The organism is Limimaricola sp. AA108-03, from assembly GCF_050847355.1.
Classification (GTDB): Bacteria; Pseudomonadota; Alphaproteobacteria; order Rhodobacterales; family Rhodobacteraceae; genus Limimaricola.
Genome location: NZ_CP193755.1, coordinates 428,324 through 538,112, shown reverse-complemented (window position 1 = coordinate 538,112; position 109,789 = coordinate 428,324). Strand labels below are relative to the sequence as shown.

General features: G+C 66.9%; 108 protein-coding genes, 1 tRNA gene and 1 pseudogene (2 of these 110 cut by a window edge). 52 read left to right on the top strand and 58 right to left on the bottom strand.

What is annotated here, in order from left to right:
• The 8 genes from ACRAQ3_RS02765 to ACRAQ3_RS02730 form a co-directional block, all read left to right on the top strand.
• Positions 1 to 544 carry the 3' portion of an SDR family NAD(P)-dependent oxidoreductase gene (locus ACRAQ3_RS02765; RefSeq protein WP_269397786.1) on the top strand. Its footprint begins 239 nt before the window's first position, so 544 of the gene's 783 nt are visible here — the last part of the coding sequence; the start codon falls outside the window, past its left edge; it ends in the stop codon at positions 542 to 544.
• On the top strand, positions 541 to 1,431 hold the full coding sequence (locus tag ACRAQ3_RS02760; RefSeq protein WP_432255589.1) for a 2-dehydro-3-deoxygalactonokinase: 891 nt from the start codon (positions 541 to 543) through the stop codon (positions 1,429 to 1,431). The genes ACRAQ3_RS02765 and ACRAQ3_RS02760 overlap by 4 nt, the downstream gene beginning before the upstream one ends.
• Complete coding sequence (locus tag ACRAQ3_RS02755; RefSeq protein ID WP_432255588.1) at positions 1,428 to 2,033, top strand: 2-dehydro-3-deoxy-6-phosphogalactonate aldolase; 606 nt, start codon at positions 1,428 to 1,430, stop codon at positions 2,031 to 2,033. Before ACRAQ3_RS02760 ends, ACRAQ3_RS02755 begins: the two co-directional genes overlap by 4 nt.
• Positions 2,030 to 2,893, top strand: coding sequence for an SMP-30/gluconolactonase/LRE family protein (locus tag ACRAQ3_RS02750; RefSeq protein ID WP_432255587.1), 864 nt, complete (start codon positions 2,030 to 2,032; stop codon positions 2,891 to 2,893). The genes ACRAQ3_RS02755 and ACRAQ3_RS02750 overlap by 4 nt, the downstream gene beginning before the upstream one ends.
• A complete protein-coding gene (locus tag ACRAQ3_RS02745; RefSeq protein ID WP_432255586.1) occupies positions 2,890 to 3,852 on the top strand; it encodes an aldose epimerase family protein in 963 nt (320 codons plus the stop codon). The genes ACRAQ3_RS02750 and ACRAQ3_RS02745 overlap by 4 nt, the downstream gene beginning before the upstream one ends.
• Before the next feature lie 162 nt (positions 3,853 to 4,014).
• Positions 4,015 to 4,176 (top strand): hemin uptake protein HemP, encoded by a 162-nt coding sequence (hemP, locus tag ACRAQ3_RS02740; RefSeq protein ID WP_085897212.1) that lies wholly within the window; start codon positions 4,015 to 4,017, stop codon positions 4,174 to 4,176.
• 259 nt (positions 4,177 to 4,435) lie between these two features.
• Entirely contained in the window at positions 4,436 to 5,428 is a 993-nt protein-coding gene (gene deoC, locus ACRAQ3_RS02735) for a deoxyribose-phosphate aldolase (protein ID WP_432255585.1), read from the top strand.
• Between the two features lie 13 nt (positions 5,429 to 5,441).
• The gene (locus tag ACRAQ3_RS02730) at positions 5,442 to 7,808 is read left to right on the top strand and encodes an aldehyde dehydrogenase family protein (protein WP_432255584.1); all 2,367 of its coding nucleotides are present in this window, start codon (positions 5,442 to 5,444) and stop codon (positions 7,806 to 7,808) included.
• Here the strand turns inward: ACRAQ3_RS02730 and ACRAQ3_RS02725 are convergent.
• A complete protein-coding gene (locus tag ACRAQ3_RS02725; protein ID WP_269397780.1) occupies positions 7,796 to 9,418 on the bottom strand; it encodes a GTPase family protein in 1,623 nt (540 codons plus the stop codon). The genes ACRAQ3_RS02730 and ACRAQ3_RS02725 overlap by 13 nt on opposite strands.
• Positions 9,415 to 10,443: a GTPase gene (locus tag ACRAQ3_RS02720; protein WP_432255583.1), complete on the bottom strand. Its 1,029-nt coding sequence runs from the start codon at positions 10,441 to 10,443 to the stop codon at positions 9,415 to 9,417. The genes ACRAQ3_RS02725 and ACRAQ3_RS02720 overlap by 4 nt, the downstream gene beginning before the upstream one ends.
• Positions 10,444 to 10,602: 159 nt before the next feature.
• Here ACRAQ3_RS02720 and ACRAQ3_RS02715 point away from each other — a divergent pair.
• Positions 10,603 to 10,679, top strand: a tRNA-Met gene (locus ACRAQ3_RS02715).
• A gap of 200 nt (positions 10,680 to 10,879) precedes the next feature.
• Here ACRAQ3_RS02715 and ACRAQ3_RS02710 read toward each other — a convergent pair.
• From ACRAQ3_RS02710 to ACRAQ3_RS02675, 8 genes are all read right to left on the bottom strand, one after another.
• Positions 10,880 to 11,131: a DUF1289 domain-containing protein gene (locus ACRAQ3_RS02710; RefSeq protein WP_432255582.1), complete on the bottom strand. Its 252-nt coding sequence runs from the start codon at positions 11,129 to 11,131 to the stop codon at positions 10,880 to 10,882.
• A gap of 176 nt (positions 11,132 to 11,307) precedes the next feature.
• Positions 11,308 to 12,360: an ABC transporter ATP-binding protein gene (locus ACRAQ3_RS02705; protein WP_432255581.1), complete on the bottom strand. Its 1,053-nt coding sequence runs from the start codon at positions 12,358 to 12,360 to the stop codon at positions 11,308 to 11,310.
• A complete protein-coding gene (locus ACRAQ3_RS02700; protein ID WP_432255580.1) occupies positions 12,360 to 13,634 on the bottom strand; it encodes an MGH1-like glycoside hydrolase domain-containing protein in 1,275 nt (424 codons plus the stop codon). The genes ACRAQ3_RS02705 and ACRAQ3_RS02700 overlap by 1 nt, the downstream gene beginning before the upstream one ends.
• A gap of 5 nt (positions 13,635 to 13,639) precedes the next feature.
• Positions 13,640 to 14,848 carry a carbohydrate ABC transporter permease gene (locus ACRAQ3_RS02695; RefSeq protein WP_432255579.1) on the bottom strand — a complete coding sequence of 403 codons (1,209 nt, stop codon included), beginning with the start codon at positions 14,846 to 14,848 and terminating at the stop codon, positions 13,640 to 13,642.
• Positions 14,845 to 16,149 carry an ABC transporter permease subunit gene (locus ACRAQ3_RS02690; RefSeq protein ID WP_432255578.1) on the bottom strand — a complete coding sequence of 435 codons (1,305 nt, stop codon included), beginning with the start codon at positions 16,147 to 16,149 and terminating at the stop codon, positions 14,845 to 14,847. Before ACRAQ3_RS02690 ends, ACRAQ3_RS02695 begins: the two co-directional genes overlap by 4 nt.
• A gap of 88 nt (positions 16,150 to 16,237) precedes the next feature.
• Entirely contained in the window at positions 16,238 to 17,584 is a 1,347-nt protein-coding gene (locus ACRAQ3_RS02685) for an ABC transporter substrate-binding protein (protein WP_432255577.1), read from the bottom strand.
• 23 nt (positions 17,585 to 17,607) lie between these two features.
• Entirely contained in the window at positions 17,608 to 18,714 is a 1,107-nt protein-coding gene (locus ACRAQ3_RS02680; protein ID WP_432255576.1) for a LacI family DNA-binding transcriptional regulator, read from the bottom strand.
• 153 nt (positions 18,715 to 18,867) lie between these two features.
• Positions 18,868 to 20,145 (bottom strand): glycerate kinase type-2 family protein, encoded by a 1,278-nt coding sequence (locus ACRAQ3_RS02675; RefSeq protein ID WP_432255575.1) that lies wholly within the window; start codon positions 20,143 to 20,145, stop codon positions 18,868 to 18,870.
• Between the two features lie 125 nt (positions 20,146 to 20,270).
• On the opposite strand from ACRAQ3_RS02675, the gene ACRAQ3_RS02670 reads away from it, so the two are divergent.
• Together ACRAQ3_RS02670 and ACRAQ3_RS02665 are read left to right on the top strand one after the other, a co-directional pair.
• Complete coding sequence (locus ACRAQ3_RS02670) at positions 20,271 to 21,281, top strand: LacI family DNA-binding transcriptional regulator (protein WP_432255574.1); 1,011 nt, start codon at positions 20,271 to 20,273, stop codon at positions 21,279 to 21,281.
• Between the two features lie 19 nt (positions 21,282 to 21,300).
• Complete coding sequence (locus ACRAQ3_RS02665) at positions 21,301 to 22,521, top strand: AGE family epimerase/isomerase (protein WP_432255573.1); 1,221 nt, start codon at positions 21,301 to 21,303, stop codon at positions 22,519 to 22,521.
• A 134-nt stretch (positions 22,522 to 22,655) separates the two neighbouring features.
• Here the strand turns inward: ACRAQ3_RS02665 and ACRAQ3_RS02660 are convergent, their stop codons facing one another.
• The 4 genes from ACRAQ3_RS02660 to ACRAQ3_RS02645 form a co-directional block, all read right to left on the bottom strand.
• Positions 22,656 to 23,582, bottom strand: a complete 927-nt coding sequence (locus tag ACRAQ3_RS02660; protein ID WP_432255572.1) for an electron transfer flavoprotein subunit alpha/FixB family protein — start codon at positions 23,580 to 23,582, stop codon at positions 22,656 to 22,658.
• Positions 23,579 to 24,340 (bottom strand): electron transfer flavoprotein subunit beta/FixA family protein, encoded by a 762-nt coding sequence (locus ACRAQ3_RS02655; RefSeq protein ID WP_269398383.1) that lies wholly within the window; start codon positions 24,338 to 24,340, stop codon positions 23,579 to 23,581. The genes ACRAQ3_RS02660 and ACRAQ3_RS02655 overlap by 4 nt, the downstream gene beginning before the upstream one ends.
• Positions 24,341 to 24,690: 350 nt before the next feature.
• Positions 24,691 to 25,668, bottom strand: coding sequence for an NAD(P)H-quinone oxidoreductase (locus ACRAQ3_RS02650; RefSeq protein ID WP_432255571.1), 978 nt, complete (start codon positions 25,666 to 25,668; stop codon positions 24,691 to 24,693).
• Positions 25,665 to 26,405, bottom strand: coding sequence for a COQ9 family protein (locus ACRAQ3_RS02645; RefSeq protein WP_432255570.1), 741 nt, complete (start codon positions 26,403 to 26,405; stop codon positions 25,665 to 25,667). The genes ACRAQ3_RS02650 and ACRAQ3_RS02645 overlap by 4 nt, the downstream gene beginning before the upstream one ends.
• A 105-nt stretch (positions 26,406 to 26,510) precedes the next feature.
• Between ACRAQ3_RS02645 and rpsU the strand changes: the two genes are divergently transcribed.
• The 3 genes from rpsU to ACRAQ3_RS02630 all read left to right on the top strand — a co-directional run bounded on the left by rpsU (position 26,511) and on the right by ACRAQ3_RS02630 (position 27,799).
• Positions 26,511 to 26,717, top strand: coding sequence for a 30S ribosomal protein S21 (gene rpsU, locus ACRAQ3_RS02640; RefSeq protein ID WP_007255353.1), 207 nt, complete (start codon positions 26,511 to 26,513; stop codon positions 26,715 to 26,717).
• Positions 26,718 to 26,843: 126 nt separating this feature from the next.
• Positions 26,844 to 27,170: a hypothetical protein gene (locus ACRAQ3_RS02635; RefSeq protein ID WP_432255569.1), complete on the top strand. Its 327-nt coding sequence runs from the start codon at positions 26,844 to 26,846 to the stop codon at positions 27,168 to 27,170.
• 98 nt (positions 27,171 to 27,268) lie between these two features.
• The gene (locus tag ACRAQ3_RS02630; protein WP_432255568.1) at positions 27,269 to 27,799 is read left to right on the top strand and encodes a peroxiredoxin-like family protein; all 531 of its coding nucleotides are present in this window, start codon (positions 27,269 to 27,271) and stop codon (positions 27,797 to 27,799) included.
• Between the two features lie 58 nt (positions 27,800 to 27,857).
• Here the strand turns inward: ACRAQ3_RS02630 and ACRAQ3_RS02625 are convergent, their stop codons facing one another.
• Positions 27,858 to 28,319, bottom strand: a complete 462-nt coding sequence (locus ACRAQ3_RS02625) for an Lrp/AsnC family transcriptional regulator (RefSeq protein WP_269398388.1) — start codon at positions 28,317 to 28,319, stop codon at positions 27,858 to 27,860.
• A 128-nt stretch (positions 28,320 to 28,447) separates the two neighbouring features.
• On the opposite strand from ACRAQ3_RS02625, the gene ald reads away from it, so the two are divergent.
• Positions 28,448 to 29,566: an alanine dehydrogenase gene (ald, locus tag ACRAQ3_RS02620; RefSeq protein ID WP_085897755.1), complete on the top strand. Its 1,119-nt coding sequence runs from the start codon at positions 28,448 to 28,450 to the stop codon at positions 29,564 to 29,566.
• Positions 29,567 to 29,642: 76 nt separating this feature from the next.
• On the top strand, positions 29,643 to 30,095 hold the full coding sequence (locus ACRAQ3_RS02615; protein ID WP_432255567.1) for a ferritin-like domain-containing protein: 453 nt from the start codon (positions 29,643 to 29,645) through the stop codon (positions 30,093 to 30,095).
• A 72-nt stretch (positions 30,096 to 30,167) separates the two neighbouring features.
• Here the strand turns inward: ACRAQ3_RS02615 and ACRAQ3_RS02610 are convergent, their stop codons facing one another.
• The 7 genes from ACRAQ3_RS02610 to pyk all read right to left on the bottom strand — a co-directional run bounded on the left by ACRAQ3_RS02610 (position 30,168) and on the right by pyk (position 37,163).
• A complete protein-coding gene (locus ACRAQ3_RS02610) occupies positions 30,168 to 30,701 on the bottom strand; it encodes an FMN-dependent NADH-azoreductase (protein WP_085897757.1) in 534 nt (177 codons plus the stop codon).
• 92 nt (positions 30,702 to 30,793) lie between these two features.
• Complete coding sequence (gene mscL, locus ACRAQ3_RS02605; protein ID WP_269398391.1) at positions 30,794 to 31,231, bottom strand: large conductance mechanosensitive channel protein MscL; 438 nt, start codon at positions 31,229 to 31,231, stop codon at positions 30,794 to 30,796.
• Between the two features lie 159 nt (positions 31,232 to 31,390).
• A complete protein-coding gene (gene pheT / locus ACRAQ3_RS02600) occupies positions 31,391 to 33,784 on the bottom strand; it encodes a phenylalanine--tRNA ligase subunit beta (RefSeq protein ID WP_432255566.1) in 2,394 nt (797 codons plus the stop codon).
• 59 nt (positions 33,785 to 33,843) lie between these two features.
• Positions 33,844 to 34,902 (bottom strand): phenylalanine--tRNA ligase subunit alpha, encoded by a 1,059-nt coding sequence (gene pheS / locus ACRAQ3_RS02595; protein WP_432255565.1) that lies wholly within the window; start codon positions 34,900 to 34,902, stop codon positions 33,844 to 33,846.
• Positions 34,903 to 35,011: 109 nt separating this feature from the next.
• Complete coding sequence (gene rplT / locus ACRAQ3_RS02590; protein ID WP_085897761.1) at positions 35,012 to 35,374, bottom strand: 50S ribosomal protein L20; 363 nt, start codon at positions 35,372 to 35,374, stop codon at positions 35,012 to 35,014.
• A gap of 12 nt (positions 35,375 to 35,386) precedes the next feature.
• Positions 35,387 to 35,587: a 50S ribosomal protein L35 gene (gene rpmI, locus ACRAQ3_RS02585; RefSeq protein ID WP_085897762.1), complete on the bottom strand. Its 201-nt coding sequence runs from the start codon at positions 35,585 to 35,587 to the stop codon at positions 35,387 to 35,389.
• Between the two features lie 130 nt (positions 35,588 to 35,717).
• Positions 35,718 to 37,163, bottom strand: a complete 1,446-nt coding sequence (gene pyk, locus ACRAQ3_RS02580) for a pyruvate kinase (RefSeq protein ID WP_432255564.1) — start codon at positions 37,161 to 37,163, stop codon at positions 35,718 to 35,720.
• 171 nt (positions 37,164 to 37,334) lie between these two features.
• On the opposite strand from pyk, the gene ACRAQ3_RS02575 reads away from it, so the two are divergent.
• Both ACRAQ3_RS02575 and ACRAQ3_RS02570 read left to right on the top strand, forming a co-directional pair.
• Positions 37,335 to 38,078: an N-formylglutamate amidohydrolase gene (locus tag ACRAQ3_RS02575; RefSeq protein WP_269398395.1), complete on the top strand. Its 744-nt coding sequence runs from the start codon at positions 37,335 to 37,337 to the stop codon at positions 38,076 to 38,078.
• An 8-nt stretch (positions 38,079 to 38,086) separates the two neighbouring features.
• Complete coding sequence (locus ACRAQ3_RS02570) at positions 38,087 to 38,419, top strand: DUF1244 domain-containing protein (protein WP_432255563.1); 333 nt, start codon at positions 38,087 to 38,089, stop codon at positions 38,417 to 38,419.
• A gap of 4 nt (positions 38,420 to 38,423) precedes the next feature.
• Here ACRAQ3_RS02570 and ACRAQ3_RS02565 read toward each other — a convergent pair whose 3' ends face one another.
• From ACRAQ3_RS02565 to ACRAQ3_RS02545, 5 genes are all read right to left on the bottom strand, one after another.
• Complete coding sequence (locus ACRAQ3_RS02565; RefSeq protein WP_432255562.1) at positions 38,424 to 38,738, bottom strand: DnaJ family domain-containing protein; 315 nt, start codon at positions 38,736 to 38,738, stop codon at positions 38,424 to 38,426.
• A gap of 15 nt (positions 38,739 to 38,753) precedes the next feature.
• A complete protein-coding gene (locus ACRAQ3_RS02560) occupies positions 38,754 to 39,614 on the bottom strand; it encodes a D-amino-acid transaminase (RefSeq protein ID WP_432255561.1) in 861 nt (286 codons plus the stop codon).
• 61 nt (positions 39,615 to 39,675) lie between these two features.
• Complete coding sequence (gene dgcA, locus ACRAQ3_RS02555) at positions 39,676 to 40,638, bottom strand: N-acetyl-D-Glu racemase DgcA (protein ID WP_432255560.1); 963 nt, start codon at positions 40,636 to 40,638, stop codon at positions 39,676 to 39,678.
• Positions 40,635 to 41,669 (bottom strand): MBL fold metallo-hydrolase, encoded by a 1,035-nt coding sequence (locus ACRAQ3_RS02550; RefSeq protein WP_432255559.1) that lies wholly within the window; start codon positions 41,667 to 41,669, stop codon positions 40,635 to 40,637. Before ACRAQ3_RS02550 ends, dgcA begins: the two co-directional genes overlap by 4 nt.
• A 40-nt stretch (positions 41,670 to 41,709) precedes the next feature.
• The gene (locus ACRAQ3_RS02545) at positions 41,710 to 43,407 is read right to left on the bottom strand and encodes an acyl-CoA dehydrogenase (protein WP_432255558.1); all 1,698 of its coding nucleotides are present in this window, start codon (positions 43,405 to 43,407) and stop codon (positions 41,710 to 41,712) included.
• Between the two features lie 99 nt (positions 43,408 to 43,506).
• Between ACRAQ3_RS02545 and ACRAQ3_RS02540 the strand changes: the two genes are divergently transcribed.
• Positions 43,507 to 44,454, top strand: a complete 948-nt coding sequence (locus tag ACRAQ3_RS02540; protein WP_432255557.1) for an L-threonylcarbamoyladenylate synthase — start codon at positions 43,507 to 43,509, stop codon at positions 44,452 to 44,454.
• A 199-nt stretch (positions 44,455 to 44,653) separates the two neighbouring features.
• Positions 44,654 to 45,130: a hypothetical protein gene (locus ACRAQ3_RS02535; RefSeq protein WP_432255556.1), complete on the top strand. Its 477-nt coding sequence runs from the start codon at positions 44,654 to 44,656 to the stop codon at positions 45,128 to 45,130.
• A gap of 117 nt (positions 45,131 to 45,247) precedes the next feature.
• On the opposite strand, the gene ACRAQ3_RS02530 is transcribed toward ACRAQ3_RS02535, so the two are convergent.
• From ACRAQ3_RS02530 to ACRAQ3_RS02515, 4 genes are all read right to left on the bottom strand, one after another.
• Positions 45,248 to 46,156 carry an MBL fold metallo-hydrolase gene (locus ACRAQ3_RS02530; RefSeq protein WP_432255555.1) on the bottom strand — a complete coding sequence of 303 codons (909 nt, stop codon included), beginning with the start codon at positions 46,154 to 46,156 and terminating at the stop codon, positions 45,248 to 45,250.
• A gap of 62 nt (positions 46,157 to 46,218) precedes the next feature.
• Entirely contained in the window at positions 46,219 to 47,265 is a 1,047-nt protein-coding gene (locus tag ACRAQ3_RS02525) for a YeeE/YedE family protein (protein ID WP_432255554.1), read from the bottom strand.
• Positions 47,266 to 47,303: 38 nt separating this feature from the next.
• Positions 47,304 to 47,639, bottom strand: coding sequence for an ArsR/SmtB family transcription factor (locus tag ACRAQ3_RS02520; RefSeq protein WP_269398406.1), 336 nt, complete (start codon positions 47,637 to 47,639; stop codon positions 47,304 to 47,306).
• A gap of 89 nt (positions 47,640 to 47,728) precedes the next feature.
• Positions 47,729 to 48,112, bottom strand: a complete 384-nt coding sequence (locus ACRAQ3_RS02515) for a thioredoxin family protein (RefSeq protein WP_432255553.1) — start codon at positions 48,110 to 48,112, stop codon at positions 47,729 to 47,731.
• Between the two features lie 95 nt (positions 48,113 to 48,207).
• On the opposite strand from ACRAQ3_RS02515, the gene ACRAQ3_RS02510 reads away from it, so the two are divergent.
• The 12 genes from ACRAQ3_RS02510 (at position 48,208) to ACRAQ3_RS02455 (ending at position 58,556) form a co-directional block, all read left to right on the top strand.
• Complete coding sequence (locus ACRAQ3_RS02510; protein WP_432255552.1) at positions 48,208 to 48,948, top strand: cytochrome c biogenesis CcdA family protein; 741 nt, start codon at positions 48,208 to 48,210, stop codon at positions 48,946 to 48,948.
• 12 nt (positions 48,949 to 48,960) lie between these two features.
• Positions 48,961 to 49,521 carry a thioredoxin family protein gene (locus tag ACRAQ3_RS02505; RefSeq protein WP_432255551.1) on the top strand — a complete coding sequence of 187 codons (561 nt, stop codon included), beginning with the start codon at positions 48,961 to 48,963 and terminating at the stop codon, positions 49,519 to 49,521.
• 115 nt (positions 49,522 to 49,636) lie between these two features.
• Positions 49,637 to 50,113, top strand: coding sequence for a sulfur oxidation c-type cytochrome SoxX (gene soxX, locus ACRAQ3_RS02500; RefSeq protein ID WP_269398410.1), 477 nt, complete (start codon positions 49,637 to 49,639; stop codon positions 50,111 to 50,113).
• 23 nt (positions 50,114 to 50,136) lie between these two features.
• On the top strand, positions 50,137 to 50,559 hold the full coding sequence (gene soxY, locus ACRAQ3_RS02495) for a thiosulfate oxidation carrier protein SoxY (protein ID WP_269398411.1): 423 nt from the start codon (positions 50,137 to 50,139) through the stop codon (positions 50,557 to 50,559).
• 23 nt (positions 50,560 to 50,582) lie between these two features.
• Positions 50,583 to 50,912 (top strand): thiosulfate oxidation carrier complex protein SoxZ, encoded by a 330-nt coding sequence (soxZ, locus tag ACRAQ3_RS02490; protein ID WP_085897779.1) that lies wholly within the window; start codon positions 50,583 to 50,585, stop codon positions 50,910 to 50,912.
• A gap of 31 nt (positions 50,913 to 50,943) precedes the next feature.
• The gene (soxA, locus tag ACRAQ3_RS02485) at positions 50,944 to 51,804 is read left to right on the top strand and encodes a sulfur oxidation c-type cytochrome SoxA (protein ID WP_432255550.1); all 861 of its coding nucleotides are present in this window, start codon (positions 50,944 to 50,946) and stop codon (positions 51,802 to 51,804) included.
• Positions 51,805 to 51,892: 88 nt separating this feature from the next.
• The gene (gene soxB, locus ACRAQ3_RS02480; protein WP_432255549.1) at positions 51,893 to 53,587 is read left to right on the top strand and encodes a thiosulfohydrolase SoxB; all 1,695 of its coding nucleotides are present in this window, start codon (positions 51,893 to 51,895) and stop codon (positions 53,585 to 53,587) included.
• A gap of 38 nt (positions 53,588 to 53,625) precedes the next feature.
• Positions 53,626 to 54,885 carry a sulfite dehydrogenase gene (gene soxC, locus ACRAQ3_RS02475; protein WP_432255548.1) on the top strand — a complete coding sequence of 420 codons (1,260 nt, stop codon included), beginning with the start codon at positions 53,626 to 53,628 and terminating at the stop codon, positions 54,883 to 54,885.
• Positions 54,869 to 56,194 (top strand): c-type cytochrome, encoded by a 1,326-nt coding sequence (locus ACRAQ3_RS02470; RefSeq protein WP_432255547.1) that lies wholly within the window; start codon positions 54,869 to 54,871, stop codon positions 56,192 to 56,194. The genes soxC and ACRAQ3_RS02470 overlap by 17 nt, the downstream gene beginning before the upstream one ends.
• 109 nt (positions 56,195 to 56,303) lie before the next feature.
• Positions 56,304 to 56,735 (top strand): DUF302 domain-containing protein, encoded by a 432-nt coding sequence (locus ACRAQ3_RS02465; protein WP_269398416.1) that lies wholly within the window; start codon positions 56,304 to 56,306, stop codon positions 56,733 to 56,735.
• A 3-nt stretch (positions 56,736 to 56,738) separates the two neighbouring features.
• The gene (gene hemA / locus ACRAQ3_RS02460; RefSeq protein WP_432255546.1) at positions 56,739 to 57,962 is read left to right on the top strand and encodes a 5-aminolevulinate synthase; all 1,224 of its coding nucleotides are present in this window, start codon (positions 56,739 to 56,741) and stop codon (positions 57,960 to 57,962) included.
• A gap of 12 nt (positions 57,963 to 57,974) precedes the next feature.
• Complete coding sequence (locus tag ACRAQ3_RS02455; protein WP_432255545.1) at positions 57,975 to 58,556, top strand: rhodanese-like domain-containing protein; 582 nt, start codon at positions 57,975 to 57,977, stop codon at positions 58,554 to 58,556.
• A gap of 27 nt (positions 58,557 to 58,583) precedes the next feature.
• Here ACRAQ3_RS02455 and ACRAQ3_RS02450 read toward each other — a convergent pair whose 3' ends face one another.
• The gene (locus tag ACRAQ3_RS02450) at positions 58,584 to 59,057 is read right to left on the bottom strand and encodes a DsrE family protein (protein WP_432255544.1); all 474 of its coding nucleotides are present in this window, start codon (positions 59,055 to 59,057) and stop codon (positions 58,584 to 58,586) included.
• Positions 59,058 to 59,285: 228 nt separating this feature from the next.
• Here ACRAQ3_RS02450 and ACRAQ3_RS02445 point away from each other — a divergent pair, with 228 nt between their 5' ends.
• Positions 59,286 to 60,683 carry an MBL fold metallo-hydrolase gene (locus tag ACRAQ3_RS02445; RefSeq protein ID WP_432255543.1) on the top strand — a complete coding sequence of 466 codons (1,398 nt, stop codon included), beginning with the start codon at positions 59,286 to 59,288 and terminating at the stop codon, positions 60,681 to 60,683.
• A gap of 8 nt (positions 60,684 to 60,691) precedes the next feature.
• Entirely contained in the window at positions 60,692 to 61,144 is a 453-nt protein-coding gene (locus tag ACRAQ3_RS02440; RefSeq protein ID WP_432255542.1) for a beta-lactamase hydrolase domain-containing protein, read from the top strand.
• A gap of 37 nt (positions 61,145 to 61,181) precedes the next feature.
• On the opposite strand, the gene ACRAQ3_RS02435 is transcribed toward ACRAQ3_RS02440, so the two are convergent.
• Positions 61,182 to 61,493 (bottom strand): ArsR/SmtB family transcription factor, encoded by a 312-nt coding sequence (locus tag ACRAQ3_RS02435; protein ID WP_269398422.1) that lies wholly within the window; start codon positions 61,491 to 61,493, stop codon positions 61,182 to 61,184.
• Between the two features lie 95 nt (positions 61,494 to 61,588).
• Here ACRAQ3_RS02435 and ACRAQ3_RS02430 point away from each other — a divergent pair, with 95 nt between their 5' ends.
• The 4 genes from ACRAQ3_RS02430 to ACRAQ3_RS02415 all read left to right on the top strand — a co-directional run bounded on the left by ACRAQ3_RS02430 (position 61,589) and on the right by ACRAQ3_RS02415 (position 65,199).
• On the top strand, positions 61,589 to 62,023 hold the full coding sequence (locus ACRAQ3_RS02430; protein ID WP_432255541.1) for a YeeE/YedE family protein: 435 nt from the start codon (positions 61,589 to 61,591) through the stop codon (positions 62,021 to 62,023).
• Between the two features lies 1 nt (position 62,024).
• Positions 62,025 to 62,468, top strand: a complete 444-nt coding sequence (locus ACRAQ3_RS02425) for a DUF6691 family protein (RefSeq protein ID WP_432255540.1) — start codon at positions 62,025 to 62,027, stop codon at positions 62,466 to 62,468.
• Positions 62,465 to 63,382 (top strand): MBL fold metallo-hydrolase, encoded by a 918-nt coding sequence (locus ACRAQ3_RS02420; RefSeq protein ID WP_432255539.1) that lies wholly within the window; start codon positions 62,465 to 62,467, stop codon positions 63,380 to 63,382. The genes ACRAQ3_RS02425 and ACRAQ3_RS02420 overlap by 4 nt, the downstream gene beginning before the upstream one ends.
• Positions 63,383 to 63,444: 62 nt before the next feature.
• Positions 63,445 to 65,199, top strand: coding sequence for a SulP family inorganic anion transporter (locus ACRAQ3_RS02415; protein ID WP_432255538.1), 1,755 nt, complete (start codon positions 63,445 to 63,447; stop codon positions 65,197 to 65,199).
• 52 nt (positions 65,200 to 65,251) lie between these two features.
• Here the strand turns inward: ACRAQ3_RS02415 and ACRAQ3_RS02410 are convergent, their stop codons facing one another.
• Complete coding sequence (locus ACRAQ3_RS02410; protein ID WP_432255537.1) at positions 65,252 to 65,833, bottom strand: L,D-transpeptidase; 582 nt, start codon at positions 65,831 to 65,833, stop codon at positions 65,252 to 65,254.
• A 247-nt stretch (positions 65,834 to 66,080) separates the two neighbouring features.
• Between ACRAQ3_RS02410 and ACRAQ3_RS02405 the strand changes: the two are divergent.
• A pseudogene (locus tag ACRAQ3_RS02405) lies at positions 66,081 to 67,046 on the top strand (IS5 family transposase).
• 208 nt (positions 67,047 to 67,254) lie between these two features.
• Here ACRAQ3_RS02405 and ACRAQ3_RS02400 read toward each other — a convergent pair.
• The 3 genes from ACRAQ3_RS02400 to ACRAQ3_RS02390 form a co-directional block, all read right to left on the bottom strand.
• Positions 67,255 to 68,457 carry an IS256 family transposase gene (locus ACRAQ3_RS02400; RefSeq protein WP_432254231.1) on the bottom strand — a complete coding sequence of 401 codons (1,203 nt, stop codon included), beginning with the start codon at positions 68,455 to 68,457 and terminating at the stop codon, positions 67,255 to 67,257.
• A gap of 70 nt (positions 68,458 to 68,527) precedes the next feature.
• Positions 68,528 to 68,977, bottom strand: coding sequence for a hypothetical protein (locus ACRAQ3_RS02395; RefSeq protein ID WP_432255536.1), 450 nt, complete (start codon positions 68,975 to 68,977; stop codon positions 68,528 to 68,530).
• A 76-nt stretch (positions 68,978 to 69,053) separates the two neighbouring features.
• Positions 69,054 to 69,440, bottom strand: a complete 387-nt coding sequence (locus tag ACRAQ3_RS02390) for a hypothetical protein (protein ID WP_432255535.1) — start codon at positions 69,438 to 69,440, stop codon at positions 69,054 to 69,056.
• Between the two features lie 254 nt (positions 69,441 to 69,694).
• Between ACRAQ3_RS02390 and ACRAQ3_RS02385 the strand changes: the two genes are divergently transcribed.
• Positions 69,695 to 70,654 carry an aldo/keto reductase gene (locus ACRAQ3_RS02385; RefSeq protein WP_432255534.1) on the top strand — a complete coding sequence of 320 codons (960 nt, stop codon included), beginning with the start codon at positions 69,695 to 69,697 and terminating at the stop codon, positions 70,652 to 70,654.
• Positions 70,655 to 70,728: 74 nt separating this feature from the next.
• On the opposite strand, the gene ACRAQ3_RS02380 is transcribed toward ACRAQ3_RS02385, so the two are convergent.
• From ACRAQ3_RS02380 to ACRAQ3_RS02370, 3 genes are all read right to left on the bottom strand, one after another.
• Positions 70,729 to 71,814, bottom strand: a complete 1,086-nt coding sequence (locus ACRAQ3_RS02380) for a 4-oxalomesaconate tautomerase (protein WP_432255533.1) — start codon at positions 71,812 to 71,814, stop codon at positions 70,729 to 70,731.
• A 95-nt stretch (positions 71,815 to 71,909) separates the two neighbouring features.
• Positions 71,910 to 73,886: a tripartite tricarboxylate transporter permease gene (locus tag ACRAQ3_RS02375; RefSeq protein WP_432255532.1), complete on the bottom strand. Its 1,977-nt coding sequence runs from the start codon at positions 73,884 to 73,886 to the stop codon at positions 71,910 to 71,912.
• Positions 73,887 to 74,033: 147 nt separating this feature from the next.
• On the bottom strand, positions 74,034 to 75,098 hold the full coding sequence (locus tag ACRAQ3_RS02370) for a Bug family tripartite tricarboxylate transporter substrate binding protein (protein WP_373568046.1): 1,065 nt from the start codon (positions 75,096 to 75,098) through the stop codon (positions 74,034 to 74,036).
• 192 nt (positions 75,099 to 75,290) lie between these two features.
• Between ACRAQ3_RS02370 and ACRAQ3_RS02365 the strand changes: the two genes are divergently transcribed.
• Together ACRAQ3_RS02365 and ACRAQ3_RS02360 are read left to right on the top strand one after the other, a co-directional pair.
• Positions 75,291 to 75,962: a response regulator transcription factor gene (locus ACRAQ3_RS02365; protein WP_432255531.1), complete on the top strand. Its 672-nt coding sequence runs from the start codon at positions 75,291 to 75,293 to the stop codon at positions 75,960 to 75,962.
• Positions 75,962 to 77,320, top strand: a complete 1,359-nt coding sequence (locus tag ACRAQ3_RS02360; protein ID WP_432255530.1) for a sensor histidine kinase N-terminal domain-containing protein — start codon at positions 75,962 to 75,964, stop codon at positions 77,318 to 77,320. Before ACRAQ3_RS02365 ends, ACRAQ3_RS02360 begins: the two co-directional genes overlap by 1 nt.
• A gap of 6 nt (positions 77,321 to 77,326) precedes the next feature.
• On the opposite strand, the gene tcuB is transcribed toward ACRAQ3_RS02360, so the two are convergent.
• Genes tcuB through ACRAQ3_RS02345 form a run of 3 tightly spaced genes read right to left on the bottom strand, consistent with a single transcriptional unit; the run spans position 77,327 to position 80,446 of the window.
• A complete protein-coding gene (tcuB, locus tag ACRAQ3_RS02355; protein WP_432255529.1) occupies positions 77,327 to 78,397 on the bottom strand; it encodes a tricarballylate utilization 4Fe-4S protein TcuB in 1,071 nt (356 codons plus the stop codon).
• The gene (gene tcuA, locus ACRAQ3_RS02350; RefSeq protein ID WP_432255528.1) at positions 78,381 to 79,772 is read right to left on the bottom strand and encodes an FAD-dependent tricarballylate dehydrogenase TcuA; all 1,392 of its coding nucleotides are present in this window, start codon (positions 79,770 to 79,772) and stop codon (positions 78,381 to 78,383) included. Before tcuA ends, tcuB begins: the two co-directional genes overlap by 17 nt.
• Positions 79,769 to 80,446, bottom strand: a complete 678-nt coding sequence (locus ACRAQ3_RS02345) for a GntR family transcriptional regulator (RefSeq protein ID WP_432256253.1) — start codon at positions 80,444 to 80,446, stop codon at positions 79,769 to 79,771. Before ACRAQ3_RS02345 ends, tcuA begins: the two co-directional genes overlap by 4 nt.
• Before the next feature lie 76 nt (positions 80,447 to 80,522).
• On the opposite strand from ACRAQ3_RS02345, the gene ACRAQ3_RS02340 reads away from it, so the two are divergent.
• Complete coding sequence (locus ACRAQ3_RS02340; RefSeq protein WP_432255527.1) at positions 80,523 to 81,578, top strand: AbrB family transcriptional regulator; 1,056 nt, start codon at positions 80,523 to 80,525, stop codon at positions 81,576 to 81,578.
• Here the strand turns inward: ACRAQ3_RS02340 and ACRAQ3_RS02335 are convergent.
• From ACRAQ3_RS02335 to ACRAQ3_RS02320, 4 genes are all read right to left on the bottom strand, one after another.
• Entirely contained in the window at positions 81,550 to 82,527 is a 978-nt protein-coding gene (locus ACRAQ3_RS02335) for a D-2-hydroxyacid dehydrogenase family protein (RefSeq protein ID WP_432255526.1), read from the bottom strand. The two genes, ACRAQ3_RS02340 and ACRAQ3_RS02335, sit on opposite strands and share 29 nt — an antisense overlap.
• Before the next feature lie 9 nt (positions 82,528 to 82,536).
• The gene (locus ACRAQ3_RS02330) at positions 82,537 to 83,628 is read right to left on the bottom strand and encodes a 4-oxalomesaconate tautomerase (protein ID WP_432255525.1); all 1,092 of its coding nucleotides are present in this window, start codon (positions 83,626 to 83,628) and stop codon (positions 82,537 to 82,539) included.
• 59 nt (positions 83,629 to 83,687) lie between these two features.
• Positions 83,688 to 85,718 (bottom strand): tripartite tricarboxylate transporter permease, encoded by a 2,031-nt coding sequence (locus tag ACRAQ3_RS02325; protein WP_432255524.1) that lies wholly within the window; start codon positions 85,716 to 85,718, stop codon positions 83,688 to 83,690.
• 85 nt (positions 85,719 to 85,803) lie between these two features.
• On the bottom strand, positions 85,804 to 86,883 hold the full coding sequence (locus ACRAQ3_RS02320) for a tricarboxylate transporter (protein ID WP_432255523.1): 1,080 nt from the start codon (positions 86,881 to 86,883) through the stop codon (positions 85,804 to 85,806).
• Between the two features lie 128 nt (positions 86,884 to 87,011).
• Between ACRAQ3_RS02320 and ACRAQ3_RS02315 the strand changes: the two genes are divergently transcribed.
• Both ACRAQ3_RS02315 and ACRAQ3_RS02310 read left to right on the top strand, forming a co-directional pair.
• Positions 87,012 to 87,677: a response regulator transcription factor gene (locus tag ACRAQ3_RS02315; protein ID WP_269398268.1), complete on the top strand. Its 666-nt coding sequence runs from the start codon at positions 87,012 to 87,014 to the stop codon at positions 87,675 to 87,677.
• A gap of 53 nt (positions 87,678 to 87,730) precedes the next feature.
• Positions 87,731 to 89,047 carry a sensor histidine kinase gene (locus ACRAQ3_RS02310; RefSeq protein WP_432255522.1) on the top strand — a complete coding sequence of 439 codons (1,317 nt, stop codon included), beginning with the start codon at positions 87,731 to 87,733 and terminating at the stop codon, positions 89,045 to 89,047.
• A gap of 246 nt (positions 89,048 to 89,293) precedes the next feature.
• Here ACRAQ3_RS02310 and ACRAQ3_RS02305 read toward each other — a convergent pair whose 3' ends face one another.
• Positions 89,294 to 90,673: a calcium-binding protein gene (locus tag ACRAQ3_RS02305; protein WP_432255521.1), complete on the bottom strand. Its 1,380-nt coding sequence runs from the start codon at positions 90,671 to 90,673 to the stop codon at positions 89,294 to 89,296.
• A 439-nt stretch (positions 90,674 to 91,112) separates the two neighbouring features.
• Here ACRAQ3_RS02305 and ACRAQ3_RS02300 point away from each other — a divergent pair, with 439 nt between their 5' ends.
• Both ACRAQ3_RS02300 and ACRAQ3_RS02295 read left to right on the top strand, forming a co-directional pair.
• Entirely contained in the window at positions 91,113 to 92,534 is a 1,422-nt protein-coding gene (locus ACRAQ3_RS02300) for a sensor histidine kinase (protein WP_432255520.1), read from the top strand.
• Positions 92,535 to 92,541: 7 nt separating this feature from the next.
• A complete protein-coding gene (locus ACRAQ3_RS02295) occupies positions 92,542 to 92,928 on the top strand; it encodes a response regulator (protein ID WP_432255519.1) in 387 nt (128 codons plus the stop codon).
• A gap of 279 nt (positions 92,929 to 93,207) precedes the next feature.
• On the opposite strand, the gene ACRAQ3_RS02290 is transcribed toward ACRAQ3_RS02295, so the two are convergent.
• The 3 genes from ACRAQ3_RS02290 to ACRAQ3_RS02280 form a co-directional block, all read right to left on the bottom strand.
• Positions 93,208 to 93,570 (bottom strand): hypothetical protein, encoded by a 363-nt coding sequence (locus tag ACRAQ3_RS02290; RefSeq protein WP_432255518.1) that lies wholly within the window; start codon positions 93,568 to 93,570, stop codon positions 93,208 to 93,210.
• Positions 93,571 to 94,193: 623 nt separating this feature from the next.
• Positions 94,194 to 94,460: a hypothetical protein gene (locus tag ACRAQ3_RS02285; RefSeq protein WP_432255517.1), complete on the bottom strand. Its 267-nt coding sequence runs from the start codon at positions 94,458 to 94,460 to the stop codon at positions 94,194 to 94,196.
• 1 nt (position 94,461) lies between these two features.
• On the bottom strand, positions 94,462 to 95,346 hold the full coding sequence (locus tag ACRAQ3_RS02280; RefSeq protein ID WP_432255516.1) for a mechanosensitive ion channel family protein: 885 nt from the start codon (positions 95,344 to 95,346) through the stop codon (positions 94,462 to 94,464).
• Between the two features lie 245 nt (positions 95,347 to 95,591).
• Between ACRAQ3_RS02280 and ACRAQ3_RS02275 the strand changes: the two genes are divergently transcribed.
• The gene (locus tag ACRAQ3_RS02275; RefSeq protein WP_432255515.1) at positions 95,592 to 96,569 is read left to right on the top strand and encodes a calcium/sodium antiporter; all 978 of its coding nucleotides are present in this window, start codon (positions 95,592 to 95,594) and stop codon (positions 96,567 to 96,569) included.
• A 402-nt stretch (positions 96,570 to 96,971) separates the two neighbouring features.
• Here the strand turns inward: ACRAQ3_RS02275 and ACRAQ3_RS02270 are convergent, their stop codons facing one another.
• Entirely contained in the window at positions 96,972 to 98,003 is a 1,032-nt protein-coding gene (locus ACRAQ3_RS02270; RefSeq protein ID WP_432255514.1) for a TerC family protein, read from the bottom strand.
• A gap of 649 nt (positions 98,004 to 98,652) precedes the next feature.
• Between ACRAQ3_RS02270 and ACRAQ3_RS02265 the strand changes: the two genes are divergently transcribed.
• A complete protein-coding gene (locus ACRAQ3_RS02265) occupies positions 98,653 to 99,396 on the top strand; it encodes a sulfite exporter TauE/SafE family protein (RefSeq protein WP_432255513.1) in 744 nt (247 codons plus the stop codon).
• A 133-nt stretch (positions 99,397 to 99,529) separates the two neighbouring features.
• Here ACRAQ3_RS02265 and ACRAQ3_RS02260 read toward each other — a convergent pair whose 3' ends face one another.
• From ACRAQ3_RS02260 to ACRAQ3_RS02245, 4 genes are all read right to left on the bottom strand, one after another.
• Positions 99,530 to 100,813, bottom strand: coding sequence for a hemolysin family protein (locus tag ACRAQ3_RS02260; RefSeq protein ID WP_432255512.1), 1,284 nt, complete (start codon positions 100,811 to 100,813; stop codon positions 99,530 to 99,532).
• A gap of 35 nt (positions 100,814 to 100,848) precedes the next feature.
• Positions 100,849 to 101,535, bottom strand: coding sequence for an exopolysaccharide biosynthesis protein (locus ACRAQ3_RS02255; RefSeq protein ID WP_432255511.1), 687 nt, complete (start codon positions 101,533 to 101,535; stop codon positions 100,849 to 100,851).
• A gap of 564 nt (positions 101,536 to 102,099) precedes the next feature.
• Positions 102,100 to 102,447 (bottom strand): antibiotic biosynthesis monooxygenase, encoded by a 348-nt coding sequence (locus ACRAQ3_RS02250; RefSeq protein WP_432255510.1) that lies wholly within the window; start codon positions 102,445 to 102,447, stop codon positions 102,100 to 102,102.
• A 135-nt stretch (positions 102,448 to 102,582) separates the two neighbouring features.
• Entirely contained in the window at positions 102,583 to 103,476 is an 894-nt protein-coding gene (locus ACRAQ3_RS02245; protein WP_432255509.1) for a LysR family transcriptional regulator, read from the bottom strand.
• Between the two features lie 148 nt (positions 103,477 to 103,624).
• Here ACRAQ3_RS02245 and ACRAQ3_RS02240 point away from each other — a divergent pair, with 148 nt between their 5' ends.
• Positions 103,625 to 104,068, top strand: coding sequence for a YybH family protein (locus tag ACRAQ3_RS02240; RefSeq protein ID WP_432255508.1), 444 nt, complete (start codon positions 103,625 to 103,627; stop codon positions 104,066 to 104,068).
• Positions 104,069 to 104,129: 61 nt separating this feature from the next.
• Positions 104,130 to 105,044 (top strand): sulfotransferase domain-containing protein, encoded by a 915-nt coding sequence (locus tag ACRAQ3_RS02235; RefSeq protein ID WP_432255507.1) that lies wholly within the window; start codon positions 104,130 to 104,132, stop codon positions 105,042 to 105,044.
• A 1,514-nt stretch (positions 105,045 to 106,558) separates the two neighbouring features.
• Here ACRAQ3_RS02235 and ACRAQ3_RS02230 read toward each other — a convergent pair.
• Positions 106,559 to 108,835, bottom strand: coding sequence for an adenosylcobalamin-dependent ribonucleoside-diphosphate reductase (locus tag ACRAQ3_RS02230; RefSeq protein ID WP_432255506.1), 2,277 nt, complete (start codon positions 108,833 to 108,835; stop codon positions 106,559 to 106,561).
• 201 nt (positions 108,836 to 109,036) lie between these two features.
• On the opposite strand from ACRAQ3_RS02230, the gene ACRAQ3_RS02225 reads away from it, so the two are divergent.
• Positions 109,037 to 109,459 (top strand): DUF1489 family protein, encoded by a 423-nt coding sequence (locus ACRAQ3_RS02225; protein WP_085896880.1) that lies wholly within the window; start codon positions 109,037 to 109,039, stop codon positions 109,457 to 109,459.
• Here the strand turns inward: ACRAQ3_RS02225 and hisG are convergent.
• On the bottom strand, positions 109,456 to 109,789 hold the 3' end of the coding sequence (hisG, locus tag ACRAQ3_RS02220) for an ATP phosphoribosyltransferase (RefSeq protein WP_432255505.1). It continues 359 nt past the right edge of the window; 334 of the gene's 693 nt are visible here — the last part of the coding sequence; its start codon lies off the right edge, out of view — the gene reads right to left on this strand; its stop codon occupies positions 109,456 to 109,458. The two genes, ACRAQ3_RS02225 and hisG, sit on opposite strands and share 4 nt — an antisense overlap.

The window sequence follows — 109,789 nt, the reverse complement described above, 5'->3', positions numbered from 1 at the left end:
GGCCGCGATCGACACTGCCGCGACGACGCATGGCCCGGTGACCGTGCTCGTCTCCAACGCCGCCGACGACACCCGCCACGACGCGCAGGAGATGACCGAGGCCGAGTGGGACGCCTGCCTCGCGGTCAATCTCAAGCCTTACTTCTTCGCCGCGCAGAAGGTGGCGCCGATGATGGAGGCCGCGGGCGGCGGCGCGATCGTCAACATGTCCTCCGGCAGCTACCTGATGGGCGTGCCACGCCTCTCGGCCTATGTCGCCGCGAATGCCGCGATCATGGGGCTGACCCGCAGCCTCGCCCGCGAATGGGGCGGGCGCGGCATCCGCGTCAACGCCCTGGCCCCCGGCTGGGTGATGACCGAGCGGCAGAAGGCGCTCTGGGCCAGCCCCGAAGCGGTGGAGAAGCACCGCCAGCGCCAATGCCTGCCCGATCTGATGCAGCCCGAGGATATCGCGGGCGGCGTGCTGTTCCTTGCCTCGGACGCCGCGCGGATGGTGACCAGCCAGATGCTGGTGATCGACGCCGGCGTCAGCGTGACCGGATGAGCCGGCCCGATTGGATCGCACTCGACTGGGGCACCTCGCGGCTGCGTGGGTGGGCGATGCGTCGCGACGGCACGGTGATCGAGGAGCGCGGCTCCGATGCGGGAATGGGCCGCCTCGCCCCCGAGGATTTCGAGACCGCGCTGCGCGCTCTGGCCGGTGACTGGCTCGAACAGGGGCCGGTGCCGATCGTCGCCTGCGGCATGGTCGGCGCAAGGCAGGGCTGGGCCGAGGCGTCCTACGCGTCGGTCCCGTGCCCACCCCTGTCGCCGGCGTTGACCCGCGCGCCCGGCGAACTCGACGTTTCGATCATTCCCGGCCTGTCGCAGTCGGACCCCGCCGACGTGATGCGCGGTGAAGAGACCCAGATCGCGGGCTTCCTCGCGCTCAATCCCGGGTGGGACGGCGTGCTCTGCCTGCCGGGCAGCCATTCGAAATGGGCGCATCTCAGCGCCGGCGAGGTGGTGAGCTTTCGCAGCTTCCTGACCGGCGAGCTCTTCGCGGCGCTGTCCACCCATACCGTGCTGCGCCATTCGCTCTCGAATGAAGGCTGGGACGAGGCGGCCTTCGACGGGGGCGTGGCCGAGACCCTGTCGCGCCCCGAGCGGCTGGCCTCGGCGCTGTTCTCGATCCGCGCCGAGGGGCTGCTGCAGGGTCGGAGCGGCGCGGTGCAGCGGGCCCGGCTCTCGGGGCTGCTGATCGGGGCCGAGCTCGCCGCCGCGAAACCCTACTGGCTCGGCCAGCAGATCGGGGTGATCGGCGCCGGCGGCCTCGCGGGGCTCTATGTCCGCGCGCTGGCCGCGCAGGGCGCGCCCGCGACGCAGGCCAACGGCACCGCCGCGACGCTGGCGGGCCTCACCGCCGCCTGGAAGCAAAGGACCACCGCATGACCCGACCGCTGATCGCGATCCTGCGCGGCATCACCCCTGAGGATGCCGTTTCCGTCGCCGAGGCGCTGATCGCCGAAGGCATCACGGTGATCGAGGTGCCGCTGAACTCGCCGCGCCCCTTCGACAGCATCCGCGCCATGGCCAGCGCCTGCGCGGGCCGCGCCACGATCGGCGCGGGCACGGTGCTTACCACCGCGCAGGTCGCCGAGTTGAAGGCGGCAGGCGGCAATCTCGTGGTCTCCCCCAACATGGACCCGGAGGTGATTCACGCCACCGTCGCGGCCGGCATGGAAAGCTGGCCCGGCGTGATGACCCCGACCGAGGGCTTCGCGGCGCTCTCCGCCGGGGCCACCGGTCTCAAGCTGTTCCCGGCGAGCCTGATCGGGCCCGACGGGCTCAAGGCGATGCGCGCGGTATTCCCCCCGGAGGCGCCGATCTACGCCGTGGGCGGCGCCGGGGCGTCGAACTTCCGCGACTGGATCGCCGCCGGAGCCGACGGGTTCGGTCTGGGCACCGCGCTCTACACGCCGGGCCTTGCGGTGGAGGAGGTCGGGCGCCGCGCCCGCGAAATCGTCGCGGCCTTCGACGAGGCCGTGGCATGAGTGCGCGCGCCGCCTTCGAGGTCTTCGACGACACCTCTTGTGTGCTGGGCGAGGGCGCGCTGTGGCATCCGGAACGCGGAGAGCTCTTCTGGTTCGACATTCTCGGTCGCCGCCTGCACATGCCGGGTCGGCACTGGGCCTTCGAGGACATGCCCTCCTGCGCCGGCTGGGTCGATCGCGACACGCTGCTCGTCGCCACCAACAAGGCGCTGCTGACATTCGACATCGAGACCGGGCGGAGCGAGCGGGTCTGCGATTTCGACAGCGACAACCCTGTCACCCGCTCCAATGACGGCCGCGCCGATCCGCATGGCGGCTTCTACGTCTCGACCATGGGCATCGACGCCGAGACCAATGCCGGCGCGCTCTACCGCTACTATCGCGGCGAGCTGCGGCAGGTCCGTTCCGGCATGACCATCCCCAATGCGATCTGCTTTCCACCCGAGGGCGGGTATCTCCACTATTCGGACACGCCGACCGGGATGATCATGCGCCAGCGGACCGATGGGAATGGCTGGCCCGTGGGCGAGGCCGAGGTCTTCGTCGATTGCAAGCGCGCGGGCCACAACCCCGACGGCGCGGTGGTCGACGCCGAAGGGACGCTGTGGAACGCGCAATGGGGATCCGCCCGGGTCGCGGGCTACGACCGCGACGGGCGCGAGGTGGCGGTCCATCCCTGCCCCACCGCGCCGCAGGTCACCTGCCCCGCCTTCGGCGGCGACGACATGCGGACGATGTACCTCACCTCGGCCACGGCGGGGCTGTCCGAGGCCGAGATCGCCGACGGCCCGGATTCGGGCCGTACCTTCCAGGTCCGGGCCGAGGCACCGGGGCAGAAAGAGCACCGGGTGATCCTGTGACCCCCTTCGCCACCGACGCGCAGGGCCGCGCGGTGCACCGCCTGTCGCTTTCGGGAGCGGGGCTCTCGGTCGATCTGCTGACGCGCGGCTCGATCCTGCACGCGGTTCGGCTCGACGGGCTCGAGCGCAACCTGACGATCGGCTCGGACGATCTCGCGGCCTATGACGGGGCGATGAAATACTTCGGGGCCATCATCGGTCCCGTCGCCAACCGCATCGCCGGTGCCCGTGCCACGATCGACGGGGCGGAATACCGCTTTACCGCCAATCATCACCGCGCCTTGCTGCATTCGGGACGCCATGGCACGCAGTTCAAGATCTGGGAGGTGATCGAGGAAACCGCCGACACCGCGACGCTCGCGGTCGATCTACCCGACGGCGCGGACGGATTTCCCGGCAACCGCAGGATCAGCGCCCGCTGGTCGCTGCGCGCCCCCGCCACCTTGCGGCTCGAACTCGAGGCCACGACCGACGAGCCGACGCTGATGAACCCGGTCAATCACAGCTACTGGAACCTTGCCGGCACCCCGACGATCGAAGGGCAGTTGCTGCGCGTCGCGGCCGGGCACTGGCTGCCCACGGACGCGGAATCGCTGCCCACAGGCGAAATCGCCCCCACCCCCGGAAGCAGCCATGATTTCCGGGCGCCGCGCGCGATCACGCCGGGCGCGCCGCCGCTCGACCACAATTTCTGCCTGTCGCACGAGGATGCCGAGTTGCGGGAGATCATGGAGATGATCGGCGGTGGCGTCACGATGCGCATCGCCACCACGGCGCCGGGGCTTCAGGTCTATGACGGGCGCGACGCCGACCGCGCCGGGCTCGCACCTTATGCAGGGCTCGCCATCGAAGCGCAGCGCTGGCCCGATGCGCCGCATCACCCTGCCTTTCCGACCTTCCGGATCACGCCGGGGGCCGGATTCCGGCAACTCACGGAATGGCGTTTCTTGGCCGATTGACACCCGCCGGGGATGGTAAAACCGGCGGCCCGCCGACAGATACACGCGTGCGATTGACAAACCAGATTATTTTAATCAACTTAATGGCAACCGCATGCCAGCCCCTCGGGCAAGCCGCGCCCCTGTGTTCGACCTGTGCTCGAGGAGTTCGACATGACGCCGATGACCACCCTTCCCTACCCGGTGCGCGCCGAAGACGCCGACCTGCCCGTTCACGACGCGCGCGCCCTGACCGGCGACGGCATCCGTGCCCGTATCCTGCTGGACGGCCAGAGCTATACGCTGCGCATCACCCGCGCGGGCAAGCTGATCCTGACCAAGTGATACGCCCGTCACGCATCGTCAGGCTTTCTGATTGAGCCGCATATAGTGACAGGGGGCCCAGAACATCTGGCACTCGCACCGGAAGGACAGCATACTTGGCCGGACCGGAGTGCCCGTGCGGCGTTGAGCGGTAAGGTCGTGGGGTGGGCAAATGCCCGCGCCGGCCTGACCTTTCGACAGGTGCCGTCGCGACGCCCTAGGCAGATCACCGTTATCTGTTAGACATTCCGGGTCCACCTTCATGGCCGGAGCCCGACCGATGACCACAGCCGCGCTGCCAGACCAGCCCGAGAGCCTCACGAACCAAGCCCGCAACCTCGGAACAAAGCTCGACCCGGCGATGTTCGAAGGCCGCGCCCTCAACCGCTCGGCGGCGGAACGGCGCGCCGCGACCCTGACCACCCGCCGCTCGGTCAAGAAGACCCATCAGGCCGCCTGGCTGGTCAACGCGATCCGCTGCATCGACCTGACCACGCTGGCGGGCGATGACACCGAGGGCCGTGTGCAGCGGCTTTGCGCCAAGGCGCGCCAGCCGCTCGCGCCGCGCATCATGGAAGGGCTCGGCATCGCCGACATGGGCCTGACCACCGGCGCGGTGTGCGTCTATCCGACCATGGTGCCGCATGCCGTGAAGGCGCTGCGCGGCACCGGCATCCCCGTGGCCTCGGTCGCCACCGGCTTTCCCGCCGGGCTGATGCCGCTGCATTTGCGGCTCGAGGAAATCCGCTGGACCGTCGATCAGGGTGCGCATGAGATCGACATCGTCATCACCCGCGAGCACGTGCTCAAACGCGACTGGGCCGCGCTCTACGACGAGGTGGCGGCGATGCGCGAAGCCTGCGGCGACGCGCATCTCAAGGCGATCCTCGCCACCGGCGACATCGCGACGCTGCGCAACGTCTACGCGGCCTCGATGGTGGCGATGCAGGCGGGGGCCGACTTCATCAAGACCTCGACCGGCAAGGAGGGCATCAACGCCACCCTGCCCGTGTCGCTGACCATGGTGCGCGCCCTGCGCGACTACGGCGACGCCACCGGCCACCGGGTCGGCTTCAAGCCCGCAGGCGGCATGAAATCCGCGAAGGACGCGCTCGCCTGGCAGTACCTGATGAAGGAAGAGCTCGGGAACGACTGGCTCCAGCCCGACCTGTTCCGGCTCGGCGCCTCGTCGATGCTGGGCGATATCGAGCGCCAGTTGGAGCACCACGTCACCGGGCGCTACGCCGCCGCCCACCGTCATTCGCTGGCCTGAGGGAGAGCGCGTCATGAACACGATCACGGACATTCTCGCGACCATGGATTACGGCAAGGCCCCCGAGGACAGCGCCATCGTGCGCGATTGGCTCAAGAAGCACGAGGCCGGTTTCGGCCATTTCATCGACGGCGCCTTCACCGCGCCCGGCGAGACCTTCGACGTCCTGTCCCCCGCCTTGAACGAGCTTCTGGGCCGGGTCACGCAGGGCACCGAGGATGATGTCGACACCGCCGTCAAGGCCGCCCGCGCGGCCCAGCCCGGCTGGGCGGCGCTGCCCGGCCACGAGCGGGCCAAGTATCTCTACGCCATCGCCCGCCACGTGCAGCAGCACGCGCGCTTCCTCGCCGTGCTCGAGAGCCTCGACAACGGCAAGCCGATCCGCGAGAGCCGCGACGCCGACGTGCCGCTGGTGGCGCGCCACTTCTACCACCATGCCGGCTGGGCCGAGATCATGGAGGACGAGCTTCCGGGCACCGCGCCGCATGGCGTCTGCGGCCAGATCATCCCTTGGAACTTCCCGCTGCTGATGCTGGCGTGGAAGGTCGCGCCCGCGCTGGCCGCCGGCAACACCGTGGTGCTCAAGCCCGCCGAGTACACCCCGCTCACCGCGCTGGCCTTCGCCGAGATCGCGGCCGAGGTCGGCCTGCCCAAGGGCGTGCTCAACATCGTCACCGGCGACGGCCGCACCGGTGCCGCGATCGTCGCGCATGAGGGCCTCGACAAGATCGCCTTCACCGGATCGACCGAAGTCGGCCGCCGCATCCGTCGCGAAACCGCCGGTTCGGCCAAGTCGCTGACGCTGGAACTGGGCGGCAAGTCGCCCTTCGTGGTCTTCGCCGATGCCGATCTGGATGCCGCGGTCGAGGGCGTCGTGGACGCGATCTGGTTCAACGCGGGCCAGGTCTGCTGTGCCGGCGCGCGGGTGCTGGTGGCCGAGAGCGTCGCCAAGCGCTTCGAGGAACTGCTCGAGAAGCGGATGCGCCAGCTGCGCGTCGGCGACCCGCTCGACAAGAACACCGACATGGGCGCGATCGTCCACCCGGTGCAGCTCGAGCGGATTCGCGGCCTCGTCGCACAGGGCGTGGCCGAGGGCGCGGAGCTGGTGCAGGGCAGCGCCCCCGAGGGCTGCTTCTTCCCGCCGACCATTGCCATGAAGGTCGAGCCCGCCTCGACGCTGGCGACCGAGGAGATCTTTGGCCCGGTCGCGACCGTGACCACGTTCCGCACGCCAGAGGACGCGGTGGCGCTGGCCAACAACACCCGCTACGGCCTCGCCGCCTCGATCTGGTCCGAGAACGTGAACCTCTGCCTCGACATCGCGGCGCAGGTGAAGGCGGGCGTGGTCTGGATCAACTGCACCAACGTCTTCGACGCGGGCGCGGGCTTCGGCGGCTACCGCGAAAGCGGCTTCGGCCGCGAGGGCGGGCGCGAGGGCATGATGGCCTACCTCACCCATCCCAAGCCGAAGGCACGCAAGCCCGAAGCCGTGCCATCGGCTCCGGTGGGCCAGCCCGGCGAGGCGCTGCCCGGCGCCGGCGCGCGGATCGACCGCACCGCCAAGTTCTATATCGGCGGCAAGCAGGCACGGCCCGACTCGGGCTACTCCTACCCCGTGCAGGGCGCGAGCGGACCCGTGGGCCTCGCGGGCCTCGGCAATCGCAAGGACATCCGCAACGCGGTCGAGGCGGCGCACAAGGCCAAGGGCTGGGGCAAGGCGACGGGCCACAACCGCGCGCAGGTGCTCTACTACGTGGCCGAGAACCTCTCGGCGCGGGCGGGTGAGTTCGCCGAACGCCTGACCTCGTTCGGCGCCTCGAAGACGGCGGCGCAGGCCGAGGTCGAGACCGCGATCCGCCGCACCTTCTGGTACGCGGCGCAGGCCGACAAGTTCGACGGCGCGGTGCACCAGACCAAGAGCGCGCATGTCACGCTCGCCATGCACGAGCCGCTGGGCGTGATGGGCATCGCCTGCCCGACCGCGCAGCCGCTTCTGGGCTTCGTCAGCCTCGTGCTGCCGGCGATCGCCATGGGCAACGCGGTGGTCGCGATCCCGTCGCAGACCCACCCGCTGGCCGCGACCGATCTGTATCAAGTGTTCGACACCTCGGACCTGCCGGGCGGCGTGGTCAACATCGTTGCTGGCGAGCGCGACGCGCTGGCCAAGACCCTCGCGGAGCACGACGACGTGGCGGGCATCTGGTATTTCGGCACCGGAGCCGGTGGCCGGATGATCGAGGAAGCCTCGGCAGGCAACCTCAAGCAGTCCTGGGTCGAGGACGGGGCGGCACGCGACTGGACCGGTCGCGATGGCCAAGGCCGCGGCTTCCTTCACCGCGCCACGCAGATCAAGAACATCTGGGTGCCCTACGGCGAGTGATCCTCCGGGGGTTCCGGCTTCCTGTCTCCACGCCCGGCCTCAGGCCGGGCGTTTTCGTTTCCGCCCATGCGACCCAGAAGCTTGCCGCCGATCAGCTTTGCCCCCTGCCACAGCCCCCGGCCCGACCGCGCGATCTGGGTGTCGCCCGCGCGGGCATGGCGCGCCGCCGCCAGCCGGAGTCGGTTGCGCTGCACCAAGAGACCTTCGCTCACCGCGCCTGACAGCGCGCTGCGCACCGCGTCGAGATTCCAGTCGGGCTCCACCGCGCTGACCGCCCGTGGCCGCAGGCCGCCCAGATCCTCGGCGATGGCATCCATCGCCGCGCCGATGCGCTCTCGGACCTCGCCAGGCATCTGATGCTCGGGATAGGGCCAGCCGGAGGCCAGCCGATCGACCGCCGTCGCCACCGGCAGGAGCGGCGGCCGGCGCCGGTCGGGATGCTCCTCGAACCAGTTCTCGAAAGCTTCGAGCAGCGCCTTGTCCGCGGCCCGGCCAGGCCGGTTGGCGCGCAGCACCCACAGCACGATGTCGCTTTGCGTCATCTCGTCGAGCAGCCGCCGCTGCCGCGCCGCGCCACCATCGATCCCTTGGGTGTCGAGCAGCAGGCAGTCGGTGCCGTCGATGGCCGCCTCGTAAGCCACCACCCCGTCGGTCGTCGCCGCCATGTCGGTCTCGGTCCGGTCCTCGCCCAGAAGCGCGTTGATCAGCGTCGACTTGCCGGCGCTGACCTGTCCCAGCACCAACACCCGCAGCGGCGCGTCGGGCTGTGCCAGCCGGGCCCGGTCGGCGCGGGTCTCGTCGAGCTGGAACTGCAACAGTTCGGCGTCCGAGAAACGCAGCCGTCCGGAATAGAGCTCGACCGCGGCATGCGCCACCTCCTCCAGCAGCACCGCCTGCAGCACGCCCATCATCTGCGTGCCCAGATAGGCGGTGTTGCCCCCCGCCATCAGCCATTCCACCTCGCGCATCACGCCTTTCGCGGGATTGAGCGCGAAGCGCAGCACCCGGTGACCGGCGAAGGCCGCTTCCATGGCAAGCTGCGCCCGGCCGCGATGTTTCCAGATCCAGTGGATCGTGTGCAGCGAGATCCGGTCCGAGAAGGGCACGTGGCGGCGCAGGTGGTCACGGTAGCGCGACGCCGCCCGCTCGGTCAGCAAAAGCGCCTCGGGCAGCGTGAAATCGAGCGCCTTGCGATCCTCCTGCCCCATGCCCTTGGCGATGTCGTCGATCACCGACAGCGCCAGATCGGGAAGCTCGGTCCAGGCTACGGGCTCTGCCGTCTCGCGCTCGATGCGCCGGCGCGCGGCGCGGAAGGTCTCGCGCTCGGTCTCGGTCCAGACCGGGTCGGATTCGACCTTCATCTCATCCATCAGCACCGATGGCGCCCGGCCGCCGCCGGGACGGCGCCGGGCGAACCAGCGCATCGCGAAGGCCAGCGCTGCGACGCCGATGGACACGCCCAGATAGGGCAGCAGCCAGTCATGCTCGGTCAGCCACAGGAAGCCCAGCAGGAACGGTACCAGGAAGGGCAGCGCCAGCGACACCGCGATCAGCAACCGGTCCCAGCGCAGCAGCGCGCCGCGCAGCCGGGCCAAGGGGCGCGGCTTCACCGCCGCTCCGCCCGGCGCAGCGCCTCGCGGTAGAGCGCGCGCAACTCGGCCTCCGGCACCGGTGCCCCGGCCGCCGCCCCCGCAAGCCATCGATGCGCGGCCCGGCCCAGCGCGTAGGTCGCGGCAAAGCTCGCGGCACCTGCCGCCGCCGCGCCCAACGTCTGGCCCGCGACCGGCACCAGCTTGGCCGCCTGACGTATCGCGTAGCCCGCGCCGTAGCGCAGCGCTACGCCGAGCCCCAGCGCGGCGGCGAATTCGGCGGCGCGGGCGCGGCTCCAGTCGACCCGGTGATACCGCGCCAGCGCCCGCAGCATCGCCGCCTGCACCCCCGGCACTGCGGCGATGCCGACGACGGGCGCCAGATCCGCCGCCGCTGCCGCCCCGGCATATCGCAACACCTCGCCGCGCACCGCCTCGAAGCCATCGCCAACTTGTTCGTCGCCCCCGAGCAGCAGCGCCACCTCCGGCATGGTCTCGCCCAGAAGGTCGCACAGCGCTTCGAGACCGCGCGTCTCGCCCGGGGCCAAGGACATCTCCAGCGAGGGCAATGGGCCTCCCGCGGCGCGTTCGAGCCGGGCCTGCATGGCGGCGCGCGCCCGAAACCGGGACTGGTCGTCGGGCAGTTCGGCCGCGGCCGTGTGCAGCACGATGACCCGAATGCCGGGCTGGCGTCGCCGCACCTCGCGTAGCGCCGCTTCGAGATCCGCCTGTGCCGGATCGTCGAGCCGCGCCATGGCGAGGATGGCATGGCTGCGCGCCTCGCATTGCGCCAGATCCTCCGCTGCGTCGTAGCCCGCCTCGCCCAGCCCGCGCGTGTCGAGAAACCGCATCAACGGCCGGTTCTGGGGAAAGTCGAACATGACGGCGCTGCGGGTGCAGGGCGCGAATCCCGAGCCCAGCTCGATTTCATCGAGCCCGGTGAGCGCCCGCACCAGCGATGATTTCCCAGCCCCGGTCTTCCCCAGGAGCCAGACCACCGGCGCTGGTGCGTCGTCACGAATGGTATCGGCGGTAGGGTCTTGCATCGAGCGAATGGCCTTTCGGCGGGATCAGGAGGCAACACTGAAGCACGGCCGCCCTGCCCTCACAACTCGCCGCCGCGCGCCTCGGTTCGCGCCCGCGATTTTTCCGCCGTTTTCGACTTGACGCCCCCGCCCCGCTGTCATACTTCCGGCCTCGCTTCAGGCGGAGTAGCTCAGTTGGTTAGAGCAGCGGAATCATAATCCGCGTGTCGGGGGTTCAAGTCCCTCCTCCGCTACCAAGCACCCCCATTCTCTTCCGGGTCGTTGGTGAGAGCGCTTCGACGCTCTGAAGTTCCGATCTAGACGCATCGTTCGTCGTCGACGAGACTTCGATTACGGGTCTTATCGGTCAAAAAGTCATTTGAAAGCCGCGGACCTGCCTCGGCCGAGGCACCGCCGCGATCGGACAGGAATGGCGCGCCCTCGTTCCGGTGCCCGATCAGGTCAGGGCGGGGGGCGGTGCCACGCCCTTCTTCGCGCATTTCTTGAGATAGGCCGGTGTCCAGTGCCGGTACTTGCCCAGATCTTTCTGCTGGTGGATCAGCATCGTGAGAAAACCCTCACGATGCTCGGGGCGCTTCAGCGTCTTGAACATCTTCTTCTGCGCCTTGGTCATCGAGCAACCGATGCAATGGCCTTCGCGGCGGAACTTGCAGACATCGATGCAGGGGGATGGCAGCTTCTTCGCCATGAATTCTCCGCTCGGGCAGGGTGCGGCCTGCGCACCCCTGAGCGAGATAGAAGCCCCGCCTTTCCGGGGAAAGACGGGGTGAGGAAATTTCCGGGAGGCTGCGCGGCTTTCCGCGAAATTGCCCCGCCACAAGCCGATCGAACCAGGATGCCCTCCCGCCGGGCAACGCGGGCAGGTCAGGACACGGCCGCGCCCTGCGCATCGAAGAAATGCATCCGTTCCGTGTCGAAACCCAGCCCCACGCGCTGGCCCGGCTTCAGGTCCGAGCCGCCGATCACCCGCAGGGTGATCTTGCCCAGCGCGTCGCCGCAATCGACGATCACATAGGTGTCCGCACCGAGATATTCGAGCAGGTCCACCGTACCGTCGCAGGCCCCCTGCCCCTCGGGTAGCAGCGCGATATGCTCGGGCCGAATCCCGAGCGTCACCGCCTCGCCGGTGCCCGCATAGGCGCCGCCGCGGCCGCCTTCGATCTGCCATTCGCCGCGCGAAGTGCGGCAGGGCAGCACGTTCATCTTGGGGCTACCGATGAACTGCGCCACGAAGAGATTGGCGGGGTGCTCGTAGAGTTCCTTCGGCGTGCCGACCTGTGCGATGCGGCCCGCCTCGAGCACCACGATCCGGTCCGCGAGCGTCATCGCCTCGATCTGGTCGTGGGTGACGTAGATCATCGTCGATTTCAGCGTCTGGTGCAGCTTGGCGATCTCGTAGCGCATCTCCACGCGCAGCGCCGCGTCGAGGTTCGACAGCGGCTCGTCGAACAGGAAGGCGGTCGGATCGCGCACGATCGAGCGGCCGATCGCCACGCGCTGTCGCTGCCCGCCGGACAGGTCGCGGGGCCTGCGGTCGAGATACTCCTCAAGCCTGAGTACCCGGGCCGCCTCGGCCACCTGGGCCTGCCGCTCCGCGGGTTTCACGCCTGCGGCCTTGAGCGAAAATCCCATGTTCTCGGCCACCGACATGTGCGGGTAGAGCGCGTAGGACTGGAACACCATGGCGAGGCCGCGCTTCGACGGCGGCTCGGCGGTGGCGTCGCGCCCGCCCACCATGATCTGCCCGCGCGAGGTGCCCTCGAGCCCGGCAATCATCCGCAGCAGCGTCGATTTTCCGCAGCCCGACGGCCCGACGAAGATGACGAACTCGCCCTCCTCGATGGCGAGGTCCACGCCCTTGATGACCTGGACGTTGCCGAACCATTTCTCGACGCCCCTGAGCTCGATGGATGACATCACGCACCTCCTTTCGCGTCAGCGGCCGTTCCCGCCCAGGTGAGCCAGATCGCCGCCGTCCAGGTGAAGGCATCGCCGCCGCAAGGCGTGCCGTCCATGGGATCGAAATACTCGAAGAAACCGTGTTCGGAGATCAGCTCCGCCGTTTCGCGGCGCAGCCGCTCGGCGGCCGCATGGTGGCCCCGGTCCTTCAGCCCGATCGCCATCAGCGCATTGACCACCGGCCAGGAGGGGCCGCGCCAGTAGCGGCGCGGATCGAACTCTGCCGAGGCCGGGTCGGCCGAGGGAAAGCCGTAGCGAACGGCGTCCCACAGCTCGGTCATGCGCGCGTCCAGTTCCGGGTCCTCGCCCCCCGCCAGATAGGCGAGGAAGGCGGCCGAACCGATCCGGTTCGCGAAGCGGCCCGTCTTCAGATCGCGCGCGTCATAGCCGCGCGTTTCGGGGTTCCAGATCGAGGGCACGGCGGCGCGCAGATCGGCGGCCCAGCCCTCGATCTCGCTCACGTCGTGGCCCAATGTCCGGCCCATGGCGGCGAGGTCGTCATGCGCGCGCAGCAGGATGAAGGTGATGCCCGGATCGGCCATCAGGAACGGGCCGTTCTTCACGATCTCGCCCTGGTCCCAGCCGCAGTCGCGGCCGAACTGCACCATGGCGATGTAGCGGTCGTAATCCGCCTTTCCCGGGCGCATCGACGGGTCGACGTGACCGGTGTCGCGGCGGGTGTATTCGCCGACATTCGAGCCGTCGACATTGCTCATGCCGATGTCCCAGTCAGGACAGTTGTCGCGCCCGGATTCCCACGGATGGGTGATCGCGACCACGCCCGAGCCGCAGCGGTAGTCGCGCCACCAGCGATGCCAGGCCAGCATCTTCGGATAGAGCGCGGCGATTCGCTCACGCCCCGCCTCGGGGTCCGTGTCGAGGATCAGGCGGGCCATGGTCGCGGCCACGGGCGGCTGGCTGATGCCGGAGGTGGCGGGCGACTTGCCCGTGCCCCAGACGTCGGGGCCGGGAAAGTAGCCCGGATCGGGCTTGTGGAAGATGATGTGCGGCACCATGCCGTCCTCCCACTGGGCCGAGAACAGCGTGTCGAGCTCGGTCCAGGCCCGGTCGAGGTCGAAGGTCGAGAAGCCCCAGGCGGCGAAGGCGCTGTCCCAGTTCCACTGGTAGGGATAGAGCCCGTCGGTCGGCACGGTGTAGCCGCCACGGTCGTTGCCCGTAAGGATCGCGCGAGCCTGTTCGTCGAGGGCGGGCGAAATGCGGGGAGTGGTCATGGAAGTCATCCTTTGACGGAGCCTGCGGTGAGGCCTTTGGTCATGAAGCGTTCGAGCCCGAGGAACAGCGCCATGATCGGCACGGTGGCGATCACGGAGCCCGCCATCAGGTGCTGGCGCGGGATCTCGGAGGAGTTGAGCGCGGCGATGCCGCGGGTGAGCGTGAATTTCGACGGGTCGTCGAGCAGCATGAAGGCCAGCAGGAACTCGTTCCACGCGATCATGAAGACGTAGAGCGAGACGGAGGCCAGTGCCGGCATCGACAGCGGCAGGGTGATCTGCCAGATCACCTTGAGCCGCGACAGCCCGTCCATCAAGCCGGCCTCCTCGATCTCGGCCGGCAGCCCGCGGAAATAGCCCTGCAGCATGTAGAGCGCGACCGGGATCGTGGTGACCGGGTAGATCAGGACGATGCCGAAGATCGAGTTCCGCAAGCCCAGCATCGAGAAGGCGATGTAGATCGGCAGCGCCAGAACGATCATCGGCACCATGTAGATCAGCAGGATCGAGCGCGAGATCGCCGCCCGGCCCGCGAAGCGCAGCCGCGCCACCGCGTAGGCGCCGGGAATGGCGAAGATCAGCGTAATGATCACGGTGAGCACCGAGACCAGGAACGAGGTCCACAGGTAGCTGCCGAAGTTGAACTGGCCGAACAGCTCGGCATAGCTGCGAAACAGCCCCCAGCCCTTGGACAGGTCGATCGAGAAGTCGAGCGGGTTCTGGATCAGCTCGGACTGGTTCTTCAGCGAGGTCATCACCATCACGTAGAAGGGGATGGCGACGATGGCGGTGAAGAAGATGTAGCCAAAGCCGGTGAGGAAGCGGATCACCGCGGCCTCGAATTCGTGCCGGGTGAGCGGACCGGGACGGCAGCCCTGCATCATCGAAGCGATCGGCCAGCCGGTGGCGGCCCCGGCGACGCCGCCCGCCAGTAGCGCGGTCCAGAGCGTGACGTCCGGCCCGGTGACCACCGCCGCAACCGGCGTGACGGCGAGGAGCGCGCCGAGGATGAGGCCCACCGGCCCGGCCAGCCGCGGCATGGCCACGGCCAGCGCGCCCAAGCCCGCCCCGAGAAGCCCCGCGCCGACGCCACCGGGACGGTAGGCGCCGCCCGTGGCGAAGGAAAAGACGACGGCGGTGGTGGTGGCGATGACCAGTGCCCAGAGAAGGCCCAAGAGCGGCCCGGCGACGTATCCGTGACGGAACATGCTCATAGCCCCTCCTCCTGGCTGATGAAGCGGAAGAACAGGAAGCTGAACACCAAGAGGCAGGCGAAGATGACCACGGCCACGGCCGCCCCGGCGCCGATGTTGGAGACGGCGAAGGCCTGTTCGTAGACGTTGACGGTGAGGGTGCGGGTGCCTGCGTTGCCCCCGGTGAGCAGGAAGATGTCGTCGAACTTGTTGAAGGTCCAGATGAAGCGCAGCAGGAACAGCACCGACAGGATACCGAGGAGCTGCGGCATCGACAGGTACCAGAATTGCTGGAACGGGCTGGCGCCATCCATGTCGGCGGCCTCGTACATGTCGGTGTCGATCGACTGCATCCGGGCGAGGATGAAGAGGAACGAGAGCGGGAAGTAGCGCCAGACCTCGAACAGGATCACCATGATCAACGCGAGCGGCCGCTGGCCGAAGAAGTTGATCGCCTCGTTGGTCACGCCCATCTGGATCAAGAGCGCGTTGGCCGAGCCCGAGAACGGGTCGAACAGGATGATCCAGGTGAAGGCAACCGCGATCACGGGGGCCACGTAGGGAAAGAGATAGAGGCCGCGCAGCACCCCCTGCCCCCGGAACGACTTGTCCAGCAGCAGCGCCGCGAAGAGGCCGAAGACCAACGCCCCGATCGTGCCGAAGACGGTGTAGACCAGCGTCACCCAGAGCACGCTCCAGAACTCGGCACCGTCGAAGATGCGGGCGAAGTTCTCGAAGGTGAAATTGCCGGAGGTCAGCACGTTGGAGGCGCGCCCGGTGAGCCCCGGCGGGCTGTCGGGCAGCTCCATCCCGGCATCGGCGAAGGCCTGCCCGATGGTGACGGGGATCTCGATGGTCTCGCGGTGGCCGCCCTCGAAATCGCCGAGGTCGCAGGTCATTTCCAGACCGTCGAGCGCGCAACGCGGATCGATCTCGCCGATCTCCAGCCCCTCGGGCAGCGTGTCGGTCAGCACCACGCCCGAGATCACCTGGTCCTGGCTCGAATTGCGCAGACGGTAGCGCAGCGTGGCCTCGTCGCCGACCGCCTCGGGGCGGCCGCGCAGATCCTCGCTGACCACCGGGACCGGTGGCCGCAGATCGGCGAGCCCCACGGGCTTCACGCTGATCCAGAAGATCGCGATGAGCGGCAGCACCACCACGAGGGTCACGGCGGCGACGGTGGGCAGCAGGAGCCCCCAGGCCAGCCGCGCCTCACGGCGTTCCAGCGGGTTGCGGCCCTTGGGCGGTTTCGGCGCGGGGCGGCTCGTCTCGGCGCTCTGGCCGAGCGGCACTGTCCCACTTCGTGGGGTCTGGGCGGTCATGGTCCGGTCCTCGCGGATGGCGGATGAATAATGGGGAATGGGGGGCGGCCCCGCGCGGGGAGGAACGCGCAGGGCCGCCCGGCCACGATCACTGGATCGCGGCCAGCTCGTCGTTCATGGCCTGAACGGCGGCCGGGGCTTCGATCTGCCCGTCGATGTACTGGCGCACGATGCGGTTGATGGCCTGAGAGTTGATCATCTTGGAGGCCAGCGCCAGCTGCCCCTCCTCGACGCCCCAGCGCTTGGCCACGTCGAGCCCGCCGACGATCTCGTCGATCATCGCCTGATCGTAGAGTTCGGACATCGGCTTCTTGCGGTCGACGCCCATCGGCAGGGCGGCCCAGGCTTCCGAGAACTCTTCCGGGTTCTCGGCGGTGCCGCGCCGCACCGGGAACTTGCCCTCGGGCGCGATCGACAGCGTCTTGGTGTAGCCCTCGTTCATCGAGAACTCGACGAATTCCATCGCCGCGTCGGTCGAGGCGTCGTTGGTGATGCCGAAGTAGCGGATATCGGCCCAGGCCGCGCCCTCGGGGTTAGAGGGGCCCGAGAAGTTGGTGACGATGCCGGTCATGGAGGCCAACTCCGGCGATGTCGGATCGTCGTTGATCGTGGGCGGGTTGCTGTCGCGCAGCCCGGCAAGCTCGTCGAGGATGAAGGGCGACCAGATGATCATCGCCGCGTTGCCCGAGAAGTAGAGCGAGCGCGACTGGTCCCAGTAAAGCTCGCCCGGAGGGCTGGCCTCGGCGATGGCCTTGTAGAACTCCAGAACCTCGACGGTCTTCTGCTCGTCGAGCGGCTGCGCGCCCTCGGGCCCGACCGGCGAGACGCCATTGGCGAGGAAGACGTGCTCGAGCACCTGGCTCATGAAGTTCTCGTCGACCTTGGTGGCGGCGACGAAGCCGTACATCTCGGGCGGGTTGTGCAGCGCCTCGATCGCCGCGCGCACCGCGTCGAAGGAGGTCGGCGCTTCGAGACCGGCCTCTTCGAAGAGGTCCTTGCGGTAGATGATCATCTGGGTCCAGCCATCGACCGGTACGCTGGCATAGCCACCGCCCTCCAGCGCCGCCATCTCGAGCGCGCCGGGCGCGAAGGTATCCTCGCCGAGGTTCTCGATCACGTCGGTCGCGGCATCGATGTCGAGGATGCCCGCCTCGGCCCAGGGCAGCGCGTATTGCAGCGTGTGATAGATCACGTCCGGCAGGTCGCCCGCCGCATAGGCGGCGGTGGCGCGGGTGCCCAGATCGCTCTCGGTGACCGGGATAACCTCGACCGAGTGGCCCGAGGCCGCCTCGAACTCGGCCGCCAGCTCCTGCTGCGCGGCAAGCCGCTCGGGCTGCTCCTCGGTGGTCCAGAAGCGCAGCTCCTCGGCCTGTGCGGCCCCGGCGCCCAGCGCGATCAGCGCCGCGCCGGTCATCAGGCGGGTCCTGTGGGTCATGATGTCTCCTCCCTTGGTGAAAATCATGTGGTTGCGGTGGCAAGGCGCTTCGACAGCGCCTCGGAACTCAGCCGGGGCGGACCGGCAGAGCCGCGATCCGCGAAGGCGGCGCGGGCGGTCTCCCGCAGTGTTTCTGGGGCGGCGCCCCGGATGCGGGCGATCAGCAGCTCCGCGAGCCGCTGCCCCGCCGCGCGCGTGTCGACCGTGAAGGAAGACAGCGGCGGCTCCACATGGGCGCCGTCCGGCACGCCGTCATAGCTTATGACCGAGACGTCGCGGCCCACAGCGAGGCCGAGACCGGCGCAGGCGCGGTAGAGCCCCAGCGCCGCGTGATCGACCGCGAAGGCCACCGCCGTGGGCGGTTCCGCAAGCGCCAAAAGCGCTAGGGTCTCGCGCGTGCCGTCGGCGGTGTTGAGCGCGCCGCCACGGATCAACGCCGAATCCTCCGGCAACCCCGCCTGGGCCAGACCTTCGCGGTAACCCTGTAGCCGCAGACGGCTGTAATTATAGGCGGTGCCGCCATTGACGAAGGCGATGCGACGGTGGCCGAGACCGGCAAGATGCAGCACCGCGTCGCGCATCGCCTCCTCGCCAAGCATGTCGAACCAGGCGCAGCCCTCGGGATCGGCGGTGCGGCCGAACATCACGAAGGGCACGTCGCGGGCACGCAGCAGCGCCACGCGGGCGTCATGCGACAGGGTTCGCGGCAGGATGAAGCCATCTGCTTTGCGGTCCTCGACCAGCTGCTCCATGGTGCGGACCGCGTCGGCCTCGCTGTCGGCCGTGGCCACGGTGAGGGTCCAGCCCTCGGCGCTCGCCGCCACGGAAATGCCGGCGAGGAAATCCGCCAGGAAAGGGCGCTGGGCGTCGTGGTCGCCGATCTGCACCACGAGACCGAGCGCCCGCACCCGCCCGGTCCGGATCGCCTGCGCGTGGCTGAGCGGCCGATAACCCATGGTTTCGGCGCCCCGGCGCACCCTGAGACGGGTTCGCTCGGAGATGTCGGGATAGCCGTTCAGCGCACGGCTCACCGTGCTCTTGCTGAGCCCCAAAGCCGCCGACAGCGCGGTGATCGTCACCCGCCCCGGCTGCGCCCTGCCCTCCTCGCGATCGTGGATTGCCTTGGTCACTTCGAATCTCCCTTGATTCGAAGCTCGTTTCCGAAACCGGTTTCGGCAATTGGTATTTCGTTAAAGCAACGGATTTTCGATGCTGCAGCGCCGCATCGGAAAGCTGGCAGTCCGCGCCGCCAGCCTTCGCTCTCTCAGAGAGACCTTCGCCACTCAGCTCCGCGGGAGGATGAGTAATGCCCTGAAATCATTGACATTGGTCAGGGTCGGTCCGGTCACGACCTGCTCCTCGACGCGGGCGAAGAATCCATGGGCGTCGTTCTCCGCGAGCGCCGTCTCCGCAGCCTCCCGCCCCGCCTTGGCCAGCGTGTCCGGCCCGGCACAGGCCCCGGCCACCTCGTCCGAGCCGTCGACCCCATCCGTGTCGCAGGCCAGCACGTGGATCCGTGGATCCCCCTCCAGCGCGATCGCGGCGGCCAGCGCGAACTCGGCATTCGGACCGCCGCGCCCCTTGCCACGACGGGTTACCGTGCATTCACCGCCCGATAGGAGCAGCACAGGTATGTCGCCCGGCGCCATCGCCTCCGCGATCTCGCGCGCCATGCGGGCCTGCTCCCGCGCCAGATCGCGCGCCTCCCCCTCCAAGGCGTCGCCCAGCATCCGGACCTCGCAGCCCGCCTGCCGGGCAAGCGTCGCGGCCGCTTCAAGCGATTGCGACGGCGCCGCTACGATCCGGGTCTCGGCCCGGGTCAGCCGGGGATCGCCGGGACGTACCGGATCGAGCCCCGCCGCCAATGCCGCGCGGGCCGAAGCCGGTACCGCGATGTTCCAGCGCTCGATGATCTTCAGCGCCTGTTCGGGCGTGCTGGTGTCGGCCACGGTGGGCCCGGAAGCGATCTCCGACGGATCATCGCCGGGCACGTCCGAAATCACCAATGTCAGGAGCCGCGCAGGAGCGCAGGCCGCGCCGAGCCGACCGCCCTTCACGCGGCTCAGCTGCTTGCGCACCACGTTCATCGCCGAGATCGGCGCGCCAGAGGACAAAAGCGCCTCGTTCACCGCCTGCTTGTCCTCCAGCTTCATCCCTTCGGGCGGCGCGCAAAGCAGCGCCGAGCCGCCTCCCGAGATCAGCGCCAGCACGTGATCCTCGGGCCCCAGCCCCGCCACCATGTCGAGCAACCGCGCCGTCGCCTCGAGCCCGGCCCGGTCCGGCACCGGATGCGCCGCCTCGACGATCTCGATGCCTTGGCAGGGCCGCGCATAGCCGTAGCGCGTCAGCACCAGCCCCTCGCAAGGGCCATAGACCGCCTCCACAGCTTCGGCCATGCGGGCGCTGGCCTTGCCCGCCCCGATCACCAGCAGACGTCCCTCGGGGCGCGGCGGCAGGTGATCGGCCATCACCTCCATCGGATCGGCCCGCGCGACGGCGGCGCGGAAGAGCGTCTCCAGAAAACCGCGCGGGTCGGCGGTTGGCTGCGGAACGGATGTCATGCGGTTTCCTCCTCGCCGACAGGACTGGTCGCGCCGCCGCTTCGGCAGACAGGCGTTGCGCGGCCAAGGTATAACGTTGTATCTGATGTCTGGAAAGCACTTGCTGCCTTGGCGGAACGGAGACCATGGCACACAGACCCAAGCTCAGCACCGTCGCCGCGGCGGCCGGCGTCTCGACCGCGACGGTCAGTCAGGTGCTGCGCGGCACGGGACGGATCTCGGCCCAGACGCGTGATCGGGTGCTCGCGGCGGCGCGGCAGGTGAACTACCTGCCCGACGGCCGGGCCGCGGCGCTGCGCTCCGGCGAGAACCGCGAGATCGGTCTAGTGCTGCACCACCTCGCCAACCCGTTCAACGCGGAGGTCGTCAGCGGCGTGAGCGACCGGCTGGAGCGGGCGGGGCATCTCGTCTCGGTGCTCGATTCCCGCGACGATGCGGAGCGTGAGGGACGCAATCTGCGCGCCCTGATCGCCAGCATGCGCGGTGGTCTGATCTGGGTACCGGCAAGCGGCACCGACCCCGCCACGCTCGACCTCCTCATGGCACAGCGCCTGCCGGTGGTCACCTTCCTGCACCGCGTGGCCGAAGGTTTCGACCATGTCGGGCTGCGCAACGCGGCGGCGCTCGGTCGCGCGGTCGACCACCTCGCGGAACTCGGCCATCGCCGCATCGCCTTTCTCGGCGGCACCACGCCTCGCGCCCCGCGCGCCGAGCGGATCGCAGGCTATGCGGCAGCCCTCGCCGCGCATGGCCTTGGCGCGCCGCTGGTCTTCCCTTGCGAAGACAGCAAGCCCGGCGGCCTCTCCGCCATGCTGACGCTGCGCGAGACCCATCCGGAGGTGACGGCCGTGGTCTGCAACGGGGACATGGTGGCGCTCGGCGCCTGCCTCGGCTTGGGCCGGCGCGGCGAAACACCGGGGCGGGAGGTCTCGGTGATCGGTTTCGACGACGTCGCCGACGCCGCGCTGGCCACGCCGGCGCTGACCACCCTTTCGATCGCCCCCTACACCCTTGGCCAGCACTTGGCCGAGCGGCTTCTTGCACGATTGTCAGACCGCGCCGCCGCCCCCGTTCATCAGAAACTCGATGCCTCACTGATCCTGCGTGACACCACCGCACCGCCCCTGCCTCGATAACCACTCCGGAGACGCCTTCATGACCGTTGCCACCCGCTGGACCGACCGGCCCGACCACCGCCATTGGCTTGCGCGGGAGGCGGACGACCTGCTGCGCCTGTTCGAGGCCGAGAGCATCGATCCCAAGGGCGGGTTCTTCCCGCTTGACGCGCAGGGCCGGGCGATCCGCGATGAGGGCTTGCGCGAGATCCATGTCACCACCCGCATGGTGCATTGCTATGCCATCGCCGCGTTGATGGGTCGCCCCGGTGCAATGGCGATCGTCGAACACGGCATGCGCTTCCTGCGCGAACGGCACCGCCAGTCAAACAGTGGCTATGCCTGGGGCGTCACGGCGCGGGACGTGCCCGATCCGCGCCTGACGGGTTACGGCCACGCCTTCGTCCTCCTCGCCGCCGCGAGCGCCAAGCTGGCCGGACACCAGGACGCGCAGGCCATGCTCGACGACGTCACGACCGTGATCCGCGAACGGTTCTGGGAGGAGGAGCATGGTGCGATCCGCGAGGGCTTCGACGCCGATTGGCGGGAAACCGAACCCTATCGTGGCCAGAACTGCAACATGCACCTGACCGAGGCGCTGATGGCCGCCTTCGAGGCCACCGGCGATGCGTGCCACCTCGAGATGGCCGAGCGGATTGCCGACCTCATCGTCAATCGACGCGCCCGCGAGAATGGCTGGCGGCTGGCCGAGCACTTCCACGCCGATTGGAGCCTTGACCGCGACTATGACGGCGATCCGATGTTCCGCCCTGCCGGGCTGACACCGGGCCACTCGCTCGAATGGGCGCGGCTTCTGGTTCAGCTCTACGAGACCGGTGGCCGCAGGCTCGCCTGGGCCCCTGATGCGGCGCGTGCCCTGTTCGAACGCGCCGTTGTGGATGGCTGGGACACGGAGAAGGGTGGGCTCTACTACACTCTTGGCTGGGACGACCGCCCCGCCATCGACGAACGCTACTGGTGGCCGATCTGCGAGGGCATCGGCGCGGCCCATGCGCTGTCCGAACTCGACGGCGATCCCCTTTACGAGGACTGGTACCGTCGCTTCTGGGATTTCGCGGCGCTGCATCTGATCGACCGCGAGAATGGCGGCTGGCACCCGCAAATCGACGCCCAGGGTCAGCCGTCATCCGACCCGTTCTTCGGCAAGCCCGACCTGTATCACGCGCTGCAGGCCTGCCTGATCCCGCTCGGCACCATGACCGGGAGCCTTGCCGCGCAGAAGGCCGCGGAGGCGGCCTGAGCGCTTGCGGCTTTTGGGCTGGCGGCGGGGCTGGGGGCTGGCGGCGGGGTTTGCGTATTTGTGGAACAAAGTGGCCGGCGGGCGGGCCCGGCGCGGAGAAGGCGCGCCGGGCCCCTTGGTCGGGGGGGCGAGGCTCAGAGCTTCTCGGTGAGCTCGGGCAGCGCGGTGAACAGGTCGGCGACGAGGCCGTAATCGGCGACCTGGAAGATCGGCGCCTCCTCGTCCTTGTTGATCGCCACGATCACCTTCGAATCCTTCATCCCCGCGAGATGCTGGATCGCGCCCGAGATGCCGACCGCGACGTAGAGCGCGGGCGCCACCACCTTGCCGGTCTGACCGACCTGCCAGTCGTTCGGCGCGAAGCCCGAATCCACCGCGGCGCGCGACGCGCCGACGGCGGCGCCGAGCTTGTCGGCCAGCGTCTCGATCAGCGCGAAGTTCTCCTGCGAGCCGACGCCGCGGCCGCCCGACACCACGATGCCGGCGGAGGTGAGCTCGGGCCGGTCGCTCTCGGCCAGCTTGTCCTCGACCCAGGAGGACAGGCCCGGATCGGCGGCCGGCGCCACGTCCTCGACCGGGGCCGACCCACCGTCGGCCGCCGGCTCGAAGCCGGTGGTGCGGATGGTGATGACCTTGGTGGCGTCGCGCGACTTCACCGTCTGCACCGCGTTGCCGGCATAGACCGGGCGGTCGAACGAGCCGTCGCCATGCAGCGCCAGCACGTCGGGGATGATCATCACGTCCAAGAGCGCCGCGACCCGCGGCATGATGTTCTTGGCGTCCGTGGTGGCGGGCGCGGCGACCACCTCGTGGCCCTCCGCGAGCTGCGCCACCAGCGCCGCGACCGGCTCGGCCAGCCGGTGCGAATAGAGCGCATCCTCGGCGCAGAGCACCCGGGCCACGCCCTCGATCGAGGCGGCGGCCTGCGCCGCGTCCTTGGCCTTGGCGCCGACGCACAGGAGCGTCACCTCGCCCAGAGCCTGCACCGCCGAAACGGCGCGGGCGGTGGCGTCACGGTTCAGTTCGCCGTCCGTGACCTCGGCCAGAAGCAGAACGCTCATCCCACGACCCCCAGATCCTTGAGTTTCTCGACCAGCTCATCGACCGAGCCGACCATCATCCCCGCCTTGCGCGCCGGCGGCTCGGCGGTCTTCACCACCTCGAGCCGCGGGCTGACATCGACGCCGAAATCCGCCGCCGTCTTCTCGTCGAGCGGCTTCTTCTTGGCCTTCATGATGTTGGGCAGCGAGGCGTAGCGTGGCTCGTTCAGCCGCAGGTCCACCGAGACGATCGCCGGCAGCTTCACCGAGATCGTCTGCAACCCGCCATCGACCTCGCGCGTCACCTGCGCCTCTTCGCCCTCGATCTTCACCTCGGAGGCGAAGGTGGCCTGGGACCAGCCCAAGAGCGCCGACAGCATCTGGCCGGTGGCGTTCATGTCGTTGTCGATCGCCTGCTTGCCGCAGAGCACCAGCTGGGGCTGCTCCTCCTCGACCAGCTTGGCGAGGATCTTCGCCACCGCCAGCGGCTCGATGTCCTGGTCGGGGGCCTCGGCCGCGACCACCAGGATCGCCCGGTCCGCGCCCATCGCCAGCGCCGTCCGGAGCGTCTCCTGCGCCTGCTTCACGCCGATCGACACCGCCACCACCTCGGTGGCCACGCCCGCCTCCTTCAGACGGATCGCCTCCTCGACCGCGATCTCGTCGAACGGGTTCATCGACATCTTCACGTTCGCCAGGTCGACCCCCGTGCCGTCCGACTTCACACGGACCTTCACGTTGTAGTCGATCACCCGCTTCACGGGGACTAGGATCTTCATCTCCACCCACTCCTTTCGAACTTTCGCGGAATTGGTAGCGCGGCATTTGCACGGGCAACAGGGTCAAACCGACCATTCGGCAAAGGGCTACGTCGCGTTACGCGCACGTCAACGGCCCGCGGGCGCGCCGCGGGCCGGGTCATGCATCCATAGGATGGAAAGGGCGGATACGATCGCCCTCGCGTGCCTACTTGCCCTTGGGCTTGGGTTTTTCGGCGTGGCTGCCGGGCTTGCCGGCGCCCTTGGTGTCCTGCGGCTTCCCCTTGTCGGCCATGATGGCATCCTTTCCTGTCAGAGGATGCCGTCAAACGCGGATCCCGGCCCTGCGGTTGCGTAGCCAAAAGGTGAATTCAACCGACCTCGAGCACGATCTTGCCGATATGGGCCGAGCTTTCCATCCGCGCATGCGCCGCCGCCGCCTCGGCCAGCGGAAAGGTGCTGTCCATCACCGGAGCGATGCGACCCGCATCGAGAAGCGGCCAGACCTCGGCACGCAGATCGGTGGCGATCGCCGCCTTTGCCGCCACCGATTGCGGCCGCAAGGTCGAGCCGGTGATGGTCAGGCGGCGCATCATCAGCGGCGCGAGGTTCAGCTCCATCTTCGGCCCTTGCAGGAAGGCGATCTGCACCAGCCGCCCGTCATCGGCGAGCGCCTTGAGATTGCGCGCGACATAGTCGCCGCCGACCATGTCGAGGATCAGGTCGGCCCCGCCCTCGGCGCGCATCGCCTCGACGAAATCCGTTTCGCGGTAGTTGATGGCCCGCTCGGCACCGAGACGCGCGCAGGCAACGCATTTCTCCTCGGATCCGGCGGTGGCGAAGACCCGCGCGCCGAAGGCATGCGCGAGCTGGATCGCCGTCGTGCCGATCCCCGAGGACCCGCCATGAACGAGGAACCGCTCGCCGCCCTTCAGCCCGCCGCGCATGAAGACGTTGGACCAGACGGTGAAGAAGGTTTCGGGCAGACACGCCGCCTGCCTAAGGCCCATGCCGCGCGGCACCGGCAGGCAATGCGAGGCAGGCGCGACCACCGCCTCGGCATAGCCGCCACCCTGTGTCAGTGCGCAGACCGTGTCGCCCACGGCCCATTGCGTGACGCCCGGCCCGATCGCCGCGACATGGCCCGATACCTCCAGCCCCGGCAGGTCCGAGGCATCTGGCGGCGGGGCATAGGCCCCCGCGCGCTGCAACGCGTCGGGGCGGTTCACCCCTGCGAAGGCCACGTCGATCAGGACCTCGCCATGCTGCGGTTCGGGGCGCGGACGGGTCGTCTCGCGCAGGACTTCGGGCCCGCCGGGGCGGGTGATCTCGACGGCGCGCATGGTCATCGACGCGGGCTCCAATGCCCGGGCAGATCCATCGGCGGCTTGTGATGCGGCGCGTGCACGCCGGAGAACAGGAAGGACAGCGCCCCGGTCAATGGCTTGAGCAGCACCGACTTGTTGGCGCGGGCCTTGGCGCTCTCGATGCGCATCACGTCATCGATGCGCCGGTCGATGAAGGACCACGTCGCCTGGTGATCGAGGCTGTCATCGCCGAGCCAGTACAGCACCACCGAGGCCCAGACCCCCGAGAGCGTCGCGCGCTTGGTGTACCAGTTCACGTCGTCGGAGGCGTCGCCCAACGCGGTCCAGATCGCGTCGGCGGTGCGCCACAGCAGGCGCGAGCCCTCGGCCGCGTGATGCGGCAGCGCGAAGAGCGCTGTGGCGCGGCGCAGCGCCTCCTTGTCGCGCACCGCCTCGATTCGGGCGCGCAGCGCGAAGGCGACCCGGTCGCGGTAGCGCATCGCCGTCAGATCGGCGGCCCGGACCGCCTCGACCATCGCGCGGTCACCCGCATCATGCAGCGCCACGGCGAGGTCGATGGCGCCGCGCGGGCACAGCGCATGGGCTTGCGGCACGGTCATGCCGGTCTCATGCGCGGCGGCGCGGAACGCGGCCTCGGACCATCCGTCGAAGGCGACATGCGGCAGGATCGCATCGAGCAGCCGGGCGATCTCGGAATCATCCGCGCGCCCCGTCTCCGACGCGTCGGCATCGGTCCCGTCGAAATATGGGTTGGTCATTGGCGTCTCCCTTCCATCCCCAGCCTAGACAAGCGGCCGGGGCTTTGCTATATGGCCGCTTCCTGCAATCTTGAAACTCCAGCTTAGAAAGGTGGTGAAAACCACATGCAGGTCAGCGTTCGCGACAACAACGTCGATCAGGCCCTCCGGGCTCTGAAGAAGAAGTTGCAGCGCGAGGGTGTGTTCCGCGAGATGAAGCTCAAGCAGCATTTCGAGAAGCCCTCCGAGAAAAAAGCGCGCGAGAAGGCCGAGGCCATCCGGCGTCAGCGCAAACTCGCCCGCAAGAAGGCCCAGCGCGAAGGTCTCCTCTGAGATCCCGAGCGCAAGCTTTCCATCGTTGAAACCCCCGAGGCGACGGCTCCGGGGGTTTTTTCGTGCCCGGATCGCCCGCCACGGCGAAATCGCTGTAGACTGGCGATGCTTGCCAGGGAGGAAGCGATGAAGCCTGTCATCTTGCTGGTCGGGCGGCTGCCCGGCGTGGTCGAAAACGTGGCCCGCGCGCTCGAGGATCTGCCGGTCGAATGGCTCGGCGCGCATGATCGCGAAGAGGTCGAGCGGCAGCTCGATACCGAGCCCGCCATCGCCTGCGTGGTGATCGGCGCCGGGCTCGACGATCGAATCCGGGGCGACCTGATCGGGGTGATCGCGTCGCGGCGACCGGATCTGACGATTCACCTCAAGGATCGCGCCTCGGGGCCGGGCGGCATGGCCGGTTTTGCCCGGCGGGTGGTGGAGATCGCCCTACCGGAACTCAATGCCCACTGATCCGGGCCGATCACCTTCGGTCGCCTTCGCGTGAACCCGGGACCCTTCGTGGTCAACTCGCGTTGTCGGGGCGTATTTCATTGCGCCAAGGAGGCAACATGGCCGGCAAACCGACCCCCGACGCCGTTCTTCCCGAGATCACCCTGCCCCGCCTCGGCGGCGGCGAAATAACCTTGGGCAGGCCGCTCGAGGGGCGCGACTGGCAGATGGTCGTGGTCTATCGCGGCAAGCACTGCCCGATCTGCCACAAATACGTCTCCGGGCTGGAGCCGCTCCTGTCCGAATACCATAAGGCTGGCATCGACGTCGTGCTGGTGTCGGGCGATCCCGAGGAGAAGGCCCGTGCCTTCGTCGACGAGACCGGCACCTCGGCTCCCGTGGCCTACGATCTCAGCGTGCCGCAGATGCTGGAGCTCGGGCTCTACGTCTCCGAGCCGCGCTCCCCGCAGGAGACGGATCGCCCCTTCGCCGAACCGGCCGTCTTCGTCATTAATGACAAGGGCACGGTACATATCGCCGATATCTCGAACGCGCCCTTCTCGCGTCCCGATCTCGAAGGGCTGCTGAGCGGGCTGAAATTCATCCGAGACAACGACTACCCGATCCGGGGCACCAAGATGGTCGCCTGACCCGGCTTTTCGGACCTGCTGCGACCGGACACGCCGCCCCTCTTCCGGGGCGGCGTCGTCACGTCGGGATCGCCGTGGTCTGGCGCACCGTCCTGAGCGCGAAGCTCGACTGCATCGTCTGCACCCCCGGCAGCCGTGCCAGATGCCGGCGGTGGATCTGCGCGAAATCCTCGCTGTCGCGCGCCACCACCTTCAGCAAGTAATCCGCGGTGCCCGCCATCAGGTGACATTCCAGCACGTCGGGGATGCGCGCCACCGCCGCCTCGAAAGCGTCGAGCAACTCGTCGGCCTGCCCCGAAAGCGTGATCTCGACGAAGACGGTGACCGGCCGCCCCATGCCGCGCGGATCGAGAAGCGCGACATAGCCCCGGATCAGCCCCGACTGCTCGAGCGCCCGGACTCGGCGGTGACAGGCCGAGGGCGAAAGATTCACCTTCTCGGACAGCTGCGCGTTCGATAGCCGACCATCAGCCTGCAAGGCGGCGAGGATGGCACGGTCGATGCGGTCGATCACGCTCACTGCAAGATCCTTCGATGTATCGCGGTCAATACGCGAAAATCTTCTATAGTATCGCATGATCAGGCCACGAACTCGTCGGCAATTGCAAGTCGGGGGTGGCAACATGGAGGAAACAAGGAGGACATCTCATGCACATCGGCTGCCCCACCGAAATCAAGCCGCAGGAATTCCGCGTCGGCCTTACCCCCAACGCCGCGCGCGAGGCGGTGGCCAATGGTCACAAGGTCACCATGCAATCCGGCGCCGGCATCGGCTCGGGCTTCAGCGATGACGACTACCGCGCCGCCGGTGCGGCCATCGCCGACAGCGCCGAAGAGGTCTTCGCCACCGCCGAGATGATCGTGAAGGTGAAGGAGCCGCAGGCCCCCGAGCGCCGCATGCTGCGCGAGGGCCAGATCCTGTTCACCTATCTTCACCTCGCTCCCGATCCGGCGCAGACCGAGGATCTGGTGAACTCGGGCGCGACCTGCATCGCCTACGAGACCGTGACTGATCGCAATGGTGGCCTGCCGCTGCTGGCGCCGATGTCCGAGGTGGCGGGACGTCTCGCGCCGCAGGTCGGCGCCTGGACGCTGCAGAAGGCCAATGGCGGGCGCGGCGTGCTGCTGGGCGGCGTGCCCGGCGTTGGCCCGGCCAATGTCGTGGTGATCGGTGGCGGCGTCGTCGGCACGCAGGCCGCGAAGATCGCCGCCGGCATGGGGGCGCGCGTCACCGTGCTCGACAAGTCGCTGCCGCGGATGCGCTATCTCGACGACGTCTATGGCCGCGAGTTCCGCACCGTCTATTCCAGCGTCGGCGCCACCGCCGATGCCGTGGCGCAGGCCGATCTGGTGATCGGCGCGGTGCTGGTGCCCGGCGCCGCCGCGCCCAAGCTCGTCACCCGCGAGCAGCTCTCGACCATGAAGCCTGGCGCCGCCATCGTCGACGTGGCGATCGACCAGGGCGGCTGCTTCGAGACCTCGAAGGCCACGACCCACGAGGATCCGATCTACGAGGTCGATGGCATCATGCATTACTGCGTCGCCAACATGCCCGGCGCGGTGGCCCGCACCTCGACGCTGGCGCTGGGCAACGCCACCATGCCCTTCGTGCTCGCGATCGCCGACAAGGGCTGGAAGCAGGCCTGCCTCGACGATGCGCATCTGGCCGAGGGGCTCAACGTGCATCAGGGCCTGATCACCAACCTCGCCGTCGGCGAGGGGCTGGGCCGCGAGGCGATCTCGGCGCAGGAGGCGCTTCGCCGCTGAGGTGCGAAGCCGCACCGGAACCCTCCGGTGCGGCACTCGGTTTTTCACTGCAACCCCACATTGCGGAGGAAGACCCATGGTGACCACCATCGGTACGTCGAGCGACATGGCCAAGCTGGTCGAGAACTTCATTCTTCTCGAACACGACGCCATCGCCGCCTACGAGACCACGATCGAGCGGCTGGAGAACGCCGCGCACAAGGCGAAGGTGGAGGAGTTCCGGCAGGATCACCTGCGCCATCTGTCCGATCTCACCGCCCTCGCCGGGCGCGTCGGCGCGAAGGTGCCGGGTGAAGGCGACATGAAGGAGCTGCTGACCACCGGCAAGATCAAGCTTGCCGACATGGTCGGCGGCGACGGCGCGATCCTAAAGGCCATGGCGACCAACGAGATCGACACGATCAGCGCCTATCAGCACGCGGTGGACAACGCGGCCGTGCCGGCCGCCGACAAGGACCTGTTCCGGCGCGGTCTCGCGGACGAGCGCCGGCACAAGGACTGGATGGATCAGGCGGCAAAAGCCGCCTGAGGCATTTGGCCCCCGCTCACGGAACACGGCCGGCGCATCGCGCCGGCCGTGTTACTTCCGGATGGTGGAGGATCAGGCGGCGCGTGCCTCGACGATCGCCGGCACCTTGGCGCGGGCGTCGTTGATCGCCTTGGCGCGCGCCTCGGGCGAGATCGCCACGCCTTCGACCCGCAGCACCGTCACGTCGGTGATGCCGATGAAGCCCAGAACCTGCCGCAGATAGGGCTCGACGAAATCGGTCGCGCCGTCATGCACGCCACCCGAGGCATAGACCACGATGGCGCGACGGCCTCCGGCGAGGCCCTGCGGACCTTCGGCGGTGTACTGAAAGGTCTTGCCGGCCACCGCGACGCTGTCGATCCAGGCCTTGAGCTGGTGCGGGATCGCGAAGTTGTACATCGGCGCGCCGATCACCAGCGTGTCGGCCGAGAGCAGCTGCTCCACCGGGTCGCCGTCGAAAGCGGCCTCCGTTTCAGGATCGGCGAGGTCGCGGCGCAGCACGGTCTCGCCGCCCTTGGCGGTGAGCTCGGCCACGATGGCCGCCGTGAGATCGCGCGAGACCGAGTTCTCGCCGAGAATGGAGCTGTCGATGTGCAGGATGGTCATGGAAAGGCGTCCTCGATTGGAGATGACGCCCACGTAATCGCGCACCATCGCCTCGTGAACCCCGCATCCCCGCACATGAGCTGCGCCGTCCTTCAGACGCCCCGCGTCTTCAGAAGATCGCGGATATCGGTCAGCAGCTGTTCCTGTGTCGGACCTTTCGGCGCGGCGGGCACCGGCTCGCCCTTTTCGACGGCGGCGTCCTTGATCCGGTTCACCGCCTTGACCAGCAGGAACACCACCCAGGCGATGATGAGGAAGTTGATCACCGCCGTCAGGAAGGCGCCATAGGCGAAGACGGCGGCACCGCTCTCGCGCGCAATTTCGAGCGAGCTGCCCGGCGGCACGTCGCCCGAGAGCACGATATACATCGAGGTGAAATCGATGCCGCCGAGGATCAGGCCGATCACCGGGTTGATCAGGTCGTGCACGAGGCTCTGGACGATGGCGGTGAAGGCGGCGCCGATGATGATGCCGACCGCGAGGTCCATCACGTTGCCCTTGGCGATGAAGTTGCGGAATTCCTTGATCATCGGGGTCTCCTGTATGGGTTTGGCCCCTACCTAGCGCAGCGCGGAGGCGCGGCGCATCCTTCGGGGCGCGAAGGTGGGCAGGACGCGGCCCTCAGGCCACGAAAAAAAGGGGCGGACCCGTCGGTCCGCCCCCCTTTCCGTCATATCGGTCACCGGCGCTCAGCCGCGCAACTCGCCCCCGGTGGCTTTCGCCACCTTCTCGACGATCTTGGCGCCCACGGCCTCGATCTCCTTCTCGGTAAGCGTCTTGTCGGTCGGCTGCAGCCGCACCGTGATGGCCACCGACTTGCGCCCCTCGCCCAGAGAACCGCCCTGGAACTGGTCGAAGACCCGCACGTCGGAGATCAGCGCCTTGTCCGCGCCGGCCGCGGCGTTGACCAGCGTCAGCGCCTCGACCTGCGCATCGACCACGAAGGCGAAGTCGCGCTCGACCGGCTGCAACGCGGGCGGCGTGAAGGCCGGGCGCGCATTGCCGTTCTGGCGCGGCAGCGGCACCTCCTCGGGGAACAGCACGAAGGCGACCGCCGGGCCCTTCACGTCGAGCGTGGCGAGCACCTTGGGGTGCAGTTCGCCGAACACGCCGAGCACCTTCTTGGGCCCGAGGCAGATCCGGCCATGGCGGCCCGGATGCCACCAGCCCTCGGCGCCGCGCAGGATCTGCACCTTGGCGGGCGCGCCCATCGCGGCCAGCACCGCCTCGGCATCGGCCTTGGCGTCGAAGAGGTCCACGGGTCGCGACGCGCCATGCACGTCCTTCGGCCCGGTGCGCCCGGTCAGCAGGCCGGCCACGGCCAGCCGCTGCTCGCCCGGCTCGCCGCCCCAGAAGACATGCCCGGCCTCGAACAGCGCCAGATCGCTGGTGCCTCGCGCCTGGTTGCGCGCGGCGGCGCGCAACAGGCCCGGCAGCAGGTCGGGGCGCATGTGGCTCATCTCGGACGAGATCGGGTTTTCGAGCCGGGTCGCATCCGAGCCGCCACCGAAGAGCGCCGCCGCCTCGGCATCGATGAAGCTGTAGGTGACGCACTCGTCGTAGCCGAGCGCCGCCGTGGTGCGCCGCGCCTTCGTCAGCCGCGCCTGCATCGGCGTCAGCACCGGCTGGGCCACGCCCTCGGGGCGCGGCAGCGGCACGCCCTTGAGCTTCGACAGCGAGGCCACGCGCGCGACCTCCTCCACGAGATCCGCCTCGCCCTGGATGTCCGAGCGCCAGGCCGGCACATGCGCCATCCCGTCGTCGAGCCGGAAGCCGAGCCGGTCGAGCGTCTGGCGCTGCTCCTTCACGGGGATGTCCATGCCGACGAGCTTCGTCACCGCCTTTGGATCGAAGCGGTAGGCGCGGCTGTTGTCGGGCGTCGCGCCCGCGATCGCCATTTTCGACGCCTCGCCGCCCGCGTGATCGACGATCATCCGCACCGCGATCTGCAGCCCGGTGGTCACGAAATCGGTGTCGATGCCGCGCTCGAACCGCTGGCGCGCGTCGGAATGGATGCGCAGCGCCCGGCCCGTCAGCGCGATCTGCACCGGATTCCACAGCGCGCTCTCGACGAAGACGTTGGTGGTCTCCTCGGTCACGCTGGTATCCATGCCGCCCATGATGCCCGCGAGGCTCTCGACGCCGTTGTCGTCGGAGATGACGATCATCCCGTGATCGAGCGTGTAGCTCTTCTCGTCGAGCGCGGCGAAGCTTTCGCCCCCCTTGGCGCGATGCACCCGCAGGTTGCCCGCGACCTTGTCGGCATCGAAGACGTGCAGCGGCCGGTTCAGGTCGTAGGTGACGTAGTTGGTCACGTCGACGAGGAAGCTGATCGGTCGCAGGCCGATGGCGCGCAGCCGGTCCTGCATCCAATCGGGCGAGGGGCCGTTCTTCACGCCGCGGATGAGACGGCCCGCGAAGATCGGGCAGCCGTCGCGGGTGTCGGGCGCGATCTCGACGCCGATCGGGCAGTCATAGCCGCCCTGCACCGCGTTGACCTCGAGCGGCTTCAGCTTGCCGATGCCGCGCGCCGAAAGATCGCGCGCGATGCCGCGGATGCCGAGCGCGTCACCGCGGTTCGGCGTGATCGCGATCTCGATCACCGGGTCGACCTTCGAGGGGTCGTTCTCGGCCAGCCAGTCGGCGAAGCTCTGCCCGACCTCGCCCGAGGGCAGCTCGATGATGCCCTCATGCGCGTCGCCCAGCCCCAGCTCGCGCTCGGAGCACATCATGCCGTGGCTCTCGACGCCGCGGATCTTGCCGACGCCGATGGTGAAGTCGGGGCCGGGCACGTAGGTGCCGGGCCGCGCGACGACGACGGTGATGCCTTGGCGGGCATTCGGGGCGCCGCAGATGATCTGGTCCTCGCCGCCGGGCAGCTCGACCCGGCAGATCTGCAGCTTGTCGGCATCGGGATGACGTTCGGCCGAGACCACGCGGCCGAGAACGAAGTCCTTGAGCGCGGCGGCGGGGTTCTCGATGCCTTCGACCTCGAGCCCGAGATCGGTCAGCGCCTCGGCGATCTCGTCCACGGTCGCCGTGGTGTCGAGATGGTCCTTGAGCCAGGAGAGGGTGAATTTCATTGTCTTTGCCTCTTACTGGTCGAGATTGGCGCGCAGGCCGTGATGAAAGTGGATCATGCTCACCCCCTGAGCGTCGGCACGTCGAGCGCCGCGAAGCCGTAATGCTTCAGCCAGCGCAGGTCCGATTCAAAAAAGGCGCGCAGGTCGGGGATGCCGTATTTCAGCATCGCCAGACGGTCGATACCGAGGCCGAAGGCAAAGCCCTGATACTTCTCGGGGTCGATCCTGGCGTTCTTCAGCACCTTGGGGTGCACCATGCCGGAGCCCAGCACCTCGAGCCAGTCGTCGCCCTCGCCCACCTTCACGGTGCCGTCCTGCCACGAGCACTGGATGTCGACCTCGGCCGAAGGCTCGGTGAAGGGGAAGTGCGAGGCCCGGAAGCGGGTCTTGACCGGCTTGCCGAAGAAGGCCGAGAGGAACTCCTCCAGCACCCATTTCAGGTTCGCCATGGTGATGTCGGTGCCGATGGCGAGGCCCTCGACCTGATGGAACATCGGCGTGTGGGTCTGGTCGTAATCGGCGCGATAGACGCGGCCCGGGCAGATGATGCGAATGGGCGCGCCGTTCTCTTCCATCGAGCGGATCTGCACCGGCGAGGTATGGGTCCTGAGTACGTGCGGCGGGCGGTTATCGCCCTCGGCGCGGTGCGTGTAGAAGGTGTCCATCTCGGCCCGGGCCGGGTGATGACCGGGGATGTTGAGCGCGTCGAAATTGTACCAGTCGCTCTCGATCTGCGGACCCTCGGCGGCCGAGAAGCCCATATCGGCGAAGATCGCGACGATCTCCTCGGTCACCTGGCTGATCGGGTGGATCGTGCCGGTGCGCGTGGGCCGCGCAGGCAGCGTCACGTCGAGCCACTCGGCCGCGAGCCGCTTCTCGAGCGCGGCATCGGCGAGCGACGCCTTGCGCGCGGCCAGCGCGCTGGCGATCTCGTCCTTGAGCGCGTTGAGCTTCGGCCCCTTCTCCTGACGCTCCTCGGGGGTCATGCCGCCCAGCGTCTTCATCAGGCCGGAAATCTCGCCCTTCTTGCCCAGCGCGCGCACGCGCAGATCCTCGATTCCGGCCTCGTCGCCGGCCTCGGCGATCAGCCCCAGATACCTGTCCCGAAGATCGTCCATGTCGTCACCCTTTTCTGCCGGACCGGACTAGCAGGCCGGTCCCGAAACGCAAGAAGCCGCGCGGCCCGTAAGGGGGCGGCGCGGCTTCCATTCAGTCTATCGCTTGGCCTCAGGCCAGAGCGGCGCGCGCCTTGTCGACGATCGCGTTGAACGCCTCTGGCTCGTGCACCGCGAGATCGGCGAGGACCTTGCGGTCCACCTCGATGCCGGCGAGGGCAAGGCCGTTGATGAAGCGCGAATAGGTCATCTGCTCGTCATGGGCCCGGACACCGGCGTTGATCCGCTGGATCCACAGGGCGCGGAAGTTCCGCTTGCGGGTCTTGCGGTCGCGGGTCGCGTACTGGTTGGCCTTATCGACGGCCTGCTTGGCGACCTTGAAGGTCCGGCTACGACGGTCGTAATAGCCTTTCGCCTGGTCAAGAATCTTCTTGTGGCGACGATGGGTGACGGTACCACCTTTGGTGCGGCTCATATCAAGGTCTCCTTAGCGCGCGTAGGGCATCATCGGCTTGATGATCTTCTCATCAGCCTTGGCCAGAACAGTGGTGCCACGTGCGTCACGGATGAACTTCGTGGTGCGCTTGATCATGCCGTGGCGCTTGCCCGCCTGGCCGGCCTTGATCCGGCCCGAGGCCGTCACCTTGAACCGCTTCTTGCAGCTCGACTTCGTCTTCATCTTGGGCATTTCCATCTCCCTTCCGGAACGGTGGTGGGACCGTTCGCCTCGGCATGCCAAGAAGGCCGGACGAACGGGGTGAGCGCGCCGTATAGGCGGCGCGCGGGATCATGGCAAGGGGGCGCGTCGCCCCCTGCCCTCATTCGGGATCAGCGCTGAAGATCAGCCGCTCGTCGCAGGGCGCGACGCGCAGGATGTTGGTGGTGCCCGGCGTGTTGAAAGGCACGCCCGCGGTCACGACGATCATGTCGCGCTCGGTGGCCAGCCCCTGCTCGCGGGCGCAGCGCGCGGCGTTGACCACGGCCATCTTGAAGCGGTCGACCTCGCCGGTGACGACGCAGTTCGTGCCCCAAGTCAGGCACAGCCGCCGCGCGGTGTTGCGGATCGAGGTCAGCGCCAGGATCGGCACGCGCGGCCGCTCGCGCGCCACCAGCGAGGCGGTGGTGCCGGATTGCGAGAAGCAGCAGATCGCCTTGACGTTGGTGGTCTCGGCGATCTCGCGCGCGGCGGCGACGATGCCATCGGCGACCGAGTTGTGCGCGACCTTGCGCGAGCTTTCGATGATCTCGCGATAGGTGCCGTCGGTCTCCACCTCGTGGGCAACGTTGTCCATCGTCGCGACCGCCTGGATCGGGTACTGGCCGGCCGCCGATTCGGCCGAGAGCATGATCGCATCGGCGCCCTCGTAGATCGCGGTGGCGACGTCCGAGACCTCGGCGCGGGTCGGCATCGGGCTCTCGATCATCGATTCGAGCATCTGCGTCGCGACGATCACCGGCTTGGCCGCGGCGCGGCAGCGGCGCACGAGGCGCTTCTGGATCGGCGGCACGTTCTGGACGGGGAGTTCGACGCCGAGATCGCCGCGCGCGACCATGATGCCGTCGGAGACCGCGAGGATCTCGTCGAAGGCCTTCACGGCGGCGGGCTTCTCGATCTTCGACAGGATCGCGGCGCGACCCTTGCACAGGGTGCGCGCCTCTTCCACGTCGGCGGCGCGCTGCACGAAGCTCAGCGCCAGCCAGTCGACGCCCAGCTCGCAGACGAATTCGAGGTCCTTGCGGTCCTTTTCCGACAGCGCCGCCAGCGGCAGCACCACGTCGGGCACGTTCACGCCCTTGCGGTTGGAGATGGTGCCGCCGACCACGACCTCGCAATCGGCGAAGTCGGCGCCGCATTCCTTGACCTTGAGCCGTATCTTGCCGTCATTGACCAAGAGCGAGGCACCGGGCTCCAGCGCGTCGAAGATCTCCTTGTGCGGCAGCCGCACGCGGGTCGCGTCACCCTCGGCTTCGTCGAGGTCGAGCCGGAAATCGGCCCCCTCGGCCAGTTCCTCGGCGCCGTTGGCGAAGGTGCCGACGCGCAGCTTCGGCCCCTGCAGGTCGGCGAGGATGCCGATCGGCGTGTCCAGGTCCTGTTCGACCTGGCGGATGATGGCGTGGCGGGCGCGGATCTCGTCATGCGCACCGTGGCTCATGTTCAGGCGGAACACGTCGGCCCCGGCCTCGACCAGGGCGCGGATCACCTCGTAGGTGCTCGATGCCGGCCCGAGGGTGGCCACGATTTTCACATTGCGATGACGCTTCATCAGAAGGATCCTCTCGACTGTCCCCATGGACGCGATAAGTGTTCGGTCGGGCAGCGGACAGGTCCGTTACCGCTACCAGAGCCGGTTCGGCGTCGTTATTGCGCAAAACGGCCCGCGTCACAACTGCCCGTGCGACACCCGAGCGAACGACCGTGGAGAACACCAGATTTCATGACTTCGGAAGCCTACCGCACCGTCGGCGAAGAGCGCCGCTCCCGCTGGCTCGTCACCTGCGACCATGCCAGCAACCACGTGCCCGACTGGGTCTCGGGCGGCGATCTCGGCCTGCCCGCCTCGGACATGGCGCGCCACATCGCCTGGGACGTGGGCGCTGCCGGGCTCACCGAGGCCTTGGCCGAACGGCTCGACGCGCCGGCGATCCTTTCGAAATTCTCGCGGCTGGTGATCGACCCCAACCGGGGCGAGGACGACCCGACGCTCTTGATGAAGCTCTATGACGGCTCGATCATCCCCGGCAATCGCCATGCGGGGCCCGAGGAGACCGAGGAGCGACTGGCGCGGCTGCATCGCCCCTACCATGCCGCCTATGCCGACCTCGCGGCGCGGCGCGATCACCCGGTGATCGTGGCGATCCACAGCTACACGCCGCAGCTTCGGGGCCGCCCGCCCCGGCCATGGCAGGTGGCGGTGCTGCACAGCCATCTCGATTCGCGCCTCGCGCATCCGCTGATCGCGCGGCTGCGCGACGAGGACGATCTGACGGTCGGGGACAACCAGCCCTATTCGGGTCACCTGCCCGGCGATTCCATCGACCGGCACGCGCTGTCCCACGGCCGCCCCAACGTGCTGATCGAGGTGCGCAACGACCTGATCGAGGAAGAGGCGGGCCAGATCGCCTGGGCCGACCGCTTGGCACCGATCCTGTCCGACATACTTCGCGAAACGGGACTGTAAGGAGAGCGATGATGAGCCGGATGGACGAGATCGACGAGACGACCCGCACCGAGATCGAGGCGGCGGCGTTCCGCAGGCTGCGCCAGCACCTGATGGAGGAGCGCACCGATGTGCAGAACATCGACCTGATGAATCTCGCGGGCTTCTGCCGCAATTGCCTGTCGCGCTGGATGCAGGAGGCCGCGGCCGCGCGCGGTCACGAGATGTCCAAGGACGAGGCGCGCGAGGCCTATTACGGCATGCCCTACGAGGAATGGCGCGACAAGCATCAGACCGAGGCCACCGAGGCGACCCGCGCCGCCTTCGACACGGCGCAGAAACACGAGGCGAGCGAAGGCTGATCCCTCAGCCGTAGCGCCGCAGCGTCTCCATCTCGATCGAGAGCCGCATCTCCAGATCGGCGAGCGCCCGCATCGCGTCGCGGCGCTCGGCCTCGCCAGTCGTTTCCGCAAGGCGCGTCCGCGCCTCGGCGACCTGCGCCTTAAGGGTCACCGCCTGCGGCTTGGCGCCCGATTCCCGCATCAAACGATCGAGCACGGCGTCGCCGGGCGCATGCAGGTCGTGGATCGGCTTGCCGGCCCCCGGCAGGTCGTCGAAAGCGCCTTCGCGCTCGGCCTTGGCGATCACCCGGCTGATGTGGTCGATCAGGGGATGGTCCATGTCAGGGCTCCCGGCTCAGATTCCGGCCTTGCGGCTTTCCTCGATATAGATATCGCGCAGTCTTGCCGCCACCGGGCCGGGCGTGCCCTGCCCTACCGCCGCCCCGTCGATCTCAACCACCGGCATCACGAAGGTCGAGGCCGAGGTGATGAACGCCTCGTCGGCCTGCTTGGCCTCCTCGATCGAGAAGGCGCGCTCCTCGACCTTCATCTGCGCCTCGCGCGCAAAGCGCAGCACGGCGGCGCGGGTGATGCCATGCAGTATCTCGTGGCTCAGCTGGCGAGTGATGATGGTGTTTCCCTTGACGATATAGGCGTTGTTCGAGGTGCCCTCGGTGACGTGGTCGTCCTCGACCATCCAGGCGTCATCGGCGCCTGCCGCCTTGGCCATCATCTTGCCCATCGAGGGGTAGAGCAACTGCACCGTCTTGATGTCCCGGCGGCCCCAACGAATGTCGGGGATCGAGATCACCTTGATGCCGGTCTTGGCCACCGGGCTCTCGGCCAGTCCGGGCTTGGACTGGGTGAACAGCACCACGGTCGGTTCGGTCTCCTCGGGCGGAAACACGAAATCCCGGTCATTCGGCGCGCCACGCGTGATCTGGAGATAGATCATGCCCTCGTCGATGCCGTTGCGCGCAACCAGCTCGCGGTGGATCTCAAGGAGCGCCTCATCCTCCATCGGCTTTCGGATCTGCAGTTCGGAGAGCGAGCGCGCGAGCCGCGTCGCGTGGCCCTCGAAGTCGATCAGCTTGCCACCGAGCACCGAAGTGACCTCGTAGACCCCATCGGCCATCAGGAAACCGCGATCAAAGATGGAAACCTTCGCCTCGTGCTCGGGCAGGTACTCCCCGTTGACATAGACGGTGCGGGTCATGGCGCTCTCCTGTTGGCTCTCATGCCCCTTCTGCCGCAAGGTGAGGCGCTGCGCCAGAGGGTCAGCCCCAGAGCGCCGGATCGGCCGGGTGCAGCCCCGCCGCGTCATGGCGCATCGGCGGCTCCCGGTCGCGCGCCAGGAGCAGCGGCCCGTCCAGATCGACCAACTCCGCCCCCTGCGCCACCAGATGCGCCGGCGCCATGGCGAGCGAAGATCCGACCATGCAGCCAACCATCACCCCGTAGCCCGCGGCCCGCGCCGCGTCGCGCAGGGCCAACGCCTCGGTCAGACCGCCGGTCTTGTCGAGCTTGATGTTGGCCATGTCGTACTTGCCCGTCAGCCCGGGTAGCGATGCGCGGTCGTGACAGCTCTCGTCGGCGCAGATCGGCACGGGCCGGTCGATGCCCGCAAGGGCGTCGTCCTCGCCTGCTGGCAGGGGCTGTTCCACCAAGGCCACGCCGAGGCGCAGCAGGTGCGGCGCGAGATCGGCATAGATCGCCGCGCTCCAGCCCTCATTGGCATCGACGATGATCGTGGATTGCGGCGCGCCGCGCCGCACCGCTTCGAGCCGGGGCATGTCGTCCGGCGTGCCGAGCTTGATCTTGAGGATCGGCCGATGCGCCTCCTCGCGCGCCCGGCGCTCCATCGCCCCCGGCGCCTCGAGCGACAGGGTGTAGGCGGTGACGAGCGGCGCGGGCGGCGTCAGGCCGGCCAGCTTCCAGACCGGCACCCCTGTCTGCTTGGCCTCAAGGTCCCAGAGGGCGCAGTCGACCGCGTTGCGCGCGGCGCCGGGCGGCAGCGCCTCCTGCAATGCGGCCCGGTCGATCCCCGTGGGAAGCCCCTCCACCTGCGCGCGCACGCTGGCGAGGCTTTCGCCGTAGCGCGCATATGGCACGCATTCACCCCTGCCTTCATGGCCATCTCGGCAAATCCGCACGCTCAGCACCTGTGCCGCGCTGCGGCTACCACGGCTGATCGTGAAGGCGCGCGCGAGCGGAAAGCTCTCTTCGAAGACCTCGATCACGCCGCACTCCAACGCCAAGCACCGTCATCGCCCATCCGCCGCGTCGCCCGTCCCTGCGCGACCAGCGCGTTGAGATGGCCCAACGCCTCGGCGAGTGCGAGACCATAGCTGTCGCGCGTCACGGCGCGACGGAACAGCGGTGCGAAACAATCGCCGCCCGATCGCGGCACGGCGAGATGCGCCTCGAGCCGGTCGAGCGCGTCGCGATGGCCCTGTGCCATCTGAGCCAGCCGTTCGGGCAGACCGCGATAGGGCTTCTTGTGACCCGGCAGCACCAGCTGATCGGGCCGAGCGACGCGGGCCAGCCGCTCGCAGGAGGCGATCCAGTCGGTCACCGGGTCGTTCTCGGGCTCGGTCGGCTGCACGCCAAGATTCGGGCTGATGCCCGGCAGGAGCTGATCGCCGCCGATCACCAGATCGTCGCTCTCGCTCCAGAAGGTCGCGTGTTCCGGTGCGTGGCCCTCGCCCATGCGGATGGTCCAGTCGCGCCCACCCATGTGGATCGCATCGCCTTCGCGGATGCGCGTGTAGGAGAGCGGCAGCGGCGCCACCCAATCGGTGAAGTTGAAGGGCCGCTCGGTACGGCGCTGCGACAGAAGCTCGGGATCCATGCCCGCGCGCCTCCAGAACGCCACCACCTCGCGTGGCGGCAGGCTCTGCTCCTCGGCGCGCAGCATCCGCGACAGCAGGTAGCCCGTGCGCGGCATCACGAGTTCGGCCCCCTTGGTCGCGAGCCATCCCGCCAGACCGACATGGTCAGGATGGTGATGCGTGACCACGACGCGGCGCAGCGGCCGCCCCCCCAGCGGGCCGGACAGCAGCGCCTCCCAGACCGTACGGATCTTCGTGGTGTCGAGGCCGGTGTCGATCACGCTCCAGCCATCGCCGTCGTCGAGCGCGTAGGCGTTCACGTGATTGAGCGCCCAAGGCAGTGGCAGCTGCATCCACAGGACGCCGGGCGCGACCTCGATCGCGGTACCGGTCTCGGGCGGTTCGGAAAAGGGAGTCTGGGCGCGCATGTCTCGTGTCATGGACATGTGATGGCGCAGCCGCGCCGTCGCGTCCAGCCGGTCAGGCCACCAGATCCTCAGCGTCCAGCGCCATGACGCAATCGGGACCGGCGCGCAGCGCCGCCAGATGTGCCGCCTGCTCGGGCAGCATCCGTTCGACGTAGAAGCTGGCGAGACGCCGGCGCCTGCCCTCTCCGGCCTGCGCCGCGCGCAGGTGGTAATGCGCGCCCAGCAGCCGCGCGAAACCGCGCAAGTAAGGCATGGCGCCCGCAAATCGCTCGGCCGGGGGGCGGCCCACCAGCCGCTCGGTCGCCTCGCGCATCGCCTCGGCCGCCTGCCAGACCGGCTCGGCCAGATCGGGGAGCGTGTCGCGGGCCGCCTCGGCCCCGGTCTGGACCTCGTCAATCAGCGCGAAGGCCGCCTCGCCGCCATCCATCATCTTGCGGCCGACCAGATCCATCGCCTGGATGCCGTTGGTGCCCTCGTAGATCGCTGTGATCCGGGCGTCGCGCAGGAACTGCGCCGCGCCGGTTTCCTCGATGAAGCCCATGCCGCCATGCACCTGGATCCCGAGATCGGCGACGTTGATCCCGGTTTCGGTCCCGAAAGCCTTGGCGATGGGCGTCAGCAGGGCCGCGCGGGCCTTGGCCGCCGCGTCGCCCTCGCGGCCCAGATCGATCGCCTTGGCGCAGGCCAGCGTGATCGCACGGGCGGCGAAGGTCTCGGCCCGCATCCGCGCCAGCATCGCCCGCACATCGGCGTGCTCGATGATCGTGCCGGTGCCGCCCACCTTGCCCTGCCGACGTTCCTGCGCATAGGCCAGCGCCGCCTGCGTCGCGGCCTCGGCCACGCCCACGGCCTGGGAGCCGACCCCGAGCCGCGCGGTGTTCATCATCGTGAACATCGCCGCCATGCCGCCATGCGCCTCGCCGACGAGCCAGCCGGTGGCGCCGTCATACTCCATAACCGCCGTGGGCGAGCCATGGATGCCGAGCTTGTGCTCGAGGCTGACGACGCGCAGCGAATTGGCCTCGCCGGGCCGGCCATCGGCGTCGGGGAGGAACTTGGGAACGAGGAACAGGCTGATGCCCTTGGTGCCTTCGGCCGCATCCGGAAGGCGGGCCAGCACCATATGCACGATGTTGTCCGAGAAATCGTTGTCGGCCCAGGTGATGTAGATCTTCTGGCCGGTGATCCGGTAGGTGCCGTCGCCGTTCGGCTCGGCCTTGCTGCGCAGCGCGCCGACATCCGACCCCGCCTGCGGCTCGGTCAGATTCATCGTGCCGCACCATTCGCCCGAGATCAGCTTGGGCAGATAGAGCGCCTGCAAATCCGGCCCCGCATGGCTTTCCAGCGCCTCGATCTCGGCTTGGGTCATCAGCGGGTTCAGCTGCAGCGCCAGGCAGGCGCCGCCCATCATTTCGTTGACGCAGGTGACGAGCGCCATCGGCAGCCCCATGCCGCCATACGCCTCGCCCGCTGCCATGCCGACCCAGCCGCCCTCGGCGATGGCCCGGTAGCCCTCCGCATAGCCGGGCGAGGTGCGCACCACGCCATTCTCGAGCCGCGCCGGTTCGAGATCGCCGGCCCGGTTCAGCGGCGCGAGGATCTCGTCGCACATGCGCCCCGCCTCGTTGAGGATCGCATCGGTGACATCGGGGGTCATTTCCGCGTGTCGCCCCGTCGCAGCCACGTCGGAAAAACCGATCACGTGCTCCAGAATAAAGCGAAAATCATCGACAGGGGCTTGATAGGGCATTGCGGGTCTCCTCCGGCGCGTGGCATTCCGGTTTCGGACGCCGTCGCCGGCACAGCGTGGTACGGCGCCCCCCGACCTCGCAAGCCCGGACGCCACGTCATGACCCGACACCTCGACCCCGACGAGACCGGCCTCAAGCGCGCCGCCGAGATGCTGCGCAGGGGCGGCCTCGTGTCGTTTCCGACCGAGACGGTCTATGGGCTGGGTGGCGACGCCACCGACGATGCCGCCGTGGCGCGGATCTTCGAAGCCAAGGGACGGCCCAGCTTCAACCCGCTGATCGTGCACCTGCCCGATGCCGAGGCGGTCGAGGCCTATTGCGTCATGGGCGACACGGCGCGACGGCTGGCCTCGACCTTCTGGCCCGGCGCGCTGACGCTGGTGCTGCCGATCCGGCCCTATGCGGGTATCTCGAAACTGGTGACGGCCGGGCTCGACACGCTCGCGGTGCGGGTGCCCGATCATCCGCTGGCGCAGGCGCTGCTGCGCGAAACCGCGCTGCCGATCGCTGCACCATCGGCCAATCCCTCCGGCCGGGTCAGCCCGACCAGCGCGAACCACGTACTGGCAGGACTGGCCGGACGAATCGAGGCGGTGCTCGACGGCGGGACCTGCGGCGTCGGGCTTGAATCGACCATCATCGACTGCACCGGCGAGGTCCCGGCGCTGCTGCGCGCCGGCGGGCTTCCGACGGAGGTGATCGAGGATTGCCTCGGCGCACCGCTGGCGCTGGGCCCGGTGGCGCCCGCCACCGCCCCCGTCTCGCCGGGGCAGCTCGTCTCGCATTACGCGCCGAAGGGTACGGTGCGGCTGAATGCCACCGAGACCGAACCGGGCGAGACCTATCTCGGCTTCGGCGCCCTTGGAGCCGACATGAACCTGTCGCGCTCGGGCGACCTTGTCGAGGCGGCGGCCAATCTCTTCGATTACCTGCACCGGCTCGACGCGATGGGGGCGGAGCGGATTGCCGTGGCGCCGATCCCCGACCACGGGCTGGGCCGCGCGATCAACGACCGGCTGCGCCGCGCCGCGGCCCCGCGAGACTGATCACCTGTCGGCGGGGCCCTTCGACCTGCTGGGTTTGGCCAAGGCCGTGATGGGTATCACCCCTCCGGTCTAGACCTTTCGAGCGGTTGAAATTTCATGGTCAGGATCGCGCTACGGGCGTAATATCGCCTCCAATATCCCCGACTCATTTTTGATCGTTTCACGAGCGCGCCATGTGGCTGCGCTTGAGGAGGCCGTGATGAAACGTCATGTCGTTCGCGGGGCGCTGATCGGCGCTGCGCTGATCTCCAGCATCGGATATGCCGAGGCAAAGAGGCGGGCCTCTCCCGCCATGGGCATCGCCATCGTCCAGCCTCCTTGGGATGCCGACGAAACTGCCGCCGGACACGCCGAACTCAGGCCCGGCGAATGGCGCCTGATCCGGCGCTGGGTCGCATCCTGCCTAGCGGAAACGCCGATCGGCGGTCTCGATGCCACCGCACTGCCGGTGGTTCTCCAGATTGCACCGAATCGTCGCCTGACGGTGCTGCCGCAGCTCGTCACGGACAGCAGGCCGCCGGGTCGCAGCAAGATGGCCATGGCCGATCTCGAGACGGTCTTGGGCAGCTGCGGGGTCGCGAGCCTCTACGAACCGCCAAACCGGGAGGCCATCGACCTCGTGATGCTGATCAACCCCGTCACCGGAGAGAGCCGGCCGCTTCAGCGGGCTGACTGAGCCCCGCCGTCAAGTCGACACGAAAAGGATCAACGCACCAACACGTATTGTCCGACGCGACCTCGGGAAAACCTGTTCCTCACCGCCGTGAGCCTGGCGCATGCGATCCGGCTGCGGCTACATCTCCGAGACGAAGGAGAACTCGTCGCCATTCTTTGCCACGCGACCGATTCCGCCCCCCGGCAGGTGGAAGCCGATCAATGGCACCTCGCGCTCGGCCAACTCCTGCAACAGGGACAGGCGGGTCCGGGCGGCCTGCTCGGGTTCCTGATCGGCGGGCATGGACCATTCGGGGCGCGCGAAGGCCAGATGCGCGTTGCCAATGGCATCGCCCACCACGACCGCCCGGCCGCCATCGATCTCGAAGGACATGTGGCCCGGCGTGTGCCCGTAGCTGGCACGGGCGGCGACGCCGGGCAGGATCTTGTCATCCTCCTCGAAGGTCTCCAGCATGTCCTTCAGGAGTTCGATCCGGCGTGCGGCCCCGGCGGCGAAGCTCTGCCGCTCGGCGCCGATCGTCTCGGGGGTCTCGGGGTCGATCCAGTAGTCGCGCTCGATCCGACCGATGAGATGCCGCGCGTTCACGAAGAGCGGTTCGTCGAAATCGTCGATCGCCCCCCAGAGATGATCCGGGTGGCCATGGGTGAACACGACATGGGTGATGTCGTCGGGCGTGAGGTCGAGAGCGGCGAGCGCCTCGGGCAGCCGCCCCGTGCTTTGCATGAAGCCCGGACCGGCGCCCGCGTCGAACAGAACGACATCCGCACCCGAGCGCAGCAGCGTCACATTGCAGGGCGGCTCGTACCCCCCGGCAGCGACGCCGGCCGCATCGAGGATCGCGCGCGCCTCGTCCCGCGGCAGATCGCCGATCAGGAAACTCTCGGGGAGTTGCAGATGCCCGTCGCTCAGCGTCGTGATCCGCAGATCGCCGAGATCCATCTCCGTCGCGGCCCAGGCCCGGCCGAAGGCGAAGGTGGCACCGAGCCCCGTCGCGCCACGCAACACGCTGCGTCTGGTGATCCTCATCTTCCCTCCCCGAAAAACACATTCGCATCATTGCATGCGAATCGTCGCAGCGTCGAGGGGGATCACTCGGCCATGACGAAGCCGTCGATCAACTGCCGCAGCCCGATCGCGGCGCCCAGCGCGATCGCGGCCAGCGTCACCGGGGCACTGATCGCAAGGACCGAGAAGGCGGTGATGCCCTGGCCGATGCTGCAGCCCGCCGCCGTCACCGCGCCCCAGCCCATCAGCCCCGCGCCGAGGATCTGGCGCTTGAGTTCGCGCGGATCCTCGCAGGCTTCCCAGCGGAAATGACCTTTCCAGAGACTGCCCGCGAAGGCGCCCGCCAGCACGCCAACCACCGATCCCACGCCAAAGCTCAGCGCCGTGCCGCTCGAGGTCATGGTATAGAGCATGGTTTCGCCCAAGGGCGCCGAGAAGCTGTGAGATGCGACGGGCAGCGCGTCGAACCCGGTCCGGAATAGCCAGGCGGTGCCCGCCCATCCCATGGCAATGGCCAGCCCGACCGACGCGCCGCAAAAGACCGCGCCACGGCCCAGCGCCGCGCCGCTCCGAAGCGACAGGGCGAGGATGGCCAGCCCGACGAGCACGCCGCAGGTCCAGAGCGGCAGGCCGGTGGCCTGCGAGACCCAGTGTCCGATACCCGGCGTCGGCCCATCGCCCGGTGCGAAGAGCGCGACCCGAAGCCCGGAGAGCGGACCGGACAGGGTCGCGTATGCCGCGAGCCCCATGACTAGCACGATCACGAAGGAGCGCATGTCGCCGCCGCCCAGCCGCGCCAGCGCGCCGTAACCGCAATTGCCCGCCAGCGCCATGCCGTAGCCGAAGACCAGCCCGCCAAGGATCGCGCCCGGCAGGCTCCAGCCTTGGGCGAAATAGAAGCTGTCCATCGGATCGAACAGCCCAGCGGCCATCAGCCCGAAGGCCGCGATCACCGCGACGCCGATGGCGATGCCCCACATCCTGAGCCGCCCAAGGCTGCCGCCATAGAGCGCGTCCTCGATGGCGCCGAGCGTGCAGAAGCGCCCCAGCCGCGCGGCCGCACCCAGCACCGCGCCGCTGCCCATGCCGATGAGCGCGGCGACGGTCGGCTCGTCGAGCCAATCCAGCATATCTTGATCCTCCCCGCGCGCCCTCCCCGGCGCGCCTGTCAGCCCGAGCGGCAGAACAGCTCGTAGACGAGCTCCATGATCCGGCGCGGCCTGTCGTCGGTCAAGCTGTAGTAAATGATCTTTCCCTCGCGGCGCGGCGTCACCAGCCCCTCGAGCCTGAGCCGCGCGAGCTGCTGCGAAACGGCGGCCTGCCGGGCCGAGAGCAGTTGCTCGAGTTCGGTCACCGATTTCTCGCCGGTGACCAGATGGCACAGGATCATCAGCCGGCCCTCATGGCCCAGCGCCTTGAGAAAGTCCGAGGCCTCGCGCGCGTTGCGCATCATAAGGTCCATGTCGGCTTCGCTCATGTCTTCGGTGATCTTCGGCAGGGCCATCGCTGCGCTCTCCGTTTCGGCGAAGCGGCTCCGCCCGATGTCAGGCAAGAAATCTATGGCCTCGGGCCCCGTATAACAATGCGATGCGGTCATCTGGATCGATCCTGAGGCACCAAAGTCGCGCCCGGCGTCTCGCCCAGAAGACGCGCCAAGAGACCCCAGAAGAAATCCTCGCCCGGATAGCCCTCGATCCGGCCCAGCTCGCGCCCGTCCTCGACCAGCAGGAAGGTCGGGGTGAAAACCACCTTGCCGTCGAGATCCATGCCGCCCGGCAGCTCGCCGATATCGATCCGGCGCAAGGGCGCCGCTTCGCCCTCCTCGGTCTTGGAATAGATCGGCCCGATCTCGTCGTTCCAGCGCGCGCACCACGGGCAACCGGTCTGCTCGACCATTACAAGCTCCAGCGCCGCCGCGGCGGCACCGGACTGAAAGGCCATGAACAGGCCGAGGCAAAGGGCTGCGACGCGCGACATGCAGATCCTCGATCGGAGCTGGTACGGCGCTCGATTGACTGACCGCCACCATCCCATAATAGTATTGCAATATGATATAGGCAATCGGAGGCGGCATGTTCGAGGTCACGCTGGGCGGGGCGGTGCTGGCGGGGCTGCTGTCGTTCCTGTCTCCCTGCATCCTGCCGATGGTGCCCTTCTATCTCGGCTATCTCGCTGGGACCGGCGCCCGGCAGGCCGAGATGGGTGGCACCCCGCCCGGACGCGGCCGGACGCTGCTTTTCACCGCGCTGTTTTCCGCAGGGGTCATCACCGTCTTCGTGGCGCTCGGGGCCTCGGCCTCCTTCGCCGGGCAGTTCCTGCGCGAATGGTTCGACCTGCTGCGCTGGGTCGCGGCCGGGATCATCGTGCTGATGGGGCTGCATTTTCTGGGCCTGCTGCCGATCGGCCTGCTCTATCGGCAGTTTCGCCTCGACGGGGCGGCGGGACCGGCGCGTGAGATCGGCCTCGCGGGCGCCTTCGTCATGGGGCTCGCCTTCGCCTTCGGCTGGACGCCCTGCGTGGGCCCCGTGCTCGGCGTGATCCTGTTTACCGCGGGCAGCCTCCAGACCGCCGCCGAAGGCGCATGGCTGCTGCTGGCCTATGGGGTCGGCATGACCCTGCCCTTCCTGCTCGCTGCGGTCTTCGTTGCGCCCTTCACCCGCCTCATGCACCGGTTCCGGCGCTATCTCGGCACGGTCGAGAAGCTGACCGGGGCGCTGCTCGTGGCCTTCGGACTGCTGATCGCCACCGATTCGGTGAACCTGATCGCGCAATGGATGCTCGATGAATTCCCCATCTTCAGCCGCTATGGATGACAGGAGCCCGTCATGATCCGCTTCCGCCACGCGCTTGTGCTATTTTTCCTCTCCGCCCTGCCCGCCATGGCGGAGATGGGCGATGACGGGCTCCATAAGGCGCCCTGGATGCGCCAGACCTTTCTCGACCTGCGCGAGGATCTCGCCGAGGCGAATGCCGCCGGGCAGCGGCTGATGCTGCTCGTGGAGCAGCGCGGCTGCATCTACTGCCGCAAGATGCATGAGGAGGTCTTCGTCCTGCCCGAGATCGCGCAGATCCTGGACGAAGACTACTTCGTGGTGCAGCTCAACATGTTCGGCGATCTCGAGGTGACCGATTTCGACGGCACCGTCCTGCCCGAAAAGGCGATGATCGCGCGCTGGGGCCTGCTCTTCACGCCGACCATGATGTTCCTGCCCGAGGAGGTGCCGCAGGAAACCACGGCGGCCGAGTCGGCGGTGGCGGTCATGCCGGGCGCGTTCGGCCCCGCGACCACCCGCAACCTGCTGCGCTGGGTGTTGGAGCATGGCTATGCGGGCGACGAGCCGTTCCAGAAATACCACGCTCGAATGCTTGAAAACCAAGCTGAATAGCGGCTTGGGCTTGCGCCGGATTGAGCCGTATTCAAGAAATTAAATATGATGTTGATTGGAACACCCGGTCCGGAGTAACGTCGCTTCGGAGGACAAAATGCCGCAGGGAGGACTTATGTCGCGACAAATCACCCTTGCCGTGGCGCTCGCGCTCATCGGCGCGGCCGCGCAGGCCGAGGTCGCGCCGCAGGAGGTGGCCTACGGCGAATACGGCGCCATCGAGACGTCCCTGAGCGGCAGCCCCGGCGACCCGAAGGCGGGTGCCGAGGTCATGGCCGATCGAGGCTTGGGCAACTGCGTCGCCTGCCACGCGGTGGGAGCACTCGAGGAAGTGCCATTCCATGGCGAGATCGGCCCCCCGCTCGACGGAGCGGCCGACCGTTGGACCGAGGCGGATCTCCGCGGGATCGTGGCAAACGCCAAGATGACCTTCCCGGAGACGATCATGCCCGCCTTCTACAAGACCGAAGGCTTCATCCGTCCCGGCGACGGCTTCACCGGCAAGGCCGGCGAGGAGCCGCTGCCGCCGCTGCTTACCGCGCAGCAGGTCGAGGACGTGGTGGCCTACCTGATGACGCTGCGCGACGAGTGAGCGCGCGGCAGGAGAGGAGAGAGATGAGCTTTTCACGCAGACAGACGCTGGCCATCATGGCCGGCAGCGGCCTCTCGGTGATGCTGGGCGGGCGCATGGCGCTCGCCACGCCGACCGAGGAGCTGATCGCCGAGTTCACCGGCGGCGCAGAGATCACCGGCGAGGGGCTGACCCTCACCGCGCCCGAGATCGCCGAGAACGGCAACACCGTGCCGGTCGAGGTCGATGCCCCCGGCGCCGAGTCGATCATCCTTCTGGCCACCGGCAACCCGAACCCCGATGTGGGCGTGTTCCATTTCGGCCCGCTGGCGGGCGCGCAGATGGCCTCGACCCGGATCCGCCTTGCCGGCACGCAGGAGGTCGTCGCCATCGCCAAGATGGCCGATGGCAGCTTCGCGCGCGCGGCGCAGGAGGTGAAGGTCACCATCGGCGGCTGCGGCGGCTGAGTTCGGGACAAGGAGCAAGAGACATGGCAGAGAACGTCACCCCCCGCGTCCGCGTCCCCAAGGAAGCCGCCGCCGGAGAGGTCATCACCATCAAGACCCTGATCAGCCACCCGATGGAATCGGGGCAGCGCAAGGACAAGGAGGGCAATCTCATCCCGCGCTCGATCATCAACCGCTTCACCTGCACCTTCAACGGCGAGACCGTGATCGACGTGGCGATGGAGCCCGCGATCTCGACCAACCCGTATTTCGAGTTCCAGGCCAAGGTGCCTGAGAGCGGGACCTTCACCTTCACCTGGATCGACGATGACGGGTCGACCTACGAGGACACCAAGGAGATCGCCGTCGCCTGACGGCACGAAGAGGGCAAGGGAGGAGACCTTGATGAGACAGACGCTGAGGACCGGCGCCGCATGGGCGGCGCTCGGGCTGGCCGGGTCGGCCGCCCTTGCCCCCGCCGCGACGGCGCAGGAGGCGAACCTCGTCATCAATGACGAGATCGAGATCGTGACCCGGGCGCCCGCGCCCGAGCACATGGAATACATGAGCGAGGTCGTCTCGGGCTGGGAATACCGCTCGCCTGAGACCCAGGCGCTGCAGATGGATGATTTCGAGAACCCCGGCATGATCGGCGTCGACAACGCCCGCGCCGATTTCGAAACCGCGATGGGTCCAGACGACCAGTCCTGCGCCTCGTGCCATGAAAGCCCCGAGGCGCTCGAGGGCGTGCGCGCGGTCTATCCCAAGTGGGACGAGGCCAAGGGCGAGGTGCAGACGCTGGAGATGCAGGTCAACGAATGCGTGACCGAGCGCGCCGGGGCGGAGCCTTGGGACTATACCGGCGATCGGATGACCGAGATGGTCGCGCTGATCTCCTCGGTCTCGCGCGGCATGCCCGTCAACGTGGCGATCGACGGCCCGGCCCAGGAAACCTGGGAGCAGGGCAAGGATATCTACTACACCCGCTATGGCCAGTTGGAGCTCGCCTGCGCGAACTGCCACGAGGACAATTACGACAACATGATCCGGGCCGATCATCTGAGCCAGGGCCAGATCAACGGCTTTCCGACCTACCGGCTGAAGAACGGCGCGCTCAACGCGGTGCATGACCGCTTCAAGGGCTGCGTGCGCGACACCCGTGCCGAGACCTTCGCACCGGGCAGCCCGGAATTCGTGGCGCTGGAACTCTACGTCGCCTCGCGCGGTAACGGCCTCTCGGTCGAGGGCCCCTCGGTCCGCAACTGACCCTTCGCACCCCGCCCGGCTTTCGCCCGGCGGGGTGCTTTCGCCCGAACATATTCAATAATACGCATCCGATGACAGGGAACCGCCCATGATCGCCCGCCGCCACTTTCTTCAGGCCGGCCTCGCCGCCTCCGCCCTCTGGGGGGCCTCCGGCTTCGGCAACTGGTCCCGGCTCGCGGCCCAGCAGCGGCTCAGCCAGGACGACCTGATCGGCACCGGTGGCCCCGGCAATGTCACGCTGATCCACATCACCGACATCCATGCCCAGACCCAGCCGATCTGGTTCCGCGAGCCCGAGATCAACCTCGGTGTCGGCGAAGCGCAGGGTCTCGTGCCGCATGTCACCGGCGCCGCCTTCCGCAAGCTCTACGGCATCGAGGACGGCTCGCCGCTCGACTACGCGCTGACCTATGACGATTTCGTCGCGCTGGGCCGGGAATACGGCAAGATGGGCGGTCTCGACCGCATCGCCACCGTGCTCAAGGCGATCCGGGCCGAGCGCCCCGATGCGCTGCTGCTCGACGGCGGCGACACCTGGCAGGGCTCGCTGCCCGCCCTCAAGACGCAAGGCGCCGACATGGTGCGGCTGTTCAACGCGCTGGGCACCGACGCGATGACCTCGCATTGGGAGTTCACGCTGGGCATCGACCGGGTCAACGAGATCCTCGAGACCGAACTCGACCCCGCCTTCCTCGGCGCCAACATCTTCGACGCGACATGGGACGAGCCGGCCTACGAGCCCTACAAGATGTTCGAGCGCGGCGGCGCCTCGATCGCCGTGATCGGCCAGGCCTTCCCCTATCTGCCGATCGCCAACCCGAACTGGATGTTCCCCGATCTCAGCTTCGGCGTGCGGCAGGAGCGGATGGCCAAGGTGGTGCAGGAGGCGCGCGACGCGGGCGCCGAAATCGTGGTGGTGCTGTCGCATAACGGCTTCGACGTGGACCGCAAGATGGCCGCGCAGGTGCCCGGCATCGACGTGATCCTGACCGGTCACACCCATGACGCCCTGCCCGAGCCGGTACTCGTCGGCTCGACGCATCTGATCGCGTCGGGCAGCCACGGCAAGTTCGTCAGCCGCGTCGATCTCGACGTGCAGGACGGCGCGCTCAAGGGGCTGACCCACCGGCTGATCCCGATCTTCTCGGACGTGATCGCGCCCGATCCGGAGATGACCGCGCTGGTCGAGGAGACCCGCGCGCCGTTCAAGGACGAGATGTCCGAGGTGCTGGGCACCACCGAGTCGCTGCTCTACCGGCGCGGCAACTTCAACGGCACCTGGGACGACCTGATCTGCAACGCGCTGATTTCCGAGCGCGAGGCCGACATCGCGCTCTCGCCCGGCTTCCGCTGGGGCGCCTCGCTGATGCCCGGACAGGAGATCACCCGAGAGGACGTCTTCAACGCCACCGCGATGAGCTACCCCGAGGCCTACCGCTCGGAAATGACCGGCGAGACGCTGAAGCTCATTCTCGAGGACGTGGCCGACAACCTGTTCAATCCCGACCCCTACTACCAGCAGGGCGGCGACATGGTCCGCGTCGGCGGCATGGGCTACCGGATCGACATCGCCCAGCCGCAGGGCAGCCGCGTCACCGAGATGACGCTGCTGTCGTCGGGCGAGAAGATCGATCCGTCGAAAACCTACGTCGTGGCCGGATGGGCCAGCGTCAACGAGGGCACCGAGGGCCCGGCGATCTGGGACGTGGTCGAAAGCCATATCCGCAATCAGGGCACCGTTTCCATCGACCCCAACACAAGCGTCGACGTGGTGGCCGGATGAGCCGCCCCGCCGACATGGACGACAAGAGGACCCCGAGCATGAGCAAAGATCCCGCCCCCTCGCGGCGCGGCTTCCTGACCGGCGCGCTCGCCGCCGGCGGCGCCATCGCGGGCAGCCGCGTGGCCGCACAGTCGCCCGATCCGGCGATCACCGAGCTGCAGCCCTGGATGCAGTATCTGGGCGACGGCGTCGATGCCCGCCCCTATGGCACCCCCTCGCAATACGAGGCGCATGTCATCCGTCGCAACGTCGAATGGCTGACCGCCGATCCGGTCTCCTCGGTGAACTTCACGCCCCTGCACGAACTCGACGGGATCATCACCCCGAACGGGCTGTGCTTCGAGCGGCACCATGCCGGCATCGCCGAGGTCGACCCGGCAGCGCACCGGCTGATGATCAACGGCCTGGTCGACAAGCCGCTGGTCTTCACGATGCAGGACCTGATGCGCTTCCCGCGCGAGAACCGGGTCTATTTCCTCGAATGCGCGGCGAATTCGGGCATGGAATGGGCCGGCGCGCAGCTCAATGGCTGCCAGTACACCCACGGCATGATCCACAACGTCATGTATACCGGCGTGCCGCTGCGGCTTCTGCTCGAAGAGGCGGGAGTCAAGACCAACGGCAAGTGGATCATGCCTGAGGGCGCCGATGCATCGGCCATGACCCGCTCGATCCCGATTGAGAAGGCGATGGACGACTGCCTCGTCGCCTTCAAGATGAACGGCGAGGCGCTGCGTCCCGAGCAGGGCTACCCGATCCGCCTCGTCGTGCCGGGCTGGGAAGGCAACATGTGGATCAAGTGGTTGCGCCGGATCGAGGTCGGCGACCAGCCCTGGCATCACCGCGAGGAGACGTCGAAATACACCGACCTTCTCGACAACGGCATCGCCCGCCGCTTCACCTGGGAGATGGACGCCAAGTCGGTCATCACCAACCCCAGCCCACAGGCGCCGATCCTGCACTCCAAGGGACCGACCGTGCTTACCGGCGTCGCCTGGTCGGGTCGCGGCACCATCCCGCGCGTCGACGTCACACTCGACGGCGGCAAGAACTGGCACGAGGCGCGCATGTCGGGGCCGAGCTTCGACAAGTCGATGCACCGGTTCTACTTCGAGTTCGACTGGGACGGGAAACCGCTGCTGCTGCAAAGCCGCGCGCATGATTCCACCGGCTACGTGCAGCCGACCAAGAACGACCTGCGGGCGATCCGCGGCGAGAACTCGATCTACCACAACAACGGCATCCAGACCTGGCATGTCAACGAACGCGGCGAGGCGGAAAATGTCGAAGTTTCTTAAAATCCTCGCACCCGCCTCCGCCGGCACGGCGAGCGTGCTGACCCTGGCCTACGTGCTGGCCGACCAGTTTGTGGTCGACATGCCGGCGCCGGCGCGGGTGTCCTTCGTGGCCGCCGCCAACGCCCAGGAGACCGAAGCCCCCGCCCCGACCGTCGAGACGGTCGCGCAGGCCAATGCCGAGCCCGCTGCCCCGACCCGCGATGGCGGCTACGGGCTGGGCCGCGAGGCGCTGCCCGAGGAGATCGCCGCCTGGGACATCGACATCCGCCCCGACGGGCAGGGCCTGCCGGTGGGTTCGGGCGATGTCTGGACCGGCGAGGAGGTCTTCGTCGAGAAATGCGCCTCCTGCCACGGCGATTTCGGCGAGGCGGTCGGCCGCTGGCCGCAGCTCGCCGGTGGTCAGGGCACGCTCGAGCGCAAGGACCCGGTCAAGACCATCGGCTCCTACTGGCCCTATCTCTCGACCGTCTGGGACTACGTGCACCGGGCCATGCCCTTCGGCGACGCGCAGTCGCTCACGCCGGACGAAGTCTACGCGATCACCGCCTACCTGCTCTATCTCAACAACATCGTCGAGGACGACTTCGAGCTGTCGAACGAGAGCTTCGCCGAGGTCGAGATGCCCAATGCCGAGGGATTCAAGCCCGACGACCGGCCCGAGACCGAGCTGACCGCCTTCTCCGGCGAGGCCTGCATGGAAGGCTGCAAGGACGAGGTCGAGATCACCATGCGGGCCGCCGTGCTCGACGTGACGCCGGGCTCGGACGAGGGTGACGCGGATGTCGAGGACACCGCGATCGAGGTCGAGGAGCAGGCCGCGGCGCAGCCCGCGGATGCCGAGCCCGCCGAGGAGGCAGTGGCGGGTGACCAGCCCATGGCGCCGGAAGATGCGGCTGTCGCGGGTGAGGCCGACAAGGCCTCCGTCGAAGGCGCCGACGCGGAAGCGGCCCCGGCGGAGGCGGTCGTCGAGGCGAGCGCCGGACCCGATCCGGAGTTGGTTGCGGCCGGCGAGCGGGTGTTCAAGAAATGCGCCGCCTGCCACCAGGTCGGCGACAACGCCAAGAACCGCAGCGGCCCGCAGCTCAACGGCATCGTCGGGCGCACCGCCGGCACGGTCGAGGGCTTCCGCTACTCGGGTGCGCTGGAAGAGGCCGGCGCGGACGGGCTGGTCTGGGATCACGAGAGCCTCGCGGGCTTCCTCGCCGATCCGCGCGCCTACCTGAAGGGCACCAAGATGTCCTTCGCGGGCTTGCGCAGCGACGAGGACATCACCGCCATCACCGCCTTCCTCGAAGCGCAGGGCGAGTGAGCCATTCCGGGCGGCCCGTGCAGGGCCGCCCGCATCGCCGCCTTGGGCGGCAGGAGGGAAACGGCCGGGCCATGCCCGGCCCGACCCGCAACAGGGGAGGAGTAAGGCCATGAGACGGATCCTTTTGACGGCGCTGGTCGCGTTTGCGGGCGGGGTCGCCTCGGCGCAGGAGGTGGTCACCTATCCCTTCGACGGCAGCTTCGAGGACGCCACCTTCAGCGTCGAGAGCGCCATCGTCGGAGAGGGTCTGGTGGTCGACTATGTCAGCCGCGTCGGTGACATGCTCAACCGCACCGGGGAGGACGTGGGCAGCGACGTGACCATCTTCGACGCCGCCGACGTGTTCCTGTTCTGCTCGGCGGTGGTGTCGCGCAAGGTGATGGAGGCCGATCCGGCCAACATCGCGCACTGCCCCTACGGGATCTTCGTCACCGACAGGGACGGCGCGGTCGAGATCGGCTACCGGGCGATGCCCGATGGCCCGATGCAGGAGGTGCAGGCGCTGCTCGACGGCATCGCCAAAGAGGCGGCGGGGCAGTAGCGGGTGGCCTTCGACAGCTTCTTCGCCGCCGAGCTCGACCGTCTCAGATCCGAGGGCAACTACCGCCGCTTCGCCGAGTTGGAGCGCCATCGCGGCGCCTTTCCCGCCGCCACCCGCCATGACGGCCCCGCGCCCTCCGAGGTCACCGTCTGGTGCTCGAACGACTATCTCGGCATGGGCCAGCACCCGAAGGTGCTGGCCGCGATGCACGCGGCGCTCGACGAAGTCGGCGCAGGCGCGGGCGGCACCCGCAACATCTCGGGCACGACCCGCCATCACGTGGCGCTCGAGCGCGAGCTGGCCGACCTGCATGGCAAGGAGGCGGCGCTTCTCTTCACCTCGGGCTACGTGTCGAACTGGGCCGCCCTGGGCACGCTGGCCGCGCGCATTCCCGGCTGCATCGTGCTGTCGGATGCGGGCAACCACGCCAGCATGATCGAGGGCATCCGTCACAGCCGCGCCGAAAAGGTGATCTGGAAGCACAACGACCTCGCCGATCTGGAGGCGAAACTCGCGGCCCTGCCAGCCAATGCCCCGAAGATCGTCGCCTTCGAGAGCGTCTATTCGATGGATGGCGACATCGCCCCCATCGCCGGCATCTGCGACTTGGCCGAGCGCTACGGCGCCTTGACCTATCTCGACGAGGTGCATGGCGTCGGCCTCTACGGCCCGCGCGGCGGCGGCGTCGCCGAGCGCGAGGGGCTGATGGGGCGCATCGACGTGATCGAGGGCACGCTGGGCAAGGCTTACGGCGTGATGGGCGGCTATATCGCCGCCTCCGCCGCCTTGTGCGATTTCGTGCGCAGCTTCGCCTCGGGCTTCATCTTCACCACCGCGCTGCCCCCCGCCGTCGCTGCCGGCGCGCAGGCGGCGGTGCGCCACCTCAAGACTTCGGACGCCGAGCGCCGGTTGCAGGCCGAGCAAGTGTCGAGCCTGCGCGCCCGGCTCGACGCGGCGGGCATCCCACACCTGCCCAATCCGAGCCACATCGTGCCGGTGATGGTGGGCGATCCGGTGAAATGCCGCTGGATATCGGACCTGCTGCTCGACGAGTTCGGCATCTACATCCAGCCGATCAACTATCCCACCGTGCCGCGCGGCACCGAGCGGCTGCGCATCACGCCCTCGCCGGTGCATTCGGAGGCCGATCTCGACCGGTTGGCCTCGGCGCTGGAGGCGCTCTGGGACCGCTGCCGTATCGCCCGCGTGCCGATGGCCGCGCAATAAGGGAGACCGATCATGATCCGCCTTGCAGCCGTCCTTGCCCTCCTTGCCGCACCTGCGCTCGCCGAGCCGGTCGGCATCGACGCCGACCGCATGTCGGTCACCGTCGAGACGCCGGACGGGCCGATCGAGATCATGCGCGAACAGGACAACGAGGCGGTCATCACCGGCGACTTCGCCAAGACGTCGCGCGCCTGTCCGCCCTTCTGCATCCAGCCGATGACGCCCGCCGAGGGCGTCACGACGATCGGCGAGCTGGAACTGCTCGACATGTTGGAGGATCCGGAGGCCGTGGTGATCGACAGCCGCACCCGCGACTGGTTCGAAGGCGGCACCATTCCGGGGGCGATCCACCTGCCATGGGACGTGATCACCGACCGATTGGGCGAGCTGAACTGCGAGCCGGATTTCGAGGGTTGGGACTGTTCGGAGGCGCCGCGCGTGGCGCTGTTCTGCAACGGCCCGTGGTGCGGCCAGTCGCCCACCGCGATCCGCGCGATGATCGGCGCCGGCTATCCTGCGGAGAAGATCAGTTATTACCGGGGTGGCATGCAGGTCTGGCGGCTGCTCGGGCTTACCGTCGCAGCAGGGCGCTGAGCCGCGCGAGGCGGCCCAGCGGCGGGTTCACGGCTTGACGTAGGTGTAGCCCTGCCCCTGCAGGTAGCTCAGCTCGGCCACGCCCGAGGGGACGATCTGGTCCTCGAACACCTCGAACAGGTCCTCCTCGTAGCTGATGTCACGACCGGTCAGCGTGTTGTTGCACACCAGGAAGACGACGTTCTGACCGCGCAGGCTGGTCACGTCCATCTGCAGCTGCTCGTTCTCCATCGCGTTCTGCAGCAGCCCGACCCCGTTGCCATGCAGGACCACCTTGACCTCGATATTGTCGCGGCCCACGGCGTTGATGTGGTTCTGCACGTTGCGCAGCGCGCCGCGATAGGCCTTGTCGTCCTCGCCGCCATTGCCGTTGATGTGGTAGACCACCTTCTGCTGGCCATAGCGGTCGCTGTCCTGCGCGGCGGCATTCCCCGCCGCCAGCAATGTCAGCACCGCAAGTCCGGCGGCCAACACGCCGCGCATCCGTTTCAGTATCGTCATTTCGTCCTCCCTTGAGCGGGCATGGGCGGCATGCCCTACCGCGCCGATCGAGACGGCGCTCCTCCGCACCGACTCCGGCTGCGCCCTTTTGACGCATTCACACATTCAACTACGTATAAACCTTCTGTCCACCCTTCTTCCCGTTGCAGGCGGGCAGGCGCCGTCTCCCGGCACCACCGGAACCCTCTCCGAAGCATTCCCGTTTGCGCATGTGAAGGAGGACCTGCCATGACCCTGCGCTTCGAACAGATTCTGGCCGACGGCGTCGCCGAATGCTCCTACCTCTTGGGGGACGACGCCGCGCATGTCTGTGCCGTGGTCGATCCGCGCCCAGACGTAGACATATACCTGGAGGCGGCACGGCGCTTCGGCCTTGCCATCACCCATGTGTTCGAAACCCACATCCACGCCGACTTCATGAGCGGCGCGCGCGAGCTGGTCGACCGGCTCGGCGGACAGGCCAAGCTCTATGTCAGCACCGAGGGCGGCGCGGAGTACGGCTTCGACCACGAGACCGTGCGAGACGGCGACGAGTTCCGCTTTGGCGGGCTGCGGATGAAGGCGCGCTTCACTCCCGGCCACACCCCCGAGCACATGTCCTATTTCCTCTATGACGGCGACACCAAGACGCCTTGGGGCGTGCTTTCTGGCGACGCCTTCTTCGTCGACAGCGTCGGCCGGCCCGACCTGATGGGCGACGACCAGACCGAGGAGTTGACCGAAAAGCTGTTCCACACGGTGCGCGACGTGTTCATGGCGCTGCCCGACGACGTGATCATCTATCCCTGCCACGGCGCCGGATCGGCCTGCGGCCCCGATATCGGGGACCGCATGTCCTCGACCATCGGCTACGAGAGGCGCTTCAACGACTACGCGAAGATCGAGAGCCTCGAGGAATTCAAGAAGGTGATGCAGGCGGACGCCCCGCCGGTGCCGACGCATTACCCCCGGCTGAAGAAGGTGAACGCCAAGGGCCCGGAGGTGCTGCGCAACCTGCCGCGCGTGCCACCCCTCACGGTCGACCAGTTCGCCGAGGCCACCGAGGGCGGCGCGCAGATCGTCGACACCCGCGACATGATGGATTTCGGCGCAGGCCACGTGAAAGGCAGCCTCAACATCGGCGCGCGGCCGGAACTGTCGGTCTGGGCCGGGTGGCTGCTAGATCCGGAAAAGCCCATCCACCTCGTTCTGCACGAGGATGGCGACTTGCCCGAGGTCGTGAAGCTCCTCTGGCGCACCGGCTTCGACCGGTTCGGCGGCTATCTCGCCGGCGGCATGAGCGCCTGGCGCGAGGCCGGTCGCGATTTCGCGCAGATCCCGCAGATCTCTGTGCATGAGCTGAAGGACGCGCAGGACATCACGCCGCTCGACGTGCGCAAGCCCGACGAATGGCAGGACGGCCACGTGCCGGGCGCGACGCATGCCTTTCTTGGTGAGCTGCGCGAGAAGATGAACGATCTCGACCGCGGCAAATCCTACGCGACCTACTGCGCCAGCGGTTTCCGCGCCAGCATCGCGGCAAGCCTGCTCGCGGCGCATGGCTTCGAAACCATCCGCAACGTGCCGGGCAGTTGGAAGGCATGGAGCGCCGCCGGCTACCCGGTCGAAACCCCCGAGCAGAAATGAGGACCAAGATGGACAACGTCATAGAGATCGACAGCAATCACAGCATCGCCCGCTTCGCCCCGGACGAAACCACGCTTCGGAAAGCGGCCGAAGAAGGTTACCGAAGCGTGGTGAATTTCCGAACCACGAACGAAAAGCAGGAGGTCGCCCCCGACGAAGAACGGCGCATCGTCGAGGAGGCCGGGCTGAGCTATCTGCATCACCCGGTCTTTCCCGACGCGCTCGACGACGAATTGGTGGACGATTTCCGGCGTTCCCTCGACGACCTGCCGCGGCCCGTCCTGCTGCATTGCGCATCGGGCAAGCGCGCGGGCGCGATGACGCTGATGGCGCTCGCCGCCGAGCAGGGCCTCGACGGCGATGCGGCCCTCGCGAAGGGTCGCGCAGCCGGGGTCGATCTGTCGCAAGAGAAGATCGGCCAGTTCGTGAAGGACTATGCGGACCGCAAGACCAAGGCCTGATCCTTGCCCTGCGCCCGGAGTTGCCGGGCGCGGGCTCTCACCGCGCCTCGCGCGCGCAATACAGCTTGTGCAGCGTCTCCAGCACGGCGGCGACCTCTTTGCCGGTGACGCTGTAATAGATCGTCTGAGCGTCGCGGCGGCCCTCGACGAGCCCCGCCTCCTTCAGCCGCTTGAGCTGTTGCGACATGGTCGGCTGCGACATGTCGCAGATCCGGGCCAGTTCCCCCACCGACCGCTCGCCATCGACCAGCCGACACAGGATCTTCAGCCGCGCCTCGGAGGCCAGCATGCCCATCAGCGCGGCCGCGCCCGCGATGTCGCCTTCGAGGAAATCGTCGGTGATTTTCATATGCTGCCCATTGAATATTAGATAAGACGAATATATAGATGTCCTGAAACAAGACAAGCGCGACGGCGTTGACCGTCGTATCACGGAGTCGAGAGATGGAAACAGAGTTCACCCCTTGGCTGTCGCTCGGCGGCGGCATGATGATCGGGGCCTCGGCGGTGCTGCTGATGGCCACCAATGGCCGGATCGCCGGCATCAGCGGCCTCACCTCGCGTATCTTCGCCCGCTCGACCGATGGCGAGGCGCGCGGCGTCTCGGCGCTGTTCGTGCTGGGCCTGCTCCTGGCCGCGCCGATCTGGATGCTGGTCTCGGGCGAGTGGCCGCAGCAATGGGTGCCGTCTAGCCCTGCCCTGATGGCGGTCGCGGGCCTGCTGGTGGGCTTCGGCGCCACCTATGGCAATGGCTGCACCTCGGGCCATGGCGTCTGCGGCATCAGCCGCGGCTCGATGCGCTCGATCACCGCCACCGTCACCTTCATGGCCGCGGCCTTCGTCACGGTCTTCGTCACCCGCCACCTGATCGGAGGCTGAGATGAAACAGCTTTTCGCGCTTCTCTCCGGCCTGATCTTCGGCTTCGGCCTGATCGTCTCGGGCATGTCCGACCCGGCCAAGGTGCTGAACTTCCTCGACGTGTTCGGCACCTGGGACCCGAGCCTCGCCTTCGTCATGGGCGGCGCCATCGCGGTGACGGCACCGGGCTTCGCGCTTCTCACCCGCAACCGCTCGCGCCCGTTCTTCGACACCGAGTTCCGCATTCCGAGCCGGACCGACCTCGACCCCAAGCTGCTGACCGGCGCGGTGCTGTTCGGCACCGGATGGGGGCTTGGCGGCTTCTGCCCCGGCCCGGCGCTGACCGCGCTGCCGATCGCGGCCACCGGAACGCTGATCTTCGTGCCCTTAATGCTGGTCGGCATGTGGCTGGCCCGGCACACCCCTGATCTCTCCCTGCCCCTCAGCAAAGGAGCTACCCAATGACCGACCCCCTCAAGAGCCGCGTCGTCCGCCATTCGCCTTCGACCGGCGAAGGCAGCCCCGATGTCTGGGGCATCTACGAGCCCGACACCGGGTCGATCCAGTACATCTGCGCCGATCCGAAGACGCGCCAGGCGGCGCTGATCGACGTGGTCTGGAATTTCGATCACCGCAACGGCAAGTTCTCGACCGAGAGCATGGACCAGGTGCTCGACCTCGTGCGCGACAACGACCTGAAGGTGCAGTGGGTGCTCGACACTCACCCGCATGCCGACCACGTCATGGCCTCGGCCCATCTCAAGGAGCGCACTGGCGCCCCCAACGCCATCGGCGCGCTGGTGCCCGAGATCGCCAAGATCTGGGCCGACATCTACAATCTGCCTGATGCCTTCGAGCCGAGCCGCGATTTCGACCACCTGTTCGAGGAGGGCGAGACCTTCAAGATCGGCGAACTCGACGCGCGCGTCATGCTTTCGCCCGGTCACACGCTGGGATCGATCAGCTATGTCTGCGGCGATGCGGCCTTCGTGCACGACACGCTGATGCAGCCCGACATCGGCACCTCCCGCTCGGACTTCCCGGGCGGCAAGACGCACGAACTGTGGGATTCGATCCAGGACATCCTCGCCCTGCCGGAAAACACCCGGCTCTATGTCGGCCACGACTATGGCGGGCCCGAGCGCGACGAGCCGATGTGGGAGGCCACCGTGGCCGAGCACAAGGCGAGGAACAAGCACGTCAAGGATGGCACCGCGCGCGAGGACTTCATCCAGCGCCGGCAGGAGCGCGACGCGACGCTGCCGCTGCCGCACCGCATCATCGAGGCGCTGCAGGTCAACCTGCGCGGCGGGCGGCTGCCCCCGGCGGAGAATGACGGCAACCACTACCTGAAATACCCGGTCAACCGCTTCGACTGAGCCTGACCCCGGGCGGCCCGAGGGCCGCCCGCCCCCCTTCGACCACGCATGGACCTGCCGCGATGACCCTGCCTTCGCTTGCCCGCTACCTGCCGATCCTCGACTGGGGCCGCCGCTACGACCGGGGACAGTTCACCGGCGACGCGGTGGCGGCGGTGATCGTGACGATCATGCTGATTCCGCAATCGCTGGCCTACGCGCTGCTCGCAGGCATGCCGCCCGAGGCCGGGATCTACGCCTCGATCGCGCCGATCCTGCTCTACGCGATCTTCGGCACCTCGCGCGCGCTGGCGGTGGGCCCGGTCGCCGTCGTGTCGCTGATGACGGCCGCCGCGGTGGGCAACATCGCCGAGAGCGGAACGGCGGGCTATGTCGCCGCCGCGCTGACGCTGGCATTCCTGTCGGGCGCGATGCTGCTGGCGCTGGGGCTGTTTCGGCTCGGGTTTCTGGCGAACTTCCTGTCGCATCCGGTAATCGCGGGCTTCATCACTGCATCGGGCATCCTGATCGCGGCGAGCCAGCTCAAGCACATCCTCGGCATCAAGGCCGAGGGTCACACGCTGATCGAGATCGTCTCCAGCCTGCTCGCGCATCTGGGCGAGACCAATTTCATCACTCTGGCGATCGGCACGGCGGCCACCGCCTTTCTGTTCTGGGTGCGCGGCGGGCTGAAGCCGCTGCTGCGCCGTATCGGCCTCGGGCCCCGCATGGCCGATATCGGCGCCAAGACCGGCCCGGTGCTGGCGATCCTCGCCACCACGCTGGCGGTCTGGGCCTTCGACCTCGGCACGCGCGGCGTCGCCATCGTGGGCGAGGTGCCCCAAAGCCTGCCCCCGCTTACCCTGCCCTCTTACTCGCCCGAACTGCTGTCGCAGCTCTTCGTGCCCGCCCTGCTGATCTCGATCATCGGCTTCGTCGAGAGCATCTCGGTCGCGCAGACGCTGGCTGCCAAGAAACGCCAGCGCATCGATCCCGATCAGGAGCTGATCGGTCTCGGCGCCGCCAATATGGGCGCGGCCTTCTCGGGTGGCTTTCCGGTCACGGGCGGCTTCTCGCGCTCGGTCGTGAACTACGACGCAGGTGCCGAGACGCCGGCCGCAGGGGCCTTCACCGCCGTGGGGCTCGCGCTCGCCGCGCTGTTCCTGACACCGCTCATCCACTTCCTGCCCAAGGCGACCCTGGCCGCGACGATCATCGTCGCCGTCCTGAGCCTCGTCGATTTCTCGATCCTGAAACGCGCCTGGGCCTTCAGCCGCGCCGATTTCGCCGCCGTCTCGGCGACGATCCTGTTGACGCTGGTGTTCGGCGTCGAGGTCGGCGTCACGGCCGGCGTGGTCACGTCGATCCTCGTGCATCTCTACAAGACCTCGCGGCCGCACATGGCGGTGGTCGGCCGGGTACCCGGCACCGAGCATTTCCGAAACGTGCTGCGCCACGAGGTCGAAACCCAGCCGCACGTGCTGACGCTGCGGGTCGACGAGAGCCTCTATTTCCCCAATGCCCGCTACCTCGAGGATCAGCTCTCGGCCTATGCCGCCGACAAGCCGGAACTCACCGACGTCGTGCTGATGTTCCCGGCGGTGAACGAGATCGACCTCTCGGCGCTGGAATCGCTCGAGGCGATCAACACTCGGCTCAAGGACGCGGGCATCCGCCTGCATCTGAGCGAGGTGAAGGGTCCGGTGATGGACCGCCTCAAACGCAGCCATTTCCTCGACGAGCTCACTGGCGAGGTGTTCCTCAGCCAGCACGAGGCGGCGTGCAAGCTGGCCGAGGCCGGGCCCAAAGCCCCACGGCCCGTCCGCCAGAGCGCCTAGTTCGGCCTCAGCACCGAACCGATCAATCTGCCACCCAAGTAGCGATTGGAACTCAGGCCATGCCAGAATTGGGATACAGGAACACCTGCGTCTCCAGCGGCACCTTTTCATAGAGCTCGATGATTTGGTCGTTCACCAGCCGGGCGCAGCCGTTCGAGACGGCGGTCCCAATGGTGGAGGGCGCGTTGGTGCCGTGGATGCGCAGGAAAGTGTCGTAGCCGTCCTTGAACAGGTAGAGCGCCCGGGCGCCCAGCGGGTTGTCGATCCCGCCCGGCATGCCGTCGGCCCATTTACCGTAGACCACCGGCTCGCGTTCGAGCATGCCGGGGGTCGGGGTCCAGCTCGGCCATTCCTTCTTCGCCTGGATCAGGAAGGTCCCCGCCTCGTAGAGATCGTCGCGGCCCACCCCGACCGCGTAGCGCAGCGCCCGCGCGTCCGGCAGCGTCCAGTAGAGCGCGAACTCGTCGGGCATGACGTGGATTTGCCCGGCCGGGATGCCGTCCGCGATGGCCACCTCGCGGGGCGGGATCACCGCGGCCTGCGCCGCGCCCTCATGCGCCGGCGCCCGGCCGGCGGGCAGCGCGGCACCCGCGAAAGCAGCGGCCGTTCCCTTGAGAAAGCCTCGTCTCAACATGCGTCACCTCGTCTGTTTCGTCCCGGCGTCGGCGGTTGCCGCGCATGGGGCTTGATGATGATGGCCCCGCGCTGGCACCGGTCGGTCCGAGAGCCAAGGCGGGGGTGCGTCCATGCCGTGTCGAATGCATCGGGCTTAAGGCAGCCTTACGACCGCTGGGGCGCGTCCTGTCTTTCTGACACCGACGCTGTTGCACATATCGGTGAAGGGGATTCACCGAGCAGGTCCTGACGGTTAGCTCGAGGGCATGCCGAAGCCTTCCCCGACCCGCTATCGCACGACGAACTGGTCCGACTACAACGCGGCGCTGCGCAAGCGCGGCTCGCTGTTGGTCTGGTTCGACCCCGAGACGATCTGGCACGCCGGCAAGACCGGCAAGCGCGGGCGGCCCGAGACCTTCTCAGACGCTGCGATCCAGACATGCCTCACCCTGAAAGTGCTCTTCGGGCCTCCGCTCCGGCAGACGGTCGGGCTGGTCGAGAGCCTGATCCAGATGGCGGGGCTGGATTGGCCGGTTCCGGACTATTCGACGCTGTGCCGCCGGCAGGCGCGGGTCGCGGTGCAAGTCCCGTATCGCGCGTCAGGACAGCCGCTGAACCTGCTCGTCGACGAGGCATCGCCCGCCATCGGTCCGAGGACGATGCCGAATGGCATCAAGTTCCGCGGTGATGGCGAGTGGCAGGCCCGCAAGCATGGCCCGTCACGTCGGAGGCAATGGCGTAAGGTCCACATTGCCATGGACGCGGGCACCGGGGATGTGCGCGCGGTCGAGTTCACCTCGAGCCGCCAAGGCGACAGCCCGTTGCTGTCGGACTTGCTGGCGCAGATCCCGCCGGAGGAGACGATCGGCACGGTCATCGCCGACGGGGCATACGATACACGACGATGCCATGGCGCGATCATCGACCGAGGCGCCGACGCTGTCATACCAATCCGGCGTAATGGCCGCGCCTGGACAGAAGACTGTCCCGCGGCTGCCGCGCGAAACAAGATCCTGCGGGCAGCCCGGCGCATGGGCCGGACGCTCTGGTAGACGTGGACCAGCTATCACGTCCGAAGTCGGGTCGAGGCTGTGATGAACTGCCTGAAGCTCTTCGGCGAGAGGATCATGTCACGAGACCCCGATCGCCAGACCGCCGAAATCCAGATCCGCATCGCCATCATGAACCGCTTCTCGGCCCTCGGCAGGGCCGAGATCGAAGCCGTCCGCTGAAGAAAGGCGGGAAAGGGGGCAGTCATGCCCAAGGCTGCTTTGTGCAACATCGCCCCGAACCGCGCCGAGTGCTGGACTTGTTTCCCAAGGTGATTTCGAATGCGAACCGAATGTTGGAGCGAAGCCATGGAACAGCGGCAGGTCGATCGTGTCCCACGACGTGGTGTAGCTCTTGGCTGGCCTGACTGGTGTCGGCGGGCCGAGCTGATCAGTCCGTCTGCGCGGCAGGCAGGCTGACGATGGGATCGTCGCAGACTGGCGCGAGCGTTTCCAGCGTCATGTAGCGGGAGCGCTGCACGGCCCATTCCTCGGTCTGCTCCATCAGGATCGCTCCCACCAGGCGACGGATGGCGGCCTCATTGGGGAAGATGCCGACGACATCGGTGCGCCGTTTGATTTCCCCGTTCAATCGCTCAATCGGATTCGTGGAGTGCAACTTTGCCCGGTGCTGCTGAGGAAAGGTCATGTAGGCAAGGACATCCTCTTCGGCCCCGTCCATGAGGGTGGCGAGCTTCGGCAGCTTGCCCCGCATCTGGTCGGCCACGAGGCGCCATTGCGTTCTGGCCGCGCTGTGGTCGGGCTGGGCAAAGGCCGTGGCGATGAAGGCCGAGACCACGCGCCGGCTGCTCTTGCCGGCATGGGCCAAGGCGTTTCGCTGGAAATGTACACGGCACCGTTGCCAGGTCGTGGACAGCACACGAGCCGTAGCGGCCTTGATGCCTTCGTGGGCATCGCTGACCACCAGCTTCACGCCGGACATCCCTCGGCGCACGAGATCGCGCAGAAAATCGGTCCAGAACGTCTCCGCCTCGGAGGGCCCGATGGCCATGCCAAGCACCTCGCGACGGCCATCGGTGTTCACACCCACGGCGATGGTGACGGCGACGGACACGATGCGGCCGCCTTGGCGGACTTTCAGGTAGGTGGCGTCGATCCAGAGATAGGGCCACTCGCCCTCGATCGGTCGAGTCAGGAAAGCATCGACCCGCTCGTCGATCTCCTCGCACAGCCGACTGACCTGGCTCTTCGAGATGCCGGTGCCGCCCATGGCCTGCACGAGATCGTCCATGGCGCGCGTCGAGACGCCATGCACATAGGCTTCCTGAATGACCGCCGTCAGCGCCTTCTCCACGGCTCGCCGGGGCTCGAGAAACGAGGGGAAGTAGCTTCCCGTCCGCAGCTTGGGAATGCGCAGCTCCACGTTCCCGGCCCGCGTCTGCCAGTCCCGGTCACGGTAGCCGTTGCGCTGCGCCCGACGCTCAGGGCTCTTCTCGCCATAGGCGGCGCCGGTCTGGCCGCCGACCTCGAGCTCCATCAGGCGCTCGGCGGCAAAGCCGATCATCTCGCGTAGAAGATCCGCATCACCGCTCTTCTCGACGAGCTCTCTCAGGTCCATCATGGGTTTGGTCATCGGGGGCATCCCTCGGTTCAGGTTGGCTTTCGCAACCCGACCCTACCGAGAAACCCGATGGCCGCCTCAGCTACACCACGCCCAGGGACATGACCCGGAGAGCCATCTCGGCAGCAATTCGATCGAGGGTCGCTTCATGGGCCGCAATGAAGCGCAAGAGCGTCTGCCGTACTTCCAGAAGCTCCCGTCCGCGTTCGCTGTAGACGGGACAATCGCGGACCTCGCCGTGCTGACCGTCCCTATCGAAATGGGTCTCGATATACCGGCGCTCCGTATGCAGCACCTCGGATGCAAGGTCGGTTTCTACGAGGTCTCGTAGCGCTTCAAAGGACGCCGCGTACCGCTGGTCGAAGGGGTCACGATCGGCCAGATGGCGCAATGTACGAGCGACGAACCCGTGGTCCCGGCTATTGCCACCAAGGGTGACGGCGCGTGCGGACTGCTCGAACTCACGCCCAAGTTGGATCGTGGTGGTGGCAAGATCGTCCAGCGAATGTTGGACAGCTGCTTTCGAAAACATCGATACCTCATCGTTTGCACGACCCGAGCGGCGGTGCGTCAAGGCTCGGCCCCCAAGTCAGGAGCCAAGCAAAGGATCATGCGGCAAAGGACCCTTCATCCGCGAGCATCGGCCGGTCGATCTGAAACAGGAGATCTTCGAGTAACTCGGTCAGTACGCAGATCGTTTCGACTTCTGCCGAGCCCGGATGCAAGTTCGAAAACAGCTCGGTCTCGAGGCAATCAGGGTCACCGACGTTTTCGAGGGCCAGCAGGGAGTGGATGGCGACGAGGTTCCGCCGAATGCGAAAATCCATTCGCGTCGCCGCCTCCAGTTGGAGTGCGCAGGAGTGGACCCGGCTCTCGCCGGCCTCCCCGCCCAAATATCGTGCTGCAACCGCCAAGTCCTGTCCATGGTCGAGGAAGAGGGTACGCGCGAGGTCGAAGGTTTCGCGCGTGTGTTCAGTATGAGTGAAGTCGAACATCGACTGTCTCTTCTCGGTTTGCGCTACTCCGTTGCGGCAGCTTCAAGCTCCCCTACCCTCCTCTCTGGGGATGTCCGTCGTGGCTTCAAAAGGAAGGTTGGCCGGGCGGAAAAAACACGAAACGAGATTCTTGATTTTTCTCAGTGCGGCCGAACCGTGCCGAGAGCTGGACTTGTCTCCCCAGGTGATCTCGAATGCGAACCAACTGTTGGAGCGAAGACATGAAACAGCGACGGGTCGGACGAACGGATTTGATGATCGACACATTCGGTATTGGTGGCGCACCGCTCGGCGGAAACTTCGTCGATCTGGACTACGCCCAAGCGGCCGAGCTGATACGAGCCGCACAGGAAGCAGGGCTCCGCTATTATGACACGGCGCCATGGTACGGCTTCGGCCGGTCGGAACGTGTCATGGGCGATATGCTGCGCGGTACGGACTACGTACTGTCGGACAAGGTTGGTCGACTTCTCAAGCCCGGTGGGGTCGAGAACCCCGAGGACTACGGCATGATTGACCCACTGCCGTTCCACGTCGTCTATGACTACGGCTATGACGGCATCATGCGGGCCTTCGAGGACAACCTCCAGCGCCTGGGGCTCGACCGCATCGACATCTTGCTGGCACATGACATCGGTGCCTTCACGCATGGCGACGACAACGCCCGCCATTTCGCGGATCTCGCCGAAGGCGGCTATCGTGCCATGGACGAGCTGCGCAGATCCGGCCAGGTCAAGGCGATCGGTCTGGGCGTCAACGAGAACCAGGTCTGCATGGACGCGCTCGGGATCGGCGATTGGGACGTATTTCTCCTCGCGGGCCGATACACGCTCTTGGAGCAGTCACCGCTCGATACGCTCTTCCCGGCTTGCCGGAGCGCAGGCACCACGATCATCTGTGGTGGCCCCTTCAACTCAGGTATCTTAGTGGGCCGCGAGACCTGGAACTACGCACAGGCCCCGGTCGAGATCGTCGAAAAGGCACGCGCGCTCGCAGATGTGGCTGATGCCTTCGCGGTGCCATTGGCAGCGGCCGCCCTGCAATTTCCGCTCGCAAATGACCTCGTCACCTCGGTGATCCCGGGGCCTCGCGACAAGGGCGAACTTCAGCAGAATCTCGAATGGTTCATGACGCCGATTCCGCGCGACTTCTGGGTCACCCTCATGTCGAAGAGGTTATTGCATGAGGGCGCACCGGTTCCGGCGGGTAACTAATAAGAATATGCGATATGCCACTGCTTCGATGATCGAAAAGGTTTCCGCAGAACTTTAGCCTGGCAATATATTGATTATGGGGCCCACACCGACCTTGGCACGAAGACCTTGCCCTCCGCGAGCTTTCGTGCGGTGCGCAGGAGCCCGGCCGCCTCGAGGGTAAAGCCGCCCTTAGTCGAATACTCGACCAGCACGTCAATCGTGCCCGAGGCGTGCTCCAGCACCACGTTCGCGGGCGAGCCCGCGGGACGCTCGGCCAGACCGTCGGCCACCGTGCCCGGGGTCAGGGCGCAGGAAGCCAGGCATTGCGCCCCTGTCACCGCCATCGAGGGATGGGTGTTCCATGGCATGAAATAGCGCGTGGCGATCGAGCCACCGCCCTGCGCGGGCGCGAGCAATCCGAACTTCGGCGTTACCGACTTGGCCACGTCGCCCATCCCCATGCGTCGCCCGGCCTCGAGCCGCACCGCCTCGATCCGCGCGAAGAGATCGCGGTCCGCATCGAGCTCGGCCGCGCTCTCGTAGCCCGTCACGCCGAAATCCGCGGCCCGGCCGATCACCATCGGCATGGCGACGTCCATGCAGGTGACCTCGACCCCGCCGATCTCGTCGCGCAGCTGCCCGGTGGGCAGGAAGACCCCGGTGGCCGAGCCGACCACGCCGCGGAAGCTCAGCTCGACCGGCGCCGCCGTCCCCCGCACCCCGGCGATGGCCGCCTCGCCGTCATAGGACAGCCGCCCGCCCGGCGTCATCACCCGGGCCACGACCCGCGCGCCGGTGTTGACCGCGCGGATCTTCACCTCGGTGACGTCGCCGGTCACCGGCGCCAACCCCATCTCGATCGCCGCCGGGCCGACGCCGGACAGGATGTTGCCGCAGGTCGGCTTGAAGTCCACCAGCCGCTCCGCGACCGCGACCTGCGCGAAGAAGTAGTCGACATCGGCCCAGTCGTCCTCTGAAGCCGAGAGCATCGCCACCTTGGTGGTCACCGCCGCGCCGCCACCGATACCGTCGATGTTGAGCGGGTGCCCGGCGCCGAGCGCCGCGATCAGCACCTCGGCCAGTGTCTCGCGGTCCTCGGGCAGGTCCGAACGCCGGAAATACGGTCCCCGCGACGTGCCACCGCGCAGGAAGAGAAAAGGTATGCCAGTTTGTGTCATGGGGCCTCCGGATTCGGCCCGCAGGCCGTCAAAAGTGTCGGTGGAGACGGACGCGGCACCGGGCTACCGGTGCCGCAGCTTCGCGCGAGCTCGGATCAACTGAACGGCCAAGGCAGCGCCATGTGCTCCTGCGCCAGCCCATAGGGAAAGTTGAGCGACAGCGCCCAAGCCAGGAGCAGCACCACCCCAGCCGCTGATGCGGTCATTAGCGCCGCCGGGACGAGCCGGGTCCGTGCCCGCAGCAGCAGGAAGGCCGGGAAGAACAGAAGCAGTGCCGCGTAGAAGCCCAGCACCGCGCTGCCCGCGACCAACGCCGCGATCCAGCCGATGCCACCCCACATCCCCGCCAGCCCCTGATCGGGGGTGACGGCAAGCTCGGCATCGAAGCGCGCCTTGTGGCCGGGTGCGGCGGTGACCAGCTGTGGCAGCAGCAGCGCGATCATCGCCAAGCCGATCACCGCGGCGCTGGCCGGGAAGATCATGCCGAGGAAGCTATGACCGAGCGCATCGCGCAGCGCCCAGAGGAAGAACAGGCCGATCGCCGCCGCGAACAGCACCTGCGGCAGACGCTGGCGATCGGTCCCGCCGGCCTCGACGCTGCCCGCGGCCCCGGTGTCGTCGACGCGGTTGCGCAGGCCGAGCACCACCGAGGCGACGGTGAGCAGCGCGAGGATGATCACGCCGGGGCGGGTGACGAAGCCCCAGTCGTAGAACTGCACGGCCTGGTAGAAGTAGGTCTCGGCCTGCGGCGCGAGCACGTAGCCGATCAGCAGCGCCGGGCGCGGCCAGCCGAAGCGCTTCATCAGCACGCCGAGCACGCCCAGCGCCAGCAGCGCCACGAGATCGGCGAGGTCGCGGGTGGCCTGGAAGGCGGCGAAACAGATCAGTGCGATCATGAAGGGCGCCAGCACCTGGAACGGCACGCGGGTCAGCCGGGCGATCGGCTGCGCCAGCATCAGGCAGATCCCGGCGCCCATGACGTTGGCGATCGCCAGCGACCAGATCACCGAATAGGTGATGTCGAGATCGGCGCCGACCATGGCCGGGCCGGGCTCGATGCCCAGTAGCACCATGCCGCCGAGGAACACCGCCATTGAGCCCGAGCCGGGAATGCCGAACAGCATGGTCGGCAGCAGCGCCCCGCCCTGCATGGCGTTGTTCGCGCTTTCAGGGGCGACAACGCCCCGGATGTCACCCTGGCCGAATTTCGGATCGGACTTGGTGCTCTGCACCGCGTGGCCATAGGCGATCCAGTCGACCACCGAGCCGCCGAGGCCCGGGATCGCGCCGATCATGCAGCCCATGCCCGAGCAGCGCAGCGACAGGAATACGTTTCGCCACCAGTCGCGCAGACCCTGGCCCCAGCCAGAACCCAGCGCGCTGCCCTCCGCGATGGCGGCGTTGCGGCGCAGCAGGTCGGCGATCTCGGGGATGGCGAAGAAGCCGAGACCCACCACGACGAGCGGAATGCCGTCATAGAGATAGTCGAACCCCATGATCATGCGAAATTCACCGGTCGCGGGCGAGCCGCCGATCGAACCGATCAGCAGGCCGACGACGCAGGCCGCGAGCCCCTTGGCGAGGCTCCGCCCGGCGAGCACCGCCACCATCGAAAGGCCGAACAGGGTCAGCATGAAAAGCTCGGCCGAGCCGAACATCAGGATCAGCGGCCGGGCAATTACCACGAAACCGGTCAGCACCAGCGCACCGAAGAGGCCGCCGAACATCGAGCTGACGAAGGCGGCGGACAACGCGCGCGCCGCCTGCCCCTGCCGGGCCAACGGGAAGCCATCCAGCACCGTGGCCTGGCTTGCCGATGAGCCAGGAATGCCCATCAGCACCGAGGAGAACGTATCGGAGGTCGGGATTACCGCGACAAGGCCGATCAGCATCGCCAGCGCCGAGACCTCGTCCATACCATAGAGAAACGGCACCAGGAGCGACAGGCCGGCGATGCCGCCCAAGCCAGGGATGACGCCGACCGTCAGGCCGACCGAGACGCCCAGCAGCATGTAGAGCAGGTGCTGGAAGGTGAGCAAAGTCGCGAGAGCGTTGATAAGCGTGTCCGCCACGGCAGCGATCCTTGGTATAGCGGCGACAAGCCGGCGCCCGTCCCCGCCGCCATGCGCGATGGGGTAGGACAGGCGCATGCCCGCCGCAGCGATGTCGGTGATGGGGAATGGTGCCGGGCGAACACGAGGTCCGCCCGGCGGCCGGGCTTATTCGCCCAGACGGACGCCGTATTCGCCGGCCAGCATCTCAACCACCTGATCGCGCAGCTCGGGCGCGATGGTGGTACCACGCTCGAACAGGGTCTGGGCCTGCGGGCCGGTCACCTGCTCGTAGGTGCCGAGCACGGCCTCCTTCGCGGACTGGTATTCTGGATCGGCCTTCATCGCCTCGAAGGCCGCCTCATAGGCCGCAACGATCTCGTCGGGGGTCTCCGACGGCACGACGACAAGCTTCTGGGCCGGGAAGCCGGCGGCGAAGAAGGCGAAGTAGGCGTCGAATTCCGGCCCCTCGGCCGGCTGACCGGTCAGGGTCTCGTAGGCCTCGCCGAAATGCGGCAAGTCGGGGAAGGTCGGGTCGCGAACCAGCACGCCATCCTCGTCGAGAGCGCCCCAGCTGAACAGCGGCACGGCCTGACCGGCTTCGACCAGTGGCTGGACGTTGCTGATATAGGCGGAGGAGGTCTGGTAATCGATGTTCACCTCGCCGCGCTCGAATGCGATCCGGCCATCGCTGCGGCCCTGGAATCCGAAGACGTGCCGCGCGTCGAGCCCCATCGCCTCGAAGGCCAGTAGCGGCACGAGATCGAGCGAGGTCGCGCCCTGGCTGGCATAGGTCAGCTTCTGATCCGCGAGCTTGCCGATCTCCTCAGGCGCGGTCACTCCGGTCGCGGGGGTGGTGTAGACCACGCCACCGGTGGGCGAGGCCATGACCACCTTCCAATCCTGATAGTCGTAGCGCACGCGCGGGTCGTTCAGGAGGTAGGGAAACTGGGTCGAGCCGGAGGTGCCCAGCAGCTGCAATCCGTCCGGCTTGGCGCGGGCTGCATAAAGGTTCGCGCCCTTGGTCGAACCGCCGCCCGGTTCGTTGACGACGACCACCGTCGGATTGCCCGGCAGGTACTTTTGCAGGAACGGTGCGTTGAAGCGGGCCCAAGTGTCCGAGCCGCCGCCGGGCGAGAACGGGATGATCCACTCGATGGTCTCGCCTTCGAAGCTGACCGAGGCCTGCGCCGACATGGGCAGCGTCAGCGCGACGCCGGTCCACAGCGCCATGGCCAGTCCCGTCCTGCGGGTGATGCCGAGATTCTTTGACAAGTCGTCCTCCCTTGATGTCTTAGAGTTCGAACGGTCCCGGCGGATCTCCTCGTCCCCGCCGTGCCCGGGGTCCGCGGCGGCTGTCGCCGGTGGCCCTGACCCGGCGGGATACACCCGCAACCTGTCCGAAAGCTGTCGGGATCGAATTTCATGCGGATCGTTCTGATCGAAGACAATGAGGGCCTCGCCAAGGGGCTTTCTGCCGCGCTGCGCGATCATGGCTTCGCCGTCGACTGGCTCGCCGACGGGGCGGAGGGCGCGAGGTTCCTGCGCGACGAGAGCGCAGACATCGCCATCATCGACGTCAACCTGCCGGGTTTGGGCGGGCTGGAAATCCTGCGCAGTCTGCGGGCGCGCGGCGATGCCGTGCCGGTGCTGATGCTGACCGCGATGGGAAAGACCTCGGACCGGGTCACCGGGCTCGAGGCCGGGGCGGACGACTATCTCGTGAAACCCTTCGAAGTGGCCGAGCTGGTGGCGCGGCTGCGCGCGCTGGCCCGCAGGCGGCCGGAACTGCGCGCCGATGTCGAAAGCTTCGGGGCGCTCAGGCTCGACCGCGCCGCACGCCGGCTCTCCGGGCCGGCAGGACCCATCGATCTCCCCCGCCGCGAGCTGGCCCTGTTCGAGGTGCTCGCGGCGAATTCCGGCCGCATCGTCGAGAAACAGAGGATCGCCGCCACGCTCTACGGCACCGGCTCGGAGGTCGAGCCCAACGCCGTGGAGATCCTCGTGTCCCGGCTAAGGCGCAAAATCGAAGGTCATGGCGTGACGATCCGGACCGCGCGCGGGCTGGGCTACATGCTCGACGACGGGGCCGCGTGATGCGGCTGTCGCTTAGGGCGCGACTGTTCACGATGATCGTGCTGCCGCTGGTTTTGGTTGCCGCTCTCGCGTCCTGGGCGCGGCTCGACAGCGCCACGCAGCTGTCGCAGCGGCTCTATGACCAGACGCTGATGGCCGTGGCGCTTGTGATCTCGCGTGACGTGCTGCTGAGCGAGGGCGATATCCTGACCGGTGCGCTCTCGGGCGCGCTGAGCGAGGCGCTGGGAGACCGTGTCTTCTACCGGATCGTCGGACCGGAGGGCAGTTTCGTCACCGGCTTCTCGGAGGCCCCCGCGCCGCCACCCGGGGATGACTCGGACATGCCGCGCTTCTACGACAGCACTCTGGACGGGGTGCCGGTGAGGGTCGTGACGCTGCGCGAGCATTTCGACGATCCGCGGTTCGAGGGCTGGGTCACGGTGCAGGTCTGGCAAACCGTATCCGAGCGCGCCGCGCTCAGCTTGCGGCTGCTGGCGCAGACGATCTTCACGCTCGCCTCTGTGATCGTCACGGCCGGGCTGATCGTCTGGTTCGGCATCCATCGTGGCTTGCGACCGATGCGCCAGTTCGAAGCGGCAATCGCGGCCCGCAGCCCCGACGATCTCCAGCCGATCCGCCGTTGGGTGCCGCCCGAGATGAACCGGTTGGTCGAGGCGACGAACGACCTGCTGGCGCGGCTTCGTGCAGCCTTCGCCGCGCGCGACGCCTTCATCTCTGACGCGGCTCACCAGATCCGAAATCCTATCGCATCACTGCAAGTTCAGGCCGAAGCACTGCTCACCGCACCCGACGAGGCCAGCTTGCGCCGCCGTGCCGGTGATCTGGCGACGGATGCGCGGCGCGCGGGGCGTCTGACCAACCAGTTACTGTCGATGGAGAAGGTCCGCGGCCGCAGCCTGCGCCGCGAACGGTCCGAACTCGACCTCGTGGCGCTGGCGACGGAAACGTCCCGAGGCTTCGCCGCGCGCGCCTTGCGGCGGGGTGTGGAGGTTTCCTTCGCCTCGACCGGCACGCCCCGGTCGATGATTGCCGACCGCGTGCTGATGGAGGAAATGCTGGTCAATCTGCTCGACAACGCCTTGATGCATGGCGCGGCTCGTGGCGGTGAGATTGCCGTAACGCTCGATTTCGCCCCTGAGGCCGTCACCCTCGCGGTGCAGGATGACGGCCCCGGTGTCCCGGACGACCTGCGGGAACGTATCTTCGACCGGTTCTTTCGTGCGGAGGATGACGGCACTGCGGGCTGTGGTCTGGGGCTTGCGATCGCGCGCGATGTCGCGCAGGCGCATGGCGGCGATGTGCGGCTCGCCTCGGGCACCCAGGGAGCGCGGTTCGAAGCCGTGCTCCCGCTATCCTGAATTCGCTCAGCTCGCCTCCCGCCGTTGCGCGTCCCGGACCAGCGCCGCCAGCCGGTAGAAGCCATGCGCCATCTTGGTGAAGGGCATCAGCAGGAAGAAGGCCAGCACTCCGCCCAGATGCAGCGCGAGGATCACCGGCAGCGCCGCGTGATCGCGCAGCAGCCAGAGCGCCAGCCCGCTCCATGCCACGAAGGCCAAGAGCAGCACGAAGCCCATCTCGCCGCCCCAGGCGCTTGGTGCACCAAGCTCGGGATCGGCCTTGAGCTTGAGATGCGCGAGCCACAGCGCACCCCCCCCGAGCAGCAGCCCGCCCGGCACGCCCAGGAGCTTCGGCAGCGACCAGAAGCCGTAGGGCGCGGGCGCGTCGAAGACGTAGTGCAGCACGGTGCCAGACGAGGTCGATGCGAAGCAAAGCAGGAAGCCTACCAGCACGGCGGTGTGGGCATGTCGGCGCGCTTGGCTGAAGCGGTCTTCCTCTTCGAAGTTGCAGCCGTCACCGTGCCCGCCGGCGAGGTTGCGCATTTTCGCGGCCGAGCCGAAGGCATGGCGCAGATGGCCGAGCGTGATCCGCCCGCCGCCGACATGCGCCCAGTAGCGGCGCAGGCTGACGGAAAGGCTCGCGAGCGGCAGCAGGAAGGCCGGCGCGAAGATCGCCACCATGGCGTTGTGCGACAGCACCGCGTAGAAGCCCTCGCCCTCCGCCGGCAGGGCGCGCGCGGCGAGGAAGAGCGCCGCGAACCCCAGCACGAAGGCGACGGCGATCATCGTGCCGCTGCGCTGGAAGGCGCGCGCCAGCCCGCCGGGCCAGGCGAAGGTGTCCCAGCTGTCATGCCGCAGCTCCGCCAGCGCCTTGGGCAGGTTCAGGTCGAACTCGTGCGGCGCGGTGTATTGGCAGGCATGGTAGCAGTTGCGGCAGTTGTGACAGAGATTGGCAAGCTGTGTGAGGTCGGCCTCCGCGAAAGCGCGCTCAGCCTGCAAGGCGGGGAACACCGCGCAATAGCCCTCGCAGTAGCGGCAGGCGTTGCAGATCTCCGCCTGGCGGCGTGCTTCTTCGACGAATTCAGGCTGCATTTGCATATGCGGCGGCCTCCTTGCCTGCGATACGTCCAAAGACGGTTCCGATGGTCATGCCGAAGCCGGCGAGATAGCCTTGGCCCAAGATCGAGCCCGCCATGGTCTCGCCTGCGGCCCAGAGGTTGCGGATCGGGCCCCGGTCGGTGGCGCACTGCGCGCGTTCGTCGACCTTGAGCCCGAGATAGGTGAAGGTGACTCCGGTCTTCAGCGAGTAGCCGTAAAAGGGCGGCTCGGTGATCGGCCGGGCCCAGTTGGTCTTGGGCGGGGTCAGTCCCGTCGTGGTGACGCCGTCGAGTTCCATCGGACTGAAGCCCGAGGTGTCGCCGCAGGCCGCGTTGAATTCGGCCACCGTGGCCGCGACCTTCTGCGCGGGCAACCCCATCATCCCGGCCAACTCTTCGATGCTGTCCGCTTTCAGGGGCGGCAAGACCGAGGGCATGAAGAGGTTGATGCTCTTCGCGTCGATGATGACGTGGCCGACCTGGTCGGGCTGCGCCGCGACCAACCGACCCCAGATCGCGTAGCGCTTGGGCCAGACGTCCTCGCCTTCGTCATAGAAGCGCTCGCCCTCCTTGTTGACCACGATGGAGAACGGCACGCAGTCGAGCCGGGTGACGATGCCACCGTCATAGAGCGGCGCACGCCCATCGATGGCGACCGCGTGGCACTGGGTCGGATCGCCGACCGAGGCCACGCCCTGATCGAGCAGATCGGCCAGCACGACGCCGCGGTTGTAGGGCGTGCCGCGGATCAGGAAGTTTTTCGCCGCCGGCCCCCAGGCCCGCGCCAGCCAGTCGCGGTCGGCCTGGAACCCGCCCGAGGCCACGACCACGGCGCGCGGCGACAGGCTGTGGGATTGGCCCTCATGATCGAAGTCGACCCGCGCGATGCGGTCGCCATCGAGTTCGAGATGCGTGACATGCGCCTCGTAGCGCACCTCGACACCCAATGCCTCGACGGTGCGGTAATAGGCGTTCACGAGACTCTTGCCGCCGCCCATGAAGAAGGCGTTAGTCCGCGCGAGGCTCAGCGTGCCCGAAAGCGAAGGCTGGAAGCGCACGCCATGCGCCTCCATCCAAGGCAGGCAGTCCTGCGAAGACCGGATGGCGAGACGCGCGAGGTTTTCGTCGGTCTTGCCGCCCGTGACCTTCATCAGGTCGGCCACGTATTCCTCTTCCTCATAGGCATCGACCAGCACCGAGAGCGGCCCGTCATGCATGCAGCGGAAGTTGCGGGTATGGCGCGAATTGCCACCGCGATAGGGTTTGGGTGCGGCCTCAAGGATCAGCACCCGCGCCCCCGCCTCGGCCGCCTCGATGGCGGCGCAGAGCGCCGCGTTGCCACCGCCGATCACCAGAATGTCGGGCGTGTCCGTCACAGCATGTCTCCATCATCGAGCGGCGGCGCCTTGGCACGGACAGCGCGAACGCGCACCCGCTGGGCGGCCTCGATATGCGCGCGCATCGCGGCCTCGGCGCGCACGCCGTCGCGCCCGATCAGCGCGTCGAGCACGGCGCGGTGCTCCTCGACCGCCCGCTCGGCCCGCTCGGGCGCGGTGAGCGTCGTCGGCCCGAGGATCATTAGCGCTTTCTGAAGCCCCTGGATCGAACGGGTGAGAAAGCGGTTCTTGGCGGCATCCAGAAGCGCCGCATGGAACTGCCGGTTAAGGTCGTAGGCCTGTGGCGTGGCACCGGCGCGGACCAGTTCCTCGTTCAAGGTGGCGAGCTCATCGATTTCGATCTCCGAGGCCGCTCGAGCCGCGAGGCGCGCTGCCGTGCCCTCGAGCACCGCGCGCATCTCATAGAGCTCCATCACCTCGGCGTAGTCGAGCCCGCGTACGCTGGCGCCCTGACGCGGGACATGGGTGACGAGACCGTCCGCCTCGAGTTGGCGGATCGCCTCACGCACCGGCGTGCGGCTGACGCCCAGCCGCTCGGCCAGTTCGGTCTCACGCAGCCGGTCGCCCGCCGCCAGCCGGCCGGCCCGGATCTCCTCGAGCAGGCGGCGATAAGCGGTACCACCCTGCCCTTCGCCGCGATCCTCCTCGCTCAGCGTCATGATGCTCCCCTTGCAAATTGCATACAACTGGATACAAGTGGACACATACCGAGTCAACGCGGAGTTTCCGATGCCTCGCCTGCCGCTTCCGCCCGCTGCCCGCATCGCCCTTACCGCAGCTGTCGCAGCGCTTGGCACGCTGGCCTTCCATGCCGCAAACCTGCCCCTGCCCTTCCTGTTCGGACCGATGTTCGCCTGCCTCCTCTCGGCACTCATTGGGCTACCGCTGCGCGGCTTCGGGCAGGTCTCTGTCGCGGGTCGCACGATCCTCGGCGTCGCGGTCGGTGCCTCGATCACGCCCGCCGTGCTGGCGCGACTGCCCGAAATGGCGGTCTCGATCGCGCTGGTGCCAGTCTTCATCGCGGTGATCGGCGCGGTCGGCGTGCCGTTCTTCCGGCGGGTCTGGGGTTTCGACGGAGCGACGGCCTATTATGCGGCGATGCCCGGCGGGCTACAGGACATGGTGATCTTTGGCATCGAGGCGGGCGGCGACGCGCGGGCCCTGTCGCTCATTCACGCGACGCGGGTGCTGTTCATCGTCACGCTGGCCCCCATCCTGCTGACCCAACTCTACGGCAGCAGCCTGTCGAACCCGATCGGCGTGCCCGCCTCCGACCTGCCGCTGGCGGAGATGACACTGATGGCCGCCGCCGCATGGATCGGCTGGAAGGGCGGCGAGCGGATCGGGCTGTTCGGCGCCTCGATCCTCGGCCCGATGATCGTGACCGCCGCGCTCTCGCTCTCGGGGCTGATCCATGCGCGCCCGCCCGCCGAGGCGATTCTTGCTGCGCAGTTCCTGATCGGCTGCGGCATCGGCGTCCACTTCGTGGGCGTGACCATGCGCGAGCTTGGCCGCGACGTGGCGGCGGGCGCGGCCTATGTGGTGGTGCTGGCGGCGCTGGCGGCGGCGGTGTCATCTCTGGTGCGGTGGCTCGACCTCGCCGAGGGCGTCGACGCCTTCCTCGCTTTCGCACCCGGTGGCCAAGCCGAGATGACGGTGCTGGCGATCGTCGCCGGGGCCGATCTTGGCTATGTCATCGCGCATCATCTGACACGGATCGTTCTGGTCATCACCGGCGCGCCGGTGGTCGCTGGGATCAGGCGTCGGGCCGGGCCTCGGGATTGATGACGTTGATCGGTGTCCCGGCCGCATAGGCCACGACCTGGTCGAAGATGTCCGAAAATTGCAGATCGAACTCGTCCTCGGTGACGAAGCCGATATGCGGCGTGCAGATCAGCTTCGGATGCGCGAGCAGCGGATCGGCGGGGTCGGTCGTGGGCTCGGTGTCGAACACGTCGATCGCCGCCATGCCGGGACGGCCCCGGTTCAGGGCCTCGAGCAACGCGCCGGGCGCGATCAGCCCCGCGCGAGAGGTGTTCACGAACACAGCGTCGGGCCGCATCCGCGACAGGTCGTCCAGCGTGACGATGCCGCGCGTATCGGGCTTGAGCCGGACATGCAGCGAGACGACGTCGCTCTCGGCGAAGAACGCCTCACGGCTGGCTGCCACGCGCGCGCCATCGGCCTCGGCCCGCGCGCGCCCCTCCTCGGAGGCCCACCACACCACCTCCATTCCGAAGGCCTCGGCATAGCCCGCGACAGTCCTGGCGATCCGCCCGTAGCCGTAAAGCCCGAGCCTGCGCCCGCGCAGCGTCCTGCCGACGCCGATCTGCCAGCGCCCGGCCTTGGTCGCGGCCATCTGCTGCGGGATCTGGCGCATCGCCGACAGGATCAGCCCCCAAGTCAGCTCGGCCGCGGCATAGGAGGGCGTGTCGGCATGCATGTTCGAGCACAACAGCACGCCGTGATCGGTGCAGGCCGCGACATCGACATGCGGGTAGACGCTGCGCTGGGAGATCAGTTCGAGCTTCGGCAACCGCTCCAACAACGCGCGGGTGATCTTGGTACGCTCGCGAAACAGCACCAACGCCTCGGCCTCGCTCAGCCGGTGGGCCAGTTCATCCACATCCTCGACATGATCGGTCCAGACGGTGACGTCGTGGCCCCCGAGCTTCGAGAAGCACGGCAGCCCGCGCAGCGTGTCGAACCAGTCGTCGAGAATGTGGACCTTCATCTTCGTTCCCTATGCCGAGCCGCCCCACACTGACTTTGGCACGAAGACCTTGCCCTCCGCGAGCTTTCGTGCGGTGCGCAGGAGCCCGGCCGCCTCGAGGGTAAAGCCGCCCTTAGTCGAATACTCGACCAGCACGTCGATCGTGCCCGAGGCGTGCTCCAGCACCACGTTCGCGGGCGAGCCTGCGGGACGCTCGAGCAGTCCATCGGCCACCGTGCCCGGGGTCAGGGCGCAGGAGGCCAGGCATTGCGCCCCGGTCACCGCCATCGAGGGATGGGTGTTCCACGGCATGAAATAGCGCGTGGTGATCGAGCCACCGGCCCGCGCGGGCGCGAGCAATCCGAACTTCGGCGTCACCGACTTGGCCACGTCGCCCATCCCCATGCGTCGCCCGGCCTCGAGCCGCACCGCCTCGATCCGCGCGAAGAGATCGCGGTCCGCATCGAGCTCGGCCGCGCTCTCGTAGCCCGTCACGCCGAAATCCGCGGCCCGGCCGATCACCATCGGCATGGCGACGTCCATGCAGGTGACCTCGACCCCGCCGATCTCGTCGCGCAGCTGCCCGGTGGGCAGGAAGGCCCCGGTGGCCGAGCCGACCACGCCGCGGAAGCTCAGCTCGACCGGCGCCGCCGTCCCCGGCACCCCGGCGATGGCCGCCTCGCCGTCATAGGACAGCCGCCCGCCCGGCGTCATCACCCGGGCCACGACCCGCGCGCCGGTGTTGACCGCGCGGATTTTCACCTCGGTGACGTCACCGGTCACCGGCACCAACCCCATCTCGATCGCCGCCGGGCCGACGCCGGACAGGATGTTGCCGCAGGTCGGCTTGAAGTCCACCAGCCGCTCCGCAACCGCGACCTGCGCGAAGAAGTAGTCGACATCGGCCCAGTCGTCCTCTGAAGCCGAGAGCATCGCCACCTTGGTGGTCACCGCCGCGCCGCCACCGATGCCGTCGATGTTGAGCGGGTGCCCGGCGCCGAGCGCCGCGATCAGAACTTCGGCCAGGATCTCGCGATCCTCGGGCAGGTCCGAACGCCGGAAATACGGCCCCCGCGACGTGCCGCCGCGCAGGAAGAGAAAGGGTATGCCAGTTTGTGTCATTGGTCGTGTCCAAAGTAAATTGGAAGGGCCCGGCCCCTGTTCGGAGCCTGGCCGGGATCTCAGCGCAGCGGCCAAGGCAGATCGATCGCGTCCTGCAAGAGCCCCGGCGGAAAGTCGCGGTTGAGCGCGCTTGCCATCAGGCACATGAACGCAATGCCCGCGGCAGACAGCAGAAGCGTCTTGCCCCAGCCGCAGCCCGCGCGAATGCGGAAGAAGGCCACGAGGAAGCCTGCCAGCGCAAGAATGAAGCCCACCACCCAGGTCGCGGCGATGAGCCCCGCGAACCATGCCAGCGTGCCCCAGAGCCCGTGCGGCGCGTCGGCATCCTCGCCTGCCATCTCCTTGTCGGCGAAGACTGCGTCGCTCTCGGGCCGGCGCATCATCTGTACCAGCAGCACGAGGCAGGCCGCCAAGGTCACGCCGCCCACCACCAGTGGCACGATCTTGTCGGTCATGTTGTAGTCAGGGATGGCATTGGCATTGATCAGCGCGGCGATGACATAGCCCATCACCACCATCAGGAACACCAGCGGCGCGCGCTTGGAGCCGGTGGGCACATCGCCCTCGGCGGCGATAGCCTTGGCCTGCCGCAATCCGAACACGACCGACAGCACGGTGATCACGATCAGCACGATCACGATCGGCGAGAAGACGTATTCCATCCCCTCCTCGAAGCTCTTGCGGAAGCGGAAGGAGGCGATCTGCACCGCCTGGTTCGAGAACTTCTCGACCGGATTCGACAGCACGAAACCGATCAGGAAGGCCGGGCGCGACCAGTCGAAACGGCGCAGGAACACACCGATCAGGCCGATCGCGAAGAGCGCCAGCAGGTCCTCGAAGTTCTGGCCCGACTGGAACGCCGCAAAGGCAATCAGCATGAACAGGAAGGGCGCGAGATAGGTGAAGCGGATCGTCGTGAGCCGGGCGATCCCGCCCGAGGCCGCGATGCACAGCAGCGTGCCGACCACATTGGCCAGCGCCAGCAGCCAGACGATGGAGTAGGTGATGTCGAGATTGTCGCGCAGCATGGCGGGGCCGACCTCGATATCGCCCGTCCCGAGAAGCGCGATCGCGCCGATGAAGATCGCCATCGAACCCGAACCGGGAATGCCGAACAGCAGGGTCGGCACCAGGCCGCCGCCTTCCTTGGCGTTGTTCGAACTTTCTGGCCCGATCACGCCACGAACGTTGCCTAGCCCGAACTCGGAGGTGTCGCGCGTGCTTTGCACGGTATGACCATAGGCGATCCAGTCCACTACCGAGCCGCCGAGGCCCGGGATGACACCGACCACCACGCCGATGATCGAGCAGCGGACCGAGAGCCACTTGTTGGCGAACCAGTCGCGCACCCCGTCGGCCCAGCCCGCGCCGAGCCGCGCATCCTCGGAAATCGCACGGTCCTGCCGCAGCAGCGAGACGATTTCGGGCACCGCAAAGATGCCCAGGCCCACGATCACCAGTTGCAGCCCGTCGATCAGGTAGGGGATGTCATAGGTCGACATGCGCAATGAGCCGCCTGCGTCGGCCTCGCCGATCGTGCCGACCAGAAGACCGAGCCCCGCCGCCGCCACGCCCTTGAGCGCGACGCGGCCCGCGAGGATCGCCACCATCGACAGGCCGAAGACCGTGATCATCAGCATCTCGGGCAGGCCGAAGGCCAGCACGATCGGCCGGGCTACGAGGATGAACATGGTCAGGAAGGCCGCGCCCACCAGCCCGCCGAACAGCGAGGATGTGAATGCCGCCGAGAGCGCCCGCGCCGCCTGCCCCCGCTTGGCCATCGGAAAGCCGTCGAGCACCGTGGCCTGACTCGCCGAGGAACCGGGGATGCCCATCAGCACGGAGGCGAAAGTGTCCGAGGTGGGTACCACCGCAACCATGCCGATCATCAGCGCGAGACCCATCACCGGGTCCATGCCGAACATGAATGGCAGCAGCAGCGACAGCCCGGCGATGCCGCCAAGTCCGGGGAAGACCCCGACCGCAAGTCCCATCACCACGCCGAGCACCAGATAGGCGAGGACCATCGGTTGCAATATCAGGGCCCAGGCCTGACTGAGCGCAGGCAGGGCCGTTGCGATCATCTCCATGAGGGTCGCCTTCACATGTCAGGAATGGAATTTGGAAGCGCCCCGCCCCCGAAGGGGGAGGGAGGACGGGGCGCCGGCGAGGGCCTCAGCCCTCGAGCTCGACCCCGTAGGAGTCGCGCAACCAGGTCTTGACGTAGTCCTTGGCTTCCTGCGGCACCGAGGTCGCCTGCTGAAGCGCGCGCTGGGCGCCTTCGCCGACGAAGACCGGATATTCACCCACGGCCTGCGTGGAGATCTGCTCGAAATCTTCACGGTTGCGGACCGCCTCGAAGGCCGCGACATATGTGTCGATCACCTCCTGATCGGTGCCCTTCGGCAAGAAGGCCAGTTTCTGCACCGGGAAGCCCGCGACGAAGAACGCCTTCCAGGCGTCCCATGCCTCGCCGGAGGTCTCGCAGCCGTCGGTGGCCTCGCAGACTTCCTTGAAGGTCGGGATGTCGGGGAAGGTCGGGTCGCGGACGATATTGCCGTCCTCATCGAGCGCGCCCCAGGTCATCATCGGCACGGCCATTCCCTGCTCAACCAGATCGGCCGAGCCACCGAGATAGCCGGAGGTGGTCTGGTAGTCGATATTGGCCTCGCCGCGCTCGAACATCAGTCGGCCGTCACCGCGGCCCTTGATGCCGAAGACCGGCTCCACATTCATGCCGAGCATTTCCCAAGCCAGCAGCGGCACGAGATCGAGCCGGGTCGCGCCTTGGCTGCCATAGATAAAATCCATGTCCTTGAGCGCGTTGGCCGATCCGTCGAACTTGGCGCCCGCCTCGGGCTCCAGATAGGCGACGCCGCCGGTGCCCGACGCCATCACCGGAACCCAGTCGTTGTACTCGTAGCGCACGCGCGGGTCGTTCAGAAGATAGGGGAACTGGGTCGAGCCCGAGGAGCCGAAGATGAGCGTGCCGTCGCCCTCTTCCTGCTTCTGGAACCAGTTGGCACCCTTGGTCGAACCGGCACCGGGCATGAACTTGACCACCACGGTGGGCTGGCCCGGCAGCGCCTCGGACAGCAGCGGCGCGAAAAAGTTGGCCCATTTGGCCGAGCCACCGGTTTCCGAGAAGGGGATCACCCACTCCACGGTCTCGCCCGAAAGATCGACCTCGGCGGTCGCGGCGAAGGGGGTGGCGGCGATCAGCGCCGCAAGCGCGGCGCGCGTGAATTTCGTCATGTCGTCCTCCCAACGTTTCGGATGCCGATGGTCGGGCTCCTCCCCGCCACCGGCGCCTGCGGGGGCTTCACCTCGCCCCCGAACCAAAGCATCATGGCGCACCAACCTTGCACGAAGCTTGCAAAGAAATGAGAATTGTCATCGTCGAGGATAACGAAGGGCTGGCGAGCGCCATCGCCTACCGCCTGCGCGATCGCGGCCATTCGACCGACCTTCTGGGCGACGGCCGCGAAGCAGACGCGCATCTGGCGGCCGAGGGCGCCGATTTGGTGGTGCTCGACATCAACCTGCCTGGGCTCGACGGGATCGAGGTGCTGCGAGCCATGCGGGCGCGAGATGATCGCACGCCGGTCCTGATGCTGACGGCGCGCGGCGAGACTGCCGACCGGGTACGCGGCCTCGATGCCGGGGCCGACGACTACCTCGTGAAGCCTTTCGAGATGGACGAGCTTGAGGCGCGCATCCGGGCGCTGTCGCGGCGCCGCGACCTCGACTACGGCGTGGTGGAGACGATCGGACCGCTACGGTTCGATCGGCAGGCGCGGACGCTCGGCACCGTTGAGGGCCCACTCGACCTGCCCCGCCGCGAACTGGCGCTGTTCGAATGCCTGCTCGAGGGGCGCGGCCGGCTGGTGTCGAAGTCGCGCCTCACCGACCATGTCTACGGCGTCGGCGCTGACGTGGATGACACCGCGATCGAGCCGCATGTCTCGCGCCTGCGCCGCCGCCTCGCGCCGCATGGCGTGACGATCAAGACCGCGCGGGGCTTGGGCTACATGCTCGACCGCGCATGAGGCGGCCAATCTCGCTGCGCGTCAGGCTACTCTCCCTGACCCTGGTACCACTAATGCTGGTCGCGGTGGCGCTCGGGGCGTGGCGGTACACCGTGGCACAGTCCACCGCCGAGGAAGTCTTCGATCGGTCGCTGCTGGCCACGGCGCTGGCGATCTCGCGCGATGTCACGGTTTCTGGCGGCGATGCCCTTACCCCGGCCACCCGCGACCTTCTGAATGACGCCTCTGGCGGCGAGGTATTCTACCACGTCACCGGCCCCGATGGCGTCTATGTCACCGGATACGCCTACCCGCCGCGACCAGCAGAAGTGCGCGAGGGGCCGATCACCCTCGGCAAAGCCCTCTATCGTGGCGAGGAGGTGCGCATCTTGCAGCTGGTCGAGCGCAGCACGCTTGGCAACTTGACCGGCGACTCCCGGGTGACGGTCTGGCAGCGCACGGCCGATCGCCACGCTTTTGCGCGCGCCCAGGCGTTGCGTTCGCTCAGAACGATGGGTGCCCTGCTCGCGGTGCTTGCCGTTCTGATGTGGTTCGGCGTGGCACGCGGTCTCCGCCCGCTGACCGACTTGGAAGCCGCGATTGCGCTGCGCTCGCCCGACGACCTGACCCCGATCCGTCGTCCGGTCCCGCCCGAAGTCGCCGGGATCGTCGCCACCCTGAATCGGCTTATCGGCCAGATGCGCGACAGCATCGCGGCACATCAGGCATTCATCTCGGATGCGGCCCACCAGCTGCGCAACCCGGCTACGGCCACCCTGTCGCTGGCCCAGACCGCACGGGACGCCTGTGACCCCGACGAACGCGAGCGAAGGCTCGATGCGCTCGTCGAGGCCGCCCGCCGCTCGGTTCGGCTGACCGAACAGCTGCTGTCGCTCGAAAGGCTGCGCTACGCTACACCCGAGACCGAGATCCCAGAGATCGACCTCGTTCCCGCAATCGAAGAGGTCTGCGCAGTGGAAGGCGCAGCCGCATTGGAAGCAGGGCTGGATTTCGAGCTGTCCGTAGACGCGCGCGCGCTTCCAGTCCGCATGGACCCGGTGCATGCCGGTGAGGCGGTAAAGAACCTGATAGACAATGCGCGGCGCCATGGCGGACCGAGTTTGAAATCGGTCCGGGTAGAGTTGACGCGCAAAGGAAACATGGCGCTCGTCCGGGTCGTTGATGATGGCCTCGGGCTGTCGCCCGATAATGCCGACAAGGCATTGAAGCGCTTCGGCCAGATCGGTCCGTCGAGCGGCAGTGGCCTCGGTCTATCGATCACCGAGGCCATCGCAAAACGCTACGGCGGACGCCTTGTAATTGAAGCCGCAAAGGTTGGCGCAAGTATTTCGATCCAGATCCCAGTATCTGGGACCGTTCTTACTCCTTAGTAATACTCATAAAATATTGGACAGAAGCAGGCCCTACCCTCTCCAGCGCGGTGTGAAGCGATGATGCCATGTTACAATGACAGTGTTCGGCCCCAACCGGTCATTCGGTGTCAGTTTACCAGACGTCTGCTTCCGCTGGCGACAATACACCCAGAAGGAGCCGCCCATCCTGTAGCGGCTCCGAATAGGATGTGTGTATATAGAGCTACATATTTGCGCTGTAGCTTGGTCAGGCGTTGGTCAATCTTATCCCAGGAAATCGGCATCGCTGACTTGGAGCAGGATCTGCCCCATGTCGGCGGTGATTGAGACGAAATCCTGATTAGTGGAGAAATCCGTAATGTCCGGATTGCCATCTACGAACGCTTCGAAATCGTCCTTCGATTGCAGCGTATACTCCGCGCCGTCGGCCTCGAACATGACGATGTCATTGGTGGAAGCATTTGTCGTCAGGGTGAAGTCGGTGACTTCGTCATTGCCGAACTTTTCTTCTGTGAAGTCGAAGGTATCGACCCCGCCGCCGCCAGTGAAGGTATCGTCACCCTGCCCGGCAAAGAAGGTGTCGTTATCTCCTCCGCCATAGACGGTATCTTCGTTGCGACCGTCATAAATGATGTCGGCGCCGCCCTGACCTCTGATGATGTCCTCGTTGTTGCCACCGTAGATCGTATCGGCACCGTCGCCGGCGATGATCTCATCATTGCCGGCTCCACCCCGGATCGTGTCCGCTCCACTTCCGGAGTTGACGAAGTCATCACCCCTGCCGAGGTAGATGTCATCATCCCCCTGTTCGGCAGAGACTTCATCCTTGCCGTCACCCGTGCGGATAATGTTGTTCCCGCCGCCCGCGGTGATCACGTCGTCGCCGTCACCACTGTCAATATCGTCATTGCCCGAACCGGTCTTGAGATCGTCGTCACCGGACCCGCCTTCAACGATTTGGTTGCCCTCGATGTCGGATGTCAGCGTGATCCCACCGGTCGTGGCGCTCGCATCGATCTCTTCCAACTTCGGGCTGGAAACGACGACCTTGGAGGTCGCGTCGCCTGACAAGGTCAGCGACTCGATCTCGGTAAAGTCGGAAATGTCGACCTGGTTCTCCTTGCCGCTCAGGACGAGATCGATGTTCTCGACCTTCAGCCGGTCCTCGGTCGGGTTGTCGATCCCGTCCTCCGTGCCGTCGAAGGTGCTGTCGGAAGTGAAAGTGACGTTGCTGGCGATCGCCTCGAGCTTCAAGGTATCGTCGGCTGCTGCGAGGGCGCCATCCGCGAACTGGATCTTGACCGTCCCGCTGCCCACGTCGTCCCCGCCGAAGCGAATGCCAAGGTCGTCGGTATCAACGGGTTCAATGATGATCGAAGCTTTGTCGCTTATGATCCTCTCGGCTCCACTCACGTTGGAGATGTCGAAGGCCAAGCCGCCAGTATCGATGAACAGGTCCTCGACGTTGCTGATGACCGGCGCCTGAGCTCCGTTCTGCTCGGCGTTTGCTACAAGCGTATCGAAACCGCTTCCACCGTCGATCCTATCCTCGGATTGCAGGGTTCCCGCCTTGCCGACGATCCGATCGTCGTCAGTGGTGCCTTCGACGTTGTCTGCGGTATCGGTGAGCTTGAACTTTGCCATATGAATGGCCTCCTCATGTAGGGACGCTTTGAGCGCCCGACTTCGGATCAAGGCGACATGCCTGTCGACGCTTACGGGGGCGAACAGTCCGAGAGCCTGTCGGTTCCGAGAAGTCGAGTGACGTCCCTGGCTCTGCCGGTGTCAGCTGGAGCGCAGATCGAGGAACGATTGATGGCCATAAACGACCGTCAGAATCATGGACCGACAAGCTGCTCATCTTTGAGCAGCCATTCGACATGGCCTCAGCGATAGGCGGTATTCGCCCTCACAGCCCAAGGGTGCTGCCGGCCCATTGCCGCCATTCGGCTGGTTCGCAGCGAATGGCGGCTTCGTGAATATGACAGAACTGTTGCACGCCGGTGCTACCGCTTCGGGAGCGCCACGCTATGTAGGGCGTTGCTGCCGGGTTCGAGGCAGCTCTGCGCCTTGAAGGATCACCATGCTCGACGCTCCCATCCTGTCCGGCAGGGCCATCCTGCACGCGATCCCGGTGCCCGCGATCATCATGTCGACCGATCTTCTGATCATCGACGTCAACGCGCCCTTCGAGGCCGCCGTGGCGCGCCGAAGGGCCACGCTGCTCGACCGCCCGCTGTTCGACGAGTTCCCGCCGCGTCCCGACACGCCGAACCTCGAGGCGACGATCCGCGCCTCGGTTGCGCGCGCGGCGGCCTCGCGGCAGACCGATGCGTTGGAGCCGGGTCGGCATGACATCGTCATGCCCGATGGCAGCTTCGAGACCCGCTACTGGCGGCTGTCGCATTCCCCGGTGATCGAGAACGGCGAGGTCACCTGCATTCTTCAGCTGGTCGAGGACGTGACGGCGGAGGTGACGAAGCAGCTTCTGCTCGAAGCCCGGGAGCGCACCGCGGCCGACGGGGCGGCCCTCTCCTTCTGGGATCTCAACCTCGTCACGGGCAAGCTGATCCGCTCCGCCGGCGTCGATACGATGCACGGGTTCGCGCTGGGCGAGGCCGGCGAGGACATCGAGCCGTTCTTCGAGCGCGTCCATCCCGAGGATCGCGAGCGCGTGCGCATGGAGGTCTTCTCGGCCGCCGAGCGGGGACCCGGGCCGACGGTGCTCGAGCACAGGCTGCTGCTGCCCAACGGCAGCATCCGCTGGATCTCGGCGCGCGGCGAGATCCTGCCCGGACCGGTCAACGGCGAGCCGCACCTCGTGGGCATGGTGATCGACATCACCGAGTTCCGGCAGAACGAGGAGCGGTTGGAGGCGGCGCTCGCCAACCAGAAGATGCTGCTCGACGAGGTCAATCACCGGGTCAAGAACTCGCTCCAGATGGTCGCTAGCCTGCTCAGCCTCGAAAGCGGCCGGGCCTCGCCCGAGACCCGTGAGAAGCTGCTCTCAGCCAGCACCCGGGTCAACGCGATCGCCACCATCCATGCCAGCCTCTACCAGGACGGCGATGTGACCAGCGTGGCCGTCGACCAGCAGCTGCACGATCTCTGCGACCACGTCGCCGCCTCGTCCGGCTGCGATGTCCGGGGCATTGCGTTCGACCTCGACGTGGTTCCGATCCGGCTGTGCCCGAACAAGGCCATCAGCCTGTCGATCATCGTCAACGAGCTGATCACCAATGCCCTGAAGCACGCCTTCCATGGACGGGAGAAAGGGCGTGTAAGCGTGCGCCTCGCGAAGGATGCCGAGACGGGCGAGTTCGTGCTGACGGTTGCCGACGACGGCACCGGCCCGTGCGAGGCGGTCGAGGGCCAGGCGTCGCGCGGCTCGGGCCTGGGCCAGCGGCTGATCCAGATGTCCGCGCGCCAGATCGGCGGCCATGTCGAGCAGTCGAACTCCCCGCAAGGCTGGCAAACCGTCGTCCGGTTTCCCGCCGCGGTCTGACCTCGCCATGCGTATCCTGATCGTCGAAGACGAGGTCTTCATCGCGCTCGACCTCGAGATGCAGCTCATGGATCTGGGCCATGAGGTGGTGGGCATTGCCGCGTGCAAGGCCACGGCGATCGAACTGGCCCGCGCGCAGGCGCCCGATCTGGCGCTTGTCGACCTGCACCTTGCAAGACAGACGAGCGGTGCCGAAGCCGCGGCCGTTATGCGCGCCGATCTCGGCATCCCGTCGATCATCGTCAGCGGCAGCCTGCACGAACTGACGGAGGTCGACATCGCAGCCATCGCTCCGGTGGCCATGCTCGGCAAGCCGTTCAGCCCGGTGAAGCTGCATGCCGCAGTCCAAAGGGTCGCGCAGAATGCCACTCTGCGCGCTGAGGGGACCGAATAGGCGGCGACGGAGAACCTTCGATCCGCCTACGCCAGCACCGTCTGAAGCGCGAACGAAACGGCAAAGCGAAACGTGGTGTAGTTCGCCGCGGCCGCGGACGCCATTGCGGCACGCCGGTTGAACAATGAGCTCCGGTTCATCGCGTCAACCGCCCCTCCTGGCTTCCTGGCCTCAAAATCAGCGCAGGAAGGCGACCCAGAAGGAGGGCGTCCACAAGACACGGGGACCATTCAGATCCCCGGCTCGGCAGGCATCAGGCGATGCCTGCCGAGTTGCAAGTCAAGCTGCCTTCGCTGGTCCTGTGTTGTCAATTGGAGCCTGAAGCGGGCTCGTATGCGGACGAAGTTCGCCATGGTTGAATGCCAGGCGACGTGCCAGCCAAATGCTGCCACCGCCCCCCAAAGCTACAGCAGCGGCGCCGATGAGGCCCAGCTCTACGAACTCTGGACCGATGTTTAGAAGCGCGGTCGCAAAGAACCCGATACCGATAGTGAAAAACGTCGCAAACATAAGAGTGATCGAAATCATCGCGCTGTCTTTACGGGTCCATCTTGCAGGAACTGGCTTGCGCGCTTTTCCATAGGCCCACGCGAAGAGAAGAGCCGCCGCCGCCAACATGCCGACGCCGAGGAGAAGATTCATTTCAAGCTCCAAAGGATGGCGCAGCGAAGTTGTTGGGCTTGCCGCCCACGCGACTCATGCGCCGATGCCCGCATCTTACCGCGGAGCGCTCGCAATGAAACAACTTCTCAATGATCTTTGGGGCCGACGTTTCTGCCCTGGCCGTTCGACAGCCTAACCCCCTCATGCAGATCTGCGAGAGGGACGTTTCGCCGATCCGAAAATACCATCATATGCAATCTCATGAGGGCCAAACGCAGCTGGTTCGATGGCCAGCCTTTCGCAATTGGCTCAAGGTCCTGCTTTGGCTCGGAATGCTCGCTCAAGCCTATCTCGGCGACGATATGCACGGCATTGTCGACGATCTCGATCCAAAGTCGTTACGATTCAATGACCGGTAGCATGCCGGGCGCTTGAGCGGTGGCGCAGTTCAAATACGTACCGATCTGAGCATGCCGTCGAGCTTCGCCTGCGGCATCTTGCTCACGCTGACGGAGCTCGAGGTCGTCGCCGTCGATCCCCCGGGCGACGATCGGAGAGCCATCCAGCTCTATGAGGCTGCGCACCGCGAACGCAGCGCGTTGGACGCACGCGTTCGGCGAGAATTGCGGGCAATCAATTCGCTGCAATGGTCGCCCACCTTTCTATGCCACTGCCGATGGTATCGCGAGCGAAGCGGCAAAGCGGAAGGCGATGCAGATCGCCGCGGCCGCAGAAGCCAGCGCGGCCCGACGGTTGAGCAAGGCGCTCCGGTTCATCGCGACAACCAGTCGGTTGAGGTCGGCATGGTCGAGATCTTCGAAGCGCGAGATGCGACGCACCGTGCGGGCTCCGGCCTGATACCACAGCGCCGCAGCCACGAGCGAGCTGACTATCGCGGCCAGATCGAGGATGACGAACAGTGTGGGCATGTCAGTCGGTCTCGCTTGGTGACGGGTCGGTCTCGGGCGGGGTTGTTTGCGCCGGGACATGGAGTATCGTCAGCAAATGCCAAGTGATCTCGCTCTCCAGCTGCTCCGCGGCAGACAGGGGGCAGAAGAGCGTGATCTCGGCGCGCAGCTTTCCCAGGTCCGTCGTTCGAAACCGGATCGTGGGCGCCGGGTCCGGCAGGTCGGCATGGGTCCGGCGTTCGATCGCGGCGTTGGCCCTGGCGGCCCGCTCGCGGAACGGCTCGTAGCGCTCCTGCACGATGCCTGCGACCTTCTCCCGTAGCCCTTCGAGCTTCGGCATCGGCTCCAGCGTCACCGCGAAGTGGTGATAGGCATGTTCACGCAGTGCCGTCTGATTTCGAACGGGGGTAACCAGAAGCATGCTGTTGGGCATCACGATGGTCCGGCCGGTGGGCATGTGGGCATGGGCTCCAGCGCCGAATTCCTGCACCGTCGTGGCCAGCAGGGTATGGTCCGTGACTTCGCCCCGGATCTCGCCCACCTCGATCCAGTCCCCGACCGAGAAGGGGCGCGTCGTCGCGCGCAGCACGGCGCCGGAGAGGCACAGGATCAGCTCCTTGGTGGCCACGACGATCGCGACGGCGACCGCGGTCAGGGACAAGGCGAAGGTGCGCAACTGCGGCGCCCAGATCAGCACCAGGCCCACGAGAGTCAGGAAGAGAAAGAGGTTGCGGCTCGACGCGATCAGCCTGCGTTGCTCGTGGACCGGCAGCTCCGACCGGGCGCGGATCGCGCGCAGGGCCGCCTTGCGCGCGATCCAGAGCGTTGCGAGCAGCAGCAGCGAAGCGAAAGGGTCGAACTGCGGCAAGAGCGCGGGGTCGAAGGGGAGGGTCAGCCGATCAAGCATGGGCGGAAACTGAGTGCGGCAAAGACTGGAGGCAAGCATTTCGGACAGCGCCCGCCTCCAATGCCCACATCTTATCGGCCTTGGCGTCCACGCGAGCGCATCGGTCGATGGCAGGCCATCCTACCGCAGCCATCACAGTCCGGCCGGGTGATCCCGGCGGCAGCATCAGCGGGTCACAAGCGTCATCTGACATATCATCGTGGGCCCGGACACGATGGACAGACGATGATGACGGAGTTTGGACGATGATGGACATGTGGCTGCCGCTGATCGGAGGGCTTGTCCTGCTGATCGCTGGCGGGGATCTCCTGGTCCGCGGCGCGGTGCAGGTCGCCGAGCGGCTGGGGGTCTCCCCCCTCGTGATCGGTCTCACGCTCGTGGGGTTCGGGACCTCCACGCCCGAACTCGTGACCTCTGTTCAGGCGGCGCTGTCGGGATCACCGGGGATCGCATTCGGCAACATCGTCGGCTCGAACATCGCCAACATCCTTCTGATCCTTGGCATCTCCGCGATGATCCTGCCCATCGCGGTCCCCTCCTCGGCGCTGCGCCGGGATGCCGTCGTCATGCTCGGGGTCGCCGCGGTCTTCGCCGTCCTCTCGTTCGCCATGCCGCTCGGGCGACTCGTCGGCGTCGCTCTCATCGCAGCCCTCATCGCCTACATCTACCTCGCCTTCCGGCAGGAAAGTTCTGCCGCGGAGCATGGAGCCATCTACGACAAGGCCGCGGCGCTGGAAGCAGTGGACCCGGGCCTGCATCCGAAGCCGTCATCTGCGGGCGGCATGATCACGCCCCTTCTGCTGGCGGTCGGCGGTCTCGTGCTGGTGGTGGTCGGGGGCGCCTTCCTCGTGAAAGGCGCGGTGGCGATCGCTCAGTCCTTCGGCATACCGGAGACCGTAATCGGTCTGACCATCGTGGCCGTCGGCACCTCGATGCCGGAACTGGTCACCTCGGTGGTGGCCGCCTTCAAGCGCCAGAGCGACGTGGCCTTCGGCAACATCGTCGGCTCGAACATTTACAACATCCTGGGAATCGGTGGCGGCACTGCGCTCATCTCCCCCGCACGGGTGCCGGAGCAGATCGTCACCTTCGACAACCTCCTGATGGTCGGGGTGTCCCTCCTGCTCGTGATTTTCGCAGTCACCGGCCTGAGGATCGCCCGCTGGGAGGGCGCCGTGCTGCTGGCCGGCTATCTGGCCTACCTCTACGTTCTTTGGCCGTAGGCCGGCTGCCAGAATTCGGTCAGAGGTTAGATTGTCATTTGTTGCTGTCACCGCTCTGCGCTGCAAAGCACTCGGCCGTCAGACTGAATTTCCGAGTCGCGTTTAACCCGGCTGGGTGAGGCCGTTCCTGACTTGGCCGAAGAAACGCACTACCGGTAATCGCTTGGTAGTGAAGCGCTTTGCTACTGATAGGCTGAGCCGCAATAAGGGCGCGACCAAGTCCGAGGCGAGCAGTCGCGCGAGTTGAATACCAGAGAATGGCAGGCAGCCGATTGGCCCTGCGCCAAACTTCGGCTCTCACTTGCTTACCTACCATACTGTCTGGCCTGACAGGTGAAGCGTAAGGGCCCGGCACCACCATGCCGGGCCCTCCCTGCCGTGCGGTCCGTGGACGGCGGCCGGTCAGCTCTCGCGCGCCACCGGGATCGCGACCGTCTGCGCCGCCGGTTGCTCCGCATGGACCAGCACTTGCCCCCGCCCGGTCTTCCACAGCGAGAAGGCCACGCCAGCACCGAGGATCGCGAAGGTGATGCCGAGCGACCAGGCCGGCGGGAACTTCTCCCAACCCAATGCTTCGGCCACGAAGACCTTGGAGCCGATGAACACCAGCAGCAGCGACAGCGCGTATTTCAGGTAGGCGAAGCGGTGCAGCACCGCCGCCAGCGCGAAGTAGAGCGCCCGCAGCCCGAGGATCGCAAAGATGTTCGAGGTATAGACGATGTAGGGGTCGGTGGTGATGGTGAACACCGCCGGCACCGAGTCCACCGCGAACACGAGATCGGCCACCTCGATCAGCATCAGGGCCAGCAGCAGCGGCGTGACGTAGCGCTTCATCCGGCCCGTTGCCGGGTCGGCGCGCTTCAAGGTGAAGGCATGGCCGTGCAGTTCGTCCGTCACCGGCAGGCGGCGCTTGAGGAACTTGAGCAGCCTGTTGTCCGAAATGTCGTGATCGCCCTCCGTGACGAACAGCATCTTGATGCCGGTGACGATCAGGAAGGCGGCGAAGAAGTAGAGCACCCAGTGGTATTCGGCGACGATGGTGGCGCCGAGGCCGATCATCAGCCCGCGCAATGCGATCACGCCGAGGATACCCCAGAACAGCACCCGGTGCTGATACTGCCGCGGGATCGCGAAGAAGCCGAAGATCAGCGCGATGACGAAGATGTTGTCCATCGCCAGCGTCTTCTCGACGACGAATGCGGTGAGATACTGCGCCGTCGCCTCGCCACCCATCTGCCACCAGATGAAGCCCGCGAAGGAGAGGCCAAGCGTGATGTACATGGCTGAGAGCTTCAGGCTCTCGGCGACGCCGATCTCGTGATCGTCGCTGTGTAATACGCCCAGATCGAAGATCAGCAGAGCGGCGACCAGCGCCATGAAGACCAGCCACATCCAGAGCGGCTGGCCGAGAAACAGAAGAAACAGGATTTCCACGATGACCTCTTGTGCATGACCGCACCCGAGGTTGGGGGTGTTTGGACCCCAATACCATCGGGCACACCCGATGCGGTCCGACATCACGTGGAAGATCCAACGTCAGAGGGGCCCGGCCCGCACGATGATAGATCCCCCTCTCCTGGGGCGATTACAAGAGGCGGCAAGAAATATTCTCACCCTCCTTGGTTGCACTGGCGTTACGCCGCTTCCCGCTACCGTAACGCTGCGTCGTTTGGCGGGGTCTGCAACCGGGCATCCCGATTGTGTCTCTTGTAGGCGGCGGAATTCGGTCAGAATGTAACTCGCGTCTTCAATGCCGATACCGGCTGCTTCTCCGGTTCGCATCGGGCAAAGGCATTCGGGACAGGATGGAGCCCGGCATACCGGGTCTGTGCGGAGCATAGATTGAGATCATCGGTTTCGCGAACGGTTGCATCGACCTTCGCAGGGTTTTCCCACCGCCTCCCTGTGGCCCCAGCAACCCAATCCAAAGGCCGGCAGGGACAAGCGCTTCGGGGCTCCAACGAGCCGAAGCAGCCCGGCAGAGTTGCAGCCTTCAATTGTGCTAAGCGTGGACCCCGATCCGAGCGCGAGGTACGGCGGGCTCAACCAGTCCCAGAGCAGAACTGCCGCCGGGTGGTCTGCCATGGGTGACGTATTCTGGCAGATCGTGGTTGTGGGTTTCGTAGCCCAGATGATCGACGGCGCTCTTGGTATGGCCTACGGGCTGACCTCGACATCACTGTTGCTGACGCTTGGTTTTACGCCGGCGGCGGCAAGCGCCGCAGTCCATCTGGCCGAAACTGCCACCACCGGCGTCAGCGCGACCTCGCACCATCTGGCGCGAAACGTCGACTGGAAGCTGGTTCGGCCCCTGGCGATCTCGGGCGCCCTTGGCGGCATGGCCGGGGCGAGCCTACTGGCCACCGGCCTCGGCGACATGCTCGCCCCGTTGGTATCGGCCTATCTCGTGCTCATGGGCGGCGTCGTTCTGTGGAAGGCGTTCCGCGCAGTGCCGGGCATCCATCCACCGAAGGGCGTTCGGAGGCTCGGCCTCGCCGGGGGGTTCGTGGACGCCGTCGGGGGCGGCGGCTGGGGCCCGGTGGTGTCGAGCACACTGCTCGCCTCGGGAGGTTCCGCACGGCACATGATCGGGTCTTCGAATGCGGCGGAATTCTTCGTCACGTCGGCGATCACTGTCACCTTCGCTGGGCATCTCGGGCTGTCGGAATTCGGCATGGCAGCGCTGGCGCTGGTGGTCGGCGGGCTCCCGGCTGCTCCGTTCGCAGCCTTGGCGGTCCGGTACGCGCCCAGACGCCCGCTGATGATCGTCGTCGGCCTTCTGATCATCATACTCGGCATTCGCGGCGTTCTGTCCGCGCTGGGTTGAGGCGAGGGACTGATATTGTCAGACACCTGCACCATCCGAGCTTCGTCGGATCGGCCAGCCTCGCTGACGTCCATCCAGACATTCCCCAGCTGCCAAGTTCACACTGTCGCAACGGGAATGGTCGCATGCTCGGTCAAACCGGCCGAACTGCTTGCTTCGAGACGAGCAGCTTGTCGATCCGGCGACCATCCAGATCGACCACCTCGATGCGCCAGTCATCAATATTGATGTGCTGCCCGACCTCGAGCAGTTCCCCTGCGCGGTCGAGCACGAGTCCGCTGACGGTCTCGTAGGACGGTCGGTCCTCGATCTCGAGCCCGATACGGGCCGCGAACTCGTCGACCGGCATCCAGCCGGCAACGAGTAGAGATCCATCCTGACGCTCCACAACCTTGGGCTCATCCTGCTCGGTTTCGTCGAAACTGCCAGTAATGGCGCCGAGGATGTCCATCGGGGTGATGATCCCCTCGAAGTGTCCATACTCGTCATAGACCAGGAGCATGTGAGCGGGTGCCGCCTTCAACCGTTCGATGACTTGGGTCGCTGGCAGGGACTCGTGGACAACCGGCACAGCTCGGGCCATCGCAACCGGATCGAAAGTGCCGGCGGCCGTCAAAAGCAGGTCGCGACTGTGCAGGATGCCGATGATGTCGTCGGGGCTACCATGGCGCAGCGGCAGGCGGGAGCGCCCCGAGGCTCGGAACCGTGCGAGGATCTCGTCCCGGCTTTCCTCCGCCCGGGCAATCTCGACATCATGGCGCGGTGTCATCAGGCCGCGCGCCGTGCGGTCGGCCACGCGCATGACCCCCGCGATCATATCGGTTTCGGCCTTCTCGATGACACCGGCGCTCTCCGCTTCGGAGATCAGCATGCGGATCTCCTCATCGCTCACTTTCGCGCTGCGACGCCCCGACTGACCAAGCAGAGCAAGCACGAGGGCTCCGGACCGGTCGAGCAGCCAGACCAGTGGCGAAGCGGCCTGCGCCAGACGGCGCATGGCCGGGGCGACACGGGAGGCGACGGCTTCGGGGTCCGACAACGCGATCTGTTTCGGGACGAGCTCACCCACGATCAGCGAGAGATAGGTGATGACCACCACCACGGCACCCACGCCGACTTCTTCGGCGAACCGCACGGGCACGCCGACCTCCGGTAGAACGCTGGCAAGACGCAAGCCCAGCGTGGCTCCGGACAGAGCGCCGGACAGGATGCCGACGAGAGTAATGCCGATCTGGACCGAGGAGAGAAACCTGCCAGGTGCCTCGGCCAGCCGCAGCGCGACCTGCGCCCCGCGGTCGCCCCGGCTGACCCGTGCCTGAAGTCGGGCGGGCCGAGACGAGACGACCGCCAGTTCCGACATCGCCAGAACCCCGTTCAGGACGATCAGCGCAAGGACGAGAGAGATTTCGAAAAGCATGGAGAACCTTGACAGGCATGGGTGTCGCCCGGCCCTTAGGCAAAGGCGCCGAGCAGGATGAGCAGAGCCGCCCTGAGCATGGCATAGACCACGGCAGCGGAGAGCAGAAGCGCGGCGACGCCCATGATCGCGCCGATGCCGGCCCACAGCCCGTCACGCTCAAGCACCCCGAGCGCGAGAAGGCAGATCGCAAAGGCTGGAAGCATGTTGCCGAGCGGTATCGGCAGCGTGACGACTATCGCGAGGATCAGCGCGAGACCTCCGAGCATCCGTTCCGATCGCGGCGCCACGAGCCATGCCGCCCGCGGCCGAAGCATCCGCTCGGCGCGCGTCAGGATCGGAACGGTCCGTTGCACCACCGCGACGAAGGCCGGGAACATCATGCCCCGCTCCCCGATGAACGCCGGCAGCCAGGGCATGCGCCCAAGCATCATCTGCGCACATAGATACAGCAGCGGCAGCCCCAGCACGGCCGACAGCCCGGGTGGCGCGGGCAGCACGTTCGGCAGCGCGAACAGAAGGATCAGCGCCGCCCGTCCCCGCCCCTTGAGAAGCGTCATCAACTCGTTCAGCGTCATCTCGGAGCGGGATTTGTCCGCGGTGATCTGGAGCAGGACCTCCGACAGCCGCTTGCGCGCCGGATTGGGGATATCGCCGCCCCACGCCTTGCCAGCCTCCGGAGCAGCGCTTTCTCTACCGACATCCGCCACCGTGGCGACCATCCAAGATAATTCTGGAGACAGAATGGCTCCAGGGCATGTTTCGCCCCTGCAACGCCAGAGAGCGGCAGCTTGGATACATGCGTAATGGAAGACCTTATCAACGAACTTCTCGAAGGGAAGAGGCCTGTGCTATCCGCCACGCCATTTGCAGCAAGATCCGGCTCATCGATGGCTACTCTTGGGCGAAGCTATCTATGTTCCGGGTCGCTGTGCGGGGCTGTCCCGTCCGATACCGTCGCTGTCCGCAGGATCTCCATCGGGTGATGCATGAAGCCGCGTGAATTTCGCTACGAGTCCTTCCCTGTCAAAAAAATCTGGGCCGAATAGCAGCCGTTCATATCGATCGCAGAGAATGACCGCTTTCCGCCCTTCCTGCGTGATGGAGCGCCGAAGCGACCGGCCCGAGGCCGACTTCCGATCGCAATTCAGGCGAACGGCAGGTTCGAATGATCCTTCTACCAATTTACTCTCAGAGCGCGCAGATGTTCAGGCGCCAGATCAAGCGACCATGTCCGGAGCGAACCGACGCTCCGCAAAGCATGCCATGCGGAGCGTCGGAGCCGATCAGTCGGCCCGGGTCACGACCGTCACGGTGGGCGGCGCCGCGACGCCGGCGCCTTCCATCGCCGATTTCAGCTCGTCGGAGTTCAGGAAACCCTCCGCGGCTTCGAGGCTTTCGAAGCCATGCAGGACCGTTACTTTGTTCGGATCGGCGGGGTCCTGGTAGACTTGCTCCATGACGACGCCGCCGGCCTGCTGCTCGTCGGAGAAGTCATCGTAGATCTGCCGCCAGGCGGCATAGTCCTCGACCGGGTGGCTGATCACGACCAGAACCGGAGCGTCCTGCGCAAAAGCCGCGACCGGCAGAGCAAGAAGGGCCGAGACGGCAAGGCTGCGGATGAACGGGAACATGGTGTCCTCCATGGGTTGGGTCTGCCGACGACATTGCTCGTCGCCGATACCCATAGCCTGCCGGAGGATCTTCGATGTCCGTATCCACACAGGCGCAGAACCGGACGGCGTTCGCGCAGAGGCATGGGCAAGCCGTCAGACTGGGCCCCAGAGCGGCCCCTGCGGGATGTTCTCGCCGACGAACTTCATGAAGCGGCGGATCGGGGGCTGGGAGTAGGCCTCCTTCGAGGCCACGACCCAAAGCGTGTGATGCAGCTTCTCGTGCCGGAAGCACGGCACGAGATCGGGCTCGAAATCCCCGGCGACGCAGGGCAACAGCCCGAGCCCAGCGCCCGAGCGCAGCGAGCCGACCATGCCGGTGACGGAATTCACCTGAAGCGCCCGGTCCGCCGCGTCGACCTGTTCGGCCAGCCAGCGCGCGGCCCCGATCGCCTCGGCCAATCGGCCGTTGTAGAGGATGAACTTGTGGCCCTCGCAAGCCTCGAGGTCATGCGGCGCGCCGTTCTGCCGCTCGTAATGACGGCTGCAATAAATCCCCCAGGGAATGAGGGCGAGTTTGCGCGCGATCAGCGTATCGCCCGTAATTTCGTCCGCCGCCCGAAGGGCGATGTCGGCCTCGCCCTTCTCCAGTGACATCTGGCCCGAGCTTATGTCGACCTCGAACTCGATGTCCGGGTGCTTTGCGCGAAACCGCGCGAGCACCGGAAAGCCCCAATGCTCCATGGCCTCGGGGTTGCCCGTCAGCCGTATAACGCCCGAGACCTCGCGGGACAGGCGATCGGCGCGGCTCTGGATCGTCTCGGCCGTCGCCGCCATCTGCCCCGCCAGGTCGAGCAGGGCGCTACCATGCGGCGTCACCGCGTAGCCGCGCGGATCGCGCTCGAACAGCGTCAGCTTGAGTGCGTGCTCCAGTGCCTGGATGCGGCGGCTCACGGTCGTCTGGTTGAGGTGCAGCCGTTTCGATGCCCCCAGCGTCGAGCCTTCCTGCGCCACGACGAGAAATAGCCGGATATCGTCCCAGTCGAACATGAAACCCACTCCCCCTTGCGCGTCTGCATTCCCGCAGGACGGTTCTGCGACGGATGAGCTACGCGAAAACGGTCCGTCGCATGATCCTCGATGACAGGGCCTGCCACCGCATGACGCTACGGCAGGAGATTACCATAGGAGGAGCACCATGCTTCGCACAACAATACTGACCGCCCTCGCCATGGCAGCTCTCACCCTCCCGGTCGCGGCCGACTCGATCGAGGCCGAGGAGGCGAAGATGATCGAGGCGTTCGCCCGAGCCCTTGGCGGCGAGGACGATGCCCTCGCGCCGCACCTCGCGGACTCCGCAGTCTACATGCCCTCCACCGGCGGCCGCTTCGAGGGCGCCGAGAGCATCGCACGGAGCTTGGCAGACTTTCCGGATGTCGCGGATTTCACCGCCGAGATCGACGACAGGGTTCCGCTGGGCGAGGATCACACGCTCTTCATTGGCACCTACAGCGTGACGCTGCCGCCCGAGATGGGCGGGGCCATGCTGCCGGGCGAATACGTGCTGGTCGCCGAGAACACGCCCGAAGGCATGAAGCTCCTGCGCCACGTCGCCTTCCCTGCCCGTGGCGTGGAGCGCTGACCTATATCGCGCGGTGCCGAGTTCGCCCACGGCGCTGCTCGTCTCAGGAAAGGAACTCACGATGACCACCGCTACGCAGCACCGGATGCCCCTCAAGACGCGCGAGATGCACAACCATCATTTCGACAGCACGATCTGGAACGACCTCGTGTTCCGCGACGACGACATCGTCATCTCGACCTATGCCAAGTCCGGCACCACCTGGATGCAGCAGATCGTCAGCCAGCTGATCTTCAAGGGCGCGGAGGCGCTGCCGGTGGCCGAGATGTCGCCTTGGCTCGATCTGCGGGTGCCGCCCAAGCAGGTCAAGCTGCCGGAGGTCGAGGCCCAGACGCACCGTCGGTTCCTCAAGACTCACCTGCCGGTCGACGCGCTCCGCATGTCGTCGAAGGCGAAATACATCTACATCGGCCGGGACGGGCGCGACGTGATGTGGTCGATGCACAACCACCACTCCACCGCAAACCAGGCCTGGTATGACGCGCTGAACAAGACCCCCGGCCTGGTCGGCCCCGAGATCGGGCCGCCGCACGAGGACCCCGTCGCGTATTTCCGCCACTGGCTCGAGAATGACGGCGCGCCGTTTTGGCCGTTCTGGGAGAATGTCCGGTCCTGGTGGGACATCCGTGACCTGCCCAACGTGCTGATGGTGCATTTCGCCGATCTAAAGCGCGACTTCGAGGGCGAGTTGGAGCGCATCGCGGCGTTTCTCGAGATCCCCATCCCGGCAGACGCACGCGCGCGGATCATCGAGCACTGCTCCTTCGACTACATGAAGCGCAACGCGGCGGCCTCGGTCCCGCTCGGCGGCGCGTTTTGGGACGGCGGTGCGCAAAGCTTTATCCACAAGGGCACGAATGGGCGTTGGAAGGACCGGCTGCCGTCCGACCTCTCGGACGCGTATGAGCAGCGTGCGGAGAAGGAACTCGGGAAGGATGCGGCCGCGTGGCTGGAAGAGGGCCGGCAGGCGCGGTAGGTCATGAACCTCGCCACTGCGGTGCAGGCCAATCGGAGCGCCGTGAATGAGGTCGGCGCCGCGTGGCATCCTGAGAGTGCTCTCGATCCACCCTGAACGACCGGTCGCTTCGCTAACGAGATGTCGCAGACCGGCTCAAAGCTGCCGTTCACTGCTATCCGCATTCTTGCAGTGCGGCTCGTCAATAGAGGCATTCACACACGTCCCTAAGTATTAAAGGAGCATAACGACGCTGAAACAGGCCGAAGTCGCCAAACCATCCGCAATCTATGCCTCTTGCGCGATCATTCTCGTCCCCTCTGCGCCGGCTCTGGTAGAAGTTCACAAGCACGTATTGGCACTGGTCTCAGCTCGAAACGAGCCTAATTCTGGCAGCGTATCAGTTTCCGACTACGATCCATACTTTTACTGTTCGCAATGGCACACAAATCCTACCCCACCACGCCGGACGGCCGATATTTCTTGGTAAAGGATCGCTTGTGGCGATGTAGCAACCCCGCCCTCTCCGATGTGGAGCGCGCGGAGCTTGTGAAGAAGCTTATGAAGGCTCGCTCCGCGGTGAAGAATGCAAAGTCGGATAAGGAAATTAAAGATGCACGGAGACGGGTGCATGCGACTAAAGTGGCATTGGGTGAACGGGGGCCTGTTTGGTGGTCAGATGGGGCGCCGGACGTCAATCGCCACCATCCAAAGAACACTCCCTATGCCGATTGGTGGCGCCGCCTTCCGCGGAATTAACTTAGCTTCTCAGCGTTGGCGATAAGGTAGATCCCGCATAGCTTGCCGGGGTTGAAGCGAACCCCGCATTGCTTGAGCAACTCGCTTGTCAAGCCAAGAGAGCAATGGCATCGGCACTCAGCTCTTTACTTCTCAAAGTCGGCTTTGCTTCGTCCGCCAAGCGGACCTTGGTCCGGACTGCGGCGAATGTCGGCTCTCCGCCCTTCCCGCTCCAACACTTTACGGCCCTTTCTTGCCATATCGGTTCGTACCTCTCTGCCCTATGCGCGCTGGCAGTGACTCCCAGCCTGTTGCTCTCCTTTGGAACACGCCTCGCGAATCTCTGGCTACTGGCGATCGCGAACTACCCCTGCTCTATCCACAATGATGGTCGGCCTGATGGTCAGAAGAGAATGACCATGATTTGCATGCTGGAATGGCCAAATGACCGCAAAATGATTGAGAGACGTCTGCTGGCTAACGGCAGTACGAACAAGAAGAGGCTGAGGTTACTGGCATGCCATGGCGACGAATTCACCATACTGGATAGGAAAAGAGCTGCGGCGATGCCGCAGCTCTTTTCGGTTTCTGTTTCTAAAAGAAACGACACCGTGGCCAGAGACTGCCTCGGCTGTCCTGCATGTCCCATGGGGCAATCGGTAGCGTGTGAGTCACAAATTAGGACAGCCAATCTTACAAGACCCCGGTGTGCACACTTTCCTTGTAGAAAGTGCGCAAAAGCCCCGGAAATGTGCAATCTTTGCCTGTCTACATACAACAAGAGGCCAAATCTCAACTCACCCGCACTTCGAATGACCGCAGCTGCCGCAGGTCATGCAGCCCTCGACCATGCGCAGCTCGAAGCTGCCGCAGGAGGGGCAGGACTTGCCGCGCGGGGCGTCGAGGTTGACGACCTGCTGCTGCGGGTCCTCCTTGAGGCCCTGACCCTCGCCGGCAAGGAAGCCGGTGGAGATCATGTGCTTCTCGATCACGCCACCGATCGCGGCGAGGATCGACGGGACGTACTTGCCCTGCATCCAGGCGCCACCGCGCGGATCGAACACGGCCTTCAGCTCCTCGACCACGAAGGAGACGTCGCCGCCGCGCCGGAACACCGCCGAGACCATCCGCGTCAGCGCCACGGTCCAGGCGAAATGCTCCATGTTCTTGGAGTTGATGAACACCTCGAAGGGGCGGCGGTGACCGCCGACGACGAGGTCGTTGACGGTGATGTAGATCGCGTGCTCGCTGTCGGGCCATTTCAGCTTGTAGGTCGCGCCCTCCAGCTCGGCCGGACGATCCAGCGGCTCGGACATGTAGATCACCTCGCCACCGGTGGGCTCGGCGGGCGCCGACTTGGCCTCGGGCGCCTTGGCGGGCTCGGATACCGACAGCACCGAGCCGGTGATGTCGTTCGGGCGGTAGGTGGTGCAGCCCTTGCAGCCAGTCTCGTAGGCTTCCATGTAGACGTCCTTGAACGCCTCGAAGGAGATGTCCTCGGGGCAGTTGATCGTTTTGGAAATCGAGCTGTCGATCCACTTCTGCGCCGCGGCCTGCATCTTCACGTGGTCAAGCGGCGCCAGCGTCTGGGCGTTGACGAAGTAGTCGGGAAGCTCCTTGTCGCCGAACTTCTCGCGCCAGGCCTGCACGGCGTAGTCGACGACCTCCTCCTCGGTGCGCGAGCCGTCCTTCTGCAGCACCTTGCGGGTGTAGGCATAGGCGAAGACCGGCTCGATCCCCGACGACACGTTGCCCGCATAGAGCGAGATGGTGCCGGTCGGCGCGATCGAGGTCAGCAGCGCGTTGCGGATGCCGTGCTTGGCGATCGCGTCGCGCACGTCCTTGTCCATCTGCTGCATGTTGCCCGAGGCAAGGTACTTCTTGGCATCGAAGAGCGGGAAGGCGCCCTTCTCTTTCGCCAGTTCGACGGAGGCGAGGTAGGAGGCACGCGCGATGCGCTTCATCCAGGCCTCGGTCTGCGCCGCCGCCTCGTCGGAACCATAGCGCAGTCCGACCATCAAGAGCGCATCCGCAAGGCCGGTGACGCCGAGGCCGATCCGGCGCTTGTTGCGGGCCTCTTCGGCCTGCGCCGGCAGCGGGAAGTTCGAGGCGTCGACGACGTTGTCCATCATCCGCACCGCGAGGGCCACGAGATCGTCGAGCTCGGCCTCGTCGAGCTTGGCACCGGTCTCGAACTCGTTCTTCACCAGCTTGGCGAGGTTGATCGACCCCAGCAGGCAGGCGCCATAGGGCGGCAGCGGCTGCTCGCCGCAGGGGTTGGTGGCCGAGATGCTCTCGCAATAGCCGAGATTGTTCATCTGGTTGATGCGGTCGATGAAGATCACGCCCGGCTCGGCCTGCTCGTAGGTCGACTTCATGATCGCATTCCACAGGTCGCGCGCCTGCACGGTCTTGTAGACCTTGTCCTTGAAGACGAGGTCCCAGGTACCGTCGGCCTTCACGGCCTCCATGAACGGATCGGTGACCAACACCGACATGTTGAACATGCGCAGCCGGGCCGGGTCGGATTTCGCGGTGATGAAGGCCTCGACGTCGGGGTGGTCGCAGCGCATCGTCGCCATCATCGCGCCGCGGCGCGAGCCGGCCGACATGATGGTGCGGCACATCGCATCCCAGACATCCATGAAGGACAGCGGGCCCGAGGCATCGGCGGCCACGCCCTTCACCTCGGCGCCGCGCGGCCGGATGGTCGAGAAATCGTAGCCGATGCCGCCGCCCTGCTGCATGGTCAGCGCCGCTTCCTTGAGCATGTCGAAGATGCCCGACATCGAATCCGGCACGGTGCCCATGACGAAGCAGTTGAACAGCGTCACGGCGCGGGCGGTACCGGCGCCGGCGGTGATCCGGCCGGCGGGCAGGTAGCGGAAGTCCTCGAGCGCGCCGTAGAACTTCTCTTCCCAATGCGCCGGGTCCTTCTCCGGGGCCGCCAGCGCCCGGGCGATGCGGCGCCAGCTATCCTCGACGCTGGTATCGATCGGCGTGCCGTCGCTCTGCTTGAAGCGATATTTCATGTCCCAGATCTGTTCGGCGATCGGCGCGGAAAAACGGGTCATGAGGGCGGTCCTTCGGCTTTGAACTTATTGGAAATGCATGAGGGACTCAGGTCCCGACGGTCACCGTCGATATAGTGTATCATAGCACGTTCCAAGCTACAGATTGTGTTTGACACAGCCTTATCCACAAGAAATTGCGATTTTATCACAACACGAAATCGCGACTTGCGGCCCCCTGCCCCGGCTTCTAAGTCCTTCATCATGCTGCATCTCATCAAGCTCTCGGTCGGGACCGAAGACGTCTCGGACCTCGCGGCCTGGCAGGCCGACCGGCGCGGACAGGGCCCCGACGGGCTGCCACGCCACGTCACCCGCATGTGGCCCAAGCGTGCCGAGGAGGTGCTCGACGGCGGATCGATTTACTGGGTGATCAAGGGCGTGATCCTGTGTCGCCAGCGGGTGATCCGTTTCGACGAGGTGGATCGCGGCGACGGCATCCGCCGCTGTGCCATCGTCTGCGAGCCGGGGCTGGTGCGGGTCGCGGCGACGCCCAAGCGGGCCTTTCAGGGCTGGCGCTACCTTGCCGCCGGCGACGCGCCGCGCGACCTCGCGCCGGGGCGCGAGGCCGAGGAACCGTTGCCGCCCGCGCTGCAGGCGGCGCTGGCCGAAATCGGCGTCCTTTAAAGGCCGAGCTTGTCCTCTAGCGCGTCGAGCGTGGCGCGGTGCGCCTCGGACCACTCGGCGGTGCTCGAGCGGAACAGCGTCGCCTGGCTCGAATGGATCATCCCGTCGGACAGGATCTTGAGCCCGTTGGCGCGCAGCGTCTCGCCGGTCGAGGTGATGTCCGAGATCGCCTCGGCGGTCTCGTTGCGGACCACGCCCTCGGTCGCGCCCTGGCTGTCGACCAGCTGGTAGTCGGCGACGCCGTGCTCTTTCAGGAATTCGCGGGTGAGCCGGTGATACTTGGTGGCGATGCGCAGCCGGAACCCGTGGTCACGCCGGAAGGCCGCCGCC

Excerpts from the sequence above, each read along its gene's own strand:
- ACRAQ3_RS02760 (WP_432255589.1), top strand. The coding sequence starts at position 541 with ATGAGCCGGCCCGATTGGATCGCACTCGACTGGGGCACCTCGCGGCTG.
- ACRAQ3_RS02755 (WP_432255588.1), top strand. The coding sequence starts at position 1,428 with ATGACCCGACCGCTGATCGCGATCCTGCGCGGCATCACCCCTGAGGAT.
- ACRAQ3_RS02750 (WP_432255587.1), top strand. The coding sequence starts at position 2,030 with ATGAGTGCGCGCGCCGCCTTCGAGGTCTTCGACGACACCTCTTGTGTG.
- hemP (WP_085897212.1), top strand. The coding sequence starts at position 4,015 with ATGACCACCCTTCCCTACCCGGTGCGCGCCGAAGACGCCGACCTGCCC.
- deoC (WP_432255585.1), top strand. The coding sequence starts at position 4,436 with ATGACCACAGCCGCGCTGCCAGACCAGCCCGAGAGCCTCACGAACCAA.
- ACRAQ3_RS02730 (WP_432255584.1), top strand. The coding sequence starts at position 5,442 with ATGAACACGATCACGGACATTCTCGCGACCATGGATTACGGCAAGGCC.
- ACRAQ3_RS02720 (WP_432255583.1), bottom strand. The coding sequence starts at position 10,443 with ATGCAAGACCCTACCGCCGATACCATTCGTGACGACGCACCAGCGCCG.
- ACRAQ3_RS02710 (WP_432255582.1), bottom strand. The coding sequence starts at position 11,131 with ATGGCGAAGAAGCTGCCATCCCCCTGCATCGATGTCTGCAAGTTCCGC.
- ACRAQ3_RS02705 (WP_432255581.1), bottom strand. The coding sequence starts at position 12,360 with ATGTCATCCATCGAGCTCAGGGGCGTCGAGAAATGGTTCGGCAACGTC.
- ACRAQ3_RS02700 (WP_432255580.1), bottom strand. The coding sequence starts at position 13,634 with ATGACCACTCCCCGCATTTCGCCCGCCCTCGACGAACAGGCTCGCGCG.
- ACRAQ3_RS02695 (WP_432255579.1), bottom strand. The coding sequence starts at position 14,848 with ATGAGCATGTTCCGTCACGGATACGTCGCCGGGCCGCTCTTGGGCCTT.
- ACRAQ3_RS02690 (WP_432255578.1), bottom strand. The coding sequence starts at position 16,149 with ATGACCGCCCAGACCCCACGAAGTGGGACAGTGCCGCTCGGCCAGAGC.
- ACRAQ3_RS02685 (WP_432255577.1), bottom strand. The coding sequence starts at position 17,584 with ATGACCCACAGGACCCGCCTGATGACCGGCGCGGCGCTGATCGCGCTG.
- ACRAQ3_RS02675 (WP_432255575.1), bottom strand. The coding sequence starts at position 20,145 with ATGACATCCGTTCCGCAGCCAACCGCCGACCCGCGCGGTTTTCTGGAG.
- ACRAQ3_RS02670 (WP_432255574.1), top strand. The coding sequence starts at position 20,271 with ATGGCACACAGACCCAAGCTCAGCACCGTCGCCGCGGCGGCCGGCGTC.
- ACRAQ3_RS02665 (WP_432255573.1), top strand. The coding sequence starts at position 21,301 with ATGACCGTTGCCACCCGCTGGACCGACCGGCCCGACCACCGCCATTGG.
- ACRAQ3_RS02660 (WP_432255572.1), bottom strand. The coding sequence starts at position 23,582 with ATGAGCGTTCTGCTTCTGGCCGAGGTCACGGACGGCGAACTGAACCGT.
- ACRAQ3_RS02655 (WP_269398383.1), bottom strand. The coding sequence starts at position 24,340 with ATGAAGATCCTAGTCCCCGTGAAGCGGGTGATCGACTACAACGTGAAG.
- ACRAQ3_RS02650 (WP_432255571.1), bottom strand. The coding sequence starts at position 25,668 with ATGACCATGCGCGCCGTCGAGATCACCCGCCCCGGCGGGCCCGAAGTC.
- ACRAQ3_RS02645 (WP_432255570.1), bottom strand. The coding sequence starts at position 26,405 with ATGACCAACCCATATTTCGACGGGACCGATGCCGACGCGTCGGAGACG.
- rpsU (WP_007255353.1), top strand. The coding sequence starts at position 26,511 with ATGCAGGTCAGCGTTCGCGACAACAACGTCGATCAGGCCCTCCGGGCT.
- ACRAQ3_RS02635 (WP_432255569.1), top strand. The coding sequence starts at position 26,844 with ATGAAGCCTGTCATCTTGCTGGTCGGGCGGCTGCCCGGCGTGGTCGAA.
- ACRAQ3_RS02630 (WP_432255568.1), top strand. The coding sequence starts at position 27,269 with ATGGCCGGCAAACCGACCCCCGACGCCGTTCTTCCCGAGATCACCCTG.
- ald (WP_085897755.1), top strand. The coding sequence starts at position 28,448 with ATGCACATCGGCTGCCCCACCGAAATCAAGCCGCAGGAATTCCGCGTC.
- ACRAQ3_RS02615 (WP_432255567.1), top strand. The coding sequence starts at position 29,643 with ATGGTGACCACCATCGGTACGTCGAGCGACATGGCCAAGCTGGTCGAG.
- ACRAQ3_RS02610 (WP_085897757.1), bottom strand. The coding sequence starts at position 30,701 with ATGACCATCCTGCACATCGACAGCTCCATTCTCGGCGAGAACTCGGTC.
- mscL (WP_269398391.1), bottom strand. The coding sequence starts at position 31,231 with ATGATCAAGGAATTCCGCAACTTCATCGCCAAGGGCAACGTGATGGAC.
- pheT (WP_432255566.1), bottom strand. The coding sequence starts at position 33,784 with ATGAAATTCACCCTCTCCTGGCTCAAGGACCATCTCGACACCACGGCG.
- pheS (WP_432255565.1), bottom strand. The coding sequence starts at position 34,902 with ATGGACGATCTTCGGGACAGGTATCTGGGGCTGATCGCCGAGGCCGGC.
- rplT (WP_085897761.1), bottom strand. The coding sequence starts at position 35,374 with ATGAGCCGCACCAAAGGTGGTACCGTCACCCATCGTCGCCACAAGAAG.
- rpmI (WP_085897762.1), bottom strand. The coding sequence starts at position 35,587 with ATGCCCAAGATGAAGACGAAGTCGAGCTGCAAGAAGCGGTTCAAGGTG.
- pyk (WP_432255564.1), bottom strand. The coding sequence starts at position 37,163 with ATGAAGCGTCATCGCAATGTGAAAATCGTGGCCACCCTCGGGCCGGCA.
- ACRAQ3_RS02575 (WP_269398395.1), top strand. The coding sequence starts at position 37,335 with ATGACTTCGGAAGCCTACCGCACCGTCGGCGAAGAGCGCCGCTCCCGC.
- ACRAQ3_RS02570 (WP_432255563.1), top strand. The coding sequence starts at position 38,087 with ATGATGAGCCGGATGGACGAGATCGACGAGACGACCCGCACCGAGATC.
- ACRAQ3_RS02565 (WP_432255562.1), bottom strand. The coding sequence starts at position 38,738 with ATGGACCATCCCCTGATCGACCACATCAGCCGGGTGATCGCCAAGGCC.
- ACRAQ3_RS02560 (WP_432255561.1), bottom strand. The coding sequence starts at position 39,614 with ATGACCCGCACCGTCTATGTCAACGGGGAGTACCTGCCCGAGCACGAG.
- ACRAQ3_RS02550 (WP_432255559.1), bottom strand. The coding sequence starts at position 41,669 with ATGACACGAGACATGCGCGCCCAGACTCCCTTTTCCGAACCGCCCGAG.
- ACRAQ3_RS02545 (WP_432255558.1), bottom strand. The coding sequence starts at position 43,407 with ATGCCCTATCAAGCCCCTGTCGATGATTTTCGCTTTATTCTGGAGCAC.
- ACRAQ3_RS02540 (WP_432255557.1), top strand. The coding sequence starts at position 43,507 with ATGACCCGACACCTCGACCCCGACGAGACCGGCCTCAAGCGCGCCGCC.
- ACRAQ3_RS02535 (WP_432255556.1), top strand. The coding sequence starts at position 44,654 with ATGAAACGTCATGTCGTTCGCGGGGCGCTGATCGGCGCTGCGCTGATC.
- ACRAQ3_RS02530 (WP_432255555.1), bottom strand. The coding sequence starts at position 46,156 with ATGAGGATCACCAGACGCAGCGTGTTGCGTGGCGCGACGGGGCTCGGT.
- ACRAQ3_RS02525 (WP_432255554.1), bottom strand. The coding sequence starts at position 47,265 with ATGCTGGATTGGCTCGACGAGCCGACCGTCGCCGCGCTCATCGGCATG.
- ACRAQ3_RS02520 (WP_269398406.1), bottom strand. The coding sequence starts at position 47,639 with ATGGCCCTGCCGAAGATCACCGAAGACATGAGCGAAGCCGACATGGAC.
- ACRAQ3_RS02515 (WP_432255553.1), bottom strand. The coding sequence starts at position 48,112 with ATGTCGCGCGTCGCAGCCCTTTGCCTCGGCCTGTTCATGGCCTTTCAG.
- ACRAQ3_RS02510 (WP_432255552.1), top strand. The coding sequence starts at position 48,208 with ATGTTCGAGGTCACGCTGGGCGGGGCGGTGCTGGCGGGGCTGCTGTCG.
- ACRAQ3_RS02505 (WP_432255551.1), top strand. The coding sequence starts at position 48,961 with ATGATCCGCTTCCGCCACGCGCTTGTGCTATTTTTCCTCTCCGCCCTG.
- soxX (WP_269398410.1), top strand. The coding sequence starts at position 49,637 with ATGTCGCGACAAATCACCCTTGCCGTGGCGCTCGCGCTCATCGGCGCG.
- soxY (WP_269398411.1), top strand. The coding sequence starts at position 50,137 with ATGAGCTTTTCACGCAGACAGACGCTGGCCATCATGGCCGGCAGCGGC.
- soxZ (WP_085897779.1), top strand. The coding sequence starts at position 50,583 with ATGGCAGAGAACGTCACCCCCCGCGTCCGCGTCCCCAAGGAAGCCGCC.
- soxA (WP_432255550.1), top strand. The coding sequence starts at position 50,944 with ATGAGACAGACGCTGAGGACCGGCGCCGCATGGGCGGCGCTCGGGCTG.
- soxB (WP_432255549.1), top strand. The coding sequence starts at position 51,893 with ATGATCGCCCGCCGCCACTTTCTTCAGGCCGGCCTCGCCGCCTCCGCC.
- soxC (WP_432255548.1), top strand. The coding sequence starts at position 53,626 with ATGAGCAAAGATCCCGCCCCCTCGCGGCGCGGCTTCCTGACCGGCGCG.
- ACRAQ3_RS02470 (WP_432255547.1), top strand. The coding sequence starts at position 54,869 with ATGTCGAAGTTTCTTAAAATCCTCGCACCCGCCTCCGCCGGCACGGCG.
- ACRAQ3_RS02465 (WP_269398416.1), top strand. The coding sequence starts at position 56,304 with ATGAGACGGATCCTTTTGACGGCGCTGGTCGCGTTTGCGGGCGGGGTC.
- ACRAQ3_RS02455 (WP_432255545.1), top strand. The coding sequence starts at position 57,975 with ATGATCCGCCTTGCAGCCGTCCTTGCCCTCCTTGCCGCACCTGCGCTC.
- ACRAQ3_RS02450 (WP_432255544.1), bottom strand. The coding sequence starts at position 59,057 with ATGACGATACTGAAACGGATGCGCGGCGTGTTGGCCGCCGGACTTGCG.
- ACRAQ3_RS02445 (WP_432255543.1), top strand. The coding sequence starts at position 59,286 with ATGACCCTGCGCTTCGAACAGATTCTGGCCGACGGCGTCGCCGAATGC.
- ACRAQ3_RS02440 (WP_432255542.1), top strand. The coding sequence starts at position 60,692 with ATGGACAACGTCATAGAGATCGACAGCAATCACAGCATCGCCCGCTTC.
- ACRAQ3_RS02435 (WP_269398422.1), bottom strand. The coding sequence starts at position 61,493 with ATGAAAATCACCGACGATTTCCTCGAAGGCGACATCGCGGGCGCGGCC.
- ACRAQ3_RS02430 (WP_432255541.1), top strand. The coding sequence starts at position 61,589 with ATGGAAACAGAGTTCACCCCTTGGCTGTCGCTCGGCGGCGGCATGATG.
- ACRAQ3_RS02425 (WP_432255540.1), top strand. The coding sequence starts at position 62,025 with ATGAAACAGCTTTTCGCGCTTCTCTCCGGCCTGATCTTCGGCTTCGGC.
- ACRAQ3_RS02420 (WP_432255539.1), top strand. The coding sequence starts at position 62,465 with ATGACCGACCCCCTCAAGAGCCGCGTCGTCCGCCATTCGCCTTCGACC.
- ACRAQ3_RS02415 (WP_432255538.1), top strand. The coding sequence starts at position 63,445 with ATGACCCTGCCTTCGCTTGCCCGCTACCTGCCGATCCTCGACTGGGGC.
- ACRAQ3_RS02410 (WP_432255537.1), bottom strand. The coding sequence starts at position 65,833 with ATGTTGAGACGAGGCTTTCTCAAGGGAACGGCCGCTGCTTTCGCGGGT.
- ACRAQ3_RS02400 (WP_432254231.1), bottom strand. The coding sequence starts at position 68,457 with ATGACCAAACCCATGATGGACCTGAGAGAGCTCGTCGAGAAGAGCGGT.
- ACRAQ3_RS02395 (WP_432255536.1), bottom strand. The coding sequence starts at position 68,977 with ATGTTTTCGAAAGCAGCTGTCCAACATTCGCTGGACGATCTTGCCACC.
- ACRAQ3_RS02390 (WP_432255535.1), bottom strand. The coding sequence starts at position 69,440 with ATGTTCGACTTCACTCATACTGAACACACGCGCGAAACCTTCGACCTC.
- ACRAQ3_RS02385 (WP_432255534.1), top strand. The coding sequence starts at position 69,695 with ATGATCGACACATTCGGTATTGGTGGCGCACCGCTCGGCGGAAACTTC.
- ACRAQ3_RS02380 (WP_432255533.1), bottom strand. The coding sequence starts at position 71,814 with ATGACACAAACTGGCATACCTTTTCTCTTCCTGCGCGGTGGCACGTCG.
- ACRAQ3_RS02370 (WP_373568046.1), bottom strand. The coding sequence starts at position 75,098 with ATGGCGCTGTGGACCGGCGTCGCGCTGACGCTGCCCATGTCGGCGCAG.
- ACRAQ3_RS02365 (WP_432255531.1), top strand. The coding sequence starts at position 75,291 with ATGCGGATCGTTCTGATCGAAGACAATGAGGGCCTCGCCAAGGGGCTT.
- ACRAQ3_RS02360 (WP_432255530.1), top strand. The coding sequence starts at position 75,962 with ATGCGGCTGTCGCTTAGGGCGCGACTGTTCACGATGATCGTGCTGCCG.
- tcuB (WP_432255529.1), bottom strand. The coding sequence starts at position 78,397 with ATGCAAATGCAGCCTGAATTCGTCGAAGAAGCACGCCGCCAGGCGGAG.
- ACRAQ3_RS02340 (WP_432255527.1), top strand. The coding sequence starts at position 80,523 with ATGCCTCGCCTGCCGCTTCCGCCCGCTGCCCGCATCGCCCTTACCGCA.
- ACRAQ3_RS02335 (WP_432255526.1), bottom strand. The coding sequence starts at position 82,527 with ATGAAGGTCCACATTCTCGACGACTGGTTCGACACGCTGCGCGGGCTG.
- ACRAQ3_RS02330 (WP_432255525.1), bottom strand. The coding sequence starts at position 83,628 with ATGACACAAACTGGCATACCCTTTCTCTTCCTGCGCGGCGGCACGTCG.
- ACRAQ3_RS02325 (WP_432255524.1), bottom strand. The coding sequence starts at position 85,718 with ATGGAGATGATCGCAACGGCCCTGCCTGCGCTCAGTCAGGCCTGGGCC.
- ACRAQ3_RS02320 (WP_432255523.1), bottom strand. The coding sequence starts at position 86,883 with ATGACGAAATTCACGCGCGCCGCGCTTGCGGCGCTGATCGCCGCCACC.
- ACRAQ3_RS02315 (WP_269398268.1), top strand. The coding sequence starts at position 87,012 with ATGAGAATTGTCATCGTCGAGGATAACGAAGGGCTGGCGAGCGCCATC.
- ACRAQ3_RS02310 (WP_432255522.1), top strand. The coding sequence starts at position 87,731 with ATGCTGGTCGCGGTGGCGCTCGGGGCGTGGCGGTACACCGTGGCACAG.
- ACRAQ3_RS02305 (WP_432255521.1), bottom strand. The coding sequence starts at position 90,673 with ATGGCAAAGTTCAAGCTCACCGATACCGCAGACAACGTCGAAGGCACC.
- ACRAQ3_RS02300 (WP_432255520.1), top strand. The coding sequence starts at position 91,113 with ATGCTCGACGCTCCCATCCTGTCCGGCAGGGCCATCCTGCACGCGATC.
- ACRAQ3_RS02295 (WP_432255519.1), top strand. The coding sequence starts at position 92,542 with ATGCGTATCCTGATCGTCGAAGACGAGGTCTTCATCGCGCTCGACCTC.
- ACRAQ3_RS02290 (WP_432255518.1), bottom strand. The coding sequence starts at position 93,570 with ATGAATCTTCTCCTCGGCGTCGGCATGTTGGCGGCGGCGGCTCTTCTC.
- ACRAQ3_RS02285 (WP_432255517.1), bottom strand. The coding sequence starts at position 94,460 with ATGCCCACACTGTTCGTCATCCTCGATCTGGCCGCGATAGTCAGCTCG.
- ACRAQ3_RS02280 (WP_432255516.1), bottom strand. The coding sequence starts at position 95,346 with ATGCTTGATCGGCTGACCCTCCCCTTCGACCCCGCGCTCTTGCCGCAG.
- ACRAQ3_RS02275 (WP_432255515.1), top strand. The coding sequence starts at position 95,592 with ATGATGGACATGTGGCTGCCGCTGATCGGAGGGCTTGTCCTGCTGATC.
- ACRAQ3_RS02265 (WP_432255513.1), top strand. The coding sequence starts at position 98,653 with ATGGGTGACGTATTCTGGCAGATCGTGGTTGTGGGTTTCGTAGCCCAG.
- ACRAQ3_RS02260 (WP_432255512.1), bottom strand. The coding sequence starts at position 100,813 with ATGCTTTTCGAAATCTCTCTCGTCCTTGCGCTGATCGTCCTGAACGGG.
- ACRAQ3_RS02255 (WP_432255511.1), bottom strand. The coding sequence starts at position 101,535 with ATGGTCGCCACGGTGGCGGATGTCGGTAGAGAAAGCGCTGCTCCGGAG.
- ACRAQ3_RS02250 (WP_432255510.1), bottom strand. The coding sequence starts at position 102,447 with ATGTTCCCGTTCATCCGCAGCCTTGCCGTCTCGGCCCTTCTTGCTCTG.
- ACRAQ3_RS02245 (WP_432255509.1), bottom strand. The coding sequence starts at position 103,476 with ATGTTCGACTGGGACGATATCCGGCTATTTCTCGTCGTGGCGCAGGAA.
- ACRAQ3_RS02240 (WP_432255508.1), top strand. The coding sequence starts at position 103,625 with ATGCTTCGCACAACAATACTGACCGCCCTCGCCATGGCAGCTCTCACC.
- ACRAQ3_RS02235 (WP_432255507.1), top strand. The coding sequence starts at position 104,130 with ATGACCACCGCTACGCAGCACCGGATGCCCCTCAAGACGCGCGAGATG.
- ACRAQ3_RS02230 (WP_432255506.1), bottom strand. The coding sequence starts at position 108,835 with ATGACCCGTTTTTCCGCGCCGATCGCCGAACAGATCTGGGACATGAAA.
- ACRAQ3_RS02225 (WP_085896880.1), top strand. The coding sequence starts at position 109,037 with ATGCTGCATCTCATCAAGCTCTCGGTCGGGACCGAAGACGTCTCGGAC.